General features: G+C 62.5%; 97 protein-coding genes and 1 pseudogene. 58 read left to right on the forward strand and 40 right to left on the reverse strand.

Going from position 1 to position 99,428, the window contains the following annotated elements:
• A pseudogene (locus VNX23_RS13840) lies at positions 1 to 264 on the forward strand (DDE transposase); the annotation flags it as partial.
• A gap of 50 nt (positions 265 to 314) precedes the next feature.
• Here the strand turns inward: VNX23_RS13840 and VNX23_RS13845 are convergent.
• Positions 315 to 917: a TetR/AcrR family transcriptional regulator gene (locus tag VNX23_RS13845; RefSeq protein ID WP_325630857.1), complete on the reverse strand. Its 603-nt coding sequence runs from the start codon at positions 915 to 917 to the stop codon at positions 315 to 317.
• A gap of 102 nt (positions 918 to 1,019) precedes the next feature.
• Here VNX23_RS13845 and VNX23_RS13850 point away from each other — a divergent pair, with 102 nt between their 5' ends.
• From VNX23_RS13850 to VNX23_RS13885, 8 genes are all read left to right on the forward strand, one after another.
• Positions 1,020 to 1,382, forward strand: a complete 363-nt coding sequence (locus tag VNX23_RS13850; RefSeq protein WP_325630859.1) for a hypothetical protein — start codon at positions 1,020 to 1,022, stop codon at positions 1,380 to 1,382.
• 327 nt (positions 1,383 to 1,709) lie between these two features.
• The gene (locus VNX23_RS13855) at positions 1,710 to 2,348 is read left to right on the forward strand and encodes a hypothetical protein (protein ID WP_325631012.1); all 639 of its coding nucleotides are present in this window, start codon (positions 1,710 to 1,712) and stop codon (positions 2,346 to 2,348) included.
• Between the two features lie 161 nt (positions 2,349 to 2,509).
• Positions 2,510 to 3,463 (forward strand): ribose-phosphate pyrophosphokinase, encoded by a 954-nt coding sequence (locus VNX23_RS13860; RefSeq protein ID WP_325631014.1) that lies wholly within the window; start codon positions 2,510 to 2,512, stop codon positions 3,461 to 3,463.
• Positions 3,464 to 3,760: 297 nt separating this feature from the next.
• Positions 3,761 to 4,180: a hypothetical protein gene (locus tag VNX23_RS13865; protein WP_325630860.1), complete on the forward strand. Its 420-nt coding sequence runs from the start codon at positions 3,761 to 3,763 to the stop codon at positions 4,178 to 4,180.
• Positions 4,180 to 4,686, forward strand: coding sequence for a hypothetical protein (locus tag VNX23_RS13870; RefSeq protein ID WP_325630862.1), 507 nt, complete (start codon positions 4,180 to 4,182; stop codon positions 4,684 to 4,686). Before VNX23_RS13865 ends, VNX23_RS13870 begins: the two co-directional genes overlap by 1 nt.
• A 212-nt stretch (positions 4,687 to 4,898) precedes the next feature.
• The gene (locus VNX23_RS13875) at positions 4,899 to 6,761 is read left to right on the forward strand and encodes an AI-2E family transporter (RefSeq protein WP_325630864.1); all 1,863 of its coding nucleotides are present in this window, start codon (positions 4,899 to 4,901) and stop codon (positions 6,759 to 6,761) included.
• A 58-nt stretch (positions 6,762 to 6,819) separates the two neighbouring features.
• Complete coding sequence (locus VNX23_RS13880) at positions 6,820 to 6,993, forward strand: hypothetical protein (protein WP_325630866.1); 174 nt, start codon at positions 6,820 to 6,822, stop codon at positions 6,991 to 6,993.
• A gap of 47 nt (positions 6,994 to 7,040) precedes the next feature.
• Positions 7,041 to 7,508, forward strand: a complete 468-nt coding sequence (locus tag VNX23_RS13885) for an L-2-amino-thiazoline-4-carboxylic acid hydrolase (RefSeq protein ID WP_325630868.1) — start codon at positions 7,041 to 7,043, stop codon at positions 7,506 to 7,508.
• A gap of 40 nt (positions 7,509 to 7,548) precedes the next feature.
• Here the strand turns inward: VNX23_RS13885 and VNX23_RS13890 are convergent, their stop codons facing one another.
• The 11 genes from VNX23_RS13890 to VNX23_RS13940 all read right to left on the reverse strand — a co-directional run bounded on the left by VNX23_RS13890 (position 7,549) and on the right by VNX23_RS13940 (position 21,096).
• The gene (locus VNX23_RS13890) at positions 7,549 to 9,330 is read right to left on the reverse strand and encodes an adenylate/guanylate cyclase domain-containing protein (RefSeq protein ID WP_325630870.1); all 1,782 of its coding nucleotides are present in this window, start codon (positions 9,328 to 9,330) and stop codon (positions 7,549 to 7,551) included.
• 211 nt (positions 9,331 to 9,541) lie between these two features.
• A complete protein-coding gene (locus VNX23_RS13895; RefSeq protein WP_325630871.1) occupies positions 9,542 to 9,916 on the reverse strand; it encodes a hypothetical protein in 375 nt (124 codons plus the stop codon).
• 28 nt (positions 9,917 to 9,944) lie between these two features.
• Positions 9,945 to 11,528: a tetratricopeptide repeat protein gene (locus VNX23_RS13900; protein ID WP_325630873.1), complete on the reverse strand. Its 1,584-nt coding sequence runs from the start codon at positions 11,526 to 11,528 to the stop codon at positions 9,945 to 9,947.
• Between the two features lie 275 nt (positions 11,529 to 11,803).
• Positions 11,804 to 12,628 carry an XdhC/CoxI family protein gene (locus VNX23_RS13905; protein ID WP_325630874.1) on the reverse strand — a complete coding sequence of 275 codons (825 nt, stop codon included), beginning with the start codon at positions 12,626 to 12,628 and terminating at the stop codon, positions 11,804 to 11,806.
• 187 nt (positions 12,629 to 12,815) lie between these two features.
• A complete protein-coding gene (locus VNX23_RS13910) occupies positions 12,816 to 14,024 on the reverse strand; it encodes a VWA domain-containing protein (protein ID WP_325630875.1) in 1,209 nt (402 codons plus the stop codon).
• Positions 14,021 to 14,893 carry a MoxR family ATPase gene (locus VNX23_RS13915; RefSeq protein WP_325630877.1) on the reverse strand — a complete coding sequence of 291 codons (873 nt, stop codon included), beginning with the start codon at positions 14,891 to 14,893 and terminating at the stop codon, positions 14,021 to 14,023. Before VNX23_RS13915 ends, VNX23_RS13910 begins: the two co-directional genes overlap by 4 nt.
• A gap of 174 nt (positions 14,894 to 15,067) precedes the next feature.
• The gene (locus VNX23_RS13920) at positions 15,068 to 17,488 is read right to left on the reverse strand and encodes an aerobic carbon-monoxide dehydrogenase large subunit (RefSeq protein WP_325630879.1); all 2,421 of its coding nucleotides are present in this window, start codon (positions 17,486 to 17,488) and stop codon (positions 15,068 to 15,070) included.
• Positions 17,485 to 17,985 (reverse strand): (2Fe-2S)-binding protein, encoded by a 501-nt coding sequence (locus tag VNX23_RS13925; RefSeq protein WP_325630881.1) that lies wholly within the window; start codon positions 17,983 to 17,985, stop codon positions 17,485 to 17,487. The genes VNX23_RS13920 and VNX23_RS13925 overlap by 4 nt, the downstream gene beginning before the upstream one ends.
• Before the next feature lie 104 nt (positions 17,986 to 18,089).
• Positions 18,090 to 18,953, reverse strand: a complete 864-nt coding sequence (locus VNX23_RS13930; RefSeq protein ID WP_325630882.1) for a xanthine dehydrogenase family protein subunit M — start codon at positions 18,951 to 18,953, stop codon at positions 18,090 to 18,092.
• A gap of 257 nt (positions 18,954 to 19,210) precedes the next feature.
• On the reverse strand, positions 19,211 to 20,449 hold the full coding sequence (locus tag VNX23_RS13935; RefSeq protein ID WP_325630884.1) for an MHYT domain-containing protein: 1,239 nt from the start codon (positions 20,447 to 20,449) through the stop codon (positions 19,211 to 19,213).
• A gap of 89 nt (positions 20,450 to 20,538) precedes the next feature.
• Positions 20,539 to 21,096, reverse strand: a complete 558-nt coding sequence (locus tag VNX23_RS13940) for a 6,7-dimethyl-8-ribityllumazine synthase (RefSeq protein WP_325630886.1) — start codon at positions 21,094 to 21,096, stop codon at positions 20,539 to 20,541.
• Between the two features lie 279 nt (positions 21,097 to 21,375).
• Here VNX23_RS13940 and VNX23_RS13945 point away from each other — a divergent pair, with 279 nt between their 5' ends.
• From VNX23_RS13945 to proC, 4 genes are all read left to right on the forward strand, one after another.
• Positions 21,376 to 22,911 carry a HAMP domain-containing methyl-accepting chemotaxis protein gene (locus tag VNX23_RS13945; protein WP_325630888.1) on the forward strand — a complete coding sequence of 512 codons (1,536 nt, stop codon included), beginning with the start codon at positions 21,376 to 21,378 and terminating at the stop codon, positions 22,909 to 22,911.
• Between the two features lie 61 nt (positions 22,912 to 22,972).
• Entirely contained in the window at positions 22,973 to 23,722 is a 750-nt protein-coding gene (locus VNX23_RS13950; RefSeq protein WP_325630889.1) for a substrate-binding periplasmic protein, read from the forward strand.
• Between the two features lie 430 nt (positions 23,723 to 24,152).
• Positions 24,153 to 24,653 (forward strand): YbjN domain-containing protein, encoded by a 501-nt coding sequence (locus tag VNX23_RS13955; RefSeq protein WP_325630890.1) that lies wholly within the window; start codon positions 24,153 to 24,155, stop codon positions 24,651 to 24,653.
• 373 nt (positions 24,654 to 25,026) lie between these two features.
• Positions 25,027 to 25,824 carry a pyrroline-5-carboxylate reductase gene (proC, locus tag VNX23_RS13960; RefSeq protein ID WP_325630892.1) on the forward strand — a complete coding sequence of 266 codons (798 nt, stop codon included), beginning with the start codon at positions 25,027 to 25,029 and terminating at the stop codon, positions 25,822 to 25,824.
• A 165-nt stretch (positions 25,825 to 25,989) separates the two neighbouring features.
• Here the strand turns inward: proC and VNX23_RS13965 are convergent, their stop codons facing one another.
• From VNX23_RS13965 to VNX23_RS13985, 5 genes are all read right to left on the reverse strand, one after another.
• Entirely contained in the window at positions 25,990 to 26,406 is a 417-nt protein-coding gene (locus VNX23_RS13965) for a thioesterase family protein (RefSeq protein ID WP_325630894.1), read from the reverse strand.
• A gap of 132 nt (positions 26,407 to 26,538) precedes the next feature.
• Positions 26,539 to 26,787, reverse strand: coding sequence for a tautomerase family protein (locus VNX23_RS13970; RefSeq protein ID WP_325631016.1), 249 nt, complete (start codon positions 26,785 to 26,787; stop codon positions 26,539 to 26,541).
• Between the two features lie 121 nt (positions 26,788 to 26,908).
• Complete coding sequence (hisS, locus tag VNX23_RS13975; protein ID WP_325630896.1) at positions 26,909 to 28,387, reverse strand: histidine--tRNA ligase; 1,479 nt, start codon at positions 28,385 to 28,387, stop codon at positions 26,909 to 26,911.
• A gap of 43 nt (positions 28,388 to 28,430) precedes the next feature.
• Entirely contained in the window at positions 28,431 to 28,871 is a 441-nt protein-coding gene (locus tag VNX23_RS13980) for a YegJ family protein (protein WP_325630898.1), read from the reverse strand.
• Between the two features lie 71 nt (positions 28,872 to 28,942).
• Positions 28,943 to 30,022: a branched-chain amino acid aminotransferase gene (locus VNX23_RS13985; RefSeq protein WP_325630900.1), complete on the reverse strand. Its 1,080-nt coding sequence runs from the start codon at positions 30,020 to 30,022 to the stop codon at positions 28,943 to 28,945.
• Between the two features lie 410 nt (positions 30,023 to 30,432).
• Between VNX23_RS13985 and VNX23_RS13990 the strand changes: the two genes are divergently transcribed.
• From VNX23_RS13990 to VNX23_RS14000, 3 genes are all read left to right on the forward strand, one after another.
• The gene (locus VNX23_RS13990) at positions 30,433 to 30,993 is read left to right on the forward strand and encodes a MarR family winged helix-turn-helix transcriptional regulator (protein WP_325630901.1); all 561 of its coding nucleotides are present in this window, start codon (positions 30,433 to 30,435) and stop codon (positions 30,991 to 30,993) included.
• A 2-nt stretch (positions 30,994 to 30,995) separates the two neighbouring features.
• A complete protein-coding gene (locus VNX23_RS13995) occupies positions 30,996 to 31,721 on the forward strand; it encodes a response regulator transcription factor (protein ID WP_414642995.1) in 726 nt (241 codons plus the stop codon).
• A gap of 452 nt (positions 31,722 to 32,173) precedes the next feature.
• Complete coding sequence (locus VNX23_RS14000; RefSeq protein WP_325631018.1) at positions 32,174 to 33,577, forward strand: ATP-binding protein; 1,404 nt, start codon at positions 32,174 to 32,176, stop codon at positions 33,575 to 33,577.
• Positions 33,578 to 33,730: 153 nt separating this feature from the next.
• Here the strand turns inward: VNX23_RS14000 and VNX23_RS14005 are convergent, their stop codons facing one another.
• Positions 33,731 to 34,030 carry a hypothetical protein gene (locus VNX23_RS14005; protein WP_325630904.1) on the reverse strand — a complete coding sequence of 100 codons (300 nt, stop codon included), beginning with the start codon at positions 34,028 to 34,030 and terminating at the stop codon, positions 33,731 to 33,733.
• 189 nt (positions 34,031 to 34,219) lie between these two features.
• Here VNX23_RS14005 and VNX23_RS14010 point away from each other — a divergent pair, with 189 nt between their 5' ends.
• From VNX23_RS14010 to VNX23_RS14025, 4 genes are all read left to right on the forward strand, one after another.
• Entirely contained in the window at positions 34,220 to 34,690 is a 471-nt protein-coding gene (locus tag VNX23_RS14010; RefSeq protein ID WP_325630905.1) for a hypothetical protein, read from the forward strand.
• Positions 34,691 to 34,820: 130 nt separating this feature from the next.
• Complete coding sequence (locus VNX23_RS14015; protein WP_325630906.1) at positions 34,821 to 35,531, forward strand: ribonuclease T2; 711 nt, start codon at positions 34,821 to 34,823, stop codon at positions 35,529 to 35,531.
• Between the two features lie 129 nt (positions 35,532 to 35,660).
• Positions 35,661 to 36,521 (forward strand): 23S rRNA (adenine(2030)-N(6))-methyltransferase RlmJ, encoded by an 861-nt coding sequence (locus tag VNX23_RS14020; RefSeq protein WP_325630908.1) that lies wholly within the window; start codon positions 35,661 to 35,663, stop codon positions 36,519 to 36,521.
• 423 nt (positions 36,522 to 36,944) lie between these two features.
• Positions 36,945 to 37,160, forward strand: a complete 216-nt coding sequence (locus VNX23_RS14025; protein WP_027581161.1) for a cold-shock protein — start codon at positions 36,945 to 36,947, stop codon at positions 37,158 to 37,160.
• A gap of 196 nt (positions 37,161 to 37,356) precedes the next feature.
• Here VNX23_RS14025 and VNX23_RS14030 read toward each other — a convergent pair whose 3' ends face one another.
• Entirely contained in the window at positions 37,357 to 37,983 is a 627-nt protein-coding gene (locus tag VNX23_RS14030; RefSeq protein WP_325630911.1) for an outer membrane protein, read from the reverse strand.
• Between the two features lie 229 nt (positions 37,984 to 38,212).
• Between VNX23_RS14030 and uvrC the strand changes: the two genes are divergently transcribed.
• From uvrC to VNX23_RS14070, 8 genes are all read left to right on the forward strand, one after another.
• Positions 38,213 to 40,303 (forward strand): excinuclease ABC subunit UvrC, encoded by a 2,091-nt coding sequence (uvrC, locus tag VNX23_RS14035; protein WP_325630913.1) that lies wholly within the window; start codon positions 38,213 to 38,215, stop codon positions 40,301 to 40,303.
• A 239-nt stretch (positions 40,304 to 40,542) separates the two neighbouring features.
• The gene (pgsA, locus tag VNX23_RS14040) at positions 40,543 to 41,160 is read left to right on the forward strand and encodes a CDP-diacylglycerol--glycerol-3-phosphate 3-phosphatidyltransferase (protein WP_325630914.1); all 618 of its coding nucleotides are present in this window, start codon (positions 40,543 to 40,545) and stop codon (positions 41,158 to 41,160) included.
• On the forward strand, positions 41,157 to 41,408 hold the full coding sequence (gene moaD, locus VNX23_RS14045; protein WP_325630916.1) for a molybdopterin converting factor subunit 1: 252 nt from the start codon (positions 41,157 to 41,159) through the stop codon (positions 41,406 to 41,408). Before pgsA ends, moaD begins: the two co-directional genes overlap by 4 nt.
• A gap of 26 nt (positions 41,409 to 41,434) precedes the next feature.
• Positions 41,435 to 41,902: a molybdenum cofactor biosynthesis protein MoaE gene (locus VNX23_RS14050; protein ID WP_325630918.1), complete on the forward strand. Its 468-nt coding sequence runs from the start codon at positions 41,435 to 41,437 to the stop codon at positions 41,900 to 41,902.
• Between the two features lie 14 nt (positions 41,903 to 41,916).
• Positions 41,917 to 42,879, forward strand: a complete 963-nt coding sequence (gene prmB / locus VNX23_RS14055) for a 50S ribosomal protein L3 N(5)-glutamine methyltransferase (RefSeq protein ID WP_325631020.1) — start codon at positions 41,917 to 41,919, stop codon at positions 42,877 to 42,879.
• Between the two features lie 149 nt (positions 42,880 to 43,028).
• The gene (locus VNX23_RS14060) at positions 43,029 to 44,375 is read left to right on the forward strand and encodes an aspartate aminotransferase family protein (RefSeq protein ID WP_325630920.1); all 1,347 of its coding nucleotides are present in this window, start codon (positions 43,029 to 43,031) and stop codon (positions 44,373 to 44,375) included.
• 120 nt (positions 44,376 to 44,495) lie between these two features.
• On the forward strand, positions 44,496 to 45,899 hold the full coding sequence (locus VNX23_RS14065; protein ID WP_325630921.1) for an EAL domain-containing protein: 1,404 nt from the start codon (positions 44,496 to 44,498) through the stop codon (positions 45,897 to 45,899).
• 8 nt (positions 45,900 to 45,907) lie between these two features.
• A complete protein-coding gene (locus VNX23_RS14070) occupies positions 45,908 to 46,762 on the forward strand; it encodes a TIGR01459 family HAD-type hydrolase (protein ID WP_325630923.1) in 855 nt (284 codons plus the stop codon).
• 150 nt (positions 46,763 to 46,912) lie between these two features.
• On the opposite strand, the gene VNX23_RS14075 is transcribed toward VNX23_RS14070, so the two are convergent.
• On the reverse strand, positions 46,913 to 47,308 hold the full coding sequence (locus VNX23_RS14075) for a response regulator (protein ID WP_325630924.1): 396 nt from the start codon (positions 47,306 to 47,308) through the stop codon (positions 46,913 to 46,915).
• Between the two features lie 218 nt (positions 47,309 to 47,526).
• On the opposite strand from VNX23_RS14075, the gene VNX23_RS14080 reads away from it, so the two are divergent.
• The 11 genes from VNX23_RS14080 to VNX23_RS14130 all read left to right on the forward strand — a co-directional run bounded on the left by VNX23_RS14080 (position 47,527) and on the right by VNX23_RS14130 (position 59,944).
• Positions 47,527 to 48,498: a bifunctional riboflavin kinase/FAD synthetase gene (locus VNX23_RS14080; protein ID WP_325630926.1), complete on the forward strand. Its 972-nt coding sequence runs from the start codon at positions 47,527 to 47,529 to the stop codon at positions 48,496 to 48,498.
• Between the two features lie 196 nt (positions 48,499 to 48,694).
• The gene (gene ileS, locus VNX23_RS14085; protein ID WP_325630928.1) at positions 48,695 to 51,814 is read left to right on the forward strand and encodes an isoleucine--tRNA ligase; all 3,120 of its coding nucleotides are present in this window, start codon (positions 48,695 to 48,697) and stop codon (positions 51,812 to 51,814) included.
• Complete coding sequence (gene lspA, locus VNX23_RS14090) at positions 51,787 to 52,308, forward strand: signal peptidase II (protein ID WP_325630929.1); 522 nt, start codon at positions 51,787 to 51,789, stop codon at positions 52,306 to 52,308. The genes ileS and lspA overlap by 28 nt, the downstream gene beginning before the upstream one ends.
• A gap of 253 nt (positions 52,309 to 52,561) precedes the next feature.
• Positions 52,562 to 53,386, forward strand: a complete 825-nt coding sequence (locus tag VNX23_RS14095; RefSeq protein WP_325630931.1) for a hypothetical protein — start codon at positions 52,562 to 52,564, stop codon at positions 53,384 to 53,386.
• Between the two features lie 104 nt (positions 53,387 to 53,490).
• Positions 53,491 to 54,879: a pitrilysin family protein gene (locus VNX23_RS14100; RefSeq protein WP_325630933.1), complete on the forward strand. Its 1,389-nt coding sequence runs from the start codon at positions 53,491 to 53,493 to the stop codon at positions 54,877 to 54,879.
• A gap of 17 nt (positions 54,880 to 54,896) precedes the next feature.
• Entirely contained in the window at positions 54,897 to 56,249 is a 1,353-nt protein-coding gene (locus tag VNX23_RS14105) for a pitrilysin family protein (protein ID WP_325631021.1), read from the forward strand.
• A gap of 115 nt (positions 56,250 to 56,364) precedes the next feature.
• On the forward strand, positions 56,365 to 56,784 hold the full coding sequence (gene arfB, locus VNX23_RS14110) for an alternative ribosome rescue aminoacyl-tRNA hydrolase ArfB (RefSeq protein WP_325630935.1): 420 nt from the start codon (positions 56,365 to 56,367) through the stop codon (positions 56,782 to 56,784).
• A 249-nt stretch (positions 56,785 to 57,033) separates the two neighbouring features.
• Positions 57,034 to 57,354 carry a c-type cytochrome gene (locus tag VNX23_RS14115; RefSeq protein WP_325631023.1) on the forward strand — a complete coding sequence of 107 codons (321 nt, stop codon included), beginning with the start codon at positions 57,034 to 57,036 and terminating at the stop codon, positions 57,352 to 57,354.
• Positions 57,355 to 57,750: a VOC family protein gene (locus tag VNX23_RS14120; RefSeq protein WP_325630937.1), complete on the forward strand. Its 396-nt coding sequence runs from the start codon at positions 57,355 to 57,357 to the stop codon at positions 57,748 to 57,750. It abuts the gene before it with no gap.
• Between the two features lie 40 nt (positions 57,751 to 57,790).
• Positions 57,791 to 58,339: a gluconate 2-dehydrogenase subunit 3 family protein gene (locus VNX23_RS14125; RefSeq protein WP_325630939.1), complete on the forward strand. Its 549-nt coding sequence runs from the start codon at positions 57,791 to 57,793 to the stop codon at positions 58,337 to 58,339.
• Between the two features lie 33 nt (positions 58,340 to 58,372).
• Positions 58,373 to 59,944, forward strand: coding sequence for a GMC family oxidoreductase (locus tag VNX23_RS14130; protein WP_325630941.1), 1,572 nt, complete (start codon positions 58,373 to 58,375; stop codon positions 59,942 to 59,944).
• Positions 59,945 to 60,177: 233 nt separating this feature from the next.
• Here VNX23_RS14130 and VNX23_RS14135 read toward each other — a convergent pair whose 3' ends face one another.
• Positions 60,178 to 60,495 carry a ribbon-helix-helix domain-containing protein gene (locus VNX23_RS14135; protein ID WP_325630943.1) on the reverse strand — a complete coding sequence of 106 codons (318 nt, stop codon included), beginning with the start codon at positions 60,493 to 60,495 and terminating at the stop codon, positions 60,178 to 60,180.
• Positions 60,496 to 60,729: 234 nt separating this feature from the next.
• Here VNX23_RS14135 and mutL point away from each other — a divergent pair, with 234 nt between their 5' ends.
• The gene (mutL, locus tag VNX23_RS14140; RefSeq protein ID WP_325630945.1) at positions 60,730 to 62,544 is read left to right on the forward strand and encodes a DNA mismatch repair endonuclease MutL; all 1,815 of its coding nucleotides are present in this window, start codon (positions 60,730 to 60,732) and stop codon (positions 62,542 to 62,544) included.
• A gap of 125 nt (positions 62,545 to 62,669) precedes the next feature.
• Here the strand turns inward: mutL and rsmD are convergent, their stop codons facing one another.
• Positions 62,670 to 63,224 (reverse strand): 16S rRNA (guanine(966)-N(2))-methyltransferase RsmD, encoded by a 555-nt coding sequence (gene rsmD / locus VNX23_RS14145; protein ID WP_325630947.1) that lies wholly within the window; start codon positions 63,222 to 63,224, stop codon positions 62,670 to 62,672.
• A 189-nt stretch (positions 63,225 to 63,413) separates the two neighbouring features.
• Complete coding sequence (locus VNX23_RS14150; RefSeq protein WP_325630949.1) at positions 63,414 to 65,240, reverse strand: pseudouridine synthase; 1,827 nt, start codon at positions 65,238 to 65,240, stop codon at positions 63,414 to 63,416.
• Positions 65,241 to 65,577: 337 nt separating this feature from the next.
• Here VNX23_RS14150 and VNX23_RS14155 point away from each other — a divergent pair, with 337 nt between their 5' ends.
• Positions 65,578 to 66,024 (forward strand): nucleoside deaminase, encoded by a 447-nt coding sequence (locus VNX23_RS14155; protein WP_325630950.1) that lies wholly within the window; start codon positions 65,578 to 65,580, stop codon positions 66,022 to 66,024.
• A 187-nt stretch (positions 66,025 to 66,211) separates the two neighbouring features.
• Here the strand turns inward: VNX23_RS14155 and VNX23_RS14160 are convergent, their stop codons facing one another.
• The 5 genes from VNX23_RS14160 to VNX23_RS14180 form a co-directional block, all read right to left on the reverse strand.
• Positions 66,212 to 67,114, reverse strand: coding sequence for an alpha/beta hydrolase (locus VNX23_RS14160; RefSeq protein WP_325630952.1), 903 nt, complete (start codon positions 67,112 to 67,114; stop codon positions 66,212 to 66,214).
• A gap of 21 nt (positions 67,115 to 67,135) precedes the next feature.
• Positions 67,136 to 68,419, reverse strand: coding sequence for a phosphoribosylamine--glycine ligase (gene purD, locus VNX23_RS14165; RefSeq protein ID WP_325630953.1), 1,284 nt, complete (start codon positions 68,417 to 68,419; stop codon positions 67,136 to 67,138).
• Positions 68,420 to 68,497: 78 nt separating this feature from the next.
• A complete protein-coding gene (locus VNX23_RS14170) occupies positions 68,498 to 68,803 on the reverse strand; it encodes a transcriptional regulator (RefSeq protein ID WP_325630954.1) in 306 nt (101 codons plus the stop codon).
• A gap of 3 nt (positions 68,804 to 68,806) precedes the next feature.
• The gene (locus VNX23_RS14175; protein WP_325630956.1) at positions 68,807 to 69,367 is read right to left on the reverse strand and encodes a hypothetical protein; all 561 of its coding nucleotides are present in this window, start codon (positions 69,365 to 69,367) and stop codon (positions 68,807 to 68,809) included.
• Positions 69,364 to 70,365 carry an alpha/beta hydrolase gene (locus tag VNX23_RS14180; RefSeq protein WP_325630958.1) on the reverse strand — a complete coding sequence of 334 codons (1,002 nt, stop codon included), beginning with the start codon at positions 70,363 to 70,365 and terminating at the stop codon, positions 69,364 to 69,366. Before VNX23_RS14180 ends, VNX23_RS14175 begins: the two co-directional genes overlap by 4 nt.
• A gap of 135 nt (positions 70,366 to 70,500) precedes the next feature.
• Here VNX23_RS14180 and xseA point away from each other — a divergent pair, with 135 nt between their 5' ends.
• Complete coding sequence (xseA, locus tag VNX23_RS14185) at positions 70,501 to 72,114, forward strand: exodeoxyribonuclease VII large subunit (RefSeq protein ID WP_325631025.1); 1,614 nt, start codon at positions 70,501 to 70,503, stop codon at positions 72,112 to 72,114.
• Between the two features lie 10 nt (positions 72,115 to 72,124).
• Here the strand turns inward: xseA and VNX23_RS14190 are convergent, their stop codons facing one another.
• Positions 72,125 to 72,961, reverse strand: a complete 837-nt coding sequence (locus tag VNX23_RS14190; RefSeq protein ID WP_325630960.1) for a dienelactone hydrolase family protein — start codon at positions 72,959 to 72,961, stop codon at positions 72,125 to 72,127.
• Between the two features lie 186 nt (positions 72,962 to 73,147).
• Here VNX23_RS14190 and VNX23_RS14195 point away from each other — a divergent pair, with 186 nt between their 5' ends.
• Positions 73,148 to 73,372, forward strand: coding sequence for a DUF2093 domain-containing protein (locus VNX23_RS14195; protein WP_325630962.1), 225 nt, complete (start codon positions 73,148 to 73,150; stop codon positions 73,370 to 73,372).
• Between the two features lie 2 nt (positions 73,373 to 73,374).
• Here VNX23_RS14195 and lpxK read toward each other — a convergent pair whose 3' ends face one another.
• The 6 genes from lpxK to VNX23_RS14225 form a co-directional block, all read right to left on the reverse strand.
• On the reverse strand, positions 73,375 to 74,403 hold the full coding sequence (lpxK, locus tag VNX23_RS14200) for a tetraacyldisaccharide 4'-kinase (RefSeq protein WP_325630964.1): 1,029 nt from the start codon (positions 74,401 to 74,403) through the stop codon (positions 73,375 to 73,377).
• The gene (locus VNX23_RS14205; RefSeq protein WP_325630966.1) at positions 74,396 to 75,700 is read right to left on the reverse strand and encodes a 3-deoxy-D-manno-octulosonic acid transferase; all 1,305 of its coding nucleotides are present in this window, start codon (positions 75,698 to 75,700) and stop codon (positions 74,396 to 74,398) included. Before VNX23_RS14205 ends, lpxK begins: the two co-directional genes overlap by 8 nt.
• The gene (locus tag VNX23_RS14210) at positions 75,693 to 76,409 is read right to left on the reverse strand and encodes a lysophospholipid acyltransferase family protein (RefSeq protein WP_325630968.1); all 717 of its coding nucleotides are present in this window, start codon (positions 76,407 to 76,409) and stop codon (positions 75,693 to 75,695) included. Before VNX23_RS14210 ends, VNX23_RS14205 begins: the two co-directional genes overlap by 8 nt.
• Entirely contained in the window at positions 76,406 to 76,654 is a 249-nt protein-coding gene (locus VNX23_RS14215; RefSeq protein ID WP_325630970.1) for a DUF4170 domain-containing protein, read from the reverse strand. The genes VNX23_RS14210 and VNX23_RS14215 overlap by 4 nt, the downstream gene beginning before the upstream one ends.
• 316 nt (positions 76,655 to 76,970) lie before the next feature.
• Complete coding sequence (locus tag VNX23_RS14220; protein ID WP_325630972.1) at positions 76,971 to 77,798, reverse strand: 3'(2'),5'-bisphosphate nucleotidase CysQ; 828 nt, start codon at positions 77,796 to 77,798, stop codon at positions 76,971 to 76,973.
• Positions 77,785 to 79,182, reverse strand: a complete 1,398-nt coding sequence (locus tag VNX23_RS14225) for a TldD/PmbA family protein (RefSeq protein WP_325631027.1) — start codon at positions 79,180 to 79,182, stop codon at positions 77,785 to 77,787. The genes VNX23_RS14220 and VNX23_RS14225 overlap by 14 nt, the downstream gene beginning before the upstream one ends.
• A 299-nt stretch (positions 79,183 to 79,481) precedes the next feature.
• Between VNX23_RS14225 and VNX23_RS14230 the strand changes: the two genes are divergently transcribed.
• Positions 79,482 to 80,003 (forward strand): DUF6101 family protein, encoded by a 522-nt coding sequence (locus VNX23_RS14230; protein ID WP_325630974.1) that lies wholly within the window; start codon positions 79,482 to 79,484, stop codon positions 80,001 to 80,003.
• Positions 80,004 to 80,018: 15 nt separating this feature from the next.
• Here VNX23_RS14230 and ubiA read toward each other — a convergent pair whose 3' ends face one another.
• Together ubiA and VNX23_RS14240 are read right to left on the reverse strand one after the other, a co-directional pair.
• Entirely contained in the window at positions 80,019 to 80,951 is a 933-nt protein-coding gene (gene ubiA / locus VNX23_RS14235; RefSeq protein ID WP_325630976.1) for a 4-hydroxybenzoate octaprenyltransferase, read from the reverse strand.
• Positions 80,952 to 81,000: 49 nt separating this feature from the next.
• Positions 81,001 to 81,657, reverse strand: coding sequence for a hypothetical protein (locus VNX23_RS14240; RefSeq protein WP_325630978.1), 657 nt, complete (start codon positions 81,655 to 81,657; stop codon positions 81,001 to 81,003).
• 201 nt (positions 81,658 to 81,858) lie between these two features.
• Between VNX23_RS14240 and VNX23_RS14245 the strand changes: the two genes are divergently transcribed.
• From VNX23_RS14245 to VNX23_RS14270, 6 genes are all read left to right on the forward strand, one after another.
• On the forward strand, positions 81,859 to 82,611 hold the full coding sequence (locus VNX23_RS14245) for a 16S rRNA (uracil(1498)-N(3))-methyltransferase (RefSeq protein ID WP_325630980.1): 753 nt from the start codon (positions 81,859 to 81,861) through the stop codon (positions 82,609 to 82,611).
• A gap of 430 nt (positions 82,612 to 83,041) precedes the next feature.
• Entirely contained in the window at positions 83,042 to 84,223 is a 1,182-nt protein-coding gene (locus VNX23_RS14250; protein WP_325630982.1) for an ATP phosphoribosyltransferase regulatory subunit, read from the forward strand.
• On the forward strand, positions 84,220 to 85,197 hold the full coding sequence (hisG, locus tag VNX23_RS14255) for an ATP phosphoribosyltransferase (protein ID WP_325630984.1): 978 nt from the start codon (positions 84,220 to 84,222) through the stop codon (positions 85,195 to 85,197). The genes VNX23_RS14250 and hisG overlap by 4 nt, the downstream gene beginning before the upstream one ends.
• 159 nt (positions 85,198 to 85,356) lie before the next feature.
• Positions 85,357 to 86,403 (forward strand): glycosyltransferase family 2 protein, encoded by a 1,047-nt coding sequence (locus tag VNX23_RS14260; RefSeq protein WP_325630986.1) that lies wholly within the window; start codon positions 85,357 to 85,359, stop codon positions 86,401 to 86,403.
• 17 nt (positions 86,404 to 86,420) lie between these two features.
• Positions 86,421 to 87,260, forward strand: a complete 840-nt coding sequence (locus tag VNX23_RS14265; protein WP_325630987.1) for a ChbG/HpnK family deacetylase — start codon at positions 86,421 to 86,423, stop codon at positions 87,258 to 87,260.
• Between the two features lie 175 nt (positions 87,261 to 87,435).
• Positions 87,436 to 88,212, forward strand: a complete 777-nt coding sequence (locus VNX23_RS14270; RefSeq protein WP_325630989.1) for a DUF2076 domain-containing protein — start codon at positions 87,436 to 87,438, stop codon at positions 88,210 to 88,212.
• Between the two features lie 74 nt (positions 88,213 to 88,286).
• Here the strand turns inward: VNX23_RS14270 and VNX23_RS14275 are convergent, their stop codons facing one another.
• Positions 88,287 to 89,102: a L,D-transpeptidase gene (locus VNX23_RS14275; protein ID WP_325630991.1), complete on the reverse strand. Its 816-nt coding sequence runs from the start codon at positions 89,100 to 89,102 to the stop codon at positions 88,287 to 88,289.
• Between the two features lie 296 nt (positions 89,103 to 89,398).
• Between VNX23_RS14275 and VNX23_RS14280 the strand changes: the two genes are divergently transcribed.
• The gene (locus VNX23_RS14280) at positions 89,399 to 90,166 is read left to right on the forward strand and encodes a protein phosphatase CheZ (RefSeq protein ID WP_325630993.1); all 768 of its coding nucleotides are present in this window, start codon (positions 89,399 to 89,401) and stop codon (positions 90,164 to 90,166) included.
• 202 nt (positions 90,167 to 90,368) lie between these two features.
• Here VNX23_RS14280 and VNX23_RS14285 read toward each other — a convergent pair whose 3' ends face one another.
• Positions 90,369 to 90,875, reverse strand: coding sequence for a hypothetical protein (locus VNX23_RS14285; protein WP_325630995.1), 507 nt, complete (start codon positions 90,873 to 90,875; stop codon positions 90,369 to 90,371).
• Between the two features lie 312 nt (positions 90,876 to 91,187).
• Between VNX23_RS14285 and VNX23_RS14290 the strand changes: the two genes are divergently transcribed.
• The 3 genes from VNX23_RS14290 (at position 91,188) to VNX23_RS14300 (ending at position 94,650) form a co-directional block, all read left to right on the forward strand.
• A complete protein-coding gene (locus VNX23_RS14290; protein ID WP_325630997.1) occupies positions 91,188 to 91,484 on the forward strand; it encodes a co-chaperone GroES in 297 nt (98 codons plus the stop codon).
• Between the two features lie 174 nt (positions 91,485 to 91,658).
• Positions 91,659 to 93,293 carry a chaperonin GroEL gene (groL, locus tag VNX23_RS14295; RefSeq protein ID WP_325630999.1) on the forward strand — a complete coding sequence of 545 codons (1,635 nt, stop codon included), beginning with the start codon at positions 91,659 to 91,661 and terminating at the stop codon, positions 93,291 to 93,293.
• A gap of 160 nt (positions 93,294 to 93,453) precedes the next feature.
• The gene (locus VNX23_RS14300) at positions 93,454 to 94,650 is read left to right on the forward strand and encodes a hypothetical protein (protein WP_325631000.1); all 1,197 of its coding nucleotides are present in this window, start codon (positions 93,454 to 93,456) and stop codon (positions 94,648 to 94,650) included.
• 126 nt (positions 94,651 to 94,776) lie between these two features.
• On the opposite strand, the gene VNX23_RS14305 is transcribed toward VNX23_RS14300, so the two are convergent.
• Entirely contained in the window at positions 94,777 to 95,190 is a 414-nt protein-coding gene (locus VNX23_RS14305) for a hypothetical protein (protein WP_325631002.1), read from the reverse strand.
• Between the two features lie 290 nt (positions 95,191 to 95,480).
• Between VNX23_RS14305 and VNX23_RS14310 the strand changes: the two genes are divergently transcribed.
• From VNX23_RS14310 to VNX23_RS14325, 4 genes are all read left to right on the forward strand, one after another.
• A complete protein-coding gene (locus tag VNX23_RS14310; protein ID WP_325631003.1) occupies positions 95,481 to 96,755 on the forward strand; it encodes a tyrosine-type recombinase/integrase in 1,275 nt (424 codons plus the stop codon).
• Positions 96,752 to 97,405 carry a hypothetical protein gene (locus VNX23_RS14315; protein WP_325631007.1) on the forward strand — a complete coding sequence of 218 codons (654 nt, stop codon included), beginning with the start codon at positions 96,752 to 96,754 and terminating at the stop codon, positions 97,403 to 97,405. The genes VNX23_RS14310 and VNX23_RS14315 overlap by 4 nt, the downstream gene beginning before the upstream one ends.
• A 99-nt stretch (positions 97,406 to 97,504) precedes the next feature.
• Positions 97,505 to 97,729 carry a hypothetical protein gene (locus tag VNX23_RS14320; protein ID WP_325631009.1) on the forward strand — a complete coding sequence of 75 codons (225 nt, stop codon included), beginning with the start codon at positions 97,505 to 97,507 and terminating at the stop codon, positions 97,727 to 97,729.
• A 364-nt stretch (positions 97,730 to 98,093) separates the two neighbouring features.
• Positions 98,094 to 98,810, forward strand: a complete 717-nt coding sequence (locus VNX23_RS14325; RefSeq protein WP_325631010.1) for a hypothetical protein — start codon at positions 98,094 to 98,096, stop codon at positions 98,808 to 98,810.
• Positions 98,811 to 99,428: the final 618 nt, after the last annotated feature.

The following is a 99,428-nucleotide window of genomic DNA, read 5'->3' on the forward strand; positions in this document are numbered from 1 at the left end:
CCTGAAAACCTCATTGGCGATCGTGCCTACGACAGCGACGCGCTCGACCATGAACTGCGCCGCGAGGGCATCGAAATGATCGCCCCGCATCGCTCCAATCGAGTGAAGTCGCTCACCCAGGACGGGCGCAAGCTCCGCCGACTGGTCGAACGCTTCTTCGCCTGGATTCAGTGGCGCCTGCTGGTCCGCTGGGAGTTCTATCCTCAAAACTTTCTCGGTTTCGTTCAACTCGCTTGCCTACTTATCCTCTTCAGGCAATTTTGAGATAGGTTCTAGTGTCCTTCTCGCGAGCATTCCGCGGTCGCGCCATACGTTCAGTTCTCCAGCCCTTCGAATAGAGTCATTAGGGCGGCGTCCAGGGGTTTCGGGCCGACCTTCTCGGGCAGGAGCAGGCCGTCGATAGTCAACATTGTGATGCCATGCAATTGCGCCCAACAGGCGGCCGCCTGACCGCGCACGTCACGCTTGCGTAGAATGCCCTCAGTCTGGCCTCGCTTCAGTAATTCGATCAGCACGCCAAACGCAGCGAGAGCCCGTTCGTTCAAATGCACGTCCGCTGCCTCGTCGGCATCCGCGCTGAACATGAGCCGGTAAAGGGCCGGGTTGGAAACGCCAAACTGGACATAGGCCCGCCCTATAGCGAAGAATTCGTCGCGTAAGGACTTTGGTCGCCGAGACTTCGCCGTCATCGTTGCCTGGCGCAGGCGGTCGAAACCGAGCAAGGCCATTTCAGCCAGCAGCGCGGCCTTGTCCGGAAAGTGCTTGTAGGGAGCGGCATGGCTGACCCCGGCGCGACGCGCCACTTCCCTTAGAGTGAACTGCCAGCCCTTGTCCTCGTGCAGCATACCCATGGCTGTTTCGATGAGTGCGCGCCTGAGGTCGCCATGGTGATAGGGGCGATCGGTGGTGTCGGGCATGTTCCCTCACGAAGTTGTCATTGAAAACATATGTTGACATTGCCTACTTCCGGGCCTATGTCAACGCTCGAAAGTTAACACTGTAAACATTGGAGCAAAATCATGAACGCTTTCAGACAGGGCGCCACGGTGCGCAACTTCATTGGTGGTTTAGCGATGCTCTGTATGGCTGCTTCTCCCCTGCATGCCGGCGAACTACCCGCCAAGGCGGGCGAAAGCATCGATCTCGGCCGCCTTCACGGCGTCGCCTACTACACCAAGGAAGACGACGGCTATCGGGTTGTCGCAACGATTGCGGACGGTGAGGCCGGCTTGCCTGTGCGGTTCTCGGCCACTCTCGCCGACAATCAATCGGCTACGATCTCCGTGCCGGGCGAGTTCGGTGAATCCGGCCACAGCCTCGAAATATTGCGCTCGGGCGACACGCTTACCCTGACAGACATGGGGCGGGCCTCCGGCAAGTAGTGAGTCGCGAGCAGGCCATCACGGCAGGGCTTCATTCAGTCCCCTTCAGAACCGCAGCCACCAACAAGATGTTGGTGGCGCCGGAAGGGTCTGACGAAGGAAAGAACTTGTCGTGCGCTGCCGACGTCTGGTTTGGGGTCATTCTCGACCGATTCAGCGTGGCTTCGCGATGTCCGGTTACCGGAAGCGGACATCCGCACCGCTGGCATTTATGAATACGCGCCCTGGTAGGTCATTGTTTCCAGTGTGGCCTTTGGTTCAGAAGTCCGCATGACGAATCCATCGCACTGGACCTTGCCGCATTTTAACGATATCGCTTGGGACAAAATGTGGGACGCGTCATCAACACCATTGCGCAACCGTCGCTGGTTGCCGCGCACAGCCGTGAGCGCTGCGATGCTGGCAATCGCCTGCGGACTTTGCGGCTGTGCCGGCAATGGCGCCAATGGCGGCGCCTTTGCAACCGCAAGCGCTGCAAGCGGTCCGACCGTCACCTTCGAATCCATCGACGGCCCCCCGCCACAGATTTTCGAGCGAATGGTGAGCGTGCTCGACAGCGAGTCCAAGCTTCGAAATCTTTCGATCGTCTCCCGCGAAGGCACGGCCTCCTACCGTGTCCGCAGTTATCTTGCAGCCCAGGTCAGCCGCGGTCGCGCCAGGATCGCCTGGGTCTGGGACGTCTATGACCAGAACCAGCAGCGCGCGCTGCGCCTTGCCGGCGAGGAGCCGGCGGGCAAGGCCGGACGTGACGCCTGGGCGGCTGCCGACGACCTGGTTTTGCGCAAGATCGCCCAGGCCGGATTGAGCGGCCTGAGCAGCATGATCAACGGAACGGCACCTGCGGAGCCGCCGCCGGCGCCGCCGCCCGCTCCCGCCAAACGAGGTCCGGCAGTGGCGAGCGCCAATCCACCTCCTTCGGCTTCCGGTGATGTCGGCTCCAGCGCGCTCAGCTACACCAGCCATTAGGCAAATTCCTTCGGAAACGGCCATTTTTGCCCGGGAAAACCGCCCCCATGGGTTGCCAGCCGGGCTGCCCCCTTGATATCACCCTGCCTGTCGAAACGCGCTTCCGTGGAAACTGCGATATGCTGAACAAAGTATCCAGCAAGGCGCGAGGAGAAATCTCGATGTCGGCCAAAAACGGCTCCATCAAGCTCGTTGCCGGCAATTCCAATCCAGTGCTGGCGCAGGAAATCGCCAACTGGCTGCATGTGCCGCCCACCAAGGCGATTGTCCGCCGCTTCGCGGATATGGAGATTTTCGTCGAAATCCAGGAGAATGTCCGCGGCTCCGACGTCTTCGTGATCCAGTCGACGTCGTTTCCGGCCAACGATCATTTGATGGAATTGCTGATCATCACCGACGCGCTGCGCCGTGCCTCGGCGCGCCGCATCACGGCGGTGGTTCCCTATTTCGGCTATGCCAGGCAGGACCGCAAAGCCGGTCCGCGGACGCCTATTTCCGCCAAGCTCGTCGCCAACCTGATCACGCATGCGGGCGCGGACCGCGTCATGACGCTCGATCTGCATGCCGGCCAGATCCAGGGCTTCTTCGACATCCCGACCGACAACCTCTACGCCTCGCCGGTGATGGTGCGGGATATCCGCGAACGTTTCGATCTCACCAATGTCATGGTGGTGTCGCCGGATGTCGGCGGCGTGGTACGCGCGCGCGGGCTTGCCAAGCGCATCAACGCGCCGCTCGCCATCATCGACAAGCGCCGCGAGCGCGCTGGTGAATCCGAAGTCATGAACGTGATCGGCGACGTCGCCGGGTACACCTGCATCCTGGTGGACGACATCGTCGACTCCGGCGGCACCCTGGTGAACGCCGCCGATGCGCTGCTCGCCAACGGCGCCAAGGAAGTTTACGCCTATATCACCCATGGCGTGTTGTCCGGCGGCGCGGTGACCCGCGTCACCTCTTCGCGGCTGAAAGAGCTTGTGATCACCGACTCGATCCAGCCGACGGAAGCCGTGCGGAGCGCCCCCAACATCCGCACGCTCTCGATCGCTTCCCTGATTGCGGAGGCGATCGGCCGCACCGCGGCGGAAGAGTCGGTGTCGAGCCTGTTCGACTAAGACCTTTTCCAATTCCTCAAATTTCATCCGTCGAAAGATCCGCGCGGTCGCCCGCGCGCGGGTTGAAACGGCCGTTGCCTCAGACCTGGTTGCCCAACTCGGGTGAAGCGCTTAACGGGCACGTCCGCCCGGAATACCGCCCGGCGCGATCCTGGAAAAGCTGATCAGGCACCAGGCAGCGACAACGCGACTTCCGACGCCTCGAATTTGATTTATCGCAAGGCGTCTGGAACAAAGTGATGGCCTTCTATCTAGTCCTCGACAGCAGATGCGCGTGGTTCAACCAGGAGAACGCAGATGAATTCGCATCTATCACCTGAACAGACGCCTCGTCGTCCCACAGCCTCAGCTTCCGCGACAACTTCCGCTCGCTCTGACGCCGACGACGCTTCGCGCGACAGCTTTGGCGAGACCTTGAGCCAGTTGAGCCGGGATGTGGCAAGCTTGAAGGACACGTTTGCGCTACTCGCGTCGCAGGCGGGCGGCGAGGCCGCAAAGACGATGCGCAATATGAGCGAGGCGGTCGCCTCGCAGGTGGGTGATGCCGCCAGCGGGGTGGCAGACACAGGTTCCGATCTTGCGACGTCCGCCAAGCAGCACGCCAAGACGTTCGCATCCGAGCTGGAAGCCATGGCGCGGCGCAATCCATTGGGCACGATCGCGGGCACGCTGGTGGTCGGTATCATCGTTGGGATGATGTCGCGGGGACGAGGCTGATGTTCGCGCCCCTGCTGGGCGTCATCCGCGCCGATATCGATCGGCAGGCGGGTTGGGCGCGCGAGGAGGCCCGGCGCCAGATTCGATATGCTGTCCTCATTGGCGCAATCGCCGGCATGGGCGCACTCGCTGGGCTTGGCGCGCTCACGGTCGGATTGATCGCCCTTCATTCCTGGCTGGCGCCGCAGGTCGGTTCACTTGCGGCACTCGGCATCATCGGCGCTGGCTTGCTGTTGCTGATGCTGATTCTGTTCCTGGTGGCCTTCTCTCTGCGACGCCCCGGGCTCAAGACGCGGCCGCCCCTGCAGGTAGCCCAGCCCGCCACCCTGTTTGCCACCGCTGCTGACCTCAGCGCCGATCAGGCGATCACTGGCGGCAAGGATTCTTTGCGCCTCGCAAGCGATACAGTACGCGAGGGTACCCGCCCGGAATTGCTGGGCGCGCTTGCTCTAATCGCCATCGCGGGGGTGATCGCAGGCCGCAGGCTGCGGCGGCGGCAGGAATGAATTCTGGTGCCGTGACCTAGTGTCCTGATTCCGAAGTTCGTATCCTTGCACGGCATACTCGTTTACGAACTTCGGCCTTCTGAACCGCCGCACCAGGGAATTCATCGAAGCCGCAGCGATCGGCAGTTCGGCTGACAGTGAGGACCACGTAGTTGCAGGAGAAGCCGGCTCAAATAAAGCTGACACAGCGGCGAGGCACGGTGCTCACCAATATGGCCGTCGCCGCGCTGATTATTGCCGCACTTTATTTCGGCAGGGAAATCTTCGTTCCGTTCGCGCTGGCGGTTCTCCTGAGCTTCGCGCTGGCGCCCTTCGTCATACGTCTGCATTCCTGGCGAGTTCCGCGCACGGCTTCCGTCCTCATCGTGGTGTTTTTCGGATTTTCGATCATTTTCAGCCTGGGTGGGCTGATGGTGTCCCAGGCAACGCGTCTGGCCGCCAAACTGCCTGGATATCAGCAGACGCTCAGTGACAAGATCGAGAGTTTGCGTGGTTTGATGGGCGGTCCTGGAACATTGAAACAGGCGTCGACCGTTCTCCGCGAACTGGAGACAGAGCTGCAACGCGGCAGTGCAGCCGGCCCGACTGACAATGGGCCTGCGAGGCAAGCATCGGACAAGACGGTTCCGATACCGGTCGAAATCAAACAGCCCGACCCCGGCGCCCTGACGACGCTGGCCAAAATCATCGAGCCATTGCTTTCACCGCTCACGACGACCGGCATCGTCGTGATCTTTGTGGCCTTTATCCTGCTGCAACGGGAGGATCTCAGAAATCGGCTGGTCCGTCTTGCCGGCTCGGGAGACATTCAGCGCACGACCGCGGCCCTTGACGATGCCGGCAAACGCCTGAGCAAGCTCTTTCTCACCCAGATCATTTTCAATGCCGTGTTCGGTTTGGCCATTGGCGCAGGTCTCGAATTGATTGGCGTGCCTTCGGCTCCGTTGTGGGGCCTGATCGCGATGATTCTACGATTTGTACCGTATATCGGCGCGTTGATTTCGGCCGTATTTCCATTGACCCTGGCTGCGGCTGTCGGGTCCGGCTGGGACATGTTGCTGCAGACGGCTCTGTTGTTCGTCGTGCTGGAACTGCTTGCCGGACAAGTCGTCGAACCTCTGGTTTATGGCCACAGTTCCGGCCTGTCCCCTGTCGCAATCATCCTGTCTGCTTCATTCTGGACGTGGCTCTGGGGTCCGGTCGGACTGGTGATAGCGACGCCTCTGACGGTGTGCCTCGTTGTCGTGGGACGGCATGTCGAGCGACTCAAGTTCCTCGACGTCATGCTCGGCGACCGGCCTCCGTTGAGCCCGCCTCAACTGGTTTACCAACGGATGCTCGCAGGCGATCCCCTCGAAGCGGCAGAACAAGCGGATGTTTTTCTCAAAGAGGCCTCGCTTGAAGACTATTGCGACACGATCCTGCTGGAGGGGTTGAGGCTTGCGGAAGCCGACCGCAGATTGGGCCATCTCGACGAAGAACGGCTGGATCGAATTGTCTCAACCGTCGACGAGCTGGTGGCTCACCTGGAAGCACACCACGGCGCAGGAGCGGCGGACCTTGCGCCCGCGGACATAAGCTTCAACCCCGGCGCCGCCATCGCCATCGAGCAAGCGAGGGCGCAACGCCAGTTGGTCGAGGAAGAAAACGGATCACCGCGTTCGGTTCTCTGCATTCCCGGATCAAGCAAGCTCGACGAGGCGGCGGCACTGGTATTGGCTTATCTGTTGCGGCATCGCCAAATCGGGGCATTGGCAGAAGAAGCAGACGCTCTATCCATGTCGAAATTCTTTTCGCTCGACATGGCGGATACATCGCTTGCGTGCGTCTGCTACGTCGGCCAACCGTCCATCACCAGGGTCCAGGACGCCGTCCGCAGGCTCAACAAAAAGAACCCGGGAGCCCGCATTTTGCTCGCCCTTCTGGGAACCGACGCCGCCATGCCATCGATTGGTGCAGCCGGTGCAGCGACTGCAAGCGGATCATTTCGCACGTCGCTGGAAGCAATCATTCAGATTATTTCCGGGCCTCGTGGCGATGCGGCCGCCAACACCAAAGATATTGTTGCCAGCTGAACACGCTTGCTCAAGACCCGGCATCCCGCACAAGGCCCGCACGATCAGGCTGAGCAGCATGACCGCCCGCGCCAACGCGATGAATCGACAAGCAACAAGGTCATGGTTTCCGGCAGACTTCGCTTGCATGGCGACTGCCGAGATCGGCTACGAATCCGAGGCCGCCTTCAGCCGGGCATTCAAGAAGATGATGGGTGTGCCGCCGTCGGCGTGGCAGCAGGGGATGCGGTGACAATCAATCGTTCCTAGATTGCGATGGCCGTAAACAGGGGTTCGAACATGAATGTTCCGGTCATAGAGCAGGCAAAGATTCAGGCTCGCGTCCTGGTTCCGATCGTGAAAACGCTCGAGGGCGAACTGGGGACGGAGCGGGCGCATACGCTGGTCCGAAAGGCGCTGGGCGATCTCTTTCGTCGCCATGGCGAAGAGTTCTGGCGGTCGAAGACCGGGACGGACCTTGGGCAGAGGATGGCGTCCGCGTTCGGCACTTTCGCACGCGGCGAGGCTCTCGAGTATCGCGTCCTCGAGCAATCGCATGACGCGTTCGAGATAGATGTTCAAAGGTGCCGGTACGCCGAGTTCTACAAGGAATTGGGCGAGCCCGAGCTCGGCTTCCTGCTGGTCTGCAGTGCCGACTTTCTGTTCTCCGAGGGATTTGGTGGCGACATCGAACTCACGCGCACGCAAACCATCATGCAAGGCGCCAGCCATTGCGACTTTCGGTATCGGCGAAAGATTGCGGATTGAAATACAAGCGAAGGTCGGCTCGCATGAATTCGGCTCGCGATTATACCTGTTCCCCCGTGGCGAGCTTGAGCCCCGACAGCACCAGTTCACGATGCTCGGGATTGCCGAGCATCTGACCAACGGCGAGCCAGGGCCCGCCGGGGCGGATGCCATTGTGGCCTGCGAATTCGCGCGCCTTGCTCAAGCGCCCCATCTGCGCATGGCACGCAGCCAGAAACCACTTCGTGAGCGGATAGGTCGGAAGCTCGCGGAACGACGCTCCCAAAGCGGCCGCCGCCTGGTCGAAACGCCGCCGGAAGAAATGACAGATGCCGATGCCGGTCAGATGAAACGCCCGCCGCGTGGTGCGGGGATCAAGCCGCAACGACATCTCGAAATGCTCGATTGCAAGATCGGGTTCGCCCGAAACGGTTCGGATCCAGCCGCTCCATAGCCAGCCGAAAGCGTGGCTCGGATTGCGCGAAAGCGCGCCGTCGACCAATCCCCTCAACACGTTAGGGTCCTCGCCGATGTTCAACAAGGCGCCAGCGGCCGATGTGACGGTGGAGGGATCGTCGGGCGCGGTTTCGAGCGCGCGCCGCGCCAAGGCGCTCGTTCGCTCTCTTTCGATTGCCGCGTCCTCGGCCCAACCGCTCGAGATGTTCTGCGAATGGCAAAGCGCGAGGCTCGCGAGCGCCAAGCCGTAGTGGGGATCGCGCTCGACCGCCTTTTCCAGGAGCGCGATCGCCTGCATGTTGGCCTCGCGCGCCCACGCCCGAATATGAGGGAGCGAGCGAAGATAAAGGTCGTAAGCCGTCAGGTCGGCGGTCGGCCGATCCGAGGCGCGCTTGATTTCGATATCCTGCAGCAACGGATCGATCACGCCCGCCACGCCCGAAGCGACCTTGTCCTGAAGCTCGAACACATCCTCAAGGCCGCCTTCGAATTTCTCGGCCCACAGATGAAATCCCGTCGAACTGTCGATCAGCTGTCCCGTGATCCGCAGCCGCGAGCCCGCCCTTCGCACGCTGCCTTCGAGCACGTAATGCACCCCCAGCTCGCGTCCGACCTGCTTGATGTTGACCGCCCTTCCCTTGTAGGTGAACGACGAATTGCGCGCGATCACGAACAGCGACTTGAAGCGCGACAATGCGGTAATGATTTCTTCCACCAGCCCGTCGGCAAAATACTCCTGCTCGGGGTCGGTGCTCATGTTCTGGAACGGCAGCACGGCGATGGACGGCTTGTCGGGAAGCGCAAGCACGGAAACGGGAACGGCGAGCGAAACCGGCTGCGCGCCCGCTGTGCCTTGGCCGCCAAGATTGACCCGCCACGCCCGCATCGGCTCGGCGATGTTCTTCAGCGCCTGCAGTCCGATGTCATTCCAGGCGTATTCGACCTTGCCGCGGATCTGCCGGTAGGCGTCGTCGGAAATGCAGACACCGCCCGGTTCGGCTAGCCCTTCCAGGCGCACGGCGATGTTGACGCTGTCGCCGAAAATATCGTTGTCGTCGATGATGATATCGCCGACGTGCAAGCCGATCCGGAACTCGAGCCGGCTGCCTTCCGGAAGAGTTTCGTTTTGTTCCGCCATGCTGCGCTGGAACTCGACCGCGGTGCGCACGGCGTCGACCGCGCTCGCGAACTCGACCAGCATGCCGTCGGCGGTGGTCTTGACGATGCGCCCTCGATGCGTGGCGATGGTGGGGTGGACGAGCGCCTTTCTGATTTCCTTCAGCCGGACGAGGGCGCCTTCCACGCCGGCATCCATCAGGCGGTCACAGCCGACCGTATCCGCCGCCAGCACCGCCGCCAGTCGCCGTTCCACGCGCTCGTCAGACAAGAAGCACCAGGATTCTCCGAGTTGGAGCGAAGATATAGAAGCATTTGGGCGAAGCCACAGACAGCGCCTGACCCAATCAAAGCCCGGAAGGCCTGAAAGTTCGGGAAAGCCGGTAAAAAACTCAGCGCTCTTACAGCGCGAATGAACGCAAATATCAGCGGTCACCGGCATGCGAGCGTCCGGCAGTACCACCGTCTCAACGTTTCCAAAGCTATCTAACCCAAATTCTCAGCGGGACGGCTTCTTTATCGGGGCAGGTCATGGTGCCGGTGTAGGAGTCGGACAACAGCCCGCTGTAACGGCATTCGACCCCGGCAACCGAAAGCGTTGCGGTCATGCGGGAAGCCGACAACTCAAGCTGCATCTCTCCGGTCTTCTCCTCCGGGCCATCCTGAGTGCATAGGCCGACATGCCGCATCGTCAACGGACCGGAGTAGGCCTTTCGGGGTGGAGCGGTCGCTGTGACGGTGGCGGTCAATTCCCATTCGCCGAGATAGCCCGAATATCCGATGATCTCGAGCGGCTGGGCCTGGACGGGTAAGGCAGCCAGCGCGCTCAGAACAATGGTCGGAACAAGCTCTCTCACGGGCGGCTTCCTCGCCTGGGTGACGTTTTCACAATTTCTTCAGATAATCGCGCGCGTTGGCGACCTCGGTTCGCGTGTCGTCCGCGCCTTCGGCAATTGCGACAATTTTCTCGTAATAGTCCCGGGCCTTGTCCTTGTCTCCCGCCTTTTCGGCCGAGGTCGCTGCGCCCACAAAGGCACCCAGCCTGTTCGGCTCCTTCCGAAGCGTCGCCTCGAAGGCGGCGAGCGCTTCGGCGGGCTTGCCGCTTTCAAGCAGCATGACACCATAGAGTTCGCGGGCCGGCTTGGGTACACCGGGCGTCACCGGATGTTTCTCGGTCCTGTCTTCGGCATCGGCGGCGGCGCTCATCGCCTGCAAGGCGTCATCGCGCCTGTCCTCGGCGTAGAGAACCCACGCGGTCGCGATCTGCCGTTGAATATCGACCTGTTCCGACCAATAGCCGTCCTTTGCGTCGCGCAGCCTGTCGCGCAGTTCGCCAAGCCTGGCGATGTCGATCTTCGCGGCTTGCGGATTGCCCGAACGTGCCGCGCCGAGCGCACGCGCGAAATACGTGATCGCCTGCACGTTCGCGAGCGGGCTGGGGCGAGCCTCAAGCTCGGCAGCGGCCTTCCAGTCGCCGCCCTCTATCGCATAGCGTGCCGGCGAAACCGCCAGCGCATAGGGTCCCGGAAGGAATGTCTCGGTAAACCCTTTCACGGTGTTCATGTCGTCAAGCACGGCTCTGGCGTTGCCATCCTGACCGCTCTGCAGATAGGCATAGACCAGATAGTCCATCGCATGCAGCTGATCGTGGAAGTCCCCCGCCTCCCTGGCGACGCGCGCCGATTCAGTGTTGGAAGAAATCGAATCCTCCCAGTAACCGAGCCGCGTGAAAATGTGCGACGGCATGTGCTGCGCATGCGCCGCCGCAGGCGCCACCTTGGCGTAACGCCGCGCCGCCGCGAGCCCCTTCTCGGCCAGAGCCGGCGTATCGTAGAGGTGGATCAGGTAGTGAGCGATACCCGGATGCTCCGGCTGGCGCACCCAGATTTTCTCCAGAATCGCCGCCCCCTTGAGCTGGTTCGCATAAGTCTTGTCGGCCGGCGAGGCGGAGACATTCAAGGCTAGCGCGTAATGAATCTGTGCTTCGTCATCGTCGCCGTATCGCGCTGCCAGTTGTTCCATCGCCTTGAGATAGGCGAGCACGCGCGTGCGATGGTCGACCTTGTCGTAGTCGGTATACATTGCGCTCAGCGCATCGAGATAATCGCGCTCCCGTTGCGTCCCGGCGTTGAGGCCCTTGCCTTTTTCGAGTGCGGCTGCGCCTTCCGCAAGATTCTTGGCGGGCGGCGCGACGTGCGGATTGTACAGCAGGCTCAGCGCGATCCCCCAATAGGCGATGGCGCATTTCGGATCGGCTTTGAGCGCGTCTTCGAACGACTTCTGCGAAGCGCGGTACCAGAACGAGTGCTGATAGAGCATGGCCTGGTCGAAGTGCTGCTGAGCTTCAGGCGTGCAGGAGGTCTCGAAATGGACCTTGCCGAAATCGGCTGATGGTGCCGCGAGAGCAGATGGTCCACCCGCCCATGCCAGAGCGACGACGGCGACGGTGATCCGACCCATCCTGGTCATCGTCGAACTCCTTTAGTCATGATGCGTGCATTCATGATGCGTGCGGATATCGTACCGCAAGCGGTCCGCAAGCGGTACTCTCATCGACGTCAGCGCAAGCACAACTCGTTGGCTGGTTTATCCTGGACGACCCAGCCGAATACCGCGAGGTGTGGTCGCGAGCAGGGCTGCGCGCTGGCGAGGAAATGTGTCTCCGGCTTGCGATCCGGAGCAAGTCATTTTTGGGGCAGCATCATTGCCCGATCATCGGACATCCCGCGACCGGAAGACAGCCCTCAAGTTGCGTTCCCGCGCTGCCCGCGCCTTCGCTCCACCGTGATCTCCGCCAGGATCGACATGGCGATCTCTTCCGGCGTGATCGCCCCGAGGTCGAGGCCGGCCGGCGCCTTGACGCGGTGGAGGGCGGCAGCGTCACACCCCTCGCCGATCAGCTTTTCGCGCAGCGCCGCCATCTTGCGGCGGCTGCCGACAAAAGCGCGGTAGGCAGCCGACGTTGCGACCGCACTGCGCAGCGCGGCTTCGTCGCCCTGCCCTTGCGTCGAGACCACGACAAAGCGTTTTGCCTCGTTGAGTTTTCCGAGCACAAACCCGTCGATCCGCGCATCGGCGTCTGCCGCCTCGGGCAGGTCGGCTGCGGGAGCCGCGACTGTGACATGGTAGCCGAGGGCACGGGCCTGGCTGGCAAGGGACAGCGCCACCGGGCTGCCGCCGAGAATGACCAGCGAGGGATGCGGCAACACCGGCTCGACGAAAACGTCCATCGTGCCCTTGCTCGGGCACATGTTGCTGGCAAAGCGCACGCCGTCACGGTTCTCACCGGGCTTTACGCCAAGCTCGGCCAGAAGATTCTCCGGCTGCACCGACACCATGCGCGGCTTGCCGTCGGCGAGTGCGTCGCGCGCGGCCTTGAGCACCGCGCCGCGGGCGCAGCCGCCGCCGATCCATCCCGCGACGATGGTGCCGTCGGGACGGATGATCGCCTTCGCTCCGGCCTTCGCCGCCGTCACCGACACGGTGCGAACCACGGTCGCAAGCACAAAGGTTTCTTCCGCGGCCTTGAGCTCGGCCACCAGATCCATCACTTCCACATGCCTGCTCATCGGAGGCTCTCCTTTACTTCACCTCTCCCGCTTGCGGGGGAGGTCGACGCGCGCGACAGCGCGAGTCGGGTGGGGGCATCCCATTTCAAGGAAGCGCCCCCTCCCCAACCCTCCCCCGCATGCGGGAGAGGGAGTGCAGTTCCGTCGCGGCACGTTCGCGATCCGACCGACTTCATTCGCTGGCGCCTCACAGCTTCGCCAGATAGGGTTCGAGCTCGGTCAGGCTTTTCAGCGTGTTGGCGGGCGCATAGAGGTCGATATGCGGCAGCGCCGCCTGGATGCCTGCGGCTTCCGGCGCGTAGCCTTCCCACGCCATCATCGGGTTGAGCCAGACGATGCGGCGGCAGCGCTTGGCCAGTGCCGCCATTTCGCGGCCAAGCAGCCTGGCGTCGCCGGTCTCGTAGCCGTCCGACACGATCATCACGCAGGAACGCGAATGCAAGACGCGCGCCGCGTGCCAGCGATTGAACGTCTGCAGGCTTTCGCCAATCCTGGTGCCACCGCCCGCGCCCTGCGCCATGATCGAGAGGCGATCGAGCGCACGGCCTGCGTCCTTTTCCTTCATTGCATCCGAGACGTAAGCGAGCCTGGTGTGGAACAGGAACGCCTCGGCCTCGCGAAACTCGTCGAGCACGCCGTGGATGAAGCGCAAGAAAACGCCGGTGTACATGCTCATGGAGCCGGAAGCATCGAGCAGCACGACCAGCCGCAGCGGCTTCTCCTTGCGCTGGCGCCGGACGAGCGAGATCGGCACGCCGCCATGGCTGATATTGCCGTGAATGGTTCGCCGCAGGTCGAGCCGGTAGCCGCGCCGCCGCGCCAGATCGCGCCGCGTCAGGTGCGTGCGCATGGCTTTCGCAAGCCGCGCTGCGGCTTCATGGGCCTGCGCGATCTGCTCGGGATCGGCCATCTTGCGAAAATCGATTTCGGCCAGGTTTTGCGCGCGCGATGCGCCTTGCTTGCGTCCCTCGCCGGCGCGATCCTCGTCCGCGTCACCGCCGGCGGAGGGAATCTGATCGGTCGCGCTCTCGCCCACCGCCGGCTCGGATCTTTTGTCTTGCAGATTCTTCAGCGAGGGATTGTTGGCCGCTCTTGCCGAGCCCGAGGTGAGCGAACGCGAGCGCGCGCGCTTGCCGAGCCAGAAGGCATCGAACAGCCCGTCGAACCTGTCCCAGTCGGATTTGCGCGCCGAGAACAGATGTTTGAGCGCGACGCGCAACAGCGCCGGTCTTTCAGCATAGCCTGCCGCCATCAACGCCGCCGCATCACGGCCTTCCTGCAGGCCCACGGCAAAGCCGGCATCGCGCAGGGTTTTGAGAAACGCCGAAAGTCTTGCGGCGACGAGACGGGACACCTCGTCGAAGTCATAACCGCCGCTGACGCCACAACAGCTCATGCCACCTTTCCCAACAGGCGATCGGCCACCTCGCGACTGAGGCGCGACTTGTCCTCGTGGGTCTTGACCAGGCACATCAGAGTTTCATGCACGGCCCCGGGCTGGTCGCGCAGATCATTAACGCCGATGCCGACCAGCGCCGCAGCCCAGTCCAGCGTCTCCGCCACGCCCGGCACCTTGCGCAACTCCTCTTTCCGGATGCCTTCGACCATGCGCGCGATCTGCAGCGCGAGCGAGGCGCTCGCGCCGTCGATCCGCGCCATGATGATCCGCGCCTCGCGATCGACGTCCGGATAATCGACATAGTGATAGAGGCAGCGGCGGCGCAGCGCGTCCGACAATTCGCGGGTGCCGTTCGAGGTGAGCACCACATGTGGAATCGTAATCGCCGAAATGGTTCCCAGTTCCGGGATCGACACCTGGAAATCGGACAATAGTTCGAGCAAGAACGCCTCGAATTCGTCGTCGGCGCGGTCGATTTCGTCGATCAGGAGCACCGGCGGCTGGCTCTGCCGTATAGCCGCCAGCAGCGGCCGCTCCAGAAGATATTTTTCCGAGAAAATCTGGTCCTCGACGGCATCGGCGTCCTCGCCGCGATGAGCCTGGATCGAAAGCAGCTGGCGCTGGTAGTTCCATTCATAGAGCGCGGCCGATTGATCCAGCCCCTCATAGCACTGCAGCCGGATCAGCTCGGTGCCGTGCGCCGCGGCCAGCGCCTTCGCCACCTCGGTCTTGCCGACGCCCGCTTCGCCTTCGAGCAGAAGCGGGCGGCGCAAGAGCTGCATCAGCGAGATCGCGGTCGCAAGCTCGGTGTCGGCGATGTAGCCGGAAGCGGCCAGCGCTTGCGCGATCTCCTCGCGGGTTTTCATGCTGGGATGCGTCTCCATGTCGTTCCGGTGCGCTAGCACTGAGCACTCAGTCCAGGTCATTCCGGGATGGTCCGAAGGACCAGACCCGGAATCTAGAGATTCTCTGATGTGCAATTGCACATCATAGTTCGACGCTTCGCATCGCCCCGGAATGACTGCCCAGTGGTAATGTCACTACGCCACCGCGCCCAGCGCCTTCGCCGCCTTCCAGTTGCGCCAGTAATCGTGCGGCATCTGGATGTGGGTCGAGCCCAGGAACGAAAACGCATCGTTGACGGCGTTGGAAAATGCCGGCACGCCACCGACATTCGGGCTTTCGCCGACGCCCTTGGCGCCGATGGGGTGATGCGGCGACGGCGTCACCGTGAAGTCGGTCTCCCAATGCGGCGTCTCGACCGCGGTCGGCATGAAGAAATCCATGAACGAGCCGGTCACGACGTTGCCGCCTTCGTCATAGCGGATTTCCTGGCCCATCGCGATCGCGAAGGCTTCGGTCAATCCGCCATGCACCTGGCCCTCGATGATCATCGGGTTGATGCGGGTGCCGCAATCGTCGAGCGCGTAGAAACGGCGGACCTTGTAGACCCCGGTATCGACGTCGATGTCCATCACGCAGATATACGCGCCGAACGGATAGGTCATGTTGGGCGGATCGTAATAGCTCACCGCCTCCAGCCCGGGTTCCATGCCCGGCGGCACCGAATTGTAGGCCGCCCAGCAGATGTCCTTCATCGACATCTTCTTCTCGGGCAGGCCCTTGACGCGGAAGCCGTCGATATCCCATTCGAGGTCGTCTTCATGCACCTCGAGCTTGTAGGCCGCGATCATCTGCGCCTTGGCCTTGATCTTGCGCGCCGCCATCGCGATCGCGGCGCCCGCGACCGGCGTCGAGCGCGAGCCGTAGGTGCCGAGTCCGTAAGGCGCGGTATCGGTATTGCCCTCCTCCACCATGATGTTGTCGGCGGGGATGCCGATTTCGGTCGCGATGATCTGGGCCCAGGTGGTCTCGTGGCCCTGGCCCTGGCTCTTGGAACCGACGCGCGCTATGCCCGCGCCGGTCGGATGCATGCGGATCTCGCAGGAATCGAACATTGCGATTCCAAGAATGTCGCAATTCTTCGACGGTCCCGCGCCGACGATCTCGGTAAAGAACGACACGCCGATGCCCATGATCTCGCGGGTCTCGCCGCGCTTGAATGCCGCGCGCTTGTCCGCCTGTTCTTGTCGAAGCTCGGCGTATTTCACGCTCTCCATCATCTTGCGCATCGCGGTGTGGTAGTTGCCGGAATCGTATTCCCAGCCCAGCGCCGAGTGATACGGAAACTGCTCCGGCTTGATGAAGTTTTTCAGCCGCAGCTCGGCCGGATCCATCTTCAGCTTCTGGGCGAGAATATCCATCGCGCGCTCGATGCAGTAAGCGGCCTCGGTGACGCGGAACGAGCAGCGATAGGCGACCCCGCCCGGCGCCTTGTTGGAGTAGATGCCGTCGACCGTCAGATGCGCGGTCGGGAAGTCGTAGGAGCCGGTCACGATGTTGAAAAAGCCGGCCGGCCATTTCGACGGATCGGCGCAGGCGTCGAAGGCGCCGTGATCGGCGAGCACGTGGACGCGCAGGCCCGTCACCCTTCCCTCACTGGTCGACGCGATTTCGGTGGTCATGTGGTAATCGCGCGCAAAGGACGTCGCAGTCAGGTTCTCGATGCGGTCTTCGACCCATTTCACGGGCTTTCCGGTGACGATCGACGCCACCGCCGCGCAGATATAGCCGGGATAGGCGCCGACCTTGTTGCCGAAGCCGCCGCCGATATCGGGCGAGATCACGTGGATCTTCTGCTCCGGCAGCTTCGCGATCAGCGACACCACCGTGCGGATCACATGCGGCGCCTGGAACGTTCCCCAGATCGTCAGCTCGCCCTTGACCTTGTCGAACGAGCAGACGCACTGGCAGGTCTCGAGCGGCGACGGATGGGTGCGGTGATAGGAAATCATCTCCTTGATCGTCACCTCCGCCTTGCGGAAGGCCGCATCGGTCAGATCCTTGTCGCCGACCGTCCACTCGAAGATGTGGTTGTGGTGCTTGCGCGGACCGTGCGCGCCCGCGGTCTTGCCCACAAGGTCCTCGCGCAGCACTGGCGCATCCTTGTCCATCGCCTTGAACGGATCGATGATCACCGGCAGCGGCTCGTATTCGACCACCACCTTGGTGACGCCGTCATCGGCGGCATAGCGATCGGTGGCGACCACGAAGGCGACCTCCTGGTTCTGGAACAGCACCTTGCCATCGGCGAGCACCATCTGCACGTCGCCCGCCAGCGTCGGCATCCAGGCGAGGTTGACGGTCTTGAGCGTCTCGGCGGTGATCACCGCCAGTACGCCCGGCACCTTGAGCGCCGCTTCGGAATTGATCGATTTGACACGCGCATGCGCGTGCGGCGAGCGGACGAAATCTCCGTGCAGCATGCCCGGCAGTTTCAGGTCGTCGACATAGCTGCCCCTGCCCTGGGTGAAGCGGATGTCTTCGACGCGCTTGCGTTCGCAGCCCATGCCTTCGAGGGCGGCAGTGCGTTGTTCCCGCGTGGGAGCCATTTCGTTCATTCCGCGGCCTCCTTGAATTCGACGCCGTTGATCTTGCTGGCGGCGTACTGGATTGCCTTGACGATGTTCTGGTAGCCGGTGCAGCGGCAAATGTTGCCGGAGATGCCGATGCGGATCTCTTCCTCCGAAGGCTGCGGATTCTCCTTCAAGAGCCGATGCGCGCGCACGATCATGCCGGGCGTGCAGAAACCGCATTGCAGTCCGTGCATCATGCGAAAACCTTCCTGCAGCGCCGAGAGCGAGCCGTCGGCATTGGCCATGCCTTCGATGGTGGTGATGTCGGAGCCTTGCGCCTGCACGGCGAAAACGGTGCAGCTCTTCACCGACATGCCGTCGAGATCGACGGTGCAGGCGCCGCAATGGGTGGTCTCGCAGCCGACATGGGTGCCGGTGAGCGAGAGATTTTCGCGCAGGAAATGCACCAGCAGCGTGCGCGGTTCGACGAGGCCTTCGACCTCGGCGCCGTTCACTTTCATGGTCACATGGGTCTTTGCCATTTTCGTTTCCCTCTCAGAGCATGATCCCGAAAAGTGGAAGCCGGTTTTCGGACAAGATCACGCTCAATTGAAAAAAGGCTGGGGTCTGATCGCTTGATCAGGCCTCAGCCGACGCGAGACGCGGCACGCTGCAGCGCGCGCATCACCATGATGCCGCCGACATGCCTGCGGTACTCGACCGGTCCGCGCGCATCCGCTGCCGGCGACATGATCGCCTGTGCGGCTGCCGCGGCCTTTTTCAGCGCGGCCTGATCGAGGCTCGTTCCGATCACGGCCTTGGCGGCGTCGGTTGCGAGCAGCGGCGTTTCGTGCAGGTTGGTGAGTCCGATCGCGCAAGTTGCGACGTCACCGCCCGACATCGTCAGCACCACCGCCGCCGCCGCCGTGGCATAGTCGCCGACCTTGCGTTTGAGCTTCTCATAGGCGTAACCGTGACCGGCGGCGGGTACAGGTATCGAGATCGCGGTCAGGATTTCGCCGGGCTCGAGCGAGGTGAAATAGGCACCCTGGTAGAAGTCGGACGCCGCAATTTCCCGTGCCCCGCCAGCGCCTTCGAGCCGGTAGCTGGCGCCGAGCACCATCATCAGGGCCGGCATGTCGTTGCCCGGATCGCCGTTGGCGACATTGCCGCCGATCGTGCCGCGGTAACGCACTTGAGGATCGGCTATCAGAATCGCGGTCTCGCGCAGGATTGGCAGCGATCCGGCGATTTCTTCCGAGGCGAGCAGTTCGTGCTGGGTGGTCATCGCGCCGATCACGATATTGTTGCCGTTGCGGCGGATGCCTTTCAGGCCGGCGATTCCGTGCAGATCGACCAGATGTTCGGGGGTTGCCAGCCGAAGCTTCATCATCGGAACCAGGCTGTGACCACCGGCAAGGGGGCGGGCTTCGTCGCCCAAGGTCGAGAGCAGTTTGACCGCGTCGGCGAGCGTCGCAGGCCGGTGATAGCTGAACGGGCCAGGAATCATCGTTTCCTCCATGCGTCTCTATGTTTTGGCGCGTATTCTTCTCGCAAAACCGCAAACTCCACTTTTGCGGAATACGCTCCTTTTTGGCGCGTATTCTTCTCGCAAAACCGCAAACTCCACTTTTGCGGAATACGCGCTTGATCCAGACGTCGGAGGAAGGCTCTGCCCGGATTTGTTCATAGACAAGGCGACGGCGAAGGCTTCGTCACCGGTGGAAGGAATTCGCACGAAATGCGCCTTGGCGCGCACGAAATGCGTCAGGCTTGGCGACCCATTCCGGCCTGGTGATTGTGATGGTTGCGCTTGGCAAGGCCGAGCCGGGCCTTGACCTCGGCGATCTTGGCGCGGCTGACGGGAACGCGGTGCGGCGTCGGCCCGTCAAGCTCAATCACGGCGCCGTCGCCTTCCTTGCGCACGAAAGTGACATGCGCCATTGCCACGATATGGCTGCGATGCACCCGCACGAACAATCCGGGATCGAGCTGCGCCTCGGCTTCCGAGATCGACCACGGGCACATCCGCTCGCGGATGCCGTCATGCACCCTTGTATAGTGGGCATCGGCCCGGACGCTGCGCACGTCGGCCGTATCTATGAAGTGAGTGCCGTCGGCGCCCTCGACCGGAAGCCGCGGCACGGGAGCGGGGCGCGGCGGCTGGCCCAATCCGCCGAGCGGCGCCGAGGTCAGGCGTGGGAAGCTGGTTGCCGCTGCTTCGGGCCATTTCACCTCGAGCGGCGATCCTGCCGTCGGACCGGCCGCGACTGTCGGCACCGGCGCCTGGCGCCGCGGATCTGGCACCAGCGACAACAGGAAACCCGCGGCAATCACAAAGCAGAGCACGGCCACGACCACCGAGAGGATTTGCGGCGAGGCAACCAGTCCGCCAGCGAGCTGGTGGTGGGCGAGATCCGATTTCGGGACGAAATGCATGCCATACATCGCAGTGTAATGCATGCCGGACACCGCGATGCCGAACGCGATGGCGCTCAAGGTCAGGCGGATGCCGTCCTGGCGGGCGAGGAACGCGCGCAGGCCGCCATAGGCCGCGGCGATCGCGATGACGATCGACAGCATGACCATCGCGCCGTCATGGGTGATGGCGAAATCGCCGGCAAGGCCATGAATGCCGACATAATGCATGCTCACGATCCCGGCCCCGAGCAGCACGGCCGAGGAGATCACGCGCCGATGCGACGGCTCGCCGATACTGAGAAAGAACAGGGATACGCCGACCACGAGTGCACAGATCAGGAATGACACGAGGGTCGGAAGCACCAGATAGCCGGCGTCGGCGGGAATCGGTGCCGCCAGCACGCCGACAAAATGCATGGTCCAGATTCCGACGGCGAGGAAGGCGGCCGCGCCGGACAACAGCACCCGACGGCTTACGCCCGGCATCGTGCGGATGCGCGCCGCAAGCCCGAAACCGGTAAAACCTCCCAGGATCGCGACCACCACCGAGAGCGCGACGAGATAGGGATCGTGTCCTTCGAACATGATCTTCTCGGCCCCCCGTCTCCACGGGGCGGCCTCCTCCCGCCCTCAGTTTACAGGTGCGCGGACCGAAATGACAATTCTGTCGCGCCTTACCCAATGATCCCGGCCGCGACCTGCCCGCGCAAGCGCTCCAGGCTGAGCAGCGTCTTGGCGCAGGCCTCCGCGACCTCGGCACCCATGACTGCAAAATGCTTGCGGAAGAAGTCGAAATGCGCGGCTGTATGGTGGAACTGTTCCGGCGTCACTACGGCGGAGAACACCGGCACTTCCGTGCGCAGCTGCACATCCATCAACGCCTTGATCACGGTTTCGGCGATGTATTCGTCGTCGATCACGAGCCCTGCCGCGACGATGGCGTTGTAGCGTCTCGTCTTGGCAAGGAGCTGCACGTGCAGCGGGATCTCGAACGAGCCCGGCACCTCGAACACGTCGACCTGCGCGCGCGGAACGTGGCGCGCCTCGATCTCGGCGAGGAAAGCGAGGCGGCACTCCGCGACCACCTCAGGGTGCCAGGCCGACTGCACAAAGGCAATGCGCTGCGGTCTTGCAAAGCGCGGGTGTTCGGTACGGCGCTCGGTGGTTTCGGAGGAAGCCTGGAGTTCGGAAGAGTCGTTTGCGCCGGCTCGTTCTTGCGACGTCTGATTCATGGCGTTCCGTTCCTCTTCTGGTCGTCCGATCCTAACATTGGCTACAGGTTTTGGAGGCGGATTTTTGAATGTGAGAATTGCAGGACCACCGGCAAAGATGGATTTCCGGTGGAGTTTTGCATCTGACATTCGCTTTTGCCGGCCGCGGCCAGTTCGGGTGCGCGCGCCGCGGCCGATCTAGCTTTGCGAGAACTTTGGCCGTTTTGCTACCTGTGATTACGGAAATCCTTAAGGTTTTCAGATTAACAACGCGCCAGAGCTGACTCGGGGGTTGGGGACATGCTGCTGAGAATGAAGCTGATTGTGCCCGTGATGGTGCTCGTGGGCTCGCTCGCTTTCGCGTTCAATACGTTCGTCATCTATCGCCAATATGCGGAAGATCGCGACCAGCTGGTGCAGGATGCAACCGTTGTTGCGCAGCTTCAGGCCGGCGCAGTTGCCCCAAGCGTGTGGGATCTCGACAACGCAAGGGTAAAAGAAATTCTGCACGGACTGGCCGCCTACCCGGACTTCGTGTCAGGCGAAATCACCGATGCCGAGGGCAAGCAGATTGCACGCGAAGGTAATCCGGATGCGCCGGGATCGCTGCAGGTCCCGGTGACGGACATCGTGCGGACGGAAGCCGGCAAGAAGCATGTCATCGGCCATCTTGCCATGCGAATTTCGGCGCAAAGCGTGGTGACCGTAACCTGGCAACACGTCTGGATCGGCATGGCGAGCTTCGCCGTGCTGATGATCCTGTGCGCCGGAGGTCTTTGGATCGCCGTGCGCCGCGTCACGTCTCCCCTCCTCGAACTTGCCAACGCGATGCACTCGCTGGCTCAAGGCGATCGCGATATCGAGATCGCCTTCGTCGACCGCACCGACGAAGTCGGCACGATGGCGAAGTCCGTCGAGGTTTTCCGTTCGAACGCATCCGAACGCGATCGTCTCGAGGTGGAAACCCGGCAGGCCGCGGCTGAACGCCAAAACCGAGACCGGTCGCTTGCCGAGAATTTCGAGGCCATGGTCAAGCGCGTTGTCGAAGCCGTGCTGGCTTCCTCTGCGACGCTTCATTCGTCCGTGAACTCGATGACAGAGACCGCCGATGCGACCTCCCACCAGACCAATACGGTCGCAGAAGCATCGCAGAATGCCCTACGCAACGTGCAGGCGGTTGCGGCCGCGGTGGAAGAATTGTCGGCGACGGGGGCGGAAATCAGCCGTAAGGTTTCCGATTCGATTCAGATTGCCGAGCGCGCGGTGACGGAGGCCGATCGTACCAACGGAACCGTGCGAGGACTGGCTGACGCCGCCGACAAGATCGGCAAGGTCGTCGACATGATCAATGACATTGCGGGCCAAACCAACCTTTTGGCCCTCAATGCCACCATCGAGGCGGCGCGCGCGGGGGATGCGGGCAAAGGCTTCGCGGTCGTTGCCTCCGAGGTAAAGAATCTTGCCAACCAGACGGCAAAAGCAACCGACGAGATCGCTGCCCAGATCGCCGGGATGCAGCAGGTTACGAAAGAGGCTGCGGGCGCCATCGGTTCGATCAGCGGCATCATCGGGGAAATCAATGCGATTTCCGCCGTCATGGCCCAGTCGATCCGCCAGCAGGACGACGCGACGCGCGAAATTGCGCTCAACATTCAACGCACCTCGGCCGGGGCGAGCGAGGTCATAAGCACGATCGGCAATGTCGCCGGGGCCGTAGCCGAGACGGGCCGGGTGGCCAAGGGCGTGCTCGGCTATTCCAGCGAACTCAACAAGCAGGCGACGACGTTGCAGGGAGAAGTCGAGGTTTTCCTCGGGACGATCAGAAAAGCCGGGTGAAGACCGTGACGCGGGAACCCAGTTGCCAATCATCAGGCAGCCAACCGATCAAGGATCGATCATGACCAAAGCCAAAATCCTCACCGCGATGGCAATCGCTCTCGTGGTTCTGAGCGCTTCTCCTGCACGGGCCGACTCGATCGTGCTCTACGGGAATGTCCAGCAACCGCCCAAGGCCTGGCTTGACGGCGAAACGCCCAAGGGTTTCGCGGTTGAGGCCGCCGTCGAGGTGCTCAAGCGGGCCGGCTATGACGTCACCGTGACGCTGCTGCCGTTTGCGAGGGCGATGGAGAAAACCACCGAAGGCGGCGTGATGACGGGCGTGTTCCTGTCCGCCGAGCGCGCCAAGATCTACGACTATTCCGCGCCGCTCATCAGCGAGGATGTGATCGTGGCCGTTGCCAAGGGAAAAGAGTTTCCGTTCGACAAGGCCGCCGACTTTGCCGGAAAGAAAATCGGTCTTCAGGACACTTTCTTCTACGGTGACGAGTTTGCCGCCGCGGCCCCGCAGCTGACGCTCGACAAAGACTCCTCGCCGAGCCTGCGGGCCAAGAAGCTGTCCGCCGGCCGTGTCGATGCCGCGCTATTCAATCCCGGCAAGACTGCATTCCTCAACAGCGCCAAGGAGGCCGGGCTGTCGGCAGACGATTTCAGCGTGTTGCCAAAGCCCCTTGCCAAGCTTGGCAATTACCTGATCGTCGGGAAAAACGTGGCGGGAGGCGTGGAGACTCTGGCGCGGATCAACAAGGCCATTGCGTCGGCGAGCGCCGACGGCACGCTTGCCAAGATCATGGCCAGATACGACCAGTAAGCTGAGCGATAAGGGCTTGAGCCACGCACGCGCGCGGCTCATCCCCGCACGCACGATCCGCATCTTGCGCAAAAACCGGTTCCGGCGGCGCGTCGATGCGCGGGTCCGGATCATGCTTGAGCCCATGAATTAAGGAAAAATTAACGATTTGGGCGCCGAATGAATCCGATTCCGGTTCGTTCTCGCCGCAAAAGTTAAGCAAAAGTTAACGACCTCGAACAGCTGTGGAAAGATCGGAGCTTTGCCTGTGGATGGACTCCGCGTGCGGTTGCGCGGATTCCGCAAATCACATCACTTCATCCCGGCAAGCCCCGATCCTGACGCAGGTTGGACCATCAGGGAACTGCAATCGGCAGCGACGCAAAGCGCGCGTCGGCGTGCAGCGTGCGTATCAGCCTCGTATCCGAAGTAAAGGCAAGGTCGAGACGGCATGTCCCTCCTCGAAGGCATCATCGATTCCCCGAACCATCCGCTTGCGGTGGTCGAGGATCTCGCCGCGAACAACAATCTGCCGTTCGAACGCTCGGGCGAGGACGAGGTCACGATTGTCTCCAAGGGCGACTGGACTGATTACCAGCTCTCCTTCACCTGGATGAGCGAGATCGAGGCGCTGCATCTGGCCTGCGCCTTCGACATGAAGATTCCGGAACCGCGCCGGGCCGAGGTGCAGCGGCTGATCGCCTCGATCAACGAGCAATTATGGGTCGGACACTTCGACATCTGGACCCACACCGGCATGATCATGTATCGCCAGGCGCTGGTGCTGCCGGGCGGCATGGCGGCCTCGAGCGCACAATGCGAGACCATGCTGGTGAGCGCGGTGCACGCCTGCGAACGCTATTATCCATCGTTCCAGTTCGTGGTCTGGGCCGGCAAGTCCGCGCCCGAGGCAATGACCGCGGCGATGTTCGACACCGAGGGCCAGGCGTAGGCGGGATGAGGCCGGATGGCCTCCATATATCCGGTGTCGTCCCTGCGAAAGCAGGGACCCATACGCCGTGATTTCGTTGCTTGAGCAAGAAGCTTGTGGCCTGCCTTCCGCTTCACTAGTGCCGCCTATTTGAAGTTCCTACGCCACGAGCGGCAAACCGGTTCAGGAACTTCAAATAGAAAAAGCGGCACTAGAATCATAAATTTGCTAGTGCCCTTGACTTTTCGAAGTTCGTAAAAGGAGGTGCTGCGATAGAGTACGAACTTCGAAAAGTGGGCACTAGAACCGACAGTGGTTATGGGTCCCGGCGTTCGCCGGGAGGACGGATTTATTTGTGGTGACAATGGTGAACGGCAACACCTTGGGAAGCCTTATGGGCACCGTCGTTCTCGCCGGCGCGGGCAAGATGGGCGGCGCCATGCTGTCGGGATGGCTGGCGCAGGGACTCGATGCCAGGCGCGTCATGGTGATCGAGCCGCATCCTTCCGACGAGATCCGCGTACTGGCCGGCGCAGGCGTGCGCCTCAATCCCTCACCGAAAGACATCGGCGACGTCGCAGCACTGGTGGTTGCACTGAAGCCGCAGGCATTTCGCGAGGCCGGCCCAGCTCTCAAACCATTTGCCGGCCCGGCCACGCTGGTCGTGTCGATCATGGCAGGAATGACCATCGCCTCCGTCGCGGAAGTTTGCGGCGGCAATGTCGTGCGCGCGATGCCGAATACGCCGGCGGCCATCGGCCGCGGCATCACGGTTGCGGTGGGGGCGAACAACGTCGGGAGCGCACAACGGGCGACCGCGGATGCCTTGCTGCGCGCCATCGGCTCGGTCGAGTGGGTCGAGGATGAGAGTTTGATGGATGCGGTGACCGCGGTTTCCGGATCGGGCCCGGCCTATGTCTTTCTTCTGGCCGAAGAACTGGCGCGCGCCGGTGTCGCAGCCGGATTGCCGGAGGAGCTTGCCACCAAACTTGCGCGGGAAACGCTGGCAGGCTCCGGCGAATTGTTGCATCGCTCCGATCTTTCGGCGGCGACCCTGCGCCAGAACGTCACCTCGCCCGGCGGCACCACGGCAGCCGCACTGGAAGTGCTGATGGGAGCCGACGGCCTGCAGTTGCTGATGACGCGCGCGGTCGCAGCCGCAACACGGCGCTCGAAGGAACTGGCGAAGTAACACCAATTCTGCTCCGGCGCGTCATGGCCGGGCATAGCCGTTCGAAGAACGGCGTCGCTTCCGCTCGCCTATGCCCGGCCATCCACGTCTTTCTTCCGAATGCATGCAAAGACGTGGATGCCCGGCACAAGGCCGGGCACGACGAACATCTCCGTCAACCGGTCCTTATTGCCGGCGCCAACTGGCCTGGTTCCCACCGAAGCGCTTGGTAAAACTATCGACATTGACCAGACCGCGGGTGTGGCGGCCTTCGCCGATGCGGCGCTTGTCGTCAAACGCTTCGACCTCGAAGCGGATCAAGCGCCGTTCCACCGCGACCACCCGCGCGGTGGTGCGCACCGGCGCGCCGACCGGGGTTGCGGCAAGATGGCGGACATCGACCTCGGTGCCGACCGTGATCCAGCCCGGTTCAAGGCAAGATTTAATGGCGTCCCCGGATGCGAGCTCCATCTCCAAAATCATCATCGGCGTCGCGTAGACCATCGGCATGCCCTTGACGAAATGCCCCACCGTCCGCTCCGGCGGCACGATCAGGTTTCGCTCGGCACTCATGCCGATTTTGATGATGTCGCGTGCGTCCATGATTTCGATCCGGTCGTACCGGCGAACGCCGGGACCCATACCGCGTGATGGTGCGGGAGGCAGGATGGCAGACGCCGTCGAAAATCTGCGCCTGTGGTTATGGGTCCCCGCTTTCGCTGGACGACGAGGAGACTATTTCTTCGCAGCGGCGGCGCGCTCGACGAATGTCTTGCCGCCCTTCATCTTGTGGTGCAGCGGCGCCTCGTTGATCTGGATCACGACATTGTCGGCATCGACGCCGAGATTCTTCACCAGCGCCTGGGTGATGTCGCGCATCATGCCGATCTTCTGTTCTTCCGTGCGGCCCGCGGCCATGCTGATCGTGATCTCCGGCATTTTGAACTCCCTCTTTAACTTCCTGCAACTTACCGCGTTCGGAATGGCCGCGCTCGCTTAAGGCCATCCGTGCTTTCCCTACCAGACAAAAGCCCTTGCACAATGAGACATCTGCGCACGTCTGTTGAAGCCGAACCTGCATGCCGAACATGACTATTGGGATGGACTATATCCATGTCACGTTATGCCGGGCCAGCACGTCGCGTACTTTGGCGACAAGCTCGTCCTCCCTGCACGAAAATTGCGCAGGTCGGGTCTCGCGCCACTCCTGATTGGAGGCAATCGCGGCCGCCGCCTTGGCGCCCTCGATCAAGTCCTTGATCTGCACCTCGCCGCGCGATTTTTCATCCGAGCCCTGAATGATCACGCAAGGCGAGTTGCGGCGATCGGCGTATTTGAGCTGATTACCCATGTTCTTCGGGTTGCCGAGATAAAGCTCGGCGCGGATGCCGGCACTTCGCAAACTCGCTACCATCTTCTGGTAGTCGGCGAGGCGATCGCGGTCGAACACGGTCACGACCACGGGGCCGAATTCGGGTCGGGTGTCGAGCTGACCGAGCATGGTCAGCGCGGCCTGCAGCCGCGACACCCCGATCGAAAATCCGGTCGCCGGCACGATCTCACCGCGAAAGCGCGAGACGAGACCGTCATAACGCCCGCCGCCGCCGACCGAGCCGAAACGCACGGGGCGGCCCTTCTCGTCCTTGGTGTCGAGCAGCAGTTCTACTTCGTAGACCGCACCTGTGTAATATTCGAGGCCGCGGACGACGGAAGGATCGATGATGATACGATCAGGGCCATAGCCGGAGGCGACAACGAGCTGACTGATTTCCTCGAGCTCCGCGTGCCCCTGCTTGCCGATCTCGCTCTCGCGCAATCTGGTATCGGTCGCGGATTTCTCGCCCGTTTGGATCGCGCCGATCACGAGCGCTATGTCGGCGGCGCTCAATCCGGCGCCTTTCGTAAAGTCACCCGATACATCCTTGCGACCTTCGCCAAGCAGTTGCGCGACGCCGGCGATCCCGAGTCGATCGAGCTTGTCGATCGCCCGCATCACGGTCAGCCATTGTCCGTCATCGGTGACGCCGATCGCATCTCTCACCCCATCGAGCACCTTGCGGTTATTCACCTTGACCACATAGGAGCCGCGCGGGATGCCGAGCGCTTCCATCGTGTCGGCGGCCATCATGCACATTTCGGCATCCGCAGCGGGAGACGACGAACCCACGGTGTCGGCATCGAACTGCATGAACTGGCGGAAGCGGCCGGGACCCGGCTTCTCGTTGCGGTAGACGTAACCGACGCGATAGCTGCGGTAGGGTTTTGGCAGCGTGTCGAAATTTTCCGCAACGTAGCGCGCGAGCGGCGCGGTCAGATCGTAGCGCAGCGAAATCCATTGCTCGTCGTCGTCCTGCAGCGAGAACACGCCCTCGTTGGGCCGGTCCTGGTCGGGCAGGAATTTTCCCAGCGCATCGGTATATTCGAACGCCGGCGTCTCCACCGGCTCGAAGCCGTAGCGCTCGTAGACCGAGCGTATCCTTTCCAGCATCGCACGCGTCGCCGCGATCTCGGCGGGCCCGCGATCGGCGAGCCCACGCGGCAGGCGGGCTTTGAGCTTTTGCGGCTTTTTCGGTTTCTCGGCCATGAGGCGCGTTGGTATCAGCCGGGACGGCGAGCGGCAACCCGGTTCAATGTGGCGGCTGCTCCATCCGCGCGCGCATGGCGTCGGCGTCTTCTTTCGGCATCGACTTCAGCAGCAGCTTGAGGGTCTCGCCGCCGACGATCTTTTCATTCCGCATGAACATCCAGTCGGAGATATCGGCCTGTTCGAATTCGGTCTGATCGCCGATGTTCTTGCCTGGCAGATCATTCGGCTCGTTGGCGAACCGGCCGGAATAATTGCCATCCGGAAGCTTCTCCACGTCGGCCATCCAAATGTGCTCGACGTAGCCATCACCAGCAAAACGAACTTTCAGGCAATGACCTGACTCTGTCGGCTTCGGCGCATCGTAGGAAGCCCAGAACGTCGGAAGCGTGTCGCGGGCACGGGCGATCGCGGCGTTCATCTCGGCATCAGCCGCACGAACGCCAATGACCGGCGGATCGTGCTCCGTCAGAAATTTAGCCATACCGTCACCCCAAAGTTGCAAGGCTCGAGTGTTCGTCGTTCATCCTACTGACGCGGTTTAAGGTAGCCGGTTCACAAAACCTTTCGGATCCAGTTGTGCGGGTCGGCCGCGCGGCCGTACTGGATGTCGATAAGCTTCTTGCGCAGCCCCATGGCAACCGGGCCGGCCGCGCCACCGCTGATGAGAAAATCTCCGCTTGCCGAACACACCTTGCCGATCGGCGAGATGACCGCCGCCGTGCCGCAGGCGAAGGCCTCTTTCAGCTTGCCGCTTTTGGCATCAGCGCGCCATTGGTCGATCGAGTAGGCCTCCTCGCGTACATGCGTGCCGGAATCCTTCACCAGCGCGATGATCGAATCGCGGGTGATGCCCGGCAGGATCGTGCCAAGCGGCGGCGTCGACAGCGAACCATCGTCGAAGACGAAGAAGACGTTCATGCCACCGAGTTCCTCGACATAGCGGCGCTCGAGCGCATCGAGGAAAACGACCTGATCGCAGCCGTGATCGATGGCCTCGGCCTGCGCGCGCAGGCTTGCGGCGTAATTGCCGCCACATTTCACCGCGCCGGTGCCCCCGATCGCGGCGCGCGTGTAATTCTCCGACACCCAGATCGACACGGGCGCAGGTCCGCCCTTGAAATAGGAGCCGACCGGCGAGGCGATGACGGCAAAGGTGTATTCCGCTGATGGTTTTACGCCGAGGAAGACTTCACTGGCGATCATGAACGGCCGCAGGTAGAGGCTGCCTTCGCCCCCAGGCATCCAGGCGCGGTCGATGCGCACGAGTTCTTCGACCGCCTCGATGAATACGGGCTCGGGCAGCGGCGCCATCGCCATGCGCTCCGCCGAATTCCGGAAGCGGCGGGCATTGGCGTCGGGGCGAAACAGGTTCACGCCGCCGTCGTCGCGCTTATAGGCCTTGAGACCTTCGAAAATCTCTTGCGCGTAGTGCAGCACGGCTGTGGCAGGATCGAGCGGGAAATTGGCGCGGGATTCGACGCGCGCACTATGCCAGCCCTGCCCCTGATTGTAGCGCACCAAAGCCATGTGATCGGTGAAAATCCGGCCGAAGCCGGGGTCCACGAGCTTTGCCGCGCGCTCCTTCTCGGAGGTCGGAGTAGTCGCCGGCTCGATTTCGAATTTCACGCTCATTGTCCTGCTTCCCGCTGTCAAAACCGGCGCGATCTCCGCAGCCGGTCTGACCTCTCCGGGCCCGCCGTCCCGATTTCGGGCAGATCTATCTAACGAAACCGCCATGGCCTCTCTCCCGGATTGGCGCGATGGACACCACCGCGCCGCGGCGCCGTTGGTTCGTTGGACCTCAGCCGTTCCCGCCTTGCGGCCGGTTACCACAGCCGCGCGCCCTCAGGACACGCTTTTGTGGAATGCGGAAGTCCAGTATGTTTGCCGAAGCGCCGCTCGACAATCATATGGTCAACAGATTCGCGGCTCCGCAGCTCCTTTGACTATTCTTGACCACCCGGAACCTCGCCACGATCGAAGCGACTTAATATTTCGTCGTGGCTGGCTGTTTTGTAACATTGAACCCAAGATATGTCAATATGCCTGACGTAAATCTCTCAAGGCCCCCAGCAGCCACCACCACCGCCGATTCGAGGGGCGAGGGACGTGGACCGGTCCCGGCCGAACTGCGCTGGGACATCATCGAACTCCTGTTCTTCGCCTACCGCGATTTCGTCGGGGATGCCGACCATGAGCTCGAGGCCTTCGGCTTCGGCCGGGCGCACCACCGCGTGCTGCATTTCGTCCACCGCTATCCCGGACTGAAGGTTGCCGATCTTCTCGACGTGCTGCGGATCACCAAGCAATCGCTCGGGCGGGTGCTCAAGCAGCTTCTCGACGAAGGATATATCTTGCAGAAGGCCGGGAACAATGACCGCCGGCAACGCCTTCTTTTCGCCACCGCCAAGGGCGAGGCGCTGGTCGCCAGGCTCGCCGGCTTGCAGACGGCACGGCTGAACCGCGCACTGCGCGATGTCGGACCATCGGGCGCGGATGCGATCCGCCAATTCCTGCGCGCGATGATCGATCGCGACGATCCCGACAAGGTGCTGGAAGCCATTTTTGGAACCGGTACGACGACCGCGAAGGCAAAGGAATGACAATGGTGGCCGAGGCTGCAACCGTCGCACGAACGCGGCCGAAGCCGGCCGACGATGCCCCGCATCTGCTGCTGGTGGACGACGACCGCCGCATCCGCGATCTGTTGTCGCGCTTTCTCTGCGGGGAAGGTTATCGCGTGACTACGGCGATGAGCGCCAAGGACGCCCGCGCCAAGCTCAACGGCCTGAATTTCGACCTGTTGATCCTCGACGTGATGATGCCCGGCGAAACCGGCTTTGATCTGGTGAGATTCATCCGAGGCTCCTCATCGGTGCCGATCGTGATGCTGACGGCACGCCATGAGGCGGAAAGCCGGATCGAGGGCCTGCAAATCGGTGCCGACGACTATGTCGCCAAGCCGTTCGAACCACGCGAACTCGTCCTGCGGATCGGCAACATCCTCAAGCGCTCGGCGCCGCCGCCGGTGGAGACGCTGGAGCAGATCGCGTTCGGACCTTACGTCTATCACCTGGAACGCGGTGAACTCCGCCAGGGCGAAGAGGCCGTCCATCTCACCGACCGCGAGCGCGACATGCTGCGAATTCTTGCTCTTGCACGCGGCGAGACCGTGCCGCGCAGCGGTCTGACCGGCGGCGACACGGTCAACGAGCGCGCCGTCGACGTCCAGATCAACCGCCTGCGCCGCAAGATCGAACGCGACCCGGCGAGCCCGCTGTTCCTGCAGGCGGTCCGCGGCATCGGTTATCGCCTGGTCGCGTCGCCCTAACGCATGTGGACCGGTTGGAGCAGGATCGTCGTGATCAACCAATCTACCCGAGCGGTCTGTCTTCCCCCCTCCCCCTCGCGTGGAGGGAGTGCACATCCGCGGCCAACACTGTTCATCGTTATGTCGTCGAGTGCCCGCCCATGAGTACACTAGCGCCCACTTTCCGAAGTTCGCGCTCCGTCGCGGCACCACCCTTGCGCGAACTTCGGAAAGTTATGGGCACTAGAACTCCGATTCCGAAGTTCGCAAGCTATCGCGGCGACCTCTGATGCGAACTTCGGAATCAAAGGAGTTCTAGCAACTTGTTGATTCTAGTGCGGCTTTGAATTTGAAGTTCCTATCACCAACCTGCCGCGATACTAATAGGAACTTCAAATTCGCCGCACTAGCAAACCTATAATTCGAGTGGAGCTTTGGATTTGACGTTCGCATCCGAAAATCGCGGCAAGGGAGTGGCGAACGTCAAATCCGCTCCACTCGACACCGGTCTCACGCTGATCCGCACCGCCGCGGAACGGGTTTCCGCAGCCAATGGCCGGATGGGCAACGCGTTCAAGAGCTGGATGCCGACCGGGCTCTATGCCCGCGCGCTCCTGATCATGATCGTGCCGATGGTGGTGCTGCAATCGGTGGTGGCGTTCGTGTTCATGGAGCGGCACTGGAACACGGTCACGCGGCATCTCTCGGCCGCGGTGGTGCAGGACATCGCCGCCCTGATCGACGTCTACAAGGTCTACCCCCAGGACAAGGACCGCGCGCAACTTCGGCGCATCGCCCAGCAACGGCTGGGACTGCTGGTCGATTTCCTGCCCGTTGATGACTTGCCGCCGCCCGGTCCAAAGCCGTTCTTCTCGCTGCTCGACCAGACGCTGTCGCGCCAGCTTGGACGGCAGATCGCCAAGCCGTTCTGGATCGACACCGTCGGCCGCTCAAACCTGGTCGAAATCCGCATTCAGCTCGACGACGCGGTGATGCGAATCTTCGCCCAGCGCAGCGCGGCCTATGCCTCTAACTCGGAAATCTTCCTGTTCTGGATGGTCGGCACTTCGTCGATCCTTCTGATCGTCGCGGTCCTGTTCCTGCGCAACCAGATCCGGCCGATCCTGCGCCTGGCCGATGCCGCCGAGAGTTTCGGCAAGGGCCGCGAGGCGCCCAATTTCCGTCCCCGCGGGGCGCGCGAGGTGCGCCGCGCCGCGCAAGCCTTCATCGAGATGAAGTCGCGCATCGAGCGCTCGATCGAACAGCGCACGGCGATGCTGGCCGGCGTGTCGCACGACCTGCGCACCATCCTGACCCGCTTCAAACTCGAACTGGCGCTGATCGGGGACAGTCCGGAAGTCGACGCCATGCGCAAGGACGTCGACGAGATGTCGGGCATGCTGGAGGCTTACCTTGCGTTTGCGCGCGGCGATACCGGCGAGCACGCGCAGCCGACCGACATGGCCCAGGCGCTGGAGGAACTGCGCAGCGATGCCGAGCGCCACGGCCATGCTGCGACCGTGGCCTTCCACGGACTCCCTGTCGTGACAGTGAAGCCGGCCTCGTTCAAGCGCTGCCTCGCCAACCTGGTGTCGAATGCCGCCCGGCATGCCAATGCGATTTCGATCACCGGCCACCGCGATCACCGCTACCTCACCGTGACGGTCGACGACGACGGGCCGGGTATTCCCCCTGCCATGCGCGAGGAAGTGTTCAAACCGTTCCTCAGGCTTGACGACGCGCGCAACCAGGACGAGGGCGGAACGGGGCTTGGGCTCGCAATCGCGCGCGACATCGCGCGTTCCCATGGCGGCGACATCACCCTTGGCGACAGTCCGATGGGCGGACTGCGCGCCGCCGTGCGGGTACCGGTTTAACCAGCGGCTATTTCGGCAACAGGCCCCTGAGCTTTTCGGCATCCTTGATGTTGCCGCCGGGCATCACGATGTCGCCTGGTTTCTGGTGCGGTTTTTTGAATTTGGAGTTCCTATGATGAGATTGCAGCAGCACCGATAGGAACTTCCACCGCGCTAGTACAAGGTGCGCAGCGGACGTTCATTGGCGCCATACGGCACCCAGCGGCAGGAAAACGAGACGTAACCGCCATACTGCGGATCCACCGCCAGAAATTTCACCACCTTGCCGTAGGACGCACAATGATCGACGGCGAGTTGCCGGGCATCCACCCGCTGGGCCAGTTCATAGGCGATGATGCCGCCGGTATCGTTGCCCTTGAACGGCGGGACGTAATTGAAGATATCGGCGCGCGCGGGCGCGCCCGCCAGCATGCCGCCAACGGCGATCAGAGTAAGGGCCCCGGTGATTCGCATCGTTCACTCCGTTGTGCTTGCGAAGCACCATAAGGCGCATCGTTTGCCGTGAAAAGAACGGTGGAGGGCTGGAAATCGAGTAATTGGCCAGTGTTGCCGCGTTGCACTTGACCTCGGCGGGGCTTCGCGGCACGGTTTGCAATGTTCGATCACCCGTCCAGAGCCCTACACCACCAGCGGCGACCGACCATGCGCGACCTTTTCTTCATTGCCAGAAAGATCAGCCTGAACGTGGCGCTTGGCATGCTGTTTGGCCTGTTCGTGTCCGGCCAGGCAGCCGAGGCGGCCAATCCGCTGGAGCTGAATTTCTGGCTGTCAGGCCCGAAATATGACGGCCGGGTCGCACCTTGCGAAGCTGCGCTCGGCACGATCACTTCGCAATTCGAGGAAAAGGAGAGCACGTTCTGGAATTCCGCCTTGCGGATCACGGCCTATGGCCGGATTCACGAAACCGCGTTCCGGCCCTGGCAATCGGATAACATCCCGCGTCGCTATTGCAGCGGCGATGTGATGCTGAACGACGGCAGGGTGCGCCGCGTTCACTACTCGATCATCGAGGATGGCGGCTTCGCCGGCTATAACCAGGGCATCGAATGGTGTGTCACCGGGCTAGACCGCAACTGGGCGTATAACCCCGCCTGCAAGGCAGCGGGGCCCTGATTCGACGATAATTTTCCGCTTTCCCACCCGGCCGCGCCCCGTCCGACGTCGACGCGCGCGCATTTTGTTCTTGAAATGTTCTTCCCGGATGCTAGGCTTCGAGCACAGGTTGTGGAATGAGGGCATCACCATGTCTGGGTTTCGATTGGGGTGGATAAGGCGGATTTTGGCGGCCACCGGCCTCCTTGGTGCGGCAGTGATCGGCATCGGCGCGGCGGGCACCGCTTCGGCGCAGGATCGCCGGCAGAACGCCCCGGGTGAATTCGATTTCTACGTGCTGTCGCTGTCGTGGTCGCCATCGTTCTGCGAAGAGGCGGCCGAACGCGGCCATAGCGGGCGGTCACAACAGGCCCAGTGCGGCGGGCGGCCGTTTTCCTTCGTGGTCCACGGTCTGTGGCCGCAATATGAGCACGGCTTTCCCAATTATTGCGAACGGCCGGCGCCGCGGCTCGACCGAAACATCATGACCTCCATGCTCGATCTGATGCCGGCGCCCGGGCTGATCTTCAATGAATGGGACAAGCACGGCACATGTTCGGGGCTTTCCCCGCGCGCCTATTTCGAGACGGTTCGCAAGGCGCGCGCGGCGGTGAAGATTCCGCCTGAATTCATCGAATTGTCCGATCCGAAGACGATTTCACCGGCGGACATCGAAGACGCTTTCGTCAGGGTCAATCCGGGCCTCTCCAATGCCGCGGTTGCCGTCACCTGCAACAGGTCGCGCTTGAGCGAAGTGCGCATCTGCATGAGCAAGGACCTGCAGTTCCGCGCCTGCGATGAGATCGACCGCCGCGCCTGCCGGCGCGACCAGGTGCTGATGCCTCCTGTGCGCGGCGGCTGAGCGCGTTCGCAAAGCACAGCTTCACCTTCATTTTCGGCAGGGCGAAAGCCACTTGGGGCCATCGATGCGTCGTTCTGCCGGCCATGGATTGCTTCGCCTGGCTGGCAATGACGTGGTAACCCCGCTGCCATGAACTATCGCCACGCCTTTCACGCCGGTGGCTTTGCCGACGTCCTCAAGCACATCGTGCTGACGCGTATTCTGCTCTATCTGCAGGGGAAGCCGGCCGCGTTTCGCCTGATCGATACCCATGCCGGCGCCGGCGTCTATGATTTGACCGGTGAGGAAGCCCAACGCGGAGGCGAATGGCTCACCGGCATTGCCCGCATCATGCAGGCGCGCTTCTCGCAAGCCACCGCATCGCTGATCAAGCCCTATCTCGACATCGTCAGGGCGTTCAACCCGCGCGGGGCCGAACTCGAGGCCTATCCCGGCTCGCCGCTGATCGCGCGCGCCTTGCTGCGGCCGCAGGACCGGCTGACCGCATGCGAACTCGAGCCGAAAGCGCACAAGAAGCTGGTCGACGCGCTGCGGCGAGACCGCCAGGCCCGCGTGGTCGAACTCGATGGCTGGGTCGCGTTGCCGGCCTTCGTGCCGCCGAAAGAGCGGCGCGGTCTCATCCTGATCGATCCGCCATACGAGCAGAAGGACGAGTTTGAGCGGCTCGCCGCGGGCTTTGCGGAAGCCTTCGCGAAATGGCCCAGCGGCAGCTACCTGTTGTGGTACCCGGTCAAAAGCCGCCGGGTCACGGAGGAATTGGCGAGGCAGGTCGCCGAAGCGGTTGGGCGTACGAGCCCTCCCGGAGAATGCCTGCGACTCGAGTTCAGCGTCGCGCCCGAGAGGCCAGGCACCGCGCTGGCCTCGGCGGGTCTTCTGGCGGTGAACCCGCCGTGGACGCTGATGGGAGAGCTCAAGGCCATCCTGCCCGAACTTGAAAAGCCGCTCGGCCAGGGCGGCGCCGGCCGGTGGAGACTGGTGCGGTTGATTTGACACTCGCGTCCCTGTCGCCGCGTGCCTTGGTCGCCAATGTCAAATCCAAAATCGCACTAAAATCCTGTATTTGTGGCGTCCGCGCGGGGTCGGACATTTGCAAGAGCGCTTCCCGCAAGAGGAAGCGGATGTCCGAGCCGGGAGACTCGAGAGCGCCTAAACCTTAACCAGGCCGGCCCGCCGCCCGGCCTTAAAAGTCCGATAGGCAATTTGCCGGGAACCGTATTATGCTCAAGCCATTGGGATCGGCTTTACGTTCCGCTTCCGCGAATGGTAGCGGCGGAGTGAAGGCCTTCTTCTATTAATTTGTGGCGGATCCAGGCTCATCGCCTGAACGCCGGGATGGCCAGACTTCCGACAGCGAATATCCGACCCACCGATACGCGTTGGCGTAGCGGCGGAGCAATGCGGGGAGGTTTCCCTATGGCCATGACTGGTACGGTCAAGTTCTTCAACGGAGAACGCGGCTATGGCTTCATCAAGCCCGATGACGGCGGACGCGATGTTTTCGTCCACATCACGGCTGTGGAGCGTGCCGGATTGAAGGATCTGACCGAAGGACAACGTATTACATTTGATGTCGAACCGGACAAGAAGGGCAAAGGCCCCAAGGCGGTTAACCTCGTGATTTCTTCCTGAGCCGTTTCGATTTTCAGACGTCTCGGAAAATTTCTTTTTTCGATGCGTCCTGTTGACGCGGGGTCGAGACGACGATTGAAAGCTCGACGCGTATTTTTCACGCGAAGGACGTTCCCACTTCGCTCAAAAGCGCTTTGACAAAAAAATCCCGGCCGTAGTGCGGCCGGGAAATTTGCTGCTGATTTTCTTGTTGCTCTCAGAAGCGATAGTTCACACCGGCACGAAGCAGCCCGAAGTGATAGCCGTTTTGAACGCCGGTGATCGTGAAGTTGCTGTCGCTGAGATCGACAAAGAGGAACTCAAATCGTGTGCTCCAGTTCGGAGTGAGACCGAATTCGGCGCCAAGGCCCGCGGTCCAGCCGGCGTTGGTGTGTGTCTCCGAGAGACCGAACGTCTCGCCGCGCAATTCACCGAACGCAAGACCCGCGGTGCCGTAAAACAGGATGTTGTTGAACGCATAGCCGGCGCGGCCACGCACCGTGCCGAACCATGGGTTTGAGAACTTCCACGGAGCGAACGTATCGGAGGCGCCGGTCGCCTGGAGGTCGCCTTCGACACCGAACACCCATGGGCCGGTCTGGAAGAAGTTATAACCGGCCTGCGCGCCGCCTACGAAACCCGATGGCCTGGTCACACTATTGTCGACGGAGCCCCAGGCCCAACCGAGATTTCCGCCGAGATAGGGCCCTGCCCAGCTATAGATATTGAGCGGCTGGTTGACGGTGTATGGGGCGCGCGATCCGTAATAGAGATCGGCTGCCTCAACCGAAGCCGTCCCGGTCGCGGCAATCAGCGCTGCCGCGCCCAAAGCGATCCTGCTCATCCCTCACACTCCCCAACACACTCGCCGTGACCGTTGGTTTCAGTCGCGAAAAAAATGCGCGTCGTGACGACCGGCGTGGTTACGGAATTCCACCCTTTGTCGACAGGATTTATCGAGACTTTTAAGTTAAGGGGTTGTTAAGGCCTCTCGCAGGGTGCTTTTTAGTCTTAAGAGAGCGTTACCGGCGCGACTGGCGCTGCGCGATGGCGGCGCTTAAATCTTCAAGGCCATGGCTCACGATTCTACCGATCAGGCGAAGGCATCCGACCGGCGGAAAGCTCCGTCCGGCTCCGAACCGATCGCTGCGGAACCTGACTTGCCGCCGCAGGAATTGGCCGCGGGCGATATCGACCCTGCCACCGTCAACGCCGAGGAGGAGGATGAGGCGCGGCTGCCGGAAATCGCCGAGGAAAATGCCGAGCCGGTCGCCGAAGGTCCGCTCGCGATCGGCCATGCAGCGATCGAAAACGCGGTGCGCCTGGCACCGATCTCGCCGGGCGTCTACCGCATGCTCAACGCAGCCAACGACGTCCTCTACGTCGGCAAGGCCAAGAATGTCCGCAAGCGGCTCGCTTCCTATGCGAGGCTGACCGCCCCCCAGCCCGCGCGCATCCAGCGCATGATCGCAGCTACCGTTGCGGTGGAGATCGTCTCCACCGCGACCGAGACCGAAGCGCTGCTGCTCGAGGCCAATCTGATCAAGCAGTTGCGGCCGCGCTTCAACGTGCAACTGCGCGACGACAAATCGTTCCCCTATATCCTGATCACGGGCGATCACTGGGCGCCGCAGATTCTCAAGCACCGCGGCGCCCAGACCCGCCCGGGCCAGTATTTTGGGCCATTCGCCTCGGCAGGTGCGGTCAATCGCACCATCACGGCGCTGCAGCGCGCCTTCCTGGTGCGCTCGTGCACCGATTCGTTTTTTGAGAGCCGCACGCGGCCGTGCCTGCTCTACCAGATCCGCCGCTGTTCGGGACCCTGCACCGGGGAAATCGATTTTCCCGGCTACACCGAGCTCGTGCGCGAAGCCAAGGACTTCCTGTCGGGTCGCAGCCACGCCGTGAAACAGCAACTGGCGGGCGAGATGGAGAGGGCTTCTGCCGCGCTCGAATTCGAGACCGCAGCTCTCTATCGCGACCGTCTTGCGGCGCTGTCAGCGATCCAGTCGCAACAGGGCATCAATCCGCGCACGGTCGAGGAAGCCGACGTGTTCGCCATCTACCAGGAAGGCGGATATTCCTGTGTCGAGGTGTTCTTCTTCCGCACCGGGCAGAACTGGGGCAACCGCGCCTATTTCCCGCGCGCGGAGAAATCGTTCACGCCGGAGGAGGTGCTGGCCTCGTTCCTTGCGCAGTTCTACGACGACAAGCCGCCGCCCAGGCTCGTATTGCTGTCGCACACGATCGAGGAAGCCGAGTTGCTGGCGAACGCGCTCTCGGTCAAGGCGGGCTTTAAGGTCGAGGTCGCAACACCGCGGCGCGGCGAGAAAAAGGAATTGATCGCGCATGCGCTCACCAACGCGCGCGAGGCATTGGGACGCAAGCTCGCCGATACGGCAACGCAAGGCCGGCTGCTGGCCGGGCTTGTCACCACGCTCGGCCTGCCGCATCCGCCGCAGCGGATCGAGGTCTACGACAATAGTCACATCCAGGGCACCAACGCGGTGGGCGCGATGATCGTGGCCGGCCCCGACGGCTTCATCAAGAACCAGTACCGCAAGTTCAACATCAAGGCCGAGGGGCTGACGCCCGGCGATGACTACGCGATGATGCGCGAGGTGCTGCAACGGCGCTTCAAGCGGCTGGTGACACCGCCGGCCGAAGACAGTGCGGTCAGGTCCCGCCGCGACGACGATAGTTTTCCGCAATGGCCTGACCTGGTCATCATCGACGGCGGCCGCGGCCAGCTCAACGCGGCAAGGGAGATCTTCGACACGATGGGCTTGACGCAGGTTTCGCTGCTGGCGGTCGCCAAGGGACCGGACCGCGATGCCGGCCGCGAAACCCTGTTCATGCCGAATCGGGACGCACTCAAACTCGAGCCACGGGACCCGGTCTTGTATTTCATCCAGCGGCTGCGCGACGAGGCCCACCGGTTTGTCATCGGTTCCCATCGAAAATTGCGCAAAAAAGACATTCGCGAGGCCGGACTGCAGGAAATCCCCGGGATCGGCCCCTCACGCAAACGTGCCTTGCTGCACCATTTCGGAACCCTGAAGGAGATCGAGCGGGCCTCGATCGCCGATCTTGGCAAGGTTCCTGGTGTCAGCGCGGAAAGCGCGCGCAAGATTTTCGAGTTTTTCCACTCCCAGCTGGGGTAAAATTGAACCGGGTCATCCCGCTGCGGCGCCGCGGACGGTTGACCTTCACACTTCAGCGGTATTGGTACCAGTGCCGCCCATTTGAAGTTCCTGCACTGCAAGCGGCAAACTTTGTCCAGGAACTTCAAATGGTAAAGCGGCACTAGAATCGATAATTTGCTGGTGCCCATGACTTTCCGAAGTTCGTGAAAGGTGGGTGCGGCGGCGTAGCACGAACTTCGGAAAGTGGTGCACCAGGAATGAACATCGCGACGACCAGGGGGGTGGCGAAAACCTCGCTCTCCCTGCCCAACATTCTGACCTATGCCAGGATTGCCGCCATCCCGGTGGTGGTTGGCTGCATCTATGTGCAGTCCATCATGGACGGCCCGCTCTGGCTCAGATGGATGGCGCTGGCCGTGTTCCTCGCCGCCGCGGTCACCGACTTCCTCGACGGCTATTATGCGCGAATCTGGGACCAGCAATCGGCCTTCGGGCGGATGCTCGATCCGATCGCCGACAAGCTGCTGGTGGCCTCCTGCCTGTTGATGCTCGCCGCCGACGGCATCATCCACGGCTGGACGCTGTGGGCGGCGATCGTGATCCTGTGCCGGGAGATTCTGGTCTCGGGCCTGCGCGAATACCTCGCCGCACTGCGCGTCAGCGTGCCCGTCACCAAGCTTGCCAAATACAAGACCACGATTCAGCTGGTGGCGATTGGCTTCCTGCTCGCGGGCGAAGCCGGCGACCAGGTCATCCCGTTCACCACCCAGGTTGGCATATCGTTGCTGTGGATCTCCGCGCTTTTCACGATCTATACCGGCTGGGACTATTTCCGTGCCGGCATCCATCACCTCATGAAGGAGGATGAGGGATGAAGGTGAAATATTTCGCCTGGGTCCGCGAGCGGGTCGGCAAATCCGAGGAAACCATCGAGCCGCCGGAAAGCGTGCGGACGATCGAAGACCTGATGGCGTGGCTCGCCAGGCGCGGCGAGACCTACGCCCACGCCTTCGAGACGCCAAAGGTGATCCGCGCGGCGATCGACCATGCCCATGTCAGGGCGGACGCCACCATCGCCGGCGCGCGGGAGATTGCGTTCTTTCCGCCGATGACCGGCGGCTGAATCCATTTTCGGGCTCGCCAGTTCTCATGACCGCCAACGTCACGATTCGAATCCAGCAGGCCGATTTCGACATCGCGCGTGAGATATCCGCTCTCACCAGGGGCCGCACCGATATCGGCGCGGTCGTGAGCTTCAGCGGCATTTGCAGGGACGGCGACGACGGGAGCCCAATCGCGGCCCTGACGCTCGAGCATTATCCCGGCATGGCGGAAGCGGAAATCGCACGGCACGTTGAGACCGCGATGTCGCGCTGGCCCCTGACCGGCGTGAGCGTGATTCACCGCGTCGGTCGCATCGCGCCCGGTGAAAATATCGTGCTTGTGCTGACCGCGTCGGTGCATCGGCAGGCGGCGTTCGCCGGCGCGGAATTCCTGATGGACTACCTGAAGGCCAACGCACCGTTCTGGAAGCGTGAGGAGAGTGGCAGCGGAACGAGCTGGGTCGAAGCGCGTCACCACGACGACGAGGCGGCGGCGCGCTGGACCAAGCCCTGATGGCCAGGATCCAGATGGCGAAGCGCGTCAAATCACCCGCCAAGCGTTCCCGCGCCGCATCGAAACTCGCCGAGGTCAGACCCGGCGAACTGGTGACGCTGCTCGATTTCGTCCGTTTCGCGGTAAGCCGCTTTGTCGAAGCCAAACTGACCTTCGCCCATGGCACGACCGATCCGGTTGCGGAAGCGGCATTTCTGGTTTGCGAGACGCTGCACCTTCACCCCGACCAGTTCGACACGTTCGCGACCGCGCGGGTCACCGCGCGCGAGGCCAAATCGATCCTCGACCTGATCGCCCTCCGCGTCGCCTCGCGAAAACCTGCCGCCTATCTCGTCAACAAGATCTACATGCGCAGCCTGCCCTTCCATGTCGACGAGCGGGTGATCGTCCCGCGCTCCTATATCGGCGAGTTGCTGGATTCACATTTCGGCGGGCGCGACGACCAACCAGCCGCGTTGATCGAAAACGCAAGCGCGGTGGAAAACGTCCTCGATCTATGCACCGGCTCCGGCTGTCTTGCCATTCTCGCCAGCCGGACCTTTCCGAACGCGAAGATCGATGCGGTAGACATTTCCAGAGAGGCTATCGAGGTCGCCGCGCGCAATGTGGCCGATTACGGCCTTCAAGATCGGGTGATGTTGCACCGCGGCGACCTGTTCGCGCCGCTTGGCGACAAGCGTTACGACCTGATCATTGCCAATCCGCCGTATGTCGATGCCGAAGGCTTGGCCGCGCTGCCGCGCGAATGCCGCGCCGAGCCGAAGCTCGCCTTCGACGGCGGTGCCGACGGTCTTGAGGTCATCGGTCGCATATTGAGCGAGGCCAGGCGCCACCTGACGCCCGAGGGCGGGCTGTTGTGCGAAATCGGCCGCTGTCGCCCGGCGCTCGAGGCGGCCTGTCCGGAAAGCGAATTTCTCTGGCTCGAAACCGAAGATTCGCAAGGCGAGGTTTTCTGGATTCGCGCCGCGGATCTGTGAAATTTTCGGAAGAAGTCAGCCGCCTTACCAGCCGAATGTTACTTATCACGGCCTGATTGACCGTAAAGCAATCCCGTTCGTGGTATTCGAGGTCCGAAACTGCTAGTTTGGCCGCCAACAGCCATATCCCAAAACTTCAAGAGGCCCCCATGCTGGACAAGAGCCCACGCCCCAATGCGGTCAACGTACCCAACGACCTGGCCGCGCACTGGATGCCGTTCACCGCCAACCGGGCCTTCAAGAAGGCGCCGCGGATGCTCGCCGGCGCAAAGGGCATGCATTACATCACGACCGACGGACGCAACATCATCGACGCTGCCGCCGGGATGTGGTGCACCAATGCAGGGCATGGCCGCGAGCGGATTTCCGAGGCCATTGCGAGGCAAGCCGCCGCGCTCGACTATGCGCCGCCGTTCCAGTTCGGCATCCCGCAGGCATTCGAACTCGCCGGCCGCGTCGCCGACCTCGCGCCGGCGGGGCTCGATCACGTGTTCTTCTGCAATTCCGGATCGGAAGCCGTCGACACCGCGCTCAAGATCGCGCTGGCCTATCACCAAATCTCCGGCCAGGGCAGCCGCACCCGTCTGATCGGCCGCGAGCGTGGCTATCACGGCGTCGGATTCGGCGGCACCTCAGTCGGCGGCATCGTCAACAACCGCCGACTGTTCGGAACGCTGCTCGCCGGCGTCGACCATCTGTCCCACACCTATGACCGCGAGAAGCAGGCCTTCACCAAAGGCGAGCCGGAATATGGCGCGCATTTCGCCGAGGAGCTCGAGCGTCTGGTCAACCTGCATGGCGCAAACACCATCGCCGCCGTGATCGTCGAACCGATGGCGGGATCGACCGGCGTGATCCCGCCGCCCAAGGGCTACCTCAAGCGGCTGCGCGAAATCACCCAGAGGCACGGCATTCTCCTGATTTTCGACGAAGTCATCACCGGCTTTGGTCGTCTCGGTTTCGCCTTTGCCGCCGAGCGTTACGGCGTGCTGCCGGACATGATCACCTTTGCCAAGGGCGTCACCAATGGTGCCGCTCCGATGGGTGGCGTCGTCGTGCGCGACACGATCCACAACGCCTTCATGAACGGCCCGGAACATGTCATCGAACTCGCCCATGGCTATACCTATTCGGCCCATCCCCTGGCCTGCGCCGCCGGGCTTGCAACACTCGAAATCTACCGTGAGGAGAAGCTGTTCGAGCGCGCCCGTGCGCTGGAGCCCAAATTCATCGACGCCGTAATGTCGCTGAGAAACGAGCCCAACGTGCTCGACATCCGCACTGTCGGGCTCACGGCGGGGATCGACCTTGCCGCGCGCCCCGATCAGATCGGAAAACGGGGCTTCGACGGGCTCAACAGCGCGTTCTTCGATCACGACCTGATGCTGCGGATCGCCGGCGATACCCTCGCCTTGACCCCGCCCTTGATCGTCAGCGAAGACCAGATCGGGGAGATCGTCGAGAAGGTGGCCAGGGTGATCCGCGCGGTGGCCTGACTGCGGCCGGTTCCCCGGCGGATGAAAAATAACAACATTCGTCCGGCGAATCAGCAATGGTGATAGGATCGGTGACCGCTTCAGTCAGAAGCGGGCATCGGGTGGGGGGACGTTCGCTAGATGATTCGCATTTCCACGATTTTCATCGCGATCTGCATGGTGCTGGTCGCAGCGTCCCTGGGCCTGGTCCTGTACTCGGTCGCAGGAATCAGCGGAACGGAATCGGCGATTGTCGCGCTCACCGCGCTGACCTTCCTGATCCTCTACAATGCCGTATCGATGCGGCTGCGCGACCGTACCGACGTCGGCAGCCAGATCGCGGACCTGTCGCGCGGCACCGCCGATCTTGCCCGTCAGGTCGCCGAATTCGGCCGCCGGCTCGCCGCAGTCGAAGGCCGGCTCGCTTCGGCCAATGCTGCGGGTGCTGACCGCATTCAGGCGGTGGCGGGGGAGATCAGCGAACTCGGCGGGCTCGTCAAACAGCTCGCGGTCTCCGTTGCGAGCCACGACGACATCCTGTCCGCGGGCCTTCCCGCCAACAAGGTGGAGGACGAACCAAAGGAGCAATCGCCCGCCGCCGCGGCCGCGAATGGCGTGACCACGGCGCTGGCGCCGCCCGTCGTCGCGGCCAGCAAATCTGCCTCTTCCCGCAGCGAAGCCCAGATCCTTGCCGCCGTGAAGGCTGCGATCGAGGAAAACCGGCTCGAAATCTACCTGCAGCCGATGGTGACCTTGCCGCAACGCAAGGTTCGTTTCTATGAAGCCGTGACGCGGATGCGTGACGAGAACGATCAGATCGTTCCGGCCGAAGATTTCATCCGCGTCGCGGAAGCTGCCGGACTGATCGGGCGGATCGATCACATGGTGATGCTGCGCTGTGTGCAGGTGCTTCGCCGGCTGATGGTGCGCAACAAGGACGTCGGCGTGTTCTGTAACCTGGCGGCGGCGACGCTCGGCAATCCCGTGACCTTCACCCAATGCCTTGATTTCCTCGAAGCCAACCGCGCGTTGGCGCCCTCGCTCGTCATCGAATTCAAGCAGGCGGCGTTCCGCAAGCTTGGCCCGACGGAAAGCGAACATCTCGCGGCGCTGGCGCAGCGCGGCTATCGCTTCTCGATCGATCACGTCACCGATCTGAGGATCGAACCGCGCGAACTCGCCGACCGCGGTGTCCGCTTCATCAAAGTCCCCGCCGCGCTGCTGCTCGATCCGAAGCGGTCTTCGACTTCGGACATTCACCCGTCCGACCTTTCCGACCTGCTCGGCCGCTTCGGCATCGATCTGATCGCCGAACGGATCGAGGGCGAACGCGCCGTGGTCGATCTGCTCGATTACGACGTGCGGTTCGGCCAGGGATTTCTGTTTGCGCCGCCCCGTCCGGTGCGCCCCGAGGGCGCACCTGCCAATGGCACCGTCCATCAGAGCAGGGCGCAGGAAACCAATGGCTCCGGCAAGCCAGCGATCGAGCCGGCTCGCGCAACCGGCAACGCCGCACTGGCGCGCCGTGCCGCCGGCCCCGTCTGACAGGCGACATGACGGCGCTTAGATTTGCCGAAAGGCTGCGCGACGTCGTTGGCGGCGCAGAGGTCCTGCTCAGCGACATCTGGGGCGTGGTTCACAACGGCCTCGCCGCATTCCCGGATGCCTGCCAGGCCCTTCACAGCTTTCGCCAGCAAGGCGGCACCGTAATCCTCATCACCAACGCGCCGCGACCTGCGGATTCGGTGCAGCGGCAATTGCGCAAGCTCAAGGTTGCGGACGAGATCTATGACGCGATCGTCAGTTCGGGCGATCTCACCCGGCATTTCGTCGCCGACCATCCCGGTCAGAAGATGTTCTGGATCGGACCGGAGCGCGACAGTTCGATCTATCGTGGGCTCGATCCGGTTCTCGCACCGCTGGAACAGGCCGATTACATCGTCTGCACCGGCCTGTTCGACGATGAAACGGAATCGGCGGAAAATTACCGCGCGATGTTGCTGCAGGCGCGCGAGCGCAGGCTGACCCTGATCTGCGCCAATCCCGACATCGTGGTCGAGCGCGGCGACCGGCTGATCTATTGCGCGGGCGCGGTCGCAGAACTCTATCTCGAACTCGGCGGTGAAGTGATTTTCTACGGCAAGCCGCACCGGCCGATCTATGAGCGCGCCATCGCGATGGCCGCCGAACGTCGCGGCCGTGCGGTCGAGCTCAAGGACGTCCTTGCGATCGGAGATTCGGTGCGGACTGATCTGGCCGGCGCGCAAAGCTTCGGGATCGATTGCCTGTTCATCACTCGCGGCATCCATTCCGAGGAATTCGAAGGGATCGACCAGCTGGACCCCGCTTCCGTCAGGGAATTGTTCGGCCATCCGCCGCGCGCGCTGATGCGGGAATTGCGGTGGTAGCACCGCCGTTTCCCGGATGCTGCGTAAGCCGCGGCGCTGTTGGCGGCGTGGCGCGCTGCTGATCCGGGATCCATATTTTTTTGGCAGGCAGGTTTCGGCTCGGCGATGCAGCGTTACGCGCTGCACCGCGTCCGGGACAGAGCCGAGGTCCTAAGCGTTCGCCAGATCCGGGAACACGGCTTCGATCTTGGTCTTCAGCGTCGCGGCATTGAAGGGCTTGACGATGTAGTTGTTTACCCCGGCCTTCTTGGCGGCGATGACGTTCTCGGTCTTGGACTCCGCCGTAATCATGATGAACGGGGTGGTGGCGAGATTGGGGTCGGCCCGGACTTCCCTGAGCAGGTCGTATCCGGTCATCGGTTCCATGTTCCAGTCGGAGATCACGAGCCCATATTTCTTGCTGCGCATCTTGTTCAGCGCCTGCGATCCGTCGCTGGCGTCATCGATATTCTCGAAGCCAAGCTGCTTGAGGAGATTTCTGATGATACGAATCATGGTGTTGTAGTCATCGACCACCAGAACCGACATCGACAAGTCAACCGCCATATTCAATTCCCCTGCGCAACCGCAACAATCGTAAGAGTTCTGCCGCGACTTAGAGTCGCTTCGCCGACCGCTGCAAGGACTACCATCAGCCGTTAAACAGCCCGTTAACCTGCTACCGTCCCGAAATGGGGCTAATGGCGATGAAGGCTCCGGCTTGACTTCATCAGTTTCCCCAAGTCACGGTCCCGCGCCTGACGACAGAATCGAAGATTCCCAAGATGGCGGCTGACTTTACGGTGATAGGCGATTCCACCCCCGCGGCGGCGATCCCGAAGGGAATGGTGGTCGCGATGGGCAATTTCGACGGCGTCCATCTCGGTCATCGCGCGGTGATCGACGCGGCGCTTCGAATGGGACGGGCGCATGGCAAGCCGGCCATGGCGGTGACATTCGAACCGCACCCCCGCAGCTATTTCAGCCCGAACACCCCGCAATTCCGGCTGACCGACGAGACCGCGAAGCTGCGGCTGCTGGCGGGAACCGGGCTCGCCGGCGCCGTCGTAATGAGCTTCGACAAGCGCCGCGCCGAGACCACGGCGCCAGATTTCATTCACCATGATCTCATCGAGCGGCTCGGGATCAGCGGCATTGCCGTCGGCTACGATTTTCATTTCGGCAAGGGCCGGGTCGGCTCGCCGAGTCTGTTGGTATCGGAAGCGCCACGTCTTGGCATCGAGGTGGACGTGCAGGCGCATGTCGATATCGCCGAACGGCCGGTCTCCTCGAGCGCGATCCGCATGGCGCTCACGGAGGGACAAATCGAGGAAGCCACCGCCATGCTGGGCGGCCCCTGGTTCGTCACCGGTCAGGTGATCCATGGCGACAAGCGTGGCCGCGACCTCGGTTATCCCACCGCCAATATCCGCCTCGACAAGAATTGCGGCCTGAAGCACGGCATCTACGCGGTGCGGGTCGGACTCGGCGGACGGCGCTTTGACGGGGTGGCAAGTTTTGGCCGCCGCCCGACCTTCGACAATGGCGCCCCGCTCCTGGAAATATTCCTGTTCGATTTCGATGGCGATCTCTATGGAGCCACCCTCGATGTTGCCTTCATCGCTTTCATTCGCGACGAATTGAAGTTCGACAGCATCGAGACGCTGATCCGCCAGATGGACGACGACAGCGCCCGCGCCCGCGCATGCCTCGCCGCGGCGCCGGGAGCATTTCCGGAGCTCGGCACCGTCACCTGACCACCTCCCAGCCCACCGGCGAGGGCTTTGCGATTCCTGCGCCCGGCTGCTATGGAAACCCCTATGTTTGCGCAGCGCACCACAGGGATTAGCGGCCCGGCTTCCGCCTGAGCTTCGGCTCGGCGCAAGACCGGGGATTTCGTTCACCCGCGAAGCGAATCGCGTCTTTCCGCTTGAGCCCGATTTCAGAGCCCTGATGTCCGAAAAGCCACAGAAGTCCGAAGCCAAAGACTATTCCAAAACCCTGTTCCTGCCGCAGACGGAATTCCCGATGCGGGCCGGCCTGCCCCAGCGCGAGCCTGAGATCCTCAAGGTCTGGTATGGAATCGGCCTCTACGAGAGGCTGCGCAAATCGTCCGCCGGGCGGACCAAATTCGTGCTGCATGACGGCCCGCCCTATGCCAACGGCAACATCCATATCGGGCACGCGCTCAACAAGATCCTCAAGGACGTCGTGACCAAGAGCCAGCAGATGCTCGGCTTTGACTCCAACTACGTGCCCGGCTGGGACTGTCACGGCCTGCCGATCGAATGGAAGATCGAGGAAGAGAACTATCGCTCCAAGGGCAAGGCCAAACCCGACTTCCGCGATTCGGCGGCGATGGTTGCCTTCCGGAAAGAGTGCCGTGCCTATGCCACGCACTGGCTCAACGTTCAGCGCGAGGAGTTCAAGCGGCTTGGCATCATCGGCGACTGGGACCACCCCTACGCGACGATGGACTATTTCGCCGAGGCGCAGATTGCCCGCGAGTTGATGAAGTTCGCCGCCAACGGCACGCTCTACCGCGGCTCCAAGCCCGTGATGTGGAGCGTGGTGGAAAAGACCGCGTTGGCCGAAGCCGAGGTGGAGTACGAGGATTACACCTCTGATCAGGTCTGGGTGAAATTCCCGGTCACCTCTCCCGCGCATGGCGTGCTCGCCGGCGCCAGTATCGTGATCTGGACCACCACGCCCTGGACGCTGCCCGGCAACCGCGCCATCAGCTTTTCGCCGAAAATCGCCTACGGACTTTACAGGGTCACTGACGCACCCTCCGACAATTGGGCGAGGGCCGGTGATCTTGTGATCCTTGCCGACGCGCTTGCGGAAAGCGTGTTCAAGCAGGCGCGCGTCACGGCCTACGAGAAGGTCCGCAACGTGCCCGGCGAAACCCTCGACGCGGTCGAATGCGCCCACCCGCTGAAGAGCCTTGACGGCGGTTACGCCTTCAAGGTGCCGCTGCTCGCAGGCGAACACGTCACCGAGGATACCGGCACCGGCTTCGTACATACTGCTCCCGGCCACGGCCGCGAAGACTTCGACGTCTGGACCGCGAATGCCCGCGAGCTGGAAGCGCGCGGCATCAACACGACCATCCCCTACACTGTCGACGAAAACGGCGCCTTCACCGACCATGCGCCTGGCTTCACCGGGAAACGCGTGATCAACGACAAGGGCGAGAAGGGCGATGCCAATGAGGCTGTCATCAAGGCCCTGATCGACGCCGGCATGCTGCTTGCGCGCTCACGATTGAAGCATCAATACCCGCATTCGTGGCGCTCGAAGAAGCCGGTGATCTTCCGCAACACGCCGCAATGGTTCATCGCGATGGATAAACCTTTCTCCTTACCTCTCCCCGCTGGGGAGAGGTCGGCCGCGAAACGGACGGGTGAGGGGGAGGGGTCAGGTGGTGGAGCCCCCTCACCCGATGTTCTCGCTGCCGCTCAAACGTCGACCTCTCCCCGGCGGGGAGAGGTGAAGGAAGTCGGTGACACCTTGCGCGATCGCGCGCTGCACGCGATCTCTGTCACCGAGTGGGTGCCGCCCGCGGGCCAAAATCGCATCACCGGCATGATCGCAAGCCGGCCCGACTGGGTGATCTCGCGCCAGCGCGCCTGGGGCGTGCCGATCGCGGTCTTCATCCGCGAAAAGCCTGATGGCTCGGCTGAAATCCTGCAGGACGAGGCCGTGAACAAGCGCATCACGGACGCGTTCGAGCGGGAAGGCGCGGACGCCTGGTACATGGAAGGCGCCCGCGAGCGCTTCCTCGGACCGCTGGCCAACGAGGAATGGAAGAGGATCGACGACATCTGCGACGTCTGGTTCGATTCCGGCTCGACCCACGCTTTCGTGCTGGAAGACCCCGTGCACTTTCCGGGTCTTGCCGGCATCAGGCGCAAGGTCGATGGCGGCGCCGACACCGTGATGTATCTGGAGGGTTCGGACCAGCACCGTGGCTGGTTTCACTCCTCGCTGCTCGAGAGCTGCGGCACGCGCGGGCGCGCGCCTTATGACGTCGTGCTGACGCACGGCTTCACGCTCGACGAGAACGGCCGCAAAATGTCGAAGTCGCTCGGCAATACCGTCGAGCCGCAAAAGGTGATCGCGCAATCGGGCGCCGATATCTTGCGGCTGTGGGTCGCTTCTACCGACTATGCCGACGACCAGCGCATCGGCCCGGAGATCCTGAAAAACAACGTCGAAACCTACCGCAAGCTGCGCAACACGATCCGCTGGATGCTCGGCACGCTGCATCATTTCAAGCCGGGCGATGACGTCGAAGCCGCCGATATGCCCGAACTCGAGCGGTTGATGCTGCACCGGTTGAGCGAGATCGACGCGGTCGTGCGCGAGGCCTACGCAAACTTCGATTACAAGACGGTGGTCGCCTCGCTCACGCATTTCATGAACACCGATTTGTCGGCGTTCTACTTCGACATCCGCAAGGACGTTCTGTATTGCGATCCGCCGTCGTCGACGACCCGCAAGGCGGCGCTCACGACTGTCGATATTCTTTGCGACGCGATCTTGAGGTGGCTCGCGCCCATCATCAGCTTTACCGCCGACGAAGCCTGGTTCATGTACCGGCCGCACGGACCGCCGTCCGTGCATTTGCTCACCTTCCCGGATGGTCTTGCTGACTTTCGCGATGAGGCGCTGGCGGCGAAATGGGAGACGATCCGCGCCGTGCGCCGCGTCGTCACCGGGGCGCTGGAAATCGAGCGCGCGGCCAAGCGCATCGGCTCTTCGCTCGAAGCCTCGCCTTTGGTCTACATTTCGGACCAGGCGATTTTCGACACGCTGTTCGACATCGATCTGGCCGAAGTTTGCATCACCTCGAACGCGATGGTGACCAATGAGGACTCGCCCGCCGACGCGTTCCGGTTGAGCGACGTGCCGAATGTCGCGGTCGTGGTCGAAAAGGCAGCGGGCAGCAAATGCGCCCGCTCCTGGAAGATTCTGCCGACGGTGGGTGAAGATCGCGAATACCCCGACGTTTCGCCGCGCGACGCCCAGGCTTTGCGCGAATGGAAGGCCCCGGGAGTGGCGATTTGAGCAGCCAACTACGCGCAGGTGTGATCGCGGCCGTTGCCGTGCTCGCGCTCGACCAGGCCTCGAAACTCTGGTTGCTCCGCGTGTTCGACATCGGCCGTCGCGGCGCGGTCAAGCTCGCGCCGTTCTTGGATCTGGTGCTGGCGTGGAATCCCGGGATCAGTTTCGGCTGGTTCCAGAGCGACAGTCCGGCGGCCCAGATCGCCCTGATGCTGATCAAGGCGGCTGCGGTATTGATATTGGCGATCTGGATGGCAAGGTCGCGCAACCTGATCGCAACGATTGCGCTTGGCCTTATCATCGGCGGGGCGATCGGCAATGCCATCGACCGCTTCGCCTACGGCGCGGTGGTCGATTTTGCCCTGTTTCACGTTCAGATTGGCGAAAAAACCTTCAATTGGTACGTGTTTAACTTTGCCGACGTGGCGATTGTTGCCGGGGTTGCGGCCCTGTTGTATGATTCCTTCTTGGGGGCACCCGCCGCAAAAGCGCCCTGATCCCGGCAGATACGAACCCAGCAAGTTAAAGGCTTGAGGGTGTGCTGGATTGTACGCTTGACAGGCGGGGCCGCGGGGAAATTTTGGACAGGAAAAACGCGATGCGCCGGACCGAGGCTAGTGCCGCCGATTTGAAGTTCCTGCGTCGCGGGCGGCAGACTCCGTCCAGGAACTTCAAATGGGAAATCGGCACTGGAATCGTAGCTTTGCTAGTGCCCATAACTTTTCGAAGTTCGTAAAAGGGGACGCTGCGATGGAGTACGAACTTCGAAAAGTGGGCACTAGCGGTTGGATCGTGCGGAATTCGTCGAATGTGGCGACGCCTGTGCTGCGGCTCGCCGTCATCGCGTTGGGGATGGCCCTCGCCGTGTCCGCAGGCAGCGCGCGCGCCGAAGAGGACAACAGAACCTTCGGCGAAAAATTCATGGACGGCTTCTACAACACGGTCCGCGGCACCAATATGGACAACCGCGGCATCGATTACCGCGAGCGGTCTCCGCTGGTGGTGCCTCCGAAGCTCGATCTGCCGCCGCCGACTGCCGCAGCCCAGAACACCCAGATTGCGAACTGGCCCAAGGACCCGGACGAGAGGCAGCGCAAGGCCGTCATCGAGGCCAAGAAGAAGAATGCGCCGCCCCCGGCCCGCGTCCAGGCTGCGGCGAATCAAACGGCAGCCGCTGGCCCGGCTCGCCCGGTCAACATCGCCCCTCCGCCTGACGAGCCTCCTGCTCCTGGCACCACTCGTCCAGCTTACGCGAACGATAGCAACGGAACGGCCCGGACCGACCCGGTCTACGACCAGCCGGGTGACCTCTTTACGGGCGGGCTGAGCAAATCGCTGGGCCTCGGCGACAGTCTCGACATCGGCAATCTGTTCGGCACCAAGAAAACCGAGCTTGCGGTGCAGCCTGGAAGTGAGCCGACCCGGGAGGCTCTGACCCAACCACCGGCGGGGTATCAGACGCCGTCCCCGAACTATCCCTACGCCCCCGAATCGAAGGGACTGCTGGGCGGGGAATCCAATCCTGACCGTAACCCGCTCGCCCAACGGTCGAGCGCAACCAGCATGGCAAAATAGAGTCATCTGCTGACGACCGGCTTGCTGACGCTGATCGCCTGCCGTGCGTGGCGCGGCATTGTGACATTTTCCCCGAAACCTTCGGGCATCCATCAAAGGCTATAATGTCGTTACACGCCTGCAGGGTTTCTATCTTCGCCGCCTTACTTTCGGGTGCGGTGCTCTCATCAGCGAACGCTTTCGCCGAAACGACAGTGACCTCCGTGCCGCCGGCCACGTTCACGCTTGGCAATGGCCTGCAGGTGGTGGTGATCCCGGATCATCGCACCCCCGTCGTCACGCAAATGATCTGGTACAAGGTCGGCTCGGCCGACGAGACGCCCGGCAAATCCGGGCTGGCGCATTTTCTTGAGCATCTGATGTTCAAGGGAACGAGCAAACATCCTGCAGGCGAATTTTCCCAGACCGTGCTCAGGGTCGGCGGCAACGAGAACGCCTTCACCTCCACCGACTACACCGGATATTTTCAGCGCGTGCCGAGCGAAGAACTCGGCAGGATGATGGAATTTGAGGCCGATCGCATGACCGGCCTCGTCCTCAAGGATGAAAACGTGCTGCCCGAGCGCGATGTCGTGCTCGAAGAATTCAACATGCGGGTGGCCAACAATCCGGAAGCGCGGCTGACCGAACAGATCATGGCTGCGCTCTATCTCAATCACCCCTATGGACGCCCGGTGATCGGCTGGCGCCAGGAAATCGAACAACTCGATCGCGAAGACGCGCTGGCCTTCTACAGGCGCTTCTATGCCCCCAACAACGCCACGCTGGTGATCGCCGGAGACGTCGAGGCGAACGATATTCGCCCGATGGTCGAACGAGCGTTCGGCGCCGTCCCCGCGCGACCGGCCATACCGGTGCAGCGCGTTCGTCCCCAGGAGCCCGAGCCGGCTGCGGCCCGGACCGTGACGCTATCCGACCCGCGCGTCGAGCAACCCGGTCTGCGGCGCTATTATCTGGTGCCTTCGGCCGCCACGGCAGCCGCCGGAGAAAGCGCCGCACTCGACGTGCTCGCGCAATTGATGGGCGGCGGCAGCAACTCCTATCTTTATCGCAGGCTGGTGATCGACCGGCCGCTCGCAGTCACCACCAGCGCGAGCTATCAGGGGACCTCGCTCGACGCGACGCAGTTCGCGATCTCGGCTTCGCCAAGGCCCGGCGTTGAATTTTCGCAACTCGAGCAGGTGATCGACGAGGTGATCGCGGATATCGGGCAAAGCGCGATCCGCGCCGAAGATCTCGAGCGGGTCAAAACCCAGCTTATCGCCGAAGCCATTTATGCGCAGGATAACCAGGCCACGCTCGCCCGCTGGTATGGCGGCGCGCTGACCACCGGGCTCAGCATCGAAGACATCAGAAGCTGGCCCGATCGCATCCGCGCCGTCACCGCCGATCAGGTCCGGCAGGCCGCGCAGAAATGGCTCGACAAGAAACGCTCGGTGACCGGGTATCTCATCAAGGATGCCACGCCCAAACACGAGGAGAAGCGGTCGTGATGAAGCCTGAACCCGGGATGCGGCAGATCGGATTGCTCGTTGCCGCATGCCTGGCGATGACCGTCTGGACCTCGGCGCCCGCGCGTGCAGCGGCAAAAATCCAGCACCTGATTTCGCCCGGCGGCATCGAGGCCTGGTTCGTGCAGGACGCGACCGTGCCGATCGTGGCGATGGAATTTGCCATGAGCGGCGGCGCGGCGCAGGACCCCGATGGCAAGTCGGGCGTCGCCAACATGGTCGCCGACCTCATCGACGAAGGTTCCGGCGATCTGGATTCCAGGACGTTTCACGAGCGGCTCGAGCGCCGTGCCATCGAGTTGAACTTCAGCGTGTCGCGGGATTTCTTCCGAGGCAGTCTGCGCATGCTCAGGGACGACAAGGATGAAGCCTTCGATCTGCTTCGGATGTCGCTCTCCTCGCCGCATTTCGACGGCGCCGACGTCGAACGCATCCGCACCCAGGTCCTTTCGGGATTGAAGCGCGAAACCTCAAATCCCTCGGCGCTCGCCAGCCGGAAGTTCCTCGAGCTCGCCTACGGCGACCACCCCTATGGCCGGCCGACCAACGGCAACCTGCAAAGCGTTCCGCGCATCACGGTCGCCGACTTGAAGGACTACGTCGGACGCGTCCTGACCAGGGAGAGATTGAAGATTGCCGTGGTCGGCGATATCGACGCTGCTTCCCTCGGCAGGTTGCTGGACCAGACGTTCGGCGGCTTGCCGGCCCGATCGAGCCTTGCCCCGGTGCCCGATATCGACGCAGCGCAGCCGCCGCAACGCGCGTTCATTCCGCTCGACGTGCCGCAAACCGTCGTGACCTTTGGCGGTCCCGGCATCAAGCGCAGCGATCCCGATTTCATGCCCGCCTTTGTCGTCAACCACATTCTCGGCGGCGGATCGCTGTCCTCGCGTCTCTACCGCGAGGTCCGCGAGAAGCGCGGGCTTGCCTATTCGGTCTATGAGTCGCTGTTGTGGATGGATCACTCCGCGATGTTCGTCGGGAATACTGGAACCCGCGCCGATCGCGCCGGCGAGACCGTCGACGCCGTCACCAGCGAGGTCCGCCGCATCGCCGAGGAAGGTCCGACAAAGCAGGAATTGGACGAGGCCAAATCCTATCTCAAGGGCTCGCGGATGCTCTCGCTCGATACGTCTGCGAAGCTTGCGGGGGCATTGCTGCAGTACCAGCTCGATCACCTGCCGATCGACTACATCGAGCGGCGCAATGCGCTCGTCGATGCGGTCACCCTCGAGGACGCGAAACGGGCCGCCCAACGGCTGTGGGGACATGGCCTTCTCACCGTGGTGGTCGGCCGCGCCTCGCAGACGGCAACCGAGCCCGCCATCGTGACCCCCGCCAAGGCGAACTGATTTCCAAGGTGCGGAGTGGTAATAAGGGGCGGGCCGCGAGGCAAACCGTCCCCAAAGACGCTATGTTGCCGGCGCCCAACTCCGTTACAGGATTTCTTTTCGGCCCGGTGATGCCATGCTGCGGATTGCCCGCGATCTCACAATTGATGAGAACGATCTCGAGATCTCGTTCGTGCGCGCCTCAGGACCGGGCGGCCAGAATGTCAACAAGCTCTCCACCGCCGCGCAGTTGCGCTTGGACACGCGCCGGATAAGCCTGCCCGCCGACGCGCAGGCGCGGCTTAGCCGGCTTGCCGGCCAGCGCATTACCAAGGACGGCGTGATCGTGATTCACGCGCAACGCTTCCGCACCCAGGAGCGCAACCGCACGGACGCGATCGATCGCCTCGTCGGATTGTTGCGCGAGGCCATGACGCCGCCGGTTCCGCGGCGGCCGACGAAGCCGACGTTCGGATCGAAGCAGCGCCGGCTGGAAGGCAAGAAGCGCCGCAGCGACGTCAAGGCCAAGCGCCGGCCAGGCGGTTTCGAAGATTGATTCCCGCCTGTCTCCGACGCGACCCGCCATGAACTCGCTCGCCTGTAAGCTGCCCCGATCAAATACGGCGGCTTTTTGTTCTCACACAAAACAGCCCGCTACTACCACGGCCGCTCTGCCGCGACCTAAAGTCGTTGCACTCTGACGGTGATGTCGATGACAGGGATGCGTGCGACACGGTCACTTCGGCTGCGAATCGGGCTCGGGTTTTGTTGCGCGCTGCTGAACGCGCAGATTGCGGCGGCGCAAATGCCGCTCCCGGCGCCGAAGCCGCCTGATGGTGCGACGTTGTTCAAGCAACAATGCGCGACCTGTCATACCACCAATCTCGGCGATCCCGCTCGGCAAGGGCCGTCGCTGTTCAACATCATCGGCCGGCGCGCCGGGGCGGTTGATGGCTTCCACTACTCCGCCGGGTTCGCCAAGGCCGATTTCGCCTGGGACGACATCACGCTCGACACCTGGATCACCAATCCGCAGGAGATGATACCCGGCTCAATCATGGCCTACCGTCAGGCCAGGCCCGAGATCCGCGCCGCCATCATCGCTTATCTGAAGGAGCTGCACTGAATGGCAAAACCGGTCCATTCGATGATCCGCGTTTTCGACGAGGCGAAATCGGTCGACTATTACAAGCGCGCTTTCGGACTCCAGGTTGCCGATCATCTGAAATTCCCCGATTTCGCGCTGATCTACCTGCGCCATCCATCATCGCCCTTCGAGGTCGAGCTGACTGTCAATTTCGATCGCAGGGAGCCCTACGCGCTTGGCGACGGTTACGGCCATCTCGCCGTCGTCGTCGACGATGTCGATGCCGAACACGCCCGCTTCGAACGCGAAAAATTGTCGCCGGGACCTTTGCGCGACTTCAAGCATGACGGCAAGACGCTGGCGCGCTTCTTCTTCGCCACCGATCCGGACGGCTACAAGATCGAGGTGATTCAGAAAGGCGGCCGCTTTGGATAGCTCGCATCGCAGATAACAACACTTTCAACGGAGGAAACCCATGAGAGAAGTCGATCGTCGTCGCAAATATGATCGCCGCGTCTTCCTGCAAGGCGCGGCGACGACGGTGCCAGCCGTCGCAGTTGCAACCAGCACCGGTATTGGATTCACCGACGCCTGGGCGGATGACGCCGCCGCGTTGACGCCAGCGACCTTGAAGACGCTGGTGAAGATCGCGCGCGACATCTATCCGCACGATTTCCTCGCCGACAGTTACTACAGCATCGCGATCAAAGGATGGGACGCCAAGGCGGCGAAAGATCCGGCCGTGAAAGCGATGATCACGGACGGCGTGGCCCGGCTCGACCAGAATGCCCGCGAGCGCCACAAGGTATCCTATGCGGAGGTGGCCTGGGAGGCTGACCGCGTCGCGCTTCTGCAGGGCATCGAGCAGAGCGACTTCTTCCAGAAGGTCCGCGGCGACCTCATCGTTTCGCTCTACAACCAGAAAGAGGTTTGGCCGAAATTCGGCTACGAGGGCTCTTCCGCCGAGCATGGCGGCTACATCAACCGCGGCTTCGCCGATATCGACTGGCTCCCGAAGGCCTGAAGGCTTCGGCGAGAAAAAAGTCAGGAGGAAACAATGGCTGCAAAATTTGACCAGAACGACAGCGCTGTGGTCGTGATCATTGGCTCGGGCGCCGGCGGCGGAACGCTTGGTAACGAGCTTGCGCAGAAGGGCGTCAAGGTCGTGATTCTCGAGGCCGGTCCGCGCATCGAAAACCAGGACTTCGTAAACGACGAATGGGAAAGTTTCAGTCAGCTCGCCTGGTCCGACATGCGTACCACATCGGGCACCTGGCGCGTGGCCAAGGACTTTCCCAATCTTCCGGCCTGGATCGTAAAGGCGGTCGGCGGCTCGACCACACATTGGGCGGGAGCGTCGCTGCGCTTCGACGAGCACGAGTTCAAGGCGAAGACCACCTATGGCAACATTCCCGGCGCCAACCTGCAGGACTGGCCCATCACACTCGCCGAAATGGAGCCGTGGTACGCCAAGGCCGAAAACAAGATGGGCGTCACCCGCACCAACGGCATTCCGGGGTTACCCGGCAACAACAATTTCAAGGTTCTCGAGGCAGGTGCGAAAAAGCTCGGTTACAAGACGGTGCACACCGGCAACATGGCGATCAACAGCGAGCCGCGCGACGGCCGCGGTTCCTGCCTGCAGATCGGCTTCTGCTTCCAGGGCTGCAAATCCGGCGCCAAGTGGTCGACGCTTTACACTGAAATTCCCAAGGGCGAAGCGACCGGCAATCTCGAGGTCCGACCCAACAGCATGGCGATCAAGATCGAGCATGATGCTGCCGGCAAGGTGACGGGCGTAGTCTATGCGGACCAGTCCGGCGCGATGCAGCGCCAGAAGGCACGCGTGGTGGCAATCGCCGGGAACTCGATCGAGAGCCCGCGCCTGTTGCTCAACAGTGCTTCGACCATGTTCCCGGATGGCCTTGCCAACTCATCAGGCCAGGTCGGCCGCAACTACATGCGGCACATGACGGGCAGCGTGTATGCTGCGTTCGACAAATCGGTGCACATGTATCGCGGCACCACCATGGCCGGCATCATCCGTGATGAATCGAAGAACGATCCGAAACGCGGCTTCGTCGGCGGCTATGAGATGGAGACGCTGTCGATCGGCTTGCCCTTCATGGCCGCCTTCCTCAATCCCGGGGCATGGGGCCGCTCGTTCACGAGCGCCATGGAATCCTATCCGCGGATGGCCGGCATGTGGCTGGTCGGCGAGGACATGCCGCAGGAGACCAACCGCATCACCCTCGACCCGGTGGCCAGGGACAAGTTCGGCATGCCGGTCGCGAGCGTGCATTTCGACGACCATCCGAACGACGTCGCGATGCGCGCCCATGCCCACAAGCAAGGCGCGGCGGTCTACGAGGCGGTCGGCGCGACCGTGACTTACCCGACGCCGCCCTACCCGTCGACGCACAATCTCGGAACCAACCGGATGAGCGAGAAGGCGAAGGACGGCGTGGTGAACAAGTATGGCCAGACGCACGACATCAAGAACCTGTTCGTGTCCGACGGCAGTCAGTTCACCAGCGGCGCGGCCTGCAACCCGACGCTGACCATCGTGTCGCTCGCGGTCCGTCAGGCGGACTACATCGCAGGCGCGATGCAGAAGAAAGAGATCTGAGGAAACGACAAACGGCTCCGCGCGCCGGCGAGCGGAGCCGTTTTCCGGCTTAACGCCCTGGCAAACACGGTGTCCTGATTCCGAAGTTCGCATCATTTTGCGGCGACTTCGTTTGCGAACTTCGGATCGAAAGGAGACTAGCAACTCATTGATTCTATTGTGGCTTCGGTTCAGAAGTCCGCATAATGAACTCGCGACAACAATGATGCGGACTTCTGAACCGCCACACCAGGCTATTCGGCAGCGTCGAGCACGCGAGCGGATTTGGCAGCAAATTCCGGAACGAGGCAGACCTGCTTCGAGCGATAGATCAGGCAAGAGCAGCGCAACAGCGAAGCTAAATTCTTGACCTCGCCGTGATGATCCAGCACCTCGTTGTGCAGCGTGGTGAGAAATTTCGCCAGACTCATGCCTTCCTTCGCCGCGATCTCCTCCAGAGTGTCCCAGAACGACATTTCGAGCCTGATCGACGTGCAGTGTCCGTTGATCCGGAGCGATCGCGTCTGCGATTCATAGTCGCGTTGCGGCTGATGCGCGAACAGATGGCACATGGTTCTCTCCCGGCGGAACGTCGTTTTTTTAAAACGATATACCGGGCGGCGCGGCCTCACAATGCTGTTGAATATCAGGGCGCATGCTGTTGGCCGCAGGGGAAGGTCAATATACTCAATGCGATAATCAAGGCGGTTGCCCCTTGATGGCGGCTGCATTGGTTGCATGCATTTACCGCGTGCGGCGACTAGAATGCCGGGAACTGCCCCGAGTCGCGTCTCAAACCCAGCCCTATGCCCGTTCGTCAACTCCCCGAACAGATCGTCAACCGCATCGCCGCCGGCGAAGTGGTCGAACGCCCTGCCAGCGTGGTCAAGGAACTGGTCGAGAATGCGATCGACGCCGGCGCCGGCCGGATCGACATCTTCACCGATGGCGGCGGGCGGCGACGGATCGGCATCACCGACGACGGCAGCGGCATGAACCATGCCGATCTGTCGCTTGCGGTCGACCGCCATGCCACCTCGAAACTCGACGACGAGGACCTCCTCAGAATCCGCACGCTCGGCTTTCGCGGCGAGGCACTGCCCTCGATCGGAGCTGTGGCAAAACTCAACATCATCACGCGCCATGCCAGCGAGCCGCATGCCTGGTCGCTGACAGTCGAAGGCGGGACGAAATCCTCCATCGTGCCGGCGGCGCTGTCTGGAGGAACCCGGGTCGAGGTCAGCGATCTCTTCTATGCGACGCCGGCGCGGCTGAAATTCCTCAAGACCGACCGCACCGAGGCCGAAGCGATCCGCGAGGTCGTGCGGCGGCTGGCGATGGCGCGGCCCGACGTTGCATTCACCCTTGCCGGTGAGGAACGCGCGCCGGTGACCTGGGTGGCGGCCCTGCCCGGCACTGCTGGCCGGCTGACACGGCTTGGCGACATTCTGGGCGCGGATTTTCGTGGTCAGGCGATCGAGGTTGGCGCCGCGCGCGACGGCGTCGTGGTCGAAGGATTTGCCGCAGCGCCCTCGCTGACGCGGGCCAATGCGCTCGGGCAATATCTGTTCGTCAACGGACGGCCGGTGCGCGACAAGCTGATCCTGGGCGCGGTGCGCGCGGCCTATTCCGATTATTTGCCCCGCGACCGCCACCCGCTCGTTGCGCTGTTCGTAACCCTCGATCCCGAAGGCGTCGACGCCAATGTGCATCCGGCCAAGACCGAGGTTCGCTTCCGCAATGCCGGCCTCGTCCGCGCGCTGATAGTGCATGCGCTGAAGGAGGGATTATCGCGCGAAGGAAAGCGCACGGCGGCCAACAGCGATGGCACGGCGATATCGGCGTTCCGTCCCTCGTTTGCGCCACGCCCGACCAATTGGGACTGGCGGCGCTCGCCTTCCCGTCCCGCTGCCGGGAGGCTGCCGTCTTTCGAGCGCGCGGCGGTGGCTGCTATTTCCGAGCCGGGGCAGGCTGCGTTCGACGTCGGCGCGCCGACGGCGGACGTTCGCTTTGAGGATCAGCCGGCCTTTGACCTGCTCGACCGCCCGCTGGGAGCGGCGCGCACGCAGATCCACGAGACCTACATCGTATCGCAAACCCGCGACGGCCTCATTGTCGTGGATCAGCACGCTGCCCACGAGCGCATCGTCTATGAAAGGCTGAAGGCGTCCCTTGCACGAGATGGCGTGCAACGTCAGATCCTGCTGATCCCGGAAATCGTGGAACTGGACGAAGCCACCGTCGAACGGCTGCTTGCGCGCGCCGGCGAGCTTGCTTCGTTTGGTCTCGCCATCGAGTCCTTCGGACCCGGCGCAATCGCGGTGCGCGAGACGCCGTCGCTGCTCGGCAAGGCCAACGCCGGCGCGCTGTTGCGCGATCTCGCCGAGCACATGGCGGAATGGGATGAGACGTTGCCGCTGGAGCGCCGCCTGATGCATGTCGCGGCCACCATGGCCTGCCACGGCTCAGTGCGCGCCGGCCGCCGTCTCAAGCCCGAGGAAATGAACGCGCTGTTGCGCGAGATGGAGGACACGCCGAATTCCGGTCAATGCAATCACGGCCGTCCGACTTATGTGGAACTGAAGCTCGCCGACATCGAAAAGCTGTTCGGACGAAGGTGACCGCTCCCTAGCCGTCATTCCGGGGCGCGACGAAGTCGCGAACCCGGAATCCATTTCTCTCCACGTTACAGCGGCGCTATGGATTCCGGGCCCGCTCGTTTCACTCGCGCCCCGGAATGACGAGATCATTCAGCGCGCAGAATCACAAATTCCGTATCATCATAGGCCCGCCGTTCCAGTTCCTCAAAACCTTCCGGCGCCTTGAAGGCCGCGGCTTTCGCTTCTTCGATGACCAACAGCGCGCCGGGCGTCAGCCAGCTGCCATCGCGCAACGAGACGAGCGCCTTGTCCGCCAGACCCTTGGCGTAGGGCGGATCGAGAAACACCAGCGAAAACGGCTCGACCGGATGCGCTTGCCCGAGATGGGTGGCGTCGCGGCGATAGATCTTGGTAGCGCCGCCAAGGCCGAGCGCCTCGACATTGTTGCGCATCAAGGCCCTCGCCTCGGCGCCATTGTCGACGAACAGCGCGAATTTGGCGCCGCGCGAGACCGCCTCGATGCCGAGCGCGCCGGTGCCTGCGAACAGGTCGAGCACGCGCGCATCGGCAATCGGATTGTCGTAGGCGTGGATCAGGATGTTGAACAGCGACTCGCGCAGGCGATCCGCCGTCGGACGAATGTCGCGCGAGGCAGGCGAGGCGAGATTGCGGCCTTTCAATCTTCCGCCGACGATGCGCATTAGAGGGCTCTGAACTCCCCTCCCCCTTGCAAGGAGGGGTTGGGGGTGGGGGTGCCACGAACAAAGAATCCCCGTTGGATACCCCCCTCCCTGACCCTCCCCGGCAAGGGGGGAGGGAACAGTGAGACCGTTGACGAAGCAGCGAGACAAGCAGCCGATGAAACTCCAGAACTCATAAGGCGAGCCACCCTACTCGTCCCGCGGCTTGAAATCGCGCTTGCCGTGATAACCGCGTTTGGGACGCCGTGGCGGGCCATAGCCATTGGCTTCGGCTTCGTTGTGCGCCCGCCCCTCCTCGCTGCCGCTACGCTGCACCAGCACGCGGCGGCCCTTGCGATCCTCGATCAGGCCGCTCTTGCCCGCCGGCTTGAATGGTTTCTTGCTGCGCGATGCGGCGGCCTCCTCATGCGCGGAATCTGCCGCCGTCTGATGATGGATCGGCCGGTCGAAGTCTGCTCCTGCCAGAGTTGCGATCTTTTCGCCGAGTTGCTCGCGCAGCACCCGCGTCTTGACCTCCTCCACCTCGCCTTCGCCCAGTTCGGCAAGCTGGAACGGACCGTAGGAGATCCGGATCAACCGGTTCACTTCGAGACCGAGATGCGCCATCACGTTGCGCACCTCGCGGTTCTTGCCCTCGCGTATCGCAAACACCAGCCAGACGTTGGCGCCGGAATCCCGCTCCAGCGTCGCCTCAGCAGGGCCATATTTGACGCCGTCGATTTCGACGCCCTGCTTCAACTCGTCGAGTTGCGCTTGCGTCACCTCGCCATGGGCGCGGACGCGATAGCGCCGCAACCAGCCGGTCTCGGGCAATTCGAGCGCGCGCGCCAACCCGCCATCGTTGGTCAGGAGCAAAAGACCTTCGGTGTTGAAATCGAGCCGACCGACGCTGATCAGGCGCGGCAGGCCTTCGGGCAGATTGTCAAACACGGTCGGCCGCCCTTCGGGATCGGCATGGGTCGTCATCAGCCCGCGCGGCTTGTGATAGAGGAACAGGCGGGTGCGCTCGCGTGGCGGCAACGGCTTTCCGTCGACCGTGATGACGTCGTTTGCGGTGACATCGAGTGCGGGCGAATTGATCAGACGGCCGTTGACCGTGACGCGCCCCTGCACGACCCACTCTTCGGCGTCGCGGCGCGAAGCAAGTCCCGCCCGCGCCAGGACCTTGGCGATGCGTTCGCCGGTTTTTCGCGCTTGCGGAGGACGAGCCGGGCGTCGCTCCTCGAAATTGCGTTCACGATAAGCCCCGCGGCCGCCGAACGGCGGACGCTTTGCGAACGTTCTGCCCTTGTCCTCGTTGCCGCGGCGCGGCCTCTTCGCATCGCGGGTGAACGATCGTTCTTCGCTGCGCGGATGCTCGTGCCAGTCGGCGCGACGCTCGGAACGCTCACGTGAGCGATCAAATCGCTGACGCTCAGGAGGCGAAGCATCGCGAAATGGACGGTCTTCGCGCCCTCGCGAAGATCGCGGCCGCTCATCACCACCGTGCGCTTCGCGTGGTCTGTCGTGGCGGGACTTGCCGAATCCTCTCGGCTTGTCGAGACCTCGCCGCTGATCACGATCACGATGCTCGCGCTTTTGCCATGGCTTTTCCTCACCGCGATCCGGCCAATCGCCATTGACGCGCTCTCTTCGCGCCCGGGCAGCAAACGGCCGATCGCGCCCGGGCCGATCGCTCTCTTTTCGAGACCCTTCGCCGTGCGGTCGATATGCCCGCTTGTCAGCGAATTTCCGGCCCTCAAAGCGCGCCGCCGGGCGTGCCTCGTCCGCTTCCCCACGGCGACGGCGGTTGTCGCTCGCGAAGCGCGGACGGCGATCTTCACGATGGTCGCCGTCCGCCTTGTCAAATGCGGAATAAGGCTTTCGGGGGCGGGATTTTTCGCCGCCGCCCTTGGCAAACCCCCGCTTTTCGAATTTCTTCTCTCCTCCCCTGCGGTCGCCGAAGCGGCCTTTGCCGCCGCCGGGACGGTTCGGCCTTCCGCGGGAATCATTGTGTTTGTCGCGATCGCGGGGCATGAACGGGCTCACTTCGGGTACAGGGCAAACGGCGCGTGGATTTGGCCTTCGCCGGTTAGAATCAGGCTAGCGTGGCGGTTCAGAAGTCCGCATCATTGTTACTGCGAGTTCGTCATGCGGACTTCTGAACCAAAGCCACACTGGAAACAATGACTTGCTAGTGTCCTTTCGCTTCCGAAGTTCGCAAACCTGGTCGCCGCAAAATGATGCGAACTTCGGAATCAGGACACTAGTCGCGCGCTCTTCTAAAAAGCATCGAGGCGCATTCTCTCGCAAAACGGTATCCACTTTTGCTGAAGGCGCCTCTCATAGCAGGTTTATTTCGATGATACGAGGTATGACCGCGCCCTCTTTCATGGATTTGGCGCTGAAAGCCGCCGAAAATGCCGGAAACTCCGGCGAGGTCCCGATTGGTTGCGTGATTGTGCGAGACTACGAGGTGATCGCGACTGCCAGCAACCAGACCTTGACCGACCGCGATCCGACCGCGCACGCGGAAATCTTGGCAATCCGACAGGCGGCCGAAATCATCGGAACAGAGCGGCTGGTCGATTGCGACCTCTACGTCACGCTGGAGCCATGTACGATGTGCGCGGGCGCGATCTCGCTGGCGCGGATCAGGCGGCTTTATTACGGCGCGGCCGATCCCAAAGGAGGCGCGGTGGAATCCGGCGTGAGGTTCTTTGCATCCCCGACCTGCCATCACGTCCCGGAAATCTATTCGGCCGTCGGCGAGCGAGAGGCTGCGGCGCTGCTGCGGGAATTTTTCAAGGTGCGAAGGTGAGCTTGATCTCCACCTCTCCCGCTTGCGGGGGAGGTCGACGCGCTCGGCGCCGCAATTTGCGCGCCAGAGCGCGGCGGGTGGGGGAAATCTGTCTGATCGCGCAGCGCGTTTTTTCCGAGAACACCCCCACCCCAACCCTCCCCCGCTAGCGGGAGAGGGGCGCACTTCCCTAGCAGTGACAAAGGCACTACGTCCTAAAAAACTGCCGCAGCGCTTTGGCGGTCGCGTCCGGATTCTCTTCGGTGAGGAAATGGCCGGAATCGATCGGCGCGCCGGAAACATCGGTTGCCCAGTTCCTCCAGGTTTCGAGCGGCGTCGCCGCGGCGCGCGCAATCCCGGCATCGCCCCACAATGCGAGCATCGGGATCGTGATCTTCTTGCCGGCGTCGCGGTCGGACTTGTCGATATCGAAATCGGCATAGGCGCCGGCCCGGTAGTCCTCGCACATCGCATGCACGCGCGAAGGATCGCGGAAGGGTGCCAGATAATGTTCGAGCGCGCGCGGATCGATCCCGTGAAGATCTTTCGACTTGGTCTGGCTTGCCATCTTGTACTTGAGGAAAAAATCCGGATTGCCACCGATCAGGGTTTCCGGCAGCGGGAAAGGCTGCGCCAGGAAGGTCCAGTGGTAGATTTTCAGCGCGTAGAGCCGGTCCATGCGCGCCCAATACTCGTAGGTCGGCAGGATATCAAGCACCGCAAGCCGCGATAGCCGGCCGGGATGATCGAGCGCCAGACGATAGGCGACGCGGCCGCCGCGATCGTGCCCGGCAAGAGCAAAATGCACGTGTCCGAGTTGCTCCATCGCCTCGACGATGGTCCGCGCCATCGCGCGTTTGGTATAGGGCGCGTGATCCTTGTCGCTTTCCGGCATATCCGACCAGCCGTAGCCAGGCAGGTCCGCGATCACGAGTCTGAACTCGTCGGCCAGTTGCGGCGCCACGCGATGCCACATCACATGGGTTTCGGAAAAGCCATGCAGCAGGAGAAGCGGCGGCCCCTTGCCCCCGACGCGGGCAAAGATGCGCCCGGCCCTGGTGTTGATCCATTCGGAAGAAAAACCCGGAAACAGATCGGCGAGATCGGACATCGCACTTACTCCACGCTCAGCTTATTTCGGCGCCTTGTTCCGCTCGATCGCCTGCCAGCCGATATCGCGCCGGCAGAATCCATCGCTCCACCTGATCCGGTCGACCGCCGCATATGCGCGCCGTTGCGCCTCGCTAATCGTCTTGGCGGACGCGCAGATATTCAGAACCCGGCCGCCATTGGCGAGGACATGGCTATCGCTGAAAATGGTGCCGCCGTGGAAAATCTCAACGCCCTCGATCTTGCTCGCCTCATCAAGCCCCTCGATGCGACTTCCCTTCTTGTAATCGCCCGGATAACCTTTCGCCGCCATGACGACCGTCAGCGCGGATTCGTCGAACCAGCGAATATCGAAATTCTTCAATTGGCCGTCGCAGGCTGCCAGCATCGCCGGCACGATATCCGACATCATGCGCAGCATCAGCACCTGGCATTCGGGGTCGCCGAAGCGAACGTTGTATTCGAACAGTTTGGGTCCGTCTGTCGTCAACATCACGCCGGCATAGAGTACGCCGCGAAACGGGGTGCCGCGCGCCTTCATTCCCGCCACGGTGGGAAGAATGATCCTCTGCATGATCTGGCTGTGAATTTCGGCCGTCACCAATGGTGTCGGCGAATAAGCGCCCATGCCGCCGGTATTCGGTCCCTGGTCATGGTCGAACACGCGCTTGTGGTCCTGGGCAGAAGCGAGCGGAATCGCGGTCTCGCCGTCGGACAGCGCAAAAAAGCTGATCTCGCGGCCGGCAAGATATTCCTCGATTACGACCTCGCTGCCTGCCTTGCCGAACGCGCCGTCGAACATGATGGCGACCGCCGCTTCCGCTTCGGCCAGCGTCATCGCGACCACGACTCCCTTGCCGGCGGCAAGCCCGTCGGCCTTGACCACGATCGGCGCACCCTGCCTTCGCACATGGGCAAGCGCGTCGGCTGCGTTGTTGAAACGGCCGTAGGCGCCGGTCGGAATGCCGAATTCGCTGCAGAGCGCCTTGGTGAAGCCCTTCGAGCCCTCGAGCCGCGCGGCCTGCCTGCTCGGTCCGAAAGCCTTGATCCCGGCGGCTGCGAGATCGTCGACGATGCCGGCGGCGAGCGGCGTTTCCGGGCCGACCACGACGAGCTCGATCGCATGATTCCTGCAAAAATTGATCACCGTGGGGTGGTCGGCGATGTCGAGCGCCACGCATTCGGCTTCGCGCGCAATCCCGGCATTGCCGGGCGCGCACCAGAGTTTCGTCACCAAAGGCGAAGCCGCGATCTTCCACGCCAACGCGTGTTCACGGCCGCCGGAACCGAGCAGAAGAATGTGCATCACAAAGCCAGCAATAAGTCCCGCGGAAATACGTCGGTCGCACAAAACGCCATCTGGCCGCAAGGGATTTAAGGGCGGTCAATTCTCCGGCGCCGAAGCCGCGATGATCTCCTGCAGGGTCGCGACGTGGCGGGCGAACGCACCGCGCCCCGCTGCCGTGGCACTCACCGTGGTCTGCGGCTTCTTGCCCACAAAGGCCTTGACGACACCCACATAGCCCGATTTCGAAAGCGTCTCGATATGGGCGCCGAGATTGCCATCGGTTGCGCCGGTCAGTTTCTTCAGTCGGGAGAATTCGAGCCCTGCGCCCGGGGGCAGCGCATTCAGCGCCGCCATGATCTTCAGGCGCAGCGGCTGGTGGATGATGTCGTCGAGCTCGGCCATGCATCAGATCCTGCGCATCCAGAGGCCGCCCAGGATCAACCCGCCGCCATTGACTGCCGCCATCCACAGCAGAAATGCGGCACCGCCGACGAAAAAATAGCCGATCAGGATCAGCGCGGTAATGCCAATCCCGATGGAAATAAAGGCCCGACCGAACCACAATCCGGCCAGGCAATAAAAGAGCATGAAATAGATCGGCCAGAACGCCCCCAGCTCGCGCGGCCCGAAATGGCCGAACACCACGCTGGACAACAGGCCGAAGGCGAAGAACATGATGAACGCCATCGCCATTCGCAGGTCGAAGCCGGGGCCGCCGGCTCCGGGAAAGCGGAACATGCTGATCGCGATCGCCCCCAAAGCGCCCGCCGTGTTGACGCCAATCCAGATGTAGCTGCCATCACGCGGCCAGAGGAAGGTCGCGATGTTACCCCCAAATACCAACACGCCCCACAGGATCATCATCTGGCTGGCGATGTCATAGGTTCGCGACTGGCGAACGCGTTGAACGATCTCCTCGATATCGTTCAGCGCCCGGGCGGCCTCCTTCGGATCGATCCTGGTCACGATCCGACCCGCGCCTTTGCGACCTCGTCCGCGACCGCCGAGACCGCCTTGGCGTCGCTGACAATCCCCATGTGATCGACGCCCTCGATCAGCCTCACTTCGACGGAGGGAGCGATAGCGTGCACCGCGTCCGCATATTTATCCGCGAGCATCAGTTCATCCTCAGAGCCGGAAACAAGCGTCACCGGACCGGTGGTGGCGGCGAAATCATGCCTGTAGCCGCGTGTCGCGAAGTTGCGCATCAATCGGTACGAGTAGGTCGGCACAAGTATCCGTTCGGAATTTGCCGGCACCGCGAAGGCAAGCGTCGGCAAGGCTTCGCAGCAATCGATGCCGAGCCTGCGCAGTGCGACAAGCCCGAGGAAGCGCGGAATGTCGGCGCTCGCCCAGCCGCCCGAATCCGGTCGGTTGGTGGGCGCGTCATAGCCGAGATAGGGCGCCAGCAGCACGGTGCGCGCGAACTTGCCTCCGATCGGCGAACTCGCGACCCGAAGCGCAAAGCCGCCGCCGGCCGAATGGCCGAGGAGAATCAGGGACTCGTTGGGCGAGGTCGTCCGTACGGTGGCGACCAGGTCTTCAAGATCGTTTTCGAGCTGGCCGATGAAGGCGATGTCGCCCCGCGTACCCGAGCCGCCGTGGCCGCGAATATCCGGCGCGTAGGTTTCAACGCCCCTGGCTGCGAGAGCATCCGCCAGCGCATGCACCGCCGGGCTCGATCCCGACGAGCCGTGCACGAGGATGGCGATCTTGCCGCTCGCGTTCCCTCGCGCCGGATAGTGCCGATATGCCAGTTGTGTGCCGTCGCGGGCGGAAAAGCGCGCCAGCGGCGGCATGGTACTGCGGTCGACGGCGCGCGCGGCTTTCGACACCGAGGTCAGTTCCGGCGGTCGAGAGAGCGGCGTTGCGATCATCGCGGCGAGCGCGAGCGTGGCAGCACCCACGATGCCCAAACCCCAGCCTGCGAATTTCAGCGGGAACCGAATCAGCCATTTCGACATTGCCTTGCCCCGGTTTTTGACCAATACAGAGAACTCTGTACTACAGAGTTTTACGTTGCGCAAGGTCTAGATTCGCAGTTCGCGGCGAAACTTCCTACCTTGGGCGGACCTGAAATCACCGAATCAATGGTCGAGATGACCGCCAACGAAGCCCTGATCAACGCACCGGAATTCACGGTATCCGAACTGTCGTCTGCACTGCGCCGGACCGTGGAGGACGCCTATTGGCACGTCCGGGTCCGGGGCGAAATCTCCGGTTTCCGCGGCCCGCATTCCTCCGGCCACTGCTATTTCGCGCTGAAGGATGACGGCGCCAAGATCGAGGCCGTAATCTGGAAAAGCGCGCATTACCGCATGCGCTTCAAGCCCCAGGAGGGTCTTGAGGTCATCGCCACCGGCAAGCTCACGACCTATCCCGGTTCGTCGAAATACCAGATCGTGATCGAGGCGCTCGAGCCCGCTGGCGCCGGCGCGCTGATGGCGCTGATGGAGGAGCGCAAGAAGAAGCTCGCCGCCGAAGGATTGTTCGACGCGGGGCGCAAGCAGCTTTTGCCGTGGTTGCCGGAGGTGATCGGCGTCGTCACCTCGCCGACCGGTGCTGTGATCCGCGACATCCTGCATCGGCTGGAAGACCGCTTTCCGCGCCGCGTGCTGGTGTGGCCGGTCAAGGTGCAGGGCGAAGGCTCGGCCGAACAGATTGCCTCCGCGATCCGCGGCTTCAACGCGTTGCCGCAAGAGGGACGCATCCCGCGGCCCGATCTTCTGATCGTCGCGCGCGGCGGCGGCTCGCTGGAGGATCTCTGGTCGTTCAACGAAGAGATCGTGGTTCGCGCCGCTGCCGAAAGCCTGATCCCGCTGATTTCCGCCGTCGGCCATGAGACCGATGTGACGCTGATCGATTTTGCCGCCGACAAGCGCGCACCGACACCGACCGCTGCGGCCGAAATGGCGGTGCCTGTGCGCGCCGAGCTGTATGTGGAGGTCGCCGCGCTAGCGCGGCGGACGATGCTGTGCTGGCAGCGCTGCCATGATTTGCGCCGCAACGAACTGCGCGCGGCCGTGCGCGCATTCCCCGGAATGGCCGAGCTGCTCGCCATTCCGCGGCAGCGGCTCGATGGCGCCTCCAGCGCCCTGCCCCGCAGCTTGAGGACCAACACGCACGCCCATTTCCGCCGCTTCGCAGGCGCTGGCGCACGCTTGACGGTGCGGGTGCTGCGCGCGCAACTCGCGCAGGCCCAGCACCGGATGACAGCGTGCGGCGAACGGATGACACATTCGGCGCGAAGCCTGGTGCGCCATCGACGCGATCGCTTTGCCGGACTTGCGATCAGGCTGAAAGCCTCAAAGCTCTCCAACGCGCAGGCGCAGCGCGCGGCGATTGCGCGCGACCGCGAACGGGTTCTGCGCTTGTCCGAACGCGCGCACCGCGCGCTTGCCACCTCAACCCAAAGGCTTCAGGCCCGCATCGCCCATAGCGGCCAGCTGCTCGGCGCGCTCTCGTACCGAAGCATTCTTACCCGCGGCTTTGCGCTGGTGCGCGATGCCCACAACCATCCAGTGCACTCCGCGTCACAGCTAGGCCCGGGCGCGCGGCTGAGCGTCGAATTCGCCGATGGACGTGTCGCGGCCACCGCGGATGCGGATCGGCCGGCGACGGCCTCAGTTGCGGCAAAGCCAGTCGGCGGCGAACCGAAGCCGGCTGCGGCAAGGCGGATCACCAAGCCGGTCGACCAGGGAAGCCTGTTTTAGAGCCAGCTGCTCAGCGCGCAAGCCATTCGGCGACGCGCTTCTGTGAATCCGCGCGCGCTTCCAAATCGGTGCCGATGTGACCCTTTTCAGGATCGGTCGCATCGGTGGCCGGACCGAGCGCGTGCAGCGGCAGATTGGCGCGGTCGAAATCGTGATAGGCGCTCGGATAGACCACGATCCGCGCCAGCGCGCTGCGGCCATGCGCGCCGTCAACCATCTGGTGGCAGGCCGACGGCGAATTGACGTCGTCCTTGGCGCCGATCAGGACCAGCGTCGGGACCCGCGCGCTCCATCCGAGCCCCGATGACAGACGGCAATCGGGATAGAAGGCGACCGCCGAACGGAAATCCGGCTCGACATGGCGCGACGACAATTGTGGACGAACCGCCCACAACACCGCGCTCGCGCCGTTGCCCCAGCCCATCGGGCTGATACGATTGTGCGCGACCCAGGGCTGCTCCACCAGCCAGTGTCTAGCGGCAAAAATATCCGCCACCCGCTCACGGCGGGCGTGTATGCGGCGTTCCTTGACGTGACATTGCGGACCCAGTTCGCGCGAACCATAGCTGTCCGGAAACAGGACCGCCTTGCCCTCTTTCAGCAATTGCTCCGCCCAATCCCGATATCGAGCCTGGATCGGCTCGGAACGGCCGGTCAAGCCACCGCACCCATGCAACGCGATGACGACCGGAAACGGACCGTCGCCGTCGGGCTTGAACAGCGCCGCATGCAACATCCCGCCCTCGAAGGGAATCTCCACCGGATGCGGAGCGGGCAGTGGTGCGGCATCCGCCGCACACGCCACGGCAAAAGATGCCAGCAGGACTATGGCAGACAAGAAGCGCATGAATTTGCCGGGTCTGATGCCGCTTTCGAAAACAGCGATCCATTCAATCGAAAACTATCATGCGAAAAATTCCCATTTCATCACAAATCGGTGGGTTTAACGGGCGGACACCCGAACCTAACTATGGTAATTTCATCCATCGGCCCAACCAGCGCATCGGGCAGGAACCAGCGGAGAACTTTAGCCGTGCTGAATAAATTCGGTCCCTCCGGTCATGGCGAGGCAAAGCTGCAATATCTCGACGGCGATTTCCGCGTGGTCTCGCCGGGCACCTATGTGCGTTGCGCGGTGACCGACGTGCGGATTCCACTCGATGAATTGAAATATTGGAGCGTCGATCTCCAGGAAGCCTACGCCGCGCCCAGCGCGGTGCTGCAGCGGCATTTTCCCGGCGCGCTGAAAAAGGCCTGAAACTAGTCGCGGGCGCGGAATGTTCGCTCGCGCGCCTTGAAAAGCCAGTTCGATACGAGCTTGCTCAATTCCGTCGCATCGTCGATCTCGAGCGTCACCGCGAACGGCACAATTTCTCGCAGCCCGTAAGGCAACCCCTCGCGGCCGCGCATCCGCGCCAGATCCTTTTCGGTCGTGACCAGCGTCAGCGCGTCGCGACCTGCTTCGGCAATCAAGCCTTCGATTTCGCGTTTCGAAAACGGGTGATGATCGGCGAAGGCCCGTTCCCTGGCGACCTCCATTCCGCAGGCGTGCAACATCCGGAAGAACCGGACGGGATCGCCGATCCCGGCAAAGGCAAATACGCGCTTGCCTCGAAGCGAGGCCAGCGATGCTTCATTGGCCTTCAGCTGGGCCGGCAAGACCGGCTTGCCGCGTGCGGCGACAGCGGCGGCGACCGTTTCCGCCGCGCTTCCCTTGCCCACAACAATCAAGGCATCGGTGCGGTCGACTTGCGGCGGCAAAGGCGCGCGCAACGGTCCTGCGGGAAATACACAAGCGTTGCCCAGGCCACGGCTCGCGTCGATCACAATCAGCGAGGCGTCCTTGGCGACGGCCGGGTTCTGGAAGCCGTCGTCCATCACGATGACGCTCGCCCGTTGCGACCGCGCCAAGGCCAGCCCATCGATGCGATCGCGCGCGACCACCACCGGAACCGTTGTCGCCAGCATCAGCGGCTCGTCCCCGACATCGAGTGACGCATGGCGGGTGGGATCGACCATGACCGGTCCGCGCAGCCGTCCGCCGTAGCCGCGGCTGAGCACGACCGGTGTCTCGCCGAGCTCACGAAGCAGCCGCACAAGCGCGAGCACGGTCGGCGTCTTGCCGGCGCCGCCAAGGTTATAATTGCCGACGCAAAGCACGGGAATGCCGGCATCGAATCCTTTGCGTTGCAATCGGCGGCCGGCGATCGCGCCATACGCGGCAGCGAGCGGCATCAGCAATCGCGACATCCATGATGATGGCCGGTACCAGAAGGCCGGCTCATGCATCCGCCGCCCCCTTTTCCAGGCGCAATTGCAGCAGATAGGGCTCGAGCGCCGCAAGCGTGCGCTCGAGCGCGCCGCCGAGCTGCGAGACGACGCGCTCGGCTGCCGCAACCGACAGATCACGCGCCGCAGGATCGGCGAGCAATCTGCCGAGCTGCTTCACCAGGGCTTCCTGCGTGTCGGCCTGTTTCGTGCCGCCGGCGCCATCCAGCGCTTCGTAAACGTCGTTGAAGTTGAAGACGTGGGGTCCATGCACGATCGCCGCGCCGAGCTTCACCGCCTCGATCGGATTCTGCCCGCCATGCTCGACCAGCGAACCTCCCATGAATACGACCGGCGACAACCTGTAGAACAGCCCCAATTCGCCCATGGTATCGGCGACGTAAACGTCGATGGCCGCGGTCGGCAGCTCCTCGCGCGACCGCAAGCCCGCATGCAGGCCGGAAGCCGCGATCATGCGGGCGATCGTTTCGCCGCGACCGGGATGGCGCGGCACGATCACCGTCAACAGCGAAGGAAAAAATCCGACCAGCGCGCGGTGGGTCTCAAGCAGGATTTCCTCCTCGCCGGGATGGGTCGAGGCAGCCACGACGATCGGACGACCGCGCGTGACCGACGTCAGGCGTTCCAGTCTGGCAAGATCGGCCGGCGGCGCCGGAACATCCAGTTTCAGATTGCCCGTGACGACGACGTTGCGGCTGCCGAGCGCCGCGAAGCGCTCTGCGTCGACCCGCGATTGCGCGAGGCAAACGTCGAACCGGGAAAGCAGCGCCGAGATCGTGCCACTCACCCTGCGCCAGCGCGGAAACGAACGATGCGACATCCGGCCGTTGATCAGAACCATCGGCAGACGCCGCGCCGCGCTCGACAGGATCAGGTTCGGCCACAGATCGGATTCGATGAAAAGCGCCAGAGACGGCCGCCAGTGATCCAGAAATCTCGCGACATAGCGTGGGGAATCGTAAGGCACGTATTGATGAATGATGTCGGCTGGAAATCGCTTGGCGACGATCGCCGCCGAGGTCACGGTGCCCGAGGTCACGAGAATGCGGACATTGAGCGCGCGCAATCTCTCGATCAGGGCCGCCGCCGCCAGCACTTCCCCAACGCTGGCGCCGTGGATCCATACCAGCGGCCCGTTCGGGCGAGCGTCGCCGCTCATGCCGCGGCGCTCGCCGACCCGCTCTGGATCCTCCTTGCCCTGCCTTAGCCGCCGCTTGATCAGCGCAGGCGCCAGAGGGGCCGCCGCCGCCGACAGGCGCTGATAGACGCGCAAGGTCATCGGCAGCGAGCTAGCCATGACCCGCCTCTGGCGCGCGGTCCACTTGCGCATAGGCGCGCTTGGTCGCCTCGTTCAGTGTCCCCTCCAGGCGCGCGCGAAGCTGTTCCATGGTCGCGGCGTCGGCATCGGGTGGAACCCTGATAATTTCGCCTCCCACCAGTGCCCCTCGTCCGAATGGCAGATTGATCGTGGTTCGGTCCCAGTTTTTCAGGCGCCAAAAGCGGCTGGTCGCCATCGCGAACGGCATGATCGGCCGCCCGGATTCGCGTGCCAGCATGATGATGCCGAGACCGGCTATTCGCGAGCGCTTCGGCACATCGGCAGTCAGCGCGACGTTATAACCTTGTTCGAGCGCACGCACCATCTCCTTGAACGCACCGACGCCGCCTTTGCGCTGAAACGCCGAGCCGTGATCCCCGGAGCCGCGGATCGTGCCGATCCCGAGCCGTTCGGCCGCAATCGCATTGAATTCACCATCACGATGTCGCGAGATGAGCACCTTGGCGCGGTGGATATCCTTGGTCTTGATGAAAGGAGTCAGGAAATGCTGGCCGTGCCAGAACGCGAAGATCGCCGGCATCTGAGGCTCGACGATTTCGTAGACCTCGGGCGGATCGAACGTGAAGCTGTTGGTCAACCAGACCAGCCGCAGGAACCCGGCCGAGAGTCCCCCCACAGCACGCTGCAGCCAGCCGCTGCGCAGGATATTGCGGACCAGTCTTTTCAACGGGCCGGCTTTGCGTCTTGACCCGGGTCGAGCAGCCGATGCAGGTGGACGATGAAATATCGCATATGCGCGTTGTCCACTGTCTGCTGCGCCTTCGCCTTCCAGGCCGTGTAAGCGGTGGCGTAATTCGGGAACAGGCCGACGATTTCCACCTGGGAGAGATCCCTGAATGTGTTGTGCTCAAGGTCGGTCAGCTCGCCTCCGAGCACAAGATGAAGCAGCTGGTTTGGCGCACTATCCGACATGACCTTGCTTCCCAATGCGTGCTGTTGAGCAACGTTTTCGATCGGCATCAGGCCCGTGTTCGCTGCTATCACGGCGCCAATTCGAATATCACTCGCGCTGGTGTCCTGATTCCGAAGTTCGTATCATTGCACGGCATACGCGTTTACAAACTCTCGGAATCGAGAGGACACCAGCAAATCCGTGATTCTGGTGTGGCTTCTGGTTCAGAAGTCCGCATGACGAATTCGCGGCAACAATGATGCGGACTTCTGAACCGCCACAACAGCCTGCTATTGGAACATGATTGTTCCGGAATCCCGTTTTCCGGGTCATGTCTCAGGAGCGACCGCGAAAATGCTCGACGATGAATGCATGGCGGTCGCGCCCTGCTGCCAACAGCACCCCGTGCGTCACCTCGCGGCGATTGTATTGGATGGCTTCCCCCGACAGCGATGACATTTTACCATTCGCTTCCTGCACGATCAAATCGGCCGCGGCAAGATCCCAGTCGCGGCTTTGACCGCCCGCAAAGGCCACGTCAAGTCTTCCATGCGCGACCCGGCACAGCCGGAGCGCCAACGAGGCGATTCGCGGATGGGGAGAAATCTCGCCGGATAAGCGGACAAGCCGTTCGATCAGTGGTTTGGGACCCGCCACGCGGGAAATGTCGATTGCAGTGCCGGACGTCGCATTAACCGGTGCGCCATTGAGCAACGTGCCTCGCCCTCGCTCGGCGAAGAAGAATTCATCGCTTGCCGGCGCAAATACCGCGGCCAATACCGGCCGCGTGCCCTCGACCAGTGCGACGCTGATGCACCAATCCTCGCGACCGGCGAGATAACCGCGAGTGCCGTCGATCGGATCGACGATCCAGACGCGTTGCTTGTCGAGACGTTGTTCGTCGTCGACGCTCTCTTCCGACAGCCAACCATAGTGCGGGGTTGCGGATCGCAGCCGGCCGGAGATCAACTCGTTGACCGCGATGTCGGCCTCGGAGACGGGCGACGAAGCACCCTTGGTCCAGTTTCTCAGATCGGTCCGGAACAGAGACAGCGCCAGTGCGCCGGCTTCACGCACGGTGTCCCTCAACAGGAGGGCGTCTCGTGTCGGCTCATTGCGTGTTGCAATCGCGGCGCTCGCGCCGTCGGAACTAGCGTCCGCCAAGCGTTAATCCTTCGATTCGCAGCGTCGGCGCATTGACGCCATAGCGAAACTCCAGATCGTTGGCTGGCATCAGCGACTTGAAGATATCGAGAAGGTGACCTGCGATCGTCACCTCGCTCACGGGGTAGGTGATCTTGCCGTTCTCGATCCAGAAGCCGGAGGCGCCGCGGCTGTAGTCACCCGTCACGCCGTTGACGCCGGAGCCGATGAGGTCGGTGACATAGAAGCCCTGGCGAATGTCGGAGATCAATTCGGCCGGAGAGTGTTCACCGGCTTCAAGATGAAGATTATAGGCGCCTGGCGACGGCGAGGAGGATACGCCACGGTGGGCGTGACCGGTCGTGACCATTCCGAGCTCGCGCGCGGTTGCACAATCCAGCAGCCATGAGGTGAGAATGCCTCCGTCGATAATCGCAAGCTCTTTGACCCTGACGCCTTCGGCGTCGAACGGCTGCGAGCGCAGTCCCCGGCGGCGCAACGGATCGTCGATGATGCGGATGTTCTTGGCGAACAGCTGCTGGCCGAGCCGATCCTTGAGAAAGCTTGTCTTGCGTGCGATCGAGGCGCCGTTGATCGCACCGACCAGGTGGCCGATTAGCGAGCCAGACACCCGCGGGTCGAACACGACCGGCACCTTGCAGGTCTCGACCTTGCGCGGATTGGCACGCGCGACCGTGCGCTCGCCGGCCGTGCGGCCGACACTTTCGGGCGAGGCGAGATCGGCGGAATGCGGCGCGGAAGTGAAATCGTAATCGCGCTCCATGGCGGTGCCTTCGCCGGATATGGCAGTCACCGAGATGCCCTGGCTCGAGCGCAAATAGGAACCATGAAAGCCGGTGCTGGTCACCAGCACCATGCCGCCGATTCCGGTCGATGCCGATGCGCCGCCGGATTTGGTGACGCCCTTGACGGCGACCGCGGCCGCCTCGGCCTCGAGCGCGCGGCGTTCGAGCTCCGCCGTCGCTGGAACGCCCGGATCAAGCAGATCCAGATCCGCGAATTCGCGCGCCAGCAGCGATGCATCGGCAAGACCGACATATTTGTCTTCGGGTGCGACGCGCGCCATCGCCACCGCGCGCTCGGCAAGCCTTGCCACACCATCGCCGCCGACGTCATTGGTCGAGACCACCGCCTGGCGCCGGCCCACAAGCACGCGCAGCCCGACGTCATCGCCTTCAGAGCGCTCCGATTCCTCGACGCGCCCGTCGCGCACCTCGACGCCCTGCGACACGCCACGTACGGCGATCGCGTCCGCCGCATCTGCGCCGGCGCGCCTTGCAGCCTCGACGAGACGCTGCGCCAGCGTACTCAACGCGGATTGATCGAAAAGATCGGAGTTGTGCGCTTTCGGCGAAAGGGACGGTGCAGCCAATGGTGAATAGATCACGAACAAAATCCCGGAAAATCAGCAAGGAACGAAAACGGACTCGGATACACCCAGCCGAACCACCAGATGTGCTCGATTCTTGGGGATTTCAAGCATTTTCGCGATACAAAACCACAGATTTTCCAGGAGCGAGAAAGGTCTCGTCAATCATGCGGACCAAGCTCTTGTCAATCATGCGAATGAATGCCGGGCCGGTGAGAACGGATTAACCAGCCTTTTTAAGCGGATTCGGACGCGGCTCTGGCAAACTGTTGCGCATCGACCGGGGAACATAATCCCGGCGTGGAGACATTGCCGTGAGGCGTCAGATAAAAAGCGGGGAAAACCCCGCAGGGTCGAGCCGTGCATTGCGGCTCGACCCTCTCTCTTTGCCGGTCAGCTTTGATGCGCACGACGTTCGCGCGGATGGCGGCGTGCGCAACGTGGAACTCCACCACGAACGTGTCGTGCTGCGCCGTGCCGTACAAGGCATGCGAATGGCGATCCAGGTTCGCGTCAGCGATTTCCGCGGCATCGCGCTTCGCGGCATCGACGACGCCCAGATGCTGGTGCTCCTTCACCGCGATCCTTCCCTGACCGTCCCCCTGTGCGTGAGTTCGGACCGCGACGAGATTGCGTCGGCATGGCAGACGTGGAGCGACATCTTCTCGCTGCCGCAACTGCCTGAAGACAAGGCATGCGAGCCGGGCGCGCGACGGCGGCGCAGCAACGTGATCTGCTCACGGCGTCCGAAATTTCTGATGCGTCGGCGCGGCGGTGGCTCGCTCGATGCGTCCAACGTGCATCGCGGCGAGCGCGAGATCATCGCGCGGAACTAGCCCTTCGTATTTTCCTCAGCCTGCGCCCATCCACGCGTCCACCAGCAGGCCCGCGAACAGCAACAGGCCGGCATCGCGATTTGACTTGAAGACGCGCAAGCATAGCGCCGGATTGTCGATCTTCAGGCGAACGATCTGCCAGGCTAGATGCGCGGCAAACGCGACAAGCCCGAGCCACGCCGGCAAGCCGCCGCCGGCAAGGGCGATCGCACACCCGATCAAAGCTACCGCAACCGCGTAGAAAGCGATGAGTGCCTGATGGGTGCGCTTGCCGAACAGCCGCGCGGTCGATTTGACGCCGATCAGTGCGTCATCTTCGGCGTCCTGATGCGCGTAGATGGTGTCGTAGCCGATCACCCAGGCGATGGATCCGGCGTAGAGAGCAAGCGCGGCGCCGTCGATCCGCCCAAGAATGACGGCAAATCCCATCAGCGCGCCCCACGAAAACGCCAGGCCGAGCACGACCTGAGGCCACCAGGTGATGCGCTTCATGAAGGGATAGACCGCGACAATGGCGAGCGAGGCGATACCGGTCGCCACCGCAAAGCGGTTGAATTGCAGGAGCACCGCCAATCCGATCAACGCCTGTACGACCAGAAAGGCGAACGCCTGCGGCACGCTCACCTGTCCCGCCGGAATGGGGCGCGAGCGCGTGCGCTCGACCATTGCGTCAAGATCGCGATCGGTAATGTCGTTCCACGTGCAGCCGGCGCCGCGCATGGTAAAGGCGCCGACGAAGAACAGCGCGATGACGATGGGTAACCGGCTCAGATCATGGGCCACCAGGGCGGCAAGCGCCGCCGACCACCAGCACGGCAGCAGCAACAGCCAGGACCCGATCGGGCGATCGAGACGGGCGAGCCGCAAATAGGGCCGCGACCATGGCGGCGCCAGCGTGTCGACCCAGTTGCCGGTCGCATCTGCAACGCGGGCCGCAGCCTCGATCATTTGGGCGCATCGTCCTCTTTACGAAGTTGCCCCGGCGCGGCGGCGCGGCTCATCGTTGCAAAGCGTTGCCGTTCAGCGTGTCGAAAGCGCCGCCCTTCTTCGCGGCGGTCGCTTCGGGGAGCGCCGTTGAAGACCCCAGCAGGTCGCTGAGCGTCGGACCCGAGGGGCCCTTTTGCATCTGCGCCGCCGCAGCACAGACTTTCTTCTGCAACGTCTCCGTGCCCTGATGGCCGCGCTTGAGTTGCTCGCTGATCTGCGGCGGAATCCCGCACCTCGTCGCGTTGGTTTCGACGTATTTCAGCATCTTGACTTCGGCTTGAGCAAAATTGCCGATCAACTTGCAAGCCTCGTCCGGGGTCGCATGCTTATCGCTGGCCGCCTTGATCAACTTGCCGCGCTTTTCCGCCTCTTCGCGCAGCGGCAGGAATTGCTTCATGCATTCATCGACGGCGCCCGTCTGCGTCGGCGGAGCCGCGAAGGGCGAGGTTCCGAACGGCGGCGCACCTCCACCCACCGGGGGGAATGCACTGGCGGGCGGTGCAGCGGCCGCGGAAGGCGCAGCTGCGTTCACCGGCGGGAATGGCGAAGCGTTGGCCGTGCCAGCCTGCCCGGGCAGCGGCGCCGGAAATGCACCTTGTGCAAAACTCTGTCCGGCACAGAGCGTAACCACCGCCATGGCGAGCGGTGCGATCAGACGGCGGATCATCAAAGCTGTTCCCTCAGGCAAGGTCCGATGCGTCTTCCCGATAGAAGAGCGACTCCGATAGGTTATTTTACGATTGCAGCCAGCCCTTAACAAGGACGTGGAATTTGGCAACAGCGCGGCGTTGAGCCGCGCCGAAATGGCCGATAACCGCGCATTTTCTCATCCTTTGGGCTAAAAGGCGCGCGGATTGGAACATTGACGATGCCGCCATTCGATTTTCGCAGACCGCGCTTGTTCGTCGCGGACGCGCTTGCGCCGGACCTGACGGTCACCCTCACGCGCGAGCAAGGCAACTATCTCGGCAGCGTCTTGCGGCTGTCCGCGGGCGAGACGATCCTGGTGTTCAACGGGCGCGACGGCGAATGGGAGGCTTCGATCTCGGGGCGCAAACGGCCCGACAGCCTTACGATCCTGACCAGCACCCGGCCGCAGGATCACCTGCGGGACCTCGCTTATGTCTTCGCGCCGCTCAAGCATGCCCGGCTCGACTATATGGTGCAGAAGGCCGTCGAAATGGGAGCTTCCTCGCTGCAGCCGGTTCTGACGCGTTTCACGCAAGTTTCGAGGGTCAATTGCGATCGAATGCGGGCCAATGTCATCGAGGCGGCCGAGCAATGCGGCATCCTGTCTATCGCCGAGGTCGCAGAGCCCCTGCCGCTCGATCGCTATTTGGCTGCGCGCAACGCCCGCCGCCTGCTGATTTTCTGTGACGAGGCAGCGGAGCTCACGGGCCCGTTGCGAGCGCTGGAAGGCAGACAAGCCCTCTCCGACGGGATCGATGTCGTGGTCGGGCCCGAAGGGGGCTTTGCCGAGGAAGAGCGCGCCCTGCTGCTGCGGCAGCCCCGAACGTTGCAGCTTTCGCTGGGGCCGCGAATTCTCCGCGCGGACACCGCCGCGGTCGCCGCCCTTGCCTTGGTGCAGGCCGCTTTGGGCGACTGGGCCGCCGGCGGATGAGGTCGACGGCTACCGCTCTGCCGTCTTCGCAGCAGCCGTCCCGGCACGACTGTCTTGGCCGGGTGTTAAGACACTTAGGCGATCCAGGTCGAAACACCGCCTCAGGCGTGCTAAGGGCTGCGCCGGGTTGGACGAAAAAGGTATTTTTGCGCCGGGGTCAAGGCCAGATCCCGAGAAGACACCTTTAATCAATGACTTACACATATTCTCGGACTAAGAAGCCTTAGCTAGGCCTTAAACGTGAGAGCCCCGTTTTCGGGGGATTTGGACTTTGAGATGACCGTGAAGGGCACTAGTGCCGCCGATTTGAAGTTCGTGCACCGATTGCGGCGAGCCCGCATCAGGAACTTCAAATCGATAAGCGGCACTAGATTGATAAGTTTGCTAGTGCCCATGACTTTCCGAAGTTCGTGAAAAGGTGGACGCTGCGATGGAGCACGAACTTCGGAAAGTGGGCACTGCTGCGACCGGATCCGCCGCGTGGGCGGACGCGCTGCTATTGTCGTTCGCCAAGGCCGGTTACACCCTGGCCGAGCCGGCGATTCTGCAGCCTGCCGAGCCGTTTCTCGATCTGTCGGGCGAGGACATCCGCAAAAGCCTTTATCTGACCACCGACGCCAGCGGCGAGGAGCTGTGCCTGCGGCCCGACCTGACGATTCCGGTCGCGCGCGACTACCTCGCTTCCGGCAACGCCGGCAAGCCGGCTGGTTTCAGCTATCTTGGTTCGGTCTTCCGCTATCGTGGCGAGCCGAGCGAATTCCTGCAGGCGGGCATCGAATCGTTTGGCCGGCTCGATCGCGCGGCGGCGGATGCGGAAATGCTGGCACTGGCACTTCAGGCCACCAGCGCCTTCGGTGTGTGCGATGTCGAAATTCGTACCGGCGACGTGGCCCTGTTTATCTCCCTGATCGATGCCCTCGACCTTTATCCTGTCTGGCGGCGCCGGCTGATCAAGGATTTCAACCGCAAGATCAGCCTGGAGCAGGATCTCGAGCGGCTCGCGCTCGCAACCGCGTCGACCCGCAACGAATATGAGGGCGTGCTTGCGGCACTCGCCGGCTCCGACCGCAAGGCGGCCCTGGCGCTGGTGACCGACTTGATGTCGATTGCCGGGACGACCAATGTCGGCGGGCGCACGGTCGCGGAAATCGCCGACCGCTTCCTCGAACAGTCGACGCTCAAAGGCGGGGCGTTGCCGCGCGATGCACTTGAACTGATCAAGCGCTTCCTCGCGATCTCGGGCGATCCCAATGATTCGATCGCGCGGTTGCGGGCGTTGGCTGCGGACGCCAAGCTCGACATCACCGCCGCGATCGATGCGTTCGAAAGCCGTGTCGGTTTGATGGCCGCGCGCGGCGTCGATATCCGATCGACGCGCTTCTCCACCTCGTTTGGCCGCGGCCTCGACTATTACACGGGTTTCGAGTTCGAACTACATGCCAGGGATGGCGGCACCGAGCCGCTGGTAGCGGGCGGACGCTATGACGGGTTGATGACCCGGCTCGGTTCAAGAACGCCAATCCCGGCCGTCGGATTTTCGGTCTGGGTCGAAACCCTGACCCAGCTAGGCGGCAAATCTTCCGCCAGCCGCAGCGGCGGGAGGGCGTCATGACGACACCTTTCGTGCTTGCGGTGCCTTCGAAGGGCCGTTTGCAGGAAAACGCCGAAGCGTTCTTCACGCGAGCGGGGCTTGCGCTGAGCAAGCCGCGCGGCGCACGCGAATATCGCGGCTCGATTTCCGGGCTCGACAATGTCGAGATCGCCTACCTCTCGGCAAGCGAGATCGCATCCCAGCTCGCGCGCGGCGCAATCCATCTCGGCGTCACCGGCGAGGATCTGGTGCGCGAGAGCATCGCCGATGCCGAGATGCGCGTCCTTTTGATCGACAATCTCGGCTTTGGCAGCGCCAATGTCGTGGTGGCCGTTCCGCAGGCGTGGATCGACGTCCGCACCATGGCCGATCTTGACGATGTCACTACCGGCTTCCGGGCACAACATAACCGGCGGATGCGGGTGGCAACCAAATACATCAACCTGACCCGAACGTTCTTCGCCTCGCACGGCATCGTCGACTACCGCATCGTCGAAAGTGCGGGCGCCACCGAAGGCGCGCCAGCGGCAGGCACCGCGGAGATGATCGTCGACATCACGACCACGGGGGCGACGTTGACCGCCAACGGGTTGAAGGTGCTTGACGACGGCGTAATCCTTCGCAGTCAGGCCAACCTTGTGGCCTCGCGCGAGGCCGACTGGTCGAACGAGGCGCAGGAGACCGCACGCGTCATTCTGGACCACATCGCCGCCCGCGCCCGCGCCAGCAAGTACCGGGAAGTCCGCACCCGCTTCGCAGGCTGCGACGCGGCGCTGCTGACCGAGGCCCACAAGCGCTTTGGCGTGGTGTCACCGTTTGGCGGCCCGACCTCCTCGGGCATGGTGACGCTGCATTGTCCGCCGGCGCAGCTTTATGCGCTCGGCAGCTTCCTGAGGGACCACGGCGCGGAGACGGTTTCGGTAGCCTCTCTGGACTACGTGCTTGACCGCGAAAATCCGCTGTTCGCCAGGCTGGAGGCGTTCCTGCGGCGTTAAGGCGAAGCGTCGCTGCAGCGGTGGACGCGCATTGACATTCGCTACCGCAAAACTGGCCGCCTTGACCGGATGCGAATGTTGCAATCGAACCGTTCGCCCGTGGCGACATTCGACCTCGATTGTCATATGTTGCCCATCCGGATGGTTGGAACCTGATCGATGATGCTGGGTACGGATGTTTCGAGCCTGTCGACGACCGCGGCGAACGCTGCGGCGCAGGGGCTGTCGATTGTCGTACCCCTTTACAACGAGGGAGCGGGGCTTTCCTCGCTGCATCAGCGGCTTTGCGCCCTGGCCCGGACGCTGCGAAACCGTTATCGCCTCGCCAGCGAGGTCGTCTATGTCGACGACGGCAGTGCGGATGCGACGCTTGCCATCGCGCGCGGACTTGCCCCGGAGGCGCTCGACATCCAGGTGGTGTCGCTGTCGCGGAATTTCGGCAAGGAAGCGGCGATGATGGCGGGACTGGACCATGCCAGGCGCGGTGCCGTGCTGTTCATGGATGGCGACGGCCAGCACCCGCCGGCCCTGGTGGAGCAATTGGTCGGTCACTGGATCGATGACGGCTACGACGTGGTCTATACGGCCAAGGCGCATCGCGACAACGAACCGCTGCTGCGGCGGCTTGCCGTGCGTGGTTTCTATTCGCTGATCAACTGGGGCGCGCGGCAGAAGATCCCGGAGGATGCCGGCGATTTTCGTTTGCTGTCGCCACGCGCAGCCGCGGCGTTGCGGCAGCTTCCCGAGCGCAATCGTTTCTTCAAGGGCCTTGCAAGCTGGATCGGCTTCCGCCAGATCCGCGTCGACTACGAACCCGGGCCGCGCGCGCACGGTATCACCACCTTCGGCGCGAGCCGGCTGGTTGGGCTTTCGATCGAAGGCCTGACCTCCTTCTCCGTTGCACCGCTGCGTTTTGCGAGCCTGCTTGGCGTGTTGCTTGCCACCGCGGCCTTTCTGTTCGGGCTTTCGATCCTGTGGGAAACCTGGACGACCGGCAAATCGGTCCCCGGCTATCCCTCGCTCGTGGTCGGCCTGATGACGATCGGCGGCGTGCAACTGATCATGATCGGCATCGTCGGGGAATATATCGGCAAGATCCTTTCAGAGCTGAAGGCGCGTCCGATCTATTTCGTCGCCGAGCACAGCGAGAAACAGGCCGAGGCGAACGCCGAAACCGCGGCCAGCGAGCGGACCGCGGCCGAATGAACGACGCCCGCCTCTAAATGGCAGCGAACGTAACACGCATCTGGCTGTGTGCCGACGATTACGGAATCAGCCCCGGCGTCAACCGCGCGATCCGCGACCTGATCGAGCGCGGCCGTCTCAATGCAACGTCGGCCATGGTGGTCGGCCCCGCCATCGGCCGTGACGAAGTAAGCGCGTTGAAGGCGGCAGCCGCAAACAGCCCGCGCTTCGCCATCGGGCTGCATGCGACGCTCACGGCGCCATTTCGGCCCTTGACGATGCATTTCCGGCCGATCGACGGCGGCATGTTCCTGCCGTTTGCGAAGCTCTTGCGCACGGGCCTGACGGCAAGGCTCGATCCTGAACTCGTCCGCACCGAACTTCTGGTGCAATTGGCGAGCTTCGGCGACCTGTTCGGTCGCGCTCCGGATTTCGTCGACGGCCACCAGCACGCGCAGCTTTTTCCGGGCGTGCGCGACGCCTTTGTTGCGGCGGTCAAACAGGCCGCGCCGAAGGCCTGGGTTCGCCAGTGCGGGCGCAATCAACCCTTCCTCGATCGCCTCCGCACGCCCAAGGCGTTGTTCCTCGACCTGTTGAGCACGCAATTCCGCCGCCGCGCAGCGCGCGCCGAGCTGGCGTTCAATCCGAGCTTCGCGGGCGCCTACGATTTCTCCGGAGCGCCCGATTTCGGCTCGCTGATGCAACGATTTCTTCAAGGCGTGTCCGATGGCGGCGTGATCATGTGTCATCCGGGCTTGGTCGATGACGTCCTGATCAGCCTCGATCCGCTGACAGTGCAGCGCGAACGCGAATACGCTTTTCTCGGCGGCGAGCAATTTGCCTCCATGCTGGCAGCGAACAAAGTCACCCTGGGCTGAATCCTTGGTGGCGCGGAGGCGCATTTTTCGGCTCCGATCAATCATTTGCATCGCCTTCAGGCCGGCCAGGGACGGATCTTTGCCCCTACCTAAATTTAATTTGCGCACCACTACTGGTGATGAAAACCGCGCATACATTTGAGCCCACGCTCGGCCCAAGCGAGGGAGAAGCTCCATGACACCGCAAGAACGCCAATTGGTGGACGACCTGTTCGACCGGCTTTCGAAAATGGAAGCCGCGCCGCGCGATCCGCAGGCCACCGCCGCAATCGCCGAAGGATTGCGCAGGGCACCCGGTGCGGTTTACGCGCTGGTGCAAACGGTTCTGGTGCAGGACGAAGCGCTCCGGCGCGCGAACGACCGCATCCAGGAACTGGAGGCGTCAGATGAGCCCCGACAGGAACAGAGCGGCGGATTCCTCGACACGATGCGCGACACCATCTTCGGTCAAAATCAGTCGCGCGGTTCGGTGCCGAATGTGCGGCCGCCGGAAACCGGCAGCCGTCCGGTCTGGAACAGCGGCCAGGCCATGCAGCAAGCCGGATATTCCGGACGCTATGACCAGCCTTCCTATGGGCAACCCTATGCCGGGGCGCAGCCCGGCGCTGGCGGCGGCTCGTTTCTGGGCACTGCGGCCGCGGCGGCGGCCGGAGTGGTCGGGGGTTCGCTCTTGCTCAACAGCATCCGCTCGATGATGGGAGGCGGCCATCAGGGCTTTGGCGACGCCGGCACCATGACCGACCGGGGTTCTTCGGGACAAAATCCATGGACCGACCAATCGGGAAGCGGCCTTTCCCGGGACGCCGGGATCAACGACATCGGCTCGTCGAAAGATCGGAACGAGGACAATTCAGGCGCGGGACTCTTCGATTCCGCCTCTACGGATGATAGCGACGACATGGATCTGGACTCCGACGATTTCGGCGGTGACGGCGACAGCGATTTCGCATAGTCGATTCTTCAGGCCATGAAAAAAACGGCCGCCCTGAATCGGCGGCCGTTTTTGATTTCCGGCCGGGCGGTCGGTCAGATCACGACCACCCTGGTGCCGACATTGACGCGGCCGTAGAGGTCGATCACGTCCTCATTGCGCATCCTGATACAGCCCGACGATACATTGGTGCCGATCGTCCAGGGTTCGTTGGAACCGTGAATGCGATAGAGCGATGAGCCGAGATACATCGCGCGGGCGCCGAGCGGGTTTTCCGGGCCACCCTCCATGTGCCGCGGCAGGTCCGGCCGCCGCGCCAGCATTTCCGCCGGCGGCGTCCAATCCGGCCATTCCCGTTTGGCGGAAATTTGCTTGACGCCCGACCAGGTGAAACCGGGGCGGCCAACACCGATGCCGTAACGCATCGCGGTGCCGTTGCCCTGCACCAGATAGAGAAACTTGTTCGGCGTATCGACCACGATCGTGCCCGGGCTTTCCTTGCCGTGATATTCAACGATTTGCTTCTCGTATCTCGGATCGAACGCGGGATGCGCGGGCTCGCCGAGATATTGCGGGCCATATTGCGGGCTCATGCCCTGCTGTGGGCCCCATGGCATCACCAGCATGCGCTGCCCCTGATAAGACGGTTGCGATTCATGGGCCGGCTGCTGATAGCGACCGCCTTGACCTTGTCTGTCACCGAACAGGAACTCGATGAAACCGCCACCCAGATTCGAACGTTGCGTCGAGGCTGTCCGGACCGGCGCAAACAGCGGCCTCGTCTCGGCCTGATCGGGGTGGATGATAGTGTGCTCGGAGACAAAGCCGGCTTCGTTCGCGGCCGCCTGAGCAATTGCGAAGCAAAGAAAGGGCGCGCCGGCAAGGAGCGCAAGATGCATTCTGCTGGACATCGACGTACTCGTACTGTTTTCGTCGTGGAAGGACGCAAGCGGCGCCGTTGCACGACAACAGCTAAGATTGAAAACCGCATCGGTTTGGTAAACGGAATCGGCGTTTCGATTCACCACGTCGTCAGTTGTCCGCGCTTTCGTGCCGCAGCGTTTATTTTCGGTGAACGCAAAAGGCGCATGGTTAATCGCAAGTTATGCCCGGCCCGTATGCTCCGGGTAACGGGTTCCTGTCGTGAACCTCATGTTAAATCGAGTCTGCTTTAAACGCGGCATAGTGCAGGTCAGGGACAAATCTCATGCCGGTTCGCAAACGTTTTCGTATCGAAGAAGCAGTCGCTGGCGACATGCCGCTGCCGCTGGAGATAGACGCGGAGGCGAGTTCCCTGCACCGCGAGATCATGAATGAGCTGCGCGCGATCCGGGCCCAGATGGGCGCGTCCCGCCCCGCCGCTGCAAAGGAGGGAAACGGAGTATCCGTGCCTCGTGAAATTGCCGATGCCCACGCCATGCTGGAGACCTATCGCGCCCAGATCGAACAATGCGAAAAACTCAAGGTCGAACTCGACCTGATCTATGACGCCATCACGCGCACCAAACGCGAAATCGCGGTCCTGCACGGCAAGAGTTTCAACGGCGAGGAAATGGCCAAGGTCAACGGCGAGCTCGGCGCCGTGGTCGGCGGCACCGAAGAAGCCACCCAGCATATTCTCGAAGCCGCCGAAGCAATCGACAACGCCGCGACCGCGCTGAGCCGGGTAACCTCACCCGATCAACAGCAGCGATTGAGCGAGGAAATCCAGGAGCGCGTCGTTTCGATCTTCGAGGCCTGCAACTTCCAGGATCTGACCGGCCAGCGTATCAAAAAGGTGATGACCACGATGAAGTTCATCGAACATCACATTACCGTCATGATGGAAATCTGGGGCGGGGTCGATGCCATCAAGGCGCACGCGCCTGCCATCATCGATGCCCGCGAGGGCGACGCCAGGCTGTTGAACGGTCCAAGGTCCGAAGGCGAGATCGGCCACGCCTCGCAGGACGATATCGACGCGCTGTTCGATTGAAAACTACTCCCGTGCAGAACCAAACGCCGGCGTGAGGCCGGCGTTTTCGTTTCTGCGGTCGGTCCGGAACGGTTGCCGACGAGCCCTGCCTGTCGGTTCGATGGCAAGCCCTGGCCTGAAGCCGGATCTCGAGACTCTGCGATGTGCCACCGCACATTCCGGGCTCGCTCGTTGCACCTGCCGGAGTATTCAGTCGCGTCGGTCAGGCGCGCGGCGCGCAGCGGACATAGACCATGTTGCCGTATCGCGTCGCGGCGTCCTTTTCGATGAAGCGGGTGATCAAGACGCGCCCGTCGAAGGAGACGATCTCGCGATCCTGCTCGCCACCGGCCGGTCCGGGAGGACCGATATAGTTCTTGCCGGTCTGGCTGCCCTTGAGGCGCAACTCCTGCGGCGTTGCCTGATCGGCCAGATGCATGATCACGCCACCACTGGTGCCGGCGCCGATCACATAGGGTTGCTTGCACTGTGCCTTGGCTGCAGCTTCGGTGCGGGCGCGATCGTTGGGATTCTGGAACGAGGCGAGGCCCCATTTGCCGACGATCTCGTCGGCACGGATCGTCGCCGGCATTTCGGGGACTGGCGCGGGCTCGGGCGACGATGACGAAAAGGAAGGCAGGCTCGTGCTGCTGCACGCACCAAGGAAGATCGCCAATGCAGAGGCGATTCCGAGATTGGCAGCTGTCCGCGCCTTACGTGAACCGACCATATTCTCCCCCAAAGCAAATCCGCGGGCCATTTTCCCGCAGGAAAGTCCACGAGAGCGATTCCTCAACCAATTCCTCAGCCAAGCGCAAAAACCGTGCCCGAGCAATGACGTCGTCAAACATCCTATACCCGCCTCACCAAGGCTTTAACCTCCGTTTGCTTGACAGGAACGGCGCCACGCCATATCCCCGGAGCCACATTTGGCACTCTGAGGGTACGATTGCCAAGAACATAGACCAGTCTGCCCTTGCCGGTGCCGAAGACCCATCCCAACCCCAACCGACCAGCAAATCAGGCCTTCAAAGGAACTGTCATGGCTAAAACCAGATTTCGTCCGCTGCATGACCGCGTCGTGGTCAAGCGAATCGACGCCGAGGAAAAGACCAAGGGCGGCATCATCATCCCGGACACCGCCAAGGAAAAGCCTTCGCAGGGCGAAATCACGGCAATAGGTCCGGGTGGCCGCGACGAGACCGGTAAGCTGATCCCGATCGACCTGAAGGTCGGCGACCGCGTGCTGTTCGGCAAATGGTCTGGCACCGAGGTCAAGCTCGATGGCGAGGAACTCCTGATCATGAAGGAGAGCGACATCATGGGCGTGCTGAGCTGACGCAAACCTCAACGGCCGTATGCAGGTCGCGATCGTCCGGGGCCTGAACCGCGCTCGCAATCGATCTTGAAGAAAGCGATGAACGGCGGGCTCACCCAGCGAAGACACGCTTTGCGTTCTGGTCGGCCGCGACCATACGACATCGACATATCAATCCATCAGGAGTGAATTCAAATGGCAGCCAAGGAAGTCAAGTTTTCCGGAGACGCGCGCGAGCGCATGCTCCGTGGAGTCGATATTCTCGCCAATGCGGTCAAGGTGACGCTCGGTCCCAAGGGCCGCAACGTCGTGATAGAAAAGAGCTTTGGCGCGCCCCGCATCACCAAGGACGGCGTCACGGTCGCCAAGGAGATCGAACTCGACGACAAGTTCGAGAACATGGGCGCGCAGATGTTGCGCGAGGTCGCCTCCAAGACCAACGACACGGCCGGCGACGGCACCACCACCGCGACCTTGCTCGCCCAGGCGATCGTGCGGGAAGGCGCCAAGGCGGTTGCTGCCGGCATGAACCCGATGGATTTGAGGCGCGGCATCGAGATCGCGGTGAGCGCAGTGGTCAAGGACCTCGAGAAGCGCGCCAAACCGGTCGCCTCGTCTTCCGAAGTAGCCCAGGTCGGCACCATCTCCTCCAATGGCGACACGGCGATCGGCAAGATGATCGCGCAGGCGATGCAGAAGGTCGGCAATGAAGGCGTCATTACGGTCGAGGAGAACAAGTCGCTCGAAACCGAAGTCGACATCGTCGAGGGCATGAAATTCGACCGCGGCTATCTGTCGCCTTATTTCATCACCAACGGCGAAAAGATGACGGCCGAGTTCGAAGACGTCTACATTCTCCTGCACGAGAAGAAGCTGTCCGGGTTGCAGGCGATGCTGCCGGTGCTGGAAGCCGTGGTGCAATCGGGCAAGCCGCTCCTGATCGTCGCCGAGGACGTCGAAGGCGAGGCGCTGGCCACGCTGGTCGTCAACCGCCTGCGCGGCGGGCTGAAGGTCGCCGCGGTCAAGGCTCCCGGTTTCGGCGACCGCCGCAAGGCCATGCTGGAAGACATCGCGATCCTGACCGGCGGCCAGCTGATCTCGGATGAGCTCGGCATGAAGCTCGAAAGCGTGACGATCAACATGCTCGGCCGCGCCCGCAAGGTCGTGATCGACAAGGAAAACACCACGATCGTCAACGGCGCCGGCAAGAAGAAGGACATCGAGGCCCGCGTCAACCAGATCAAGGCGCAGATCGAGGAGACCACTTCGGACTATGACCGCGAGAAGCTGCAGGAGCGTCTTGCCAAGCTCGCGGGCGGCGTCGCGGTGATCCGCGTCGGCGGCGCGACCGAAGTCGAGGTCAAGGAGAAGAAGGACCGCGTCGAGGACGCCCTCAATGCCACCCGCGCGGCCGTGCAGGAAGGCATCGTGCCGGGTGGCGGCGTGGCCCTGCTGCGCGCCAAGAAGGCGGTCGGCCGCATCCATAACGAAAACTCGGATGTTCAGGCCGGTATCAACATCGTGCTCAAGGCGCTGGAGGCACCGGTCCGCCAGATCTCCGAGAATGCCGGCGTCGAGGGTTCAATCGTGGTCGGCAAGATCCTCGACGACAAATCGGAGACGTTCGGCTTCGACGCCCAGACCGAAGAATATGTCGACATGGTCGCCAAGGGCATCATCGATCCGGCCAAGGTCGTGCGCACCGCGCTGCAGGATGCTTCTTCCGTCGCCGCGTTGCTGGTGACGACAGAGGCCATGGTCGCGGAACTGCCGAAGGAACCGGCACCCGCGGCACCCGGCGGACATGGGCATGGCGGCATGGGCTTTTAAGCGCCGCGCACATCGCGCGCTTGTTCGAACGGAGAAGGCCGCCTCGAAAGCGGCCTTCTTTTTTGGCGATTTGCCTTTAGCTTTGCTAAAGCATTCCGGCTTCAACGGCACTTGCAAGGCACTGTCGCGAAGCTCGATCCATCCTTCAAGGGAAATGCCCATGCGCGCGCTTCTACTTTGCCTGGCTGGACTGATCGTGGCTTCGACAGATCTTGCCTGGGGCCAGACGAAGCTTTCGCCCAAGGCCGGGCCGGCTGCGAACGAGACCCGGTATTTCACTGCGATCGACGGTTTGATGGACGGCAACGCCGACGTCATTCTGAAGGAAACCCGGCAGGGCAGAACGGTCGCCGCGGCCGTGCTCGACGTCTGCTATCCCCTCGCCAGAGGTTCGGACCGCAAGGATCGCTTTGTCGCCAACCTGGCCGTGAGCGGACAAACCCTGTCGGGCACCACGCAGACCATCGGCGGCAAACAGCCGGTGACCGTGAAGCTGGTGCGAAGGCCGACCGGCGACAGTTTCGAGTTCAAGGGACAGATCACGATCGGCCAGACCGTGACCGAGGTCAACTCGAGCGACAACTCGGATCTCAGCGAGAAGGAGTTTCAGGAGAACCAGACGACAGATGACGGAATCACCGCCGCTCCAAAGGATTTCACGGAAGTATCCCCGGAATCGATCGGCGTGCGGGTCAAGCTGGAGGCGGCTACGGATTTGCTCAGGGGTCTGAAGGGGCAGGAGGTCGAAGTATCCCTGAGCAGCCTTGCGGTCACTTGCGATGCGCTGAGGGCCGGTGAGCAGACGATCAACCTGAGCACCGATCCGGAACGCGCGGCCGCCTTGATCGCGAAATTCAAGGCGTCGCCGGGCGTGGTCGCCGCCGGCTGGACAACCGGGGCGGTCGAGATGGACCGCACCATTCGTTTCCCGGCAGCCGACTGGCGCGACGGAGATCATCTCAACAGGGAGAAGCTTGCAAGGGCGATCTCCAATGTCCTGGCTGCAACCTTTGCGGCTCGACCCTCGTCGGCGGCGTGGAATCCGGGCACGGGCAAGCTGACATTGACTTTCAAGCGGCCGAGCCAGGCTTTCCCCGCGCTCGAACTCACTGACACGATCGAGGTGACCGCGCTGGCGGCAGCCGAAAAGCCCGGCGCTTCTGACCGCCTGATCCTGTGGATCAGCAATCCGGCCATCTCGACGGCGGATGAGGGCTCGGGAGCCAAACTCAACGTGGCGAACGACTCCAACGGCGACGAGGAAGGCGATCAAAAGGACGACAACGGCGCGGTCGAGGCGCTTGCCAGGGAATTCAAGGCGCAGCGCTGGGACGCCGACAAATCGATCTGGAAATAGCTTTTAGACCACGATGCGATCAAGTGAATCGCATCATGATCTTCTCGTCTATTTGTTTGAGCATGATCTGCGCGCAAACGCGTATTCGCGTTTGTTAGCCAAGGGAAAACCGGTTTCCACTTTGCGCTAACGCGGCCCTAGTTGGTGTTGATCCGGAATCGCAGCTCCTTCGTACACCGCATCGCCGCGCCGTCTCCAGGTGGCGGCTTCGCTCAAGCCCGCAACGATCGCATCGTCAGCCTGCGCCTGCGCGGGCGTGCAGTCGCGAGCCTGCAGCTGGCCGGGAACAAAAATCACGGTGTTGCCGGCGACCGAAAACTGCCCCTTGCCGCTCTTGCACCACAAATCAAGCGCGGCCTCGCCGCTGTCGCCGATTTCGAGGGTCGGCCTGCGCTTCGATCCGGCCTGCGCTGCGCTATCCAGCGTCATTTCAAATCCGAACGGAAATTCCTCTTCGGCCGACGCCGGACAGGCCGCCAGCATTGCCGCTGCGAGCATCACCGCCGCGGCGGCGCCAATCAAAAATTTTCTGGAAAGCATACCATCCCTCGACACAGCCGACCTTGTGCGGTCGCGCGCCCTTGTAATCGGCGGGCGCGGCGTTGACCAGATTGGGCCCATACAAAAATCGTTCTTCAAAAAATCCCCGCGTCCGAAAGGCGCGTACCCGCGGTTTTCTACGGTTTTCTGCGGGCGACCTTGAACACCGCAAGTCCCAGCCACATCTTGTCATTTTAGCCCTTTCTCGCCCGCCGTCGCCCACGCTGATCCGCGTCATTTCGGTCCTGTGGCGGTCCTATGGCGGTCCTACGAACCCAGAGCACCTTCACATGAGCAAGCCACTCACCGATGCCAAGATCCGTAGCCTGAAGCCGCCGGTGGCGGGGCAGGTCGACATCAAGGACACGCGATCGCCTGGCTTGGCCCTGCGCCTCACCGCCGGGAGTAAGACTTGGAGCTATCGCTTCACGGACCCGGTGACGGGCAAGCGGCAGCGCATGACGCTGCCAAAATTTCCCGACCTGTCACTAGCCGAGGCCCGCGATCGTGCCGAGGGGCTGCGCAAGCTGGTGGCGAAGGGCATCAACCCGATCGAGGCCAAGCGGCAGGATCGCGCCGAGGCGCCGAAGCGGACCTTCAAGGCGCTCGCGGACCGTTATCTCGCCGAGCATGCGCGCCGCTTCAAGAAATCAGCCGACACCGACGAGCGGAATTTACGACTGCACATCCTGCCGGTCTGGGGCAAGCGCGCTTACGCCAGCATCACCCGCAGCGATGTGATCGAGTTGGCCGAGGGCCTGATCGCCGGCGGCAGGCCGATCATGGCGAACCGGGTGCAATCACTGGTCTCGAAGATCTTCGGTTTCGCGGTTGATGGTGCCTTGCTCGACGCCAACCCTGCAGCGCGGCTCAAGAAGCGGTCGAAGGAGACCCCGCTAACACGCACGCTCGATGATGCCGAGATCAGGTTGTTCTGGTCGTCCATCGAGAAACCACCAGTGTCGAAGGGGACCGGCATCGCTCTGAAGCTGGCACTGCTGACTGGATTACGCGCCGGCGAGGTCACCGGCATCCACAAGAGCGAAGTGCTACACCTCGAAGATCCTGAGAAGGCCGCACTGCTGATCGCTAGCGACCGCGTCAAAAATAAGCGACCGCATTTGGTGCCGCTGTCGCCGCTGGCAAGGCAATTGGTGCTCAATGCGCGCGCCTTGGCAAGACAGGGCGAGCAATGGTTATTCCCGACCCGCAACGCCAACGACGATGGATCGATTGACCGCCATACCCTGTCAAAGGCGTTGTCGAGGTTCGGTGAGTATATTCCAGCCGACTTGGAAGGTGCGGAGACCTGGAAGCAATCGCCGCCGACAGCGCATGACTTGCGCCGCACGTTCGCAACCCGACTGAGCGCGCTCGGCATCCCAAAGGAAGACCGCGACGCCTGCATGAACCACAAAAGCGGTGACGTCGGCTCGCGGCATTACGATCAGTACGAGAGGCAGGCCGAGAAACGGCGTGCGCTGAACCTGTGGGCCAATGCGCTCGCGGCGATCCTCGAAGGTGACAAGCCCGGCAATGTGGTGATGTTGCGGAGGCAGCCGTGAGTGCCAAGGACTATCCGCCGCTCAAGGGCGAGCAACTGCCGCCGCTCAAGGGCGAGCAACTGTGGAGCTGGATCGCGGCGTTGATCGCTGGCGGCGCAATAAATGACAAACGCGACATCGCCGGCGCGCTGCGCAATGCTACGTCCGAGATCGATGATATTTTCCGCCTGATGCGCACGCCCGAGGTTGCCTTCTTCCTAGAATTCCCCCCGGAGGGCCTCGACCCTGTTGTCGAACAATTTATCGCCGCTCTGGACGCGTTGCAGCGGACGACCAATCCGCCGATTGTCCCCGCCAAGGTGCAGCACTACATCGCCGATCTGATCGATCCCCCCAAGCGGTCCGCTCATCGACCGAAGTGGAAGCAGACCGACATGCTGCGCGAGCAGCGCGAGAACCAGAAGCTCGAGCAAGGGCGCCAGGATCTCGCCGAGATGGAAGCCCTTCTTGCCCGCCACGGAACCGAAGCGGCGGCCCTTGCCGAGTTTGCAAGGGCGAAGGTCATAACAGTGCCGGCGGCGAAACGCCGGTATCGTCAAGCAGCCAAGATGGTCGAAGCCGCCGATTCCCGTGACGCCGAGGAGCTACAGCGACTTGTGCGCGAAGGGAGAGTTGAAGTGATCGACGGGTGGATACGCTATCGCTACTAGCTTCAGCAAAATAACTCCTACTTTTTTTACAACTTCCGCATTCGCCCGCCGTGGCCCATTTTCACTTTGGTTCAACCGAAGTGAAAAGGAGCAACAACCATGCGATGGGCGAAACGCCTTGCGGCCTGCAAGTATGCGGACATCGGCAAGACGAAGCTCGATGAGCTGATCGGGAAGGGCCTGATCCGCGCCAAGAAAGTGCCCGGTAGCAGCCCAAACACGTCTGTCTATGTCGATCTCGACAGTGTCGACCAGTATTTCGACAGCCTGCCTGACGCGCCCCTGCAAAAATCCGAGTTCCCTGATGGAGAGCGGTGCCGATGACCAGCCCCGACGCAATATGCGAAAACTGCTGCGGCAAACGCCTTTCAGTTCGCCTGCTTGATGCCAGTCATTGCTTGAGGACGATTGCCGGCCCGGAGAGGGCCGCTGGTGGGATGTTGGAGTCGCCGGCTCTCATCCTTCAGCTTGCATCGCGAACAATCACGGACAGGTTTCCGGGCCAGGAGACGCAAACATGGGATCGATCTTCTGATCCAGAAATGCGAAGGGCCGCCCCGGCAAGGACGGCCCTAATTCGCAGATTAGCAAAGCTCCAACAGCGAAATGACTATAGCATGGGCCAGCGCCTTTCAGCAGCCCGTTTGCTGCGCGCTCGCTGTTTTCACTGAAACAGGAGCGGCTCATCATGAGCAGGAAGAACAAACATGGCGACAGGCTTCCGCCTTTTGTTCCATTATTCCGCGAGACCTTGAAGTCACTCGCCTATCGGGCGGCTTCATTTGGCGCACGGGCGCTGTTTACAGCGCTGCGCGGACGGCTCGTCAACAATAACGGCCACGTTTATCTCAGCCAACGCGATGCCGAGGAGGAGCTAGGCCACAAAAACAGGAACGACATCGCGAACTGGTATCGCGAGCTGGAGCACTATGGTTTCCTCGTAAAGACCGTGGCGGCAAGCCTTGGCGTCGATGGCAAGGGCAAGGCGACGCACTGGCGTATTACCGACATGCCGACCCGCAACGGTCGCGGCGAGCTGGAACTGGCGACCAAAGACTTCCTGCGATGGGATGGTGTGCTGTTCGAACCGCACGTTGCACCGTCGAGGCGCTGGAATGCCCACAAGCAGGCGGCCCTCAAAAAACAGAATCCCGGACTGCACGTCGGTACCACGGTGGACTCCACGTCGGTACCAGTAGTGGACTCCACGTCGGTACCACCTAACGGCGGAAGTGGTTGCAACGGGGAGTCCATATCGGCGCAACTAGGTGGTACGAACGTGCAGCCCATAACTAGTTTAGCCACTGGGTTGCCGCTAACGAAAGTAGTTGGAGGCGCGCACTGCGAACACGAGGCCGCCCTGCGCCCCCAAAGGCGCAGAGGGCGGGCGCAAGGCAGGAAATGACCTTCATCCACGAAAGAAAGCGTCTGACAGTCGAAGAACTAGCGACCGACTGTATCGACGTACGCGAACTGAATCGGAAGGGTTTATTGAAGGAACGCACAGTGACGTTTCGACCATTGCTGCGGTGGCCTCAGGTGGCGAAGATAAGGGCCGACCGATATGTGATTGAACTAAATTTCTGCAATCTTGTAACGCCTCAGCATATCCATCTCTCGTGGACACCTTGCCACTTCGGCTCCTACAGGCCCTGGATGTTCTGCCCCCATTGCCGGAAGCGAGTAGCGCGACTGTTCAAGGGAATGGGCGGCTATTTCTGTCGCGCTTGTGTTGGCAATCCGCCGTATGAAAGTCAGCTACGAAACGATATGGCGCGGATCTACTTGCGGGCCTACCGATTGCGTGAACGGATCGGCGGCGGACGTCCAGTGATCGATCCTATACGTGAACGTCCGTGCCGGATGTGGAGGCGAACCTATAATCGAATTGTTGCCGAAGTTGAGCGACTCGAGCGCATCCTGATCGGCAGCCGGATTGTTAAGCGAGCGCCATTATGGATTCGGCCGCTTTGCTATTGATTTATATAGCGCAGCCTGACGGCTCTGCTTACTTGGAGGCAGA

Origin of the sequence: Bradyrhizobium sp. (genome assembly GCF_035570375.1) — a bacterium.
Classification (GTDB): domain Bacteria; phylum Pseudomonadota; class Alphaproteobacteria; order Rhizobiales; family Xanthobacteraceae; genus Bradyrhizobium.

Excerpts from the sequence above, each read along its gene's own strand:
- VNX23_RS14030 (WP_325630911.1), bottom strand. The coding sequence starts at position 37,983 with ATGAGCAGGATCGCTTTGGGCGCGGCAGCGCTGATTGCCGCGACCGGG.
- VNX23_RS14100 (WP_325630933.1), top strand. The coding sequence starts at position 53,491 with ATGTCGTTACACGCCTGCAGGGTTTCTATCTTCGCCGCCTTACTTTCG.
- VNX23_RS14190 (WP_325630960.1), bottom strand. The coding sequence starts at position 72,961 with ATGCGCTTCTTGTCTGCCATAGTCCTGCTGGCATCTTTTGCCGTGGCG.
- VNX23_RS14050 (WP_325630918.1), top strand. The coding sequence starts at position 41,435 with ATGACCGCCAACGTCACGATTCGAATCCAGCAGGCCGATTTCGACATC.
- VNX23_RS13870 (WP_325630862.1), top strand. The coding sequence starts at position 4,180 with ATGTTCGCGCCCCTGCTGGGCGTCATCCGCGCCGATATCGATCGGCAG.
- VNX23_RS14150 (WP_325630949.1), bottom strand. The coding sequence starts at position 65,240 with ATGCCCCGCGATCGCGACAAACACAATGATTCCCGCGGAAGGCCGAAC.
- VNX23_RS13860 (WP_325631014.1), top strand. The coding sequence starts at position 2,510 with ATGTCGGCCAAAAACGGCTCCATCAAGCTCGTTGCCGGCAATTCCAAT.
- VNX23_RS14115 (WP_325631023.1), top strand. The coding sequence starts at position 57,034 with ATGCCGCTCCCGGCGCCGAAGCCGCCTGATGGTGCGACGTTGTTCAAG.
- hisS (WP_325630896.1), bottom strand. The coding sequence starts at position 28,387 with ATGGCCGAGAAACCGAAAAAGCCGCAAAAGCTCAAAGCCCGCCTGCCG.
- VNX23_RS14160 (WP_325630952.1), bottom strand. The coding sequence starts at position 67,114 with ATGTCCGATCTCGCCGATCTGTTTCCGGGTTTTTCTTCCGAATGGATC.
- VNX23_RS13845 (WP_325630857.1), bottom strand. The coding sequence starts at position 917 with ATGCCCGACACCACCGATCGCCCCTATCACCATGGCGACCTCAGGCGC.
- VNX23_RS13990 (WP_325630901.1), top strand. The coding sequence starts at position 30,433 with ATGCCTGACGTAAATCTCTCAAGGCCCCCAGCAGCCACCACCACCGCC.
- VNX23_RS14105 (WP_325631021.1), top strand. The coding sequence starts at position 54,897 with ATGCGGCAGATCGGATTGCTCGTTGCCGCATGCCTGGCGATGACCGTC.
- VNX23_RS13955 (WP_325630890.1), top strand. The coding sequence starts at position 24,153 with ATGTCCCTCCTCGAAGGCATCATCGATTCCCCGAACCATCCGCTTGCG.
- ileS (WP_325630928.1), top strand. The coding sequence starts at position 48,695 with ATGTCCGAAAAGCCACAGAAGTCCGAAGCCAAAGACTATTCCAAAACC.
- uvrC (WP_325630913.1), top strand. The coding sequence starts at position 38,213 with ATGGCTCACGATTCTACCGATCAGGCGAAGGCATCCGACCGGCGGAAA.
- VNX23_RS13910 (WP_325630875.1), bottom strand. The coding sequence starts at position 14,024 with ATGAGCTGTTGTGGCGTCAGCGGCGGTTATGACTTCGACGAGGTGTCC.
- mutL (WP_325630945.1), top strand. The coding sequence starts at position 60,730 with ATGCCCGTTCGTCAACTCCCCGAACAGATCGTCAACCGCATCGCCGCC.
- lpxK (WP_325630964.1), bottom strand. The coding sequence starts at position 74,403 with ATGCATGAGCCGGCCTTCTGGTACCGGCCATCATCATGGATGTCGCGA.
- VNX23_RS13950 (WP_325630889.1), top strand. The coding sequence starts at position 22,973 with ATGACCAAAGCCAAAATCCTCACCGCGATGGCAATCGCTCTCGTGGTT.
- VNX23_RS14155 (WP_325630950.1), top strand. The coding sequence starts at position 65,578 with ATGACCGCGCCCTCTTTCATGGATTTGGCGCTGAAAGCCGCCGAAAAT.
- moaD (WP_325630916.1), top strand. The coding sequence starts at position 41,157 with ATGAAGGTGAAATATTTCGCCTGGGTCCGCGAGCGGGTCGGCAAATCC.
- VNX23_RS13925 (WP_325630881.1), bottom strand. The coding sequence starts at position 17,985 with ATGGCAAAGACCCATGTGACCATGAAAGTGAACGGCGCCGAGGTCGAA.
- xseA (WP_325631025.1), top strand. The coding sequence starts at position 70,501 with ATGACCGCCAACGAAGCCCTGATCAACGCACCGGAATTCACGGTATCC.
- VNX23_RS14135 (WP_325630943.1), bottom strand. The coding sequence starts at position 60,495 with ATGTGCCATCTGTTCGCGCATCAGCCGCAACGCGACTATGAATCGCAG.
- VNX23_RS14250 (WP_325630982.1), top strand. The coding sequence starts at position 83,042 with ATGGAGCACGAACTTCGGAAAGTGGGCACTGCTGCGACCGGATCCGCC.
- VNX23_RS13875 (WP_325630864.1), top strand. The coding sequence starts at position 4,899 with ATGGCCGTCGCCGCGCTGATTATTGCCGCACTTTATTTCGGCAGGGAA.
- VNX23_RS14065 (WP_325630921.1), top strand. The coding sequence starts at position 44,496 with ATGATTCGCATTTCCACGATTTTCATCGCGATCTGCATGGTGCTGGTC.
- prmB (WP_325631020.1), top strand. The coding sequence starts at position 41,917 with ATGGCGAAGCGCGTCAAATCACCCGCCAAGCGTTCCCGCGCCGCATCG.
- VNX23_RS14300 (WP_325631000.1), top strand. The coding sequence starts at position 93,454 with ATGCGCGCGCTTCTACTTTGCCTGGCTGGACTGATCGTGGCTTCGACA.
- VNX23_RS14070 (WP_325630923.1), top strand. The coding sequence starts at position 45,908 with ATGACGGCGCTTAGATTTGCCGAAAGGCTGCGCGACGTCGTTGGCGGC.
- VNX23_RS14130 (WP_325630941.1), top strand. The coding sequence starts at position 58,373 with ATGGCTGCAAAATTTGACCAGAACGACAGCGCTGTGGTCGTGATCATT.
- VNX23_RS14120 (WP_325630937.1), top strand. The coding sequence starts at position 57,355 with ATGGCAAAACCGGTCCATTCGATGATCCGCGTTTTCGACGAGGCGAAA.
- VNX23_RS13850 (WP_325630859.1), top strand. The coding sequence starts at position 1,020 with ATGAACGCTTTCAGACAGGGCGCCACGGTGCGCAACTTCATTGGTGGT.
- VNX23_RS13885 (WP_325630868.1), top strand. The coding sequence starts at position 7,041 with ATGAATGTTCCGGTCATAGAGCAGGCAAAGATTCAGGCTCGCGTCCTG.
- pgsA (WP_325630914.1), top strand. The coding sequence starts at position 40,543 with ATGAACATCGCGACGACCAGGGGGGTGGCGAAAACCTCGCTCTCCCTG.
- rsmD (WP_325630947.1), bottom strand. The coding sequence starts at position 63,224 with ATGCGCATCGTCGGCGGAAGATTGAAAGGCCGCAATCTCGCCTCGCCT.
- VNX23_RS14060 (WP_325630920.1), top strand. The coding sequence starts at position 43,029 with ATGCTGGACAAGAGCCCACGCCCCAATGCGGTCAACGTACCCAACGAC.
- VNX23_RS13900 (WP_325630873.1), bottom strand. The coding sequence starts at position 11,528 with ATGACCAGGATGGGTCGGATCACCGTCGCCGTCGTCGCTCTGGCATGG.
- VNX23_RS14080 (WP_325630926.1), top strand. The coding sequence starts at position 47,527 with ATGGCGGCTGACTTTACGGTGATAGGCGATTCCACCCCCGCGGCGGCG.
- VNX23_RS14170 (WP_325630954.1), bottom strand. The coding sequence starts at position 68,803 with ATGGCCGAGCTCGACGACATCATCCACCAGCCGCTGCGCCTGAAGATC.
- VNX23_RS13965 (WP_325630894.1), bottom strand. The coding sequence starts at position 26,406 with ATGGACGCACGCGACATCATCAAAATCGGCATGAGTGCCGAGCGAAAC.
- groL (WP_325630999.1), top strand. The coding sequence starts at position 91,659 with ATGGCAGCCAAGGAAGTCAAGTTTTCCGGAGACGCGCGCGAGCGCATG.
- lspA (WP_325630929.1), top strand. The coding sequence starts at position 51,787 with ATGGAAGGCCCCGGGAGTGGCGATTTGAGCAGCCAACTACGCGCAGGT.
- VNX23_RS14010 (WP_325630905.1), top strand. The coding sequence starts at position 34,220 with ATGCGCGACCTTTTCTTCATTGCCAGAAAGATCAGCCTGAACGTGGCG.
- VNX23_RS14240 (WP_325630978.1), bottom strand. The coding sequence starts at position 81,657 with ATGATCCGCCGTCTGATCGCACCGCTCGCCATGGCGGTGGTTACGCTC.
- purD (WP_325630953.1), bottom strand. The coding sequence starts at position 68,419 with ATGCACATTCTTCTGCTCGGTTCCGGCGGCCGTGAACACGCGTTGGCG.
- VNX23_RS13880 (WP_325630866.1), top strand. The coding sequence starts at position 6,820 with ATGACCGCCCGCGCCAACGCGATGAATCGACAAGCAACAAGGTCATGG.
- VNX23_RS14075 (WP_325630924.1), bottom strand. The coding sequence starts at position 47,308 with ATGGCGGTTGACTTGTCGATGTCGGTTCTGGTGGTCGATGACTACAAC.
- VNX23_RS13865 (WP_325630860.1), top strand. The coding sequence starts at position 3,761 with ATGAATTCGCATCTATCACCTGAACAGACGCCTCGTCGTCCCACAGCC.
- VNX23_RS14005 (WP_325630904.1), bottom strand. The coding sequence starts at position 34,030 with ATGCGAATCACCGGGGCCCTTACTCTGATCGCCGTTGGCGGCATGCTG.
- VNX23_RS13980 (WP_325630898.1), bottom strand. The coding sequence starts at position 28,871 with ATGGCTAAATTTCTGACGGAGCACGATCCGCCGGTCATTGGCGTTCGT.
- VNX23_RS14020 (WP_325630908.1), top strand. The coding sequence starts at position 35,661 with ATGAACTATCGCCACGCCTTTCACGCCGGTGGCTTTGCCGACGTCCTC.
- VNX23_RS14320 (WP_325631009.1), top strand. The coding sequence starts at position 97,505 with ATGCGATGGGCGAAACGCCTTGCGGCCTGCAAGTATGCGGACATCGGC.
- arfB (WP_325630935.1), top strand. The coding sequence starts at position 56,365 with ATGCTGCGGATTGCCCGCGATCTCACAATTGATGAGAACGATCTCGAG.
- VNX23_RS14215 (WP_325630970.1), bottom strand. The coding sequence starts at position 76,654 with ATGTCGGATAGTGCGCCAAACCAGCTGCTTCATCTTGTGCTCGGAGGC.
- VNX23_RS14180 (WP_325630958.1), bottom strand. The coding sequence starts at position 70,365 with ATGTCGAAATGGCTGATTCGGTTCCCGCTGAAATTCGCAGGCTGGGGT.
- VNX23_RS14265 (WP_325630987.1), top strand. The coding sequence starts at position 86,421 with ATGGCAGCGAACGTAACACGCATCTGGCTGTGTGCCGACGATTACGGA.
- ubiA (WP_325630976.1), bottom strand. The coding sequence starts at position 80,951 with ATGATCGAGGCTGCGGCCCGCGTTGCAGATGCGACCGGCAACTGGGTC.
- VNX23_RS14310 (WP_325631003.1), top strand. The coding sequence starts at position 95,481 with ATGAGCAAGCCACTCACCGATGCCAAGATCCGTAGCCTGAAGCCGCCG.
- proC (WP_325630892.1), top strand. The coding sequence starts at position 25,027 with ATGGGCACCGTCGTTCTCGCCGGCGCGGGCAAGATGGGCGGCGCCATG.
- VNX23_RS13995 (WP_414642995.1), top strand. The coding sequence starts at position 30,996 with ATGGTGGCCGAGGCTGCAACCGTCGCACGAACGCGGCCGAAGCCGGCC.
- VNX23_RS13935 (WP_325630884.1), bottom strand. The coding sequence starts at position 20,449 with ATGTTCGAAGGACACGATCCCTATCTCGTCGCGCTCTCGGTGGTGGTC.
- VNX23_RS14290 (WP_325630997.1), top strand. The coding sequence starts at position 91,188 with ATGGCTAAAACCAGATTTCGTCCGCTGCATGACCGCGTCGTGGTCAAG.
- VNX23_RS13930 (WP_325630882.1), bottom strand. The coding sequence starts at position 18,953 with ATGATTCCTGGCCCGTTCAGCTATCACCGGCCTGCGACGCTCGCCGAC.
- VNX23_RS14275 (WP_325630991.1), bottom strand. The coding sequence starts at position 89,102 with ATGTCCAGCAGAATGCATCTTGCGCTCCTTGCCGGCGCGCCCTTTCTT.
- VNX23_RS14270 (WP_325630989.1), top strand. The coding sequence starts at position 87,436 with ATGACACCGCAAGAACGCCAATTGGTGGACGACCTGTTCGACCGGCTT.
- VNX23_RS14280 (WP_325630993.1), top strand. The coding sequence starts at position 89,399 with ATGCCGGTTCGCAAACGTTTTCGTATCGAAGAAGCAGTCGCTGGCGAC.
- VNX23_RS14015 (WP_325630906.1), top strand. The coding sequence starts at position 34,821 with ATGTCTGGGTTTCGATTGGGGTGGATAAGGCGGATTTTGGCGGCCACC.
- VNX23_RS13920 (WP_325630879.1), bottom strand. The coding sequence starts at position 17,488 with ATGAACGAAATGGCTCCCACGCGGGAACAACGCACTGCCGCCCTCGAA.
- VNX23_RS14325 (WP_325631010.1), top strand. The coding sequence starts at position 98,094 with ATGAGCAGGAAGAACAAACATGGCGACAGGCTTCCGCCTTTTGTTCCA.
- VNX23_RS14205 (WP_325630966.1), bottom strand. The coding sequence starts at position 75,700 with ATGGCTAGCTCGCTGCCGATGACCTTGCGCGTCTATCAGCGCCTGTCG.
- VNX23_RS13985 (WP_325630900.1), bottom strand. The coding sequence starts at position 30,022 with ATGAGCGTGAAATTCGAAATCGAGCCGGCGACTACTCCGACCTCCGAG.
- VNX23_RS13905 (WP_325630874.1), bottom strand. The coding sequence starts at position 12,628 with ATGAGCAGGCATGTGGAAGTGATGGATCTGGTGGCCGAGCTCAAGGCC.
- VNX23_RS13855 (WP_325631012.1), top strand. The coding sequence starts at position 1,710 with ATGTGGGACGCGTCATCAACACCATTGCGCAACCGTCGCTGGTTGCCG.
- VNX23_RS14095 (WP_325630931.1), top strand. The coding sequence starts at position 52,562 with ATGGAGTACGAACTTCGAAAAGTGGGCACTAGCGGTTGGATCGTGCGG.
- VNX23_RS14125 (WP_325630939.1), top strand. The coding sequence starts at position 57,791 with ATGAGAGAAGTCGATCGTCGTCGCAAATATGATCGCCGCGTCTTCCTG.
- VNX23_RS14285 (WP_325630995.1), bottom strand. The coding sequence starts at position 90,875 with ATGGTCGGTTCACGTAAGGCGCGGACAGCTGCCAATCTCGGAATCGCC.
- VNX23_RS13945 (WP_325630888.1), top strand. The coding sequence starts at position 21,376 with ATGCTGCTGAGAATGAAGCTGATTGTGCCCGTGATGGTGCTCGTGGGC.
- hisG (WP_325630984.1), top strand. The coding sequence starts at position 84,220 with ATGACGACACCTTTCGTGCTTGCGGTGCCTTCGAAGGGCCGTTTGCAG.
- VNX23_RS14245 (WP_325630980.1), top strand. The coding sequence starts at position 81,859 with ATGCCGCCATTCGATTTTCGCAGACCGCGCTTGTTCGTCGCGGACGCG.
- VNX23_RS14260 (WP_325630986.1), top strand. The coding sequence starts at position 85,357 with ATGATGCTGGGTACGGATGTTTCGAGCCTGTCGACGACCGCGGCGAAC.
- VNX23_RS13915 (WP_325630877.1), bottom strand. The coding sequence starts at position 14,893 with ATGAAAACCCGCGAGGAGATCGCGCAAGCGCTGGCCGCTTCCGGCTAC.
- VNX23_RS13940 (WP_325630886.1), bottom strand. The coding sequence starts at position 21,096 with ATGAATCAGACGTCGCAAGAACGAGCCGGCGCAAACGACTCTTCCGAA.
- VNX23_RS14025 (WP_027581161.1), top strand. The coding sequence starts at position 36,945 with ATGGCCATGACTGGTACGGTCAAGTTCTTCAACGGAGAACGCGGCTAT.
- VNX23_RS14305 (WP_325631002.1), bottom strand. The coding sequence starts at position 95,190 with ATGCTTTCCAGAAAATTTTTGATTGGCGCCGCCGCGGCGGTGATGCTC.